Source organism: Streptomyces maremycinicus, from assembly GCF_001184025.1.
Classification (GTDB): Bacteria; Actinomycetota; Actinomycetes; order Streptomycetales; family Streptomycetaceae; genus Streptomyces; species Streptomyces maremycinicus.
In genome coordinates this window covers 1-83,211 of the sequence record NZ_BBYG01000011.1, presented here as the reverse complement: position 1 = coordinate 83,211, position 83,211 = coordinate 1, and the positions used below count along the sequence as shown (strand labels likewise).

The following is an 83,211-nucleotide window of genomic DNA, read 5'->3' as shown; positions in this document are numbered from 1 at the left end:
CGGGGACCGAACCCACCGGGGACCGGGGACCGACCGACACCGACACGGGGACCGAACCCACCGGGGACCGGGGACCGACCGACACCGACACGGGGACCGAACCCACCGGGGACCGGGGACCGACCGACACCGACACGGGGACCGAACCCACCGGGGACCGGGGACCGAAGGTCGCCCTCCGGCGAAAGACGACCACGAAGACCAGGACGAAGAACAAGGGGAAGCGCGGCCGGTCCCGCACCCCGCAGACACAGCGCCCGCCACGCGAGCCGGATCAGTCGGTGGACCAGCTCGTCCAGCAGGTCCGCCCCCACGTCCCCGCCCTGCTCGCACGGGACGGCAACGAGTCCGTCACCCGGGTCCAGTTGCGGGAGATCCTCCGCCGCGAGGGCCTGAGGGGCGGCCGGAACGACCGGCTAAGCCTCGTCCTCCAGGAACTGCGGAGCGACGACACCACGAAGACAAGGAGCTCCGCCCGATGAGGACCTGCCACCAGTTCAACACCGTCCGCGCGGAGTACGAGCGGGAGATCGGCTTCATGCTCGCCCACTCCAAGCGGCACGAGGGCAGGCCGGCGGCGAAGTCCAGCGCAAAGCAGGCTGCCTCGACGAAGCAACGGATGGCCCGGGCGCTCAACAGCCACGTCGGGAGCTGCCCCGAGTGCGGCTGAACCGACAAATCCCCAGCTCAGTGCCCCTATCCGCAAAGGGTGGCCTGGCTCCACGCCGGGCCACCGTCCCGCTCCGCTCCGGGAGACACCTAGTGATTTCGCGTCCCCCTCGCCCTTCCGAGCCCACCTCCGCCGAGGCCAGCGCCTGGGCGGACGTGCTGGTCCGCCAGCGGCTCCTGCACGCCGCCGTCCTCACGCCGACCGGCCAGTGACTCGTCCAGGACCACTCCGACGGACCCGGCCGCGTCCTCCTGGGACCGGCCGATCTCGTCGCGCTGGCCGCGACCATCCAGCACCGCACCCGAACCATGAGGCCCGAAATCCGATGACGAACCCCACCCAAAACGGCACCGCCCCGGAACCTGATCGCGACTCCAACTCGGTCTCGGGGCGAGCAAGTTGGGGCGGAAGCGTAGCTTCCGCCAACCCCGCCCCCAAGGGGGACGAGGTTGACCTGCACCGGGGGGCGCAGGTCCAGGAGGCTTCGACCGAGGGCGGATCGAAGCCGGGACAGGAGAAGAAGCCGACCGAGCGCCGCAGCCACCGCGAGCGCGCTGTGCGCGCTCGTCAGCGTCCGCGTCAGCCGCGCGCCACGAAGCGCCTGCACCAGCCCAACACTCGTTTCAACGAAGAAGAGTTCGCGCTGATCAAGTCCGCCGCCGCCCGATGCAACCTGTCCGTCGCCGGCTTCCTCGCCCGCGCCGCGCTCGCCGCAGCCCGCGACCTCGACCGAACCAGCGCCGAGATAGCCGACGAACGCGAAGTGATCACAGCCCTGTTCGACAGCCGGCGTCGGCTCGGCTGGGCCGGCAGCAACCTCAACCAGGCGGTCAAGGCACTCAACTCCGGCGCGGACGCTCCCCAGCTCGATGCGGCCGTCGCCGCCGTACGGCGGGCCGCCGACACCGCGCATGTAGCCGCAACACGCCTGATCGAACGCCACGGCGCATGATCCCCAGCGTCAACAACGCCGGATCACGGACTTTCGGCCTCCTCAAGTACCTCTACGACACGGGCCAGTACGAGGACCACACCGACCCCCACCTCGTGGCCTCCTTCGACGGGATGGCCCCCGACCCTGGCCGCGACCCGAATGCCACCCTCGAAGACCTGCAGCAGCTCCTGGACCAGCCCGTTATGGCCCTGCCGAAGCATGCCCGCCCGGCCAAGCACGTCTGGCACACCTCCGTGCGCGCGACGGCGGACGACCGGATCCTGTCCGACGAGGAATGGGGTGAGATCGCCCGGCGGATCGTGGCCGCCACCGGCATCGACCCCGGCGGCGGGCAGCCCGGCTGCCGCTGGGCAGCCGTACGACACGCAGACGACCACATCCACATCGTCGCCACCGTGGTGTGCGAGGACGGCAGCCGCCCCGACGACTTCCGCTCCGGCAAACGCGCCCAGGCCGAGTGCCGCCTCATCGAGAAGGAACTCGGCCTCCACCAGGTCGCCCCCGGCGACGGCACCGCCGCCCAGCGGCCCACCAGCGCAGAACGCCACAAGGCCGAACGCCAGGGTCGAGAGCGCACCGCCCGCGAGGAGTTGCGCGAGACGGTACGGCGCGCGGTATCCGGTGCGAGAAGCGACGAGGAGTTCTTCGACCGGCTCGCCGCCGCCGGCCTCCTGATCCGTAAGCGCGCCGCGCCCTCCGGAGACCTCCTCGGATACAAGGTCGCTCTGCCCGACGACCTGAACAAGGACGGCGAGCCGGTGTTCTACCCCGGCGCGCGCCTGGCCCCCGATCTGTCGCTGCCCCGCATCCGGGAGCGCTGGTCCGGCGACACCGGAACCGATCCGACTCCACGGCAGGAGGACACGGTCCCTACGGGGCCCGGCGCCCCGGCCTCCGCCCGCCGCGGGACGGCATCGGCCGCGTGGCAGGCCGTGCTCATCGTCGAGCACGGCGACGACGCGGTCGCCGCCGCCCACATCGCCGCCGCCGGCGAGGTCCTGGATGCGCTCGCGAAGACCTCCGCCGCGCACACCCGCCGCGAACTGCGAGACGCCGCAACAGCGTTCGAGCGGGCCTCCCGCTCCCACGTACGCGCCGTACGCGGGCATGACCGCGCGCTGCGGCAGGCCGCCCGCGACCTCGTCCACGGAGGGCCCCCACTCGGCCGCGGTGAGGACGGTGCCACCACCGCGATGGCGATCGACATGCTGTTCTTCCTCATCACCGCCGCCGCCCACTGGCACGCGAGCAAGGGCCATGCCCAGCAGGCCGAAGCCGCCGCCCAGGCGGCCGGGCACCTGCGCACCGCCTACCAGGCTGCCGCCGCCCAGCCGCTCGGCGTGCTCTACCAGCGAGGTCGACGTCTGAGCCGGCCGGTGCTCCGGCGGCAGACCGTGCTGCTGCGCGAGGCGCTGCCGGGGCTCGCCGAGCGGGTCCTCGCCGAGCCCGGCTGGTACGCCCTGGCCGCGACCATCGCGGAAGCCGAAGCCGCCGGCCACGATCCGGCCGCTCTTCTGTCCGCCGCGGTCGGGCGTCGTGAACTCGACAGCGCGGAGTCGGTGAGCGACGTGCTGGTGTGGCGGATGCGGCGGACGGCCGATCTGCCCGCCGACGCCTCGCCCCTGTCCGAGAGCGGCACCGCTGGGGTCCAGTCCGCACTGCGCAGGACGGCCCCCCAGACTTCCGCGGGCCGCCGCCGCAGCGGGGAGGAGACATCGGGGAAGACCCGGTGAGCCCTGCTGGCCGGGGTGCAGCCTCAGCGCACGGCCAGGAGCAGGCGTACGGCCACCGCACCGCTCGCGACCCACAGCATGGCCGTACGCCACAGCGGACCCCGGAGGCATTCAGGCCCGCATTGTGGGTCACGGGCGCTGCGCACACTCCGGAGGAACGCAAGGGCACAGGTGCGGCGCCTCGAGCCAGTAGCGACGCGAAGTTGGGCGGTCGAAGTCGACGTGACGTGGTCGGGCACGCCGAGGGGACATCACTCATCCGCTCGGAGACAAGCGCCGTGCCCACTCGTCATCCGCACCCCAGGAGGCGGAAAACGCCTGATGACCTGCCCGAAGACGACTGTGGACTTTGTGAATTGAAACCGCCAGGGGCGTAAGGCACGATCATGAAGCGAGCAGGACGAGGCACAGGAGGACGCCAGGGTGTTTCACCGAATACGCCGCCGGGCCAAGGAGCCCAGCGAGGAACAGCGCCGATTCTTCGAGCTGTCGGCACGGCTGCAGAACCAGGTCCCGCCCGAGATCGGGGTGCCGCCGGCCGAGCCGGAACACATCGAGCCGACCGCGGTGGTGGACGACTTCCTTCCGCCGGAGTTGCGGGTACCCAGCCACGACCAGGTCGACGGCACCATAATGCCGTGGAAGCAGCCGCTCGTCCTCGACGGTGAGATGGTCGCCTGCTCCGAGTGCGGCGCGTACCGGAACTGGCTCATCCTCTCCACCCGCGATCAGATCTGGCTGCGTTGCCGGGTCGGCCACCCACAGCAGGAAACCCGCCTCGACACCGCCTGGTTCAACCGCAACCGCGGACCGGCGGACGCGACGCACGCCACGTTCGAGGACTGCCTGCGCCACCTCGGGCACTGACCCCCACTCCTACGACCCCACCGGGCCCGCGGGCCCGCACTGACCACCCGTCGTCCAGCACCAAGGGGTCAGTTCCGTCATGCGCGTTCGCGTCGCCACCACCGTCCTCGGCATCACCGCCGCCCTCCTCACCGTGTCCGCCTGCTCCACCGACACCACCGGCGCCAACCACGACACCGCCGCCTCCGCCCGTACCGGGTCGCCGGCCGACACAACCCAGGCTGCTCCGCTGACGTCGGCCGCGCTGGAGACGCGCCTGCTCGACCAGCGCGACCTCGGCAGCGGCTACCTGCGCAAGCCGGAGCGCCCCGCCCAGCACGACGACGTCACCGTCATCGGCTGCCCGGCCCTGAGCGAACTGGGCGGCGACGCGGCCACCGGCGCCACGCTCACCTTCCCCCGCAAAGCGAAGACGGCCTTCACCTACGGCGGCAGCTCCTCGGAGTTCTCGGAGGAGCTGTACAGCGACAGCGCGATCAAGCTCTCCGACGGCATCGGCCGGATCTTCGACGCCATGACCGGATGCCCTACCTACCAGGTCGTCGCGGGCGGCACCCCGATCGACATCGCTTCGCAGAAGCTGCCCGCGCCCGACGGCCTCGGTGACGAGCAGTGGAGCCAGCTCCTGACGTTCTCCGCCGGCGGACGGAGCACCGTGGTCAAGCAGACCGCGATCCGCGACGGCAGCCTGCTGCTGACCGTCTCCGGCTCCCCGGCCCTCGTCGACCGCCACCTCGACAAGGCCCTCACCAAGGCCACGGCAGCCAGCTGACCGGCCCCGACACACTGCTGCCCCCGACCAGGGCGGTCAGGGGCAGCAGTGCTGTGCTGAGGTTGTTCCGCTTTGACGGACACCATCAGTGCGGTGGTCAGGCTGCGGTTCCGTACATCCAGCGGCGAACCACGGTGTAACCGTCAGGAAGTTCGTTCCCCGTCAACTCCCTGTACCTCTCCTTGGCCTCTTCGCTGGCGTGCTGACCGGGAGGGAGCCTTCGGAGGAAGGGGTCGCGGTCAGGGTCAGGGGAGGACTGGCGAGGCTGCTCCGTAGCTTCATCGTCGGAGGCCGGTTCGTAATCCGTGATGTCCTCGACCTCATGCCTTGTGGAGCCCTGCCTTGCGAGGTAAGCGACCACGGCCAGACTTACGGTCAGAGTCACGCCGCCAATGACGCGGATCTTCGGCTTGTGCTTCGCGTACCAGCTCTTCGACTTCTCGTCGGAGGGCGCGGGCTCGCCGTCTGCGGGAGTGGGTTCCCCGGGCGTGGAGTCGTCCATGTGCACACATCTATCGGACCCAGCCGCTGCCTGTCAGGCAATCAACCGACATCACCCGATCCGCTTCAATACACCGAGCAGACGCCCACTTCATTCCGCTCCCCCGCCTTGGGGCCGGAGACGATCACCGGTGCCGGGCGCCGACACCCTGTACTCGTCGCCCCGGTCGCCGTCCTCCGACTCGATGGCTCGCCCGAGCCTCCGGAGGAAATGCCAGAAGCCCGGCCCCTGTTCGGGAACCGGGCTTCTTCCATCTGGCTGAGGGGCGCCGTCGATCACTGGGCCGGCGCCCGCAGCAGTCGCTCCCGGGTGGCCTCGGGCAGGACCCGGCGCAGGACCGGTGCGGTCGAACTGAGGGAGGCGGCGAATGCTGCCACGAGGTCGTGCGGGGCGCTGGCCCCGAAGGAGGCCGCCCACAGGCAGGGGGCACCGAGCGCGGGCTCGGCCCATGCCTGCCAACCGGCCGGCCCCGCCTCATCGGCCTCGGTCGTCAGGGCGCGCGGGTCGGCGTCCTGGATGAGGGGCGGAACCTCGCCGAGGCTGATGTGCGAGGTGAACGTCGGGTCCGTCGCTGCCGCGTCGGGCTGGTCGATGTCGCGGAGCCAGCCGTGTGCGGCTACGGCGTCGAGGACCAGTTCGGGTCCGGCGAACGGCACGGCGGGCTGATCGCGGGCATCGAGCGCGACGAGGAGGTCGGCCACAGCCTCGCCGGGGACGCCGGTGGTGAAGTAGCACGACCACGCCGCAAGCGGGCTGCTGGCGTCCGCGCGGGCAGAGATCTGCCAGGCGATCGGCAGATCTCCCAGGTGGAACGGCTCGTCCGCCAGGCTCCACTGCGCCCATCGGAGAGTGTCGGAGCTGATGTGCAGAACGGTGCTGCGCAGGACCTGGCGGTCCTCCGGTGCCTCGTCCGGCTCATGACGTCCGCGGACAATCGTCAGGCTCGTCCAGCCCAGACCGGACAGCGTGTCGGCAACACCGTCGTAGAGGCACCCGTCGTCACCGGCCAGATGCCGGGGGCCCACCCAGAACGCGGGCTGGCCGCCGGGCAGAATGGACGGGTCGGGCGGGAAATCGGGGTACAGGGGCGCCTCCAAGGGGTCGGTGCGAATCTAGTTGCCGCCGGCACGGCGGCGGGGGCGACGCGGGGGTGCCTGGACGGGGCCCTGCCACGTCAGGGCGGTGGCGACCTCCGGCGGCAGATGGCCGAGCTGTGCGTGCGCGTCCCGCCCCTCGGCGAGGTAGACGACGGTCCGGCCGGTCTCGTCCACGGACTGCACGACCTGCGCCAGGCGGTGCGCCATCGGAAAGAAGGGGTTCATAGCCTGGCGGACCGGAGCATCCCGGTCGCAGGCGGACAGCAAGTCGATGAGATCACCGACGGTCATCTCCGGGGTCGTCACGAACAGCCTCCTGGGGTGAGCGGTGAAAAGAGCGGGGCCCGACAGCTGACCAGCCGCCCGAGCGAGAACTACTCGTGGGCGCTTGGCTGTCGTACACGACGTGAGGTCTCCAGCACGCGCGCCACGGCGGCGGCGACGATGTCGGCCGGCGTCTCGATGTCGAACGACAGGTGGTAGCCACGCGCCTTGGCCGTGCCGGACACAGCGATCTTCCATCCCTCGCCGTCCGTGCCGGGACGGCCGAGCGGGAACCAACCGAGGTAGAAGCGGCCGTCCTTCGAGCTGACGTGCACGTCCGCGCGGTCGTCAACAATCAGGTGGAAGTCCTCTGCGGAGAACTGGTCCATCACGAGCGTGGGCTGGCCGGGTCCGAGCTGCCACTCACGCAGCCGCAGGGCTTCAACGGTGGTAGCGAAACCGGAGCCCACGGGCCCTACGGTCACGGGCAATCACCTCTCTGACCTGGCGTTTCTTGCAAGGTCGTCTACGTTGACATGTCCTCACGCACGTTGGCCAGTCTTTCCGCGATCTTTCCTGTCTGCCCCCGGCGAACTGTGTCCTTGGACAGCGAATCCAGTCGTCCGCCCCGCGCTGACCTGCGGCGACTAATGCCGCATCAAGCAACGTTCGCCTTGTTCACGATCTCGCGTAGGCGTTCGTCGGCCGCGTGCTTGTTCCGCCAGATGATGTATCGGCGGATCATGCTCCCCTGCTCCTTGTGGCTGGCGTGGTCGGTGCCGTCGAGTGCGAAGTAGCGCAGGGCGGTGAACTGGGCTTCGATGCGGTTCAGCCAGGAACTGTTCGTCGGCGCGTAGGCGAACTCGACGTTGCTGGCGGCGGCCCAGTCGCCGACCCGGGTGTCCTTCTTCGTGGTCAGGTGCGGGGAGAAGTTGTCGAGCACGATCGCGATACGGATCTGGGGCGGGTAGAGGCTGCGCAGGTAGCGGCAGAACTCCAGGAACCTTGTGCGGTTCTTCCTCGGCTTGATGTGGCCGTAGAGCTTGTCCTTGCCCAGGTCGTATGCGGCGAAGAGGTGCCTGACTCCGTGTGGGCGGGTGTAGGTCGCCCGTCGGCGGGGCCTCGGCTCCCGGTGCGGATCCTTGTGCCGTCCGCCGCGCTCTGCCCATCGTCGCCCGGGGTGGGGCTGGAGGTTGAGTGGCCCGAACTCATCCATGCAGAACACGACTTCGGGCTCGCCCTCCTCGGGTATGACCTCGCCGTCGGCAATCGCGTAGAGATGCTCGACCCGGGCCTTCTTGGCCGCGTAGTCAGGGTCGCGGGAGGTCTTCCAGGTCTTTATGCGTTGAAACGAGACGCCCTCCTCGCGGAGCAGGAGGCGTAGTCCCTCGTGGCTGATGTCGTCGACCACCCCCTCGGCGACCAGGAAGTCGGCCAGCTTGGCCAGGCTCCAGGTCGAGAACGGCAGGCCGTGCTCGGCCGGCTTCGACTTGGCGATCTTCTTGATCTCCCGGCGTTCGGGAAGGTTGAAGGTCTTGGGCCGGCCGCCTTTGTACTTCGGGTAGAGCGAGTCGAAGCCGTCGGTGTTGAAGTTGTGGATCACGTCCCGGATCCGGTCCGGGCTGGTGAACGTCACTTCGGCGATCTTCGCCACGGGCATGCCCTGCGCCGATAACAGCACCATCTGGGCCCGCCGCCAGGTCACCACGGAACCGGTGCCTCTGCGGATGATCCGCAGCAACCGCCTGCCCTCGTCGTCATCGATCTCCCGAATCCGTACTCGTTCAGCCACGCGAGCATTCTGGCCGTCCGATGTCGCCCAGCGGAGCAACCTGGCGACACATCACCGGGGCGAACGTTGCTTGATGCGGCACTAACTTGATTGGCAAGGGCGTTGATGAGGGCTGTCCCCACTCACCAACGCCATGACCTGCGACGACTGCGTTGGATGGCAAGGAACTCCACGGACTGGGTTCGATGTCGGCGGACAAACTGCTGTCCGGTGACATCGAACCCAGTCGCTTTGCTATCGAACCGAGTCGTGCCGCATCCGGCGTGCCCAGAACCACGAAACGAAGGAGGGCCGACGGCATGCCATCGGCCTCTCAGGCCGTGGGGACGAGGAACTGGTGCGCACCGCGCAGCGTGGTGCGCAGCTTGCGCTGTGTTGAGCGGCTGTCGAGGCGGATTTCGAGGGGCCCGGGAAGGGTGCTGTCGGCCCGTAGACCGGTGGCCAGTCGCGATGCGTCGAGTCCGTCGCGTCGGGCGATGAGCACGCCCAGTTCGTGCCGGCTGAGAGCCTGGTTCCCGCCGAGGTGGTGGACGCCGGTCGTGTCGCCCGACGCGAGTTCGAGGAGCGCTGCGGCCAGATCGCTCGCGTGGACCGGGCATCGGAAGTCATCTGTGAAGAGGACGCCTTCGCGGGTGCCGGTGGCCAGTTCGTGGACGGTGCGTTCGTGCTCGGACTGTCCGTCGCCGATGATCAGCGAGGTGCGGGCCACGGCTGCGTCCGGATGGAGCAGAAGCACCGTTTCCGCGGCGGCCTTCGCCGCTCCGTACGGGGTGATGGGGTCGGGCCTGCAGTGTTCGTCGTAGGGAACGTGGCTCTTGCCGGAGAAGACAGCATCGGTGGAGACCTGGATCATTCTGCTTCCGGCCTTCGCCGCGGCGATGGCGAGGCGGACGGGTCCCTCGGCTGTGACTGCCCAGTCGGCCCCGCCGCTCGATGCATTGACGATGACGCGAGGGTTCACCTCGGCCACGACCGCTTCCACGCTCCCTGGATCCCGCAGGTCGAGGCTGCGCCAAGTAACCCCCGGAGCACTGCCGGGCCTGGTCGTATAGGTCGCGGCCGTCGGGCGCCCCGCCGATAATGCTTGCCGGACCAGCTCGGTGCCCAGGAACCCGGACCCACCCACGATCAGCAGCGTCATGAGGCGACACCCTAGACCGGGCAGGGCCCGGTGATGGCGCGAATGTGGGCGGAGGCATCGGTGAGGGCAGCGTGCGGGTCCGCGATGCGCGCCGCGGAGAGGGCCGCTTCGTACATATCCGTGGTGACAGAGCGATTGGCGCTTCGTTGTCCAAGGTCAACTGCCGTTCCGAGTCACTTCGCGTCGACCTCACCAAGTCACCCCAAAGAAAGGGGTGGCCGACCGGGGGCCTGTAGGTGCATGCTGGCCCGTTTCCCATCGTGAGGAGAAGTACATGGAGATCCGGTCGCTTGAGGAGTTGCGCGCTGCGGATGATCTGTCGCTGGCGTTCAATCCCTACGGGCTCGGCGGCCGTATGAAGCCCGAGGACGCTGCGGAGTTCCAGCAGCGTCAGATCGCCGACTGCGACCTGACGGCGGGTGTCGCGGCCGGAACACGCGACTCCTTCGAGCGGCTGCGCACCGTCTTCGCCTACGGCGTGCTGTGCTACGACGTGTACACCATCGTCGGCGACCAGGCGCTCCTCATCTACGAGCAGGCGTTGCGAGACCGCTTCTTGGAATGGTGCGCCGGCACCATCACCTTCCGCGTCCCCCAGGCCCCGGACGTCTCCTACACCGTCTCGTCGTACGACGACGTCAAGAAGCGTGCAGACAGGATGACGCGACAACGTGCGAAGCTGGTCGTCACCAACCAGGCCATCGAGTTCAACGGGATGCTGCACGGGCTCCGCCTGTGGGCGCGTACGGCGGGTCTGCTCCGCGGGCGGCGTAGCCGCTCGGTCGAGGAGGCGTTGGCCAGACTGCGTAACTACGTTGCCCATCCCTCGGGCCACCATGTCGACACCCCCGTCGAGGCGGCCCGAACGGTGCGGGATCTGGCGGAACTGATCAACCAGCTGTGGGGGCAAGCCACTCCGGGTGGGCGCCTGTACCCGGCACCTCTGCGCCGGGAGGTCGCCGTGCTGAGCTGGAACGGTTCCGGGCGGGCTCGGATGGAGCCCGCCAACGCTCTCACCGTCCCCGGTCCCTTGGAAGATCAGGACGACGAGTACCAGCACGTCGTGGTGCGCGCCATCCCCTTCGTACCGGGCAGCCGCTGGGACGATGCTCACTGGGCGGAGTTCGACACCCGCTACGAGACCACGCGGTTCCCGACGGATTATCTGTGGGGGCCGGGCACCCGCGAGGAGGCCCGGGCGTGGCTGGAGCAGGAGCGTCCCGAGGGGGACAGCGTCGGCTTCACCGACCGGGTGTTTCTCGTCCAAGACCAGGGACGCCTGCTGCCGCCCATGCGCCCGGCGGTAGCGGCCGGGCTACCCGAGGACGAGCGCCTCGGAGTCTGGCATGCCGTGCGAGCCGACTTTCCCGACGACGCCTTCGCGCACGTCCGAGGCTCCAAAGATCGCAGCGCCGGTCATGCCCGCCACCCTGGCAATTGTCCTGCCTGTTCTGCTGAAGTCCTTGGCTCCGGCTCCTACGACCAAGCCCTTCGCGCTGCTGCAGCCGCTCTCGGACCAATCCAGGCCGTACAGCTGCCCTCCGTCCGGCTCCCCTTGTCAATGTTCTGGCCCGACCGACCGTGAGCAGTGCAACGCGAGGAGACGGGTGGAGAGGCCAACAACGCCAGTCGCCTTCGGCACGGCCGTGAATGCTCCATGCCGACGGGAGTCAAGCAGATCGGCGGCCCACCGCCCCGCGTCAGGAAGGATCCTGAGCCGTGCCAGAGTGATCCGCATGATCCCCGCACACGTCCCCGACGAGCCGCCGCTGGCCTACGCCGACAGCTTCGATATACCAGTCCTGTTTCGCAACGGGCCCGCAGATAAGCCCCGGAGGCAGTGGCGGACGGCCAAGCACAAGGCGTGGACCGGATCGGACGGATTCCCGGCAGCCGACGGCTGGTACGCGCCGACCACCACCTGGCGGGAGATCATCAAGGCGGCCACCGAAGTCGGCCGCGACGTCACCCCGCACCTGCAGAACCAGCCGCGCTACGCACACGGGGAACTCGTCGCCCGGGTCTCCCCTCTGTACGCCTACCTCGGCGCGCACCCCGTGAAGCCCCGGCATCCCGTACCGGGCGCGAAGGGCCAGCGCCTGACTTGGAACCCGGTATACGCGCACGGTACCGAGCTCAGCGCGAAGAATGCCGCTGGCTACCGGCTGGGCATGACGATGACCGAGTGGGCCTGCCGCTCGCTGCTGGGCCTCGGCCAGACCGAGCACCTCGAACTCGGTGGCCCCGTCCCGGCTCTGCACAAGACGTTCAAGGATCCGAAGAGGACGCTGCCCGACCTGTGGGGGCACCACGAGGCGGAGGAGCTCTACTGGCTGATCGAGGCCAAGGGCGGCGACGTGGGTGTCGGCACGCTCCGCAAGGGGTGGGCGCAGCTGGCGGCCGGCAGCAAGGTCCTCGGCGCGTACGCGCACCGCACCGTCCTGGTCGGGGCGTCCGTACGGCCCGGTGACGACCTCTTCCTGACCATCGACCACAACCTACACCCCGGCCAGCCCCCGCTCGCCCCCGACGGCTCTGACACCGCCGACGAGGCGGCGGGCCCGGGCAACCTGGAAGACCAGCTCGGCGACAGCGACGACGCGCTCATCGGCGCGGCCCGCGCCCAGATGCTCGCCTACCTGGCGCTGCGCTCGGCTCCCGCCTCACAGTTGCGCACCGTGCCCGTTCCCGCCGACCGCGCTTCCCGTCACCGCCGCTCCGGGCTGACCACGCCCCTGGAAGGCGATGACCTCACTCTCGCCATGCGGGCCGACGCTCGCGGAGCAGCGACCGGCGCGGAGCAGCAGACCCTGCGCGCCGGTGTCCGCTCCATGGGCCTCGACGACTTCCTGAGCTGCCGCATCCCCGGAACTGAGGTCCACCTCGGCATGTCCCGGAAGCTGTTCGCCGCCTGCGAGCGCCTCCACGAGGAAGACCTCGCCATCGCCCGGCGCACCCCAGGACTGCGCGCCGAGGACCAGCCTCCCGCCGACCAGGAACTCAGCGACGAAGCTCAGGAAGAACAGCGGCTCACCCAGCGGCGCATCTTCCGCGAACAGCAGGAGGAAGCCCGCCCACGGCTGCGTCCTCTACTCCGTGACGCCTACGAGCGGGGTGGGGCGAGCAACTGGAGTGACCTGTTGCGCCGTCCCCAGGAGCCGGAACTCGACCTGGAGGGCGACGAGGGTCTCCTCGAATCGGCGACGCCGGAGACGTACCTGGCCGTCAGCCGCTATGGCCTGCCCCCAGCCCGCGCCTAGTCCGGCACCTGCGTGCCCGCCTCTCGTGGTGGCGAGGCCGGTCAAGCTGTGCCCTTCCGCCAGGAGGCACCGAGTTCCGCGAGCCGCCCTCGAAGGGCGCCGCGCTGTTCTTCCAGGTCCTGCGAGGCGGGCGAGAGGAGATAGACGTTGTCGCGGTAGAGACGGAATCCGAGGCTCTGCCATCCCTGGGTGATCTTGGTGTTCACGCGGTTCCACTCGGCCTGGTCTGTCAGACGCTGGCTGCTGAGGTCGGTGATGCCGGGTGAGCAGGCGATGGCCCGGCAGCCAGCCATGAGCCGGTGGATCACCTCGCAGCCGAGTACGGCCGCCAGTCCGTGCCCGCGCCACGGGGGATCCAGCGTCACCCGGTCCATGATGAGCAGCGCGGAGCCTACGTACTCCAGCAGCTCGCTGACCTCGCTGGTGAAGAAGCCCGTCTCGGGATCGAGGAGCACTTGGGCGGTTTCGTACAGCTCCTCGGATTCCTCTTCCATCGCCCGGAACGCATTCCGGCCGCGGTCGAGGTGGACCCGGTAGAACGTCATCGACCCCACGGTGGCGTCCTCGACCGTGCACGCGGGGCACTCCCCGGTGACGCAGCTGCTCGTGGCCGTCGGCCCCTGGCCTCCGTTGTGCACACGCCGGCGGTGGGGGACGGACACGTTCCATCGCTCCAGCGTGTCGGCCTGCGGGGTGTCCCAGGTTCGTCGTCGTAGGTGATGCGCAGGTGCAGGTCGGAGGGATCGCCTGGAAGCTGAGGCCGCTTGCTCACCCGGCAAACCTAGACGTTCTGGTCCTGCACGATGGCTTCAAGGACCGCATTCGAACCCTCGATGGGCGTGGGCATCACGACACCGACCACTGTTCGGTGCGCGGCACCGCCCGACAGCAGCGACGGCTCGGGGTTCTTGGTCACGATCCGCAGGAACGCGTGTCCGGGAGCCCCCTCGATCCCATAGCCGGGTTGGAGGCGAGAGAGCCATCCGTGGTCCACTGCCACCGCGGCGCCCCGTAGCGCGCCGATACGCAGACCGCGGGTCACCCAGGCCGACCAGACGACCTCGCTCCAGTCCGCGCCGTCGGCCAGGTCCGGAATGACGTCTGAGAGGTCGGGGTGCTGCTCAGCCACCCAGCGCGAGGGCTGCGCTTTGCGGAGGACCCACTGCCCGTCCCTGCCGACCTCTTCAGGGTCGAGCTCTGGGGTGAGGCGCATGTCGAGAGCGACGTGGCCGTCGGTGATCCGGTCGCCGTGCACCCAGACCTTGTCCTTATTGACGACCCAGTCGCAGAGCCGCTCCATTGACGCTGTCACTCGTTGTGCTCCCAGGAGAGATCGTTGCCCTTCCACAGTAGGGCGGGGAGCAGGGAAAGCCGCTCTCAGACGACCTTTCCGCCTGCGGCCGACGCGAAAGCCACGCTCCGGGTGAACGGCCCCGCGTGACCATCTCACGCGTAGAAGCGGCGGCCGTCATCGGGGCCGGCGCAGGGTTCGAACCACAGCACGGCGGTATGTCGGCATGAGTGGTGGTCACAGTCGTGGGGGTCGGTTATCAGATCCGCCAATCCCATGAGCGCGTGAGTCATGCGTGGAGGCTAGCTGCCGACCGTCACGTGCCGGGTCGCGGGTCGGGCGCGAGCGTGATGGTCATCCAGGGCGCCGCCGCCTCGCGGTAGCTGTGTCCGACCGGGGCCAGTTCGGCGCTGCGGGTGAGGCTGAAGATCGTCACCATGATCATGTCCGAGCCGTCCGCGACAGAGGTGAGCTGGGTGTGGCAGCGCTGGCAGGATCCTCGGTGAAGAGTCGGCCAAGTGGAGAAGTAGGCCGGCTCTCCTGCCGGGCCCGTCCACTTCAGGGCGTCCCTGTGGAAACCGACCCAGGCCATCGCGGGAGAACCGGACAGGCGCGTGCAGTGCTCGCACGAGCACGTGTGGGGATCGTCCGGGATGCCGGACGCCTCGTAGGCGTGATCGCCACACTGGCAACGCCCAGTCCACAGGTCGGGGACGACGATTCGCTCGGCCACAGGGACGGCTCCTTTGGTACGGGAAAGCTGATACCGGCGGCAGTGTGCCGCACCCAGGCGACATCGCGCTGGCGTTCGACACCGGCCGACCCCCACGCGGTGGCGAGTCCACTCTTGAAGGCGAATATCCGTACGGGCCTTCACGGTTCGGCGTTGCTCTACGCAAGGGTCACGCGTGTGCGGCGGGCGGCGCCCCGCCTCCGTTCGCATCGGACCCGCGCCCATGACAAAGCCCCCGGAATCAGTGGGTGCATTCCAGGGGCCTTGCGGAGGGCCGTGGGTGGGTCAGCTCGCGGAGGAGCCGTCGTCGGTGGAGTTGTCCGTGCGTCGGCGACGATCAGGACTCCGGCGCCGCCGATCAGCCACGGGGTGGCGTCGGCGCCGGTGTGCGCGAGCGAGCCGGAGGGAGCGGGCGAGGCGGTCTCGTTGGAGGTCGGAGTACCCGAGGCAGACGGCGCCGGGGTGTCCTCGTCCTTGCCGGGCTTGTCCGGGGAGGACTTGTCGCTCGGCTTCTCGCTGGGCTTGTCTGTCGCCTTCTCCGCGGGCGGCGGGGTGGTGGCGGTCTTGGCGTTGGTGACGGTCACGGTCACGGGATCGCCCGGCTTGGCCTTGAACGCCTTCGAGGGCTTGTAGATGTTGTAGCCGGCAGGTGCCTTCACCTGCTTGACCCAGAAGTCCGTGCCGGTACGGGAGTTGATGGGCAGCTGGCCGCTGGCCGTTCCGTCGGCGCCGGTGGTCAGCGTCAGGATGGTCTTGTCGCCGCTGCCGATGTTGACCGTGGATCCGGCCAGCAGCTTGCCGGTCTTGTCGTCCTTGCCCTTCAGCAGGACCGAGGCGGCCTTGAACGGGTCGACGATCGTGAGCCGGGTGGCGTTGCCCGGGGTGACGATGACGTCTTGGTCATCGGCGGTGTCGTGAAGGCTGCTGCCGCTGGAGATTTCTTTGAGGCGGTAGACGCCCGGCCGAGGGCGGAGAAGGTCAGCTTCCCCTGTGCGTCGGTCTTGCCGCGTCCGGCTTCTTGGCCGGCGGAGTCGAGCAGAAGGAACGCGGCGCTGGGGAGCGCGTCCCCGGCCGTGTCCTTGGTGGTGATCTCGACGCTGCCCGCGTCCGGGGCCGGTGTCTCGGCGGACGCCGAGGGGGTCGGTTCGGAGGGCTGGGCGCTCGCGGCCGGCGCCCAGGTGAGGGTTCCGGTCACCGCGACGGCGACGGCGGCGGATCGGACAAAGCGTGCGTGCACGAGGGGAGGACTCCTTGGATCAGAGGGTGGGGAAGGTCAGCGGGTTCGGCCAGCAACTGGGGCGGGAGGTGGCGGGGCGACAGGTGTGCTGCCGTGAGGCTGCTTGGGCGTCGTGGTGGCGATGTAGAGGGCGCGGCAGGTGTGGACGGGGACGTCCTGGACGGTGCGGTGCAGTGGCTCGGTGGAGATCAGCGAGGCGGTGAAGGCCGCGACGAGCGTGGTGGGCGTGCCGAACGAGAAGCGTGCCGTCCAGTGCGGCTCGCTGGGGTATCCGCCCCAGGCCCGCCAGGCCGGCCCGCTGGAGCCGCTGATGGCGTAGCGGTGGCGTAGGCCGCCGAGTCCCTCCGGGGTGAGGAACGTCTGTGTGCCGTCGGTCTTGACGTCGTGGCTCCACCCGCGGGTGAGCAGCGGCACGTACGCCTCGTGCGGTGCCGTCTCGTCCTTCAACAGCCGATCGTGGTCGCTGTGCCGGTCTTCAAGGTAGAGGTCGAGCAGTTCGGTGTGGACGTCGTGCAGCAGCTCGACGGGGGTGGCGGCGTCGAAGGTGATCCGCCAGGCCGGTGGCGTGAACGGGGCCCGGTGCGCACTGACGGTCCACGTGCCCTGGCCGCGCTGGTCGGACTGGGGTTCGTAGGCGGTCTGCAGTCGCAGGCACGGGCTGAACGCCGCGGCCGTGCCGTCGTCGGTCTGGGCGAACGGCCAGCCCTCGTCGTAGGGGAAGGCCCATGCGGTACGCGGGTCGACCTCGCCGGGCCCGGTGAGGTGGCGGGGAAGGACCTGCACGCTCTGGGCGGGGTCGAGGTTTTCAAAGGGGTGGCGCATCACGGGCAGGGCTCCTGCTGGAAGAGTGCGGGACACCGGGCTGGCGGTGGGGGCGCGGCTCAGCGGGCGCGGGTGCCGCTGCGGGTGACCGGCACGGCGGGAGACGTGGGCGCGGTCCGGGCTGCGGCGCGGCTCGGCGCGGAAGCGGTCCAGGCGCCGGGGAAGAAGACGGCGGTGTACTGCTCGACGGCGTCGCGCAGTCCGGTGGTGACGGCTCCCTCCCACGGGGGCAGGCCGGGGCGGTGGTACGTGTCGAAGGTGCCGTGCTGCTTGGTGTTCGGCCGGGTGTTGGTCACTTCGTCGCGGCGGTGGAAGGTGCCGTGGTCGAGGAAGCTGAGGGCGACGGCGTCGATCTCGCCGCGGTCCAGATGGACGACCGCCAGGCGTAGGCCGCCGTAGGTGTCCGCGTGGATGGTGCGCGTGAAGTCGATCCGCAGCCGCAGCGGTGCGCCGGGGACGGGGGCGGCGAAGTACGTGTTGCCCACGACCGTGCTGTCGTGGAAGGGGAGGCACAGTTCGGCGAAGAACTCGGGGGCCTGCAGGGACAAGAGGGGTCTCCGGTCGGGTCGGGCTGGTCCTATCGGCGTGGACCGGGCAGGGCCGGTCGGCTGGTGGTGCTCCAGCGCGGGACGCTGGCCGCGGGGAGCACGGCCGGGCGGCGGGATGCGGCGGCCCGCCGCACGTCGAGCGGGGTGGGTGCCTGCGGTCCGGGCGGAAGGATCGGGGTGAGCTGGGCCATGCCCTTGATGTAGCTGAAGGTCTCCTCCCGCCACCGGGGCAGGGGAGCCGGATCGGCGACGCACTCGGTGACGGCGGTGAGCAGGGCGACGGGCGTGTCGGTGCTGGCCGTGGCGTACCAGGCGGGCCGGTCGATGGACTTGCCCGCCCACATCTGCCACCGGGTGTCGCGTGTGGTCAGCTCGGTTTCCGGATCGAGGTCGCCGGTGGTGAACTCCAGGCCGGCCAGCCCGTCAGGGGACTGGACCGCGAAGACGCCCCAGCGCGGGCGGTCGATCTCCCAGCCCTGTTTCAGCACGGGCACGACAGCCAGAAAGGGATCGTGCTCGTCGCCCCCGGCGACCGGCCGGGCGAGGTACGCCTCTGGGCCACGCACGTACGCCTCGGCGAGAGCGGTGGTAAAGGCGCGGACGAACTCGGTGGGGACGCGGTCGTTGAAACAGACGCCCCACTCCGGCGGGCCGAACGAGTCCTTGTAGGCGTTGATGCGCCACAGCCCGTCGTCGTCTCCCTCGGGCAGATAGCCGAGTCGGACGCGGTGGTCGGGCGCGGTGACGTATGCGTTGCCGAGGTCGTCGTGACGCAGGTCGAAGCCGAGCGCGAGCAGCGGTTCCAGAGCCGGGTCTCCGGTGGAGGTGCTGGCGGCGAGGTAGCGGGGGGAGACGTAGACGTCGCCGTCGATCTCTTCTGTGTCGGGCACGAAAGTCCTGAGGGTTGGGCCGGGAGGTGAGCGGCGCGGTGCGCGGTCAGGAAGCGGTGCCGACCGCGAGGGTGGGCAGCAACTGTCGTTCCAGGTGGGCGGGTTGGCCGGTGTAGTGGAGGGTGCGCAGGCCCAGCTGAGCGGCGGCCCGGCAGTTGTCCTCGCGGTCGTCGACGAACAGCACGCGTGCTGGCTCGGCGACGCCGGTGGCGGCCAGGGCGTGTTCGTACACGGCCGGGTCGGGCTTGCACAGGCCCAGGCGGGCGGAGTACAAGGCGTCGTCCATCAGCTCGCGCCGCCAGACGGTGGCGTCCAGGACGTCGCTGAGGTGGGCCGGGGCGTTGGAGAGCAGCACCATCGGCAGCTCCGCGGCCCGGGCGCGGTACAGGACATCGAGGACGCGCGGGTCGGTTCGGGTCCACATAGCGGTGTCGGCGGCCCGCAGGGTGCGCAGCCACCGTGGGCCGGGGTGGTGTCCGAGGACCTTGGCCCAGTAGGCCAGATCGCTCAGTTCCCCTGCGTCGTAGGCGTTGCGGGGAGCCCAGAAGGCGTCCTGGAACGAGGGGAGATGCTGGTCGGGCCACTCGGCCAGGTCGGCGAGACGGGTCCACATGGCGGTGCTGGGCTGGAGGCCGAGGACTCCGTTGTAGTCGAGGATCAGGGCGTCCACGCCGCTCGGGGAGGCGGAGGTGCGGGTCAAGGGGTCGTTTTCTCCAAGGCTTTGGGTGCGAGCACGGCGACGCTTGCGGCGAGGAGGGCGGGCAGCAGCAGCGCGTGCGGCAGTGCGGTGACGGTGGTGAGAGCGCCGACGAGGGCGGGACCGGCAAGAAGGCCGACATAACCGGTGACCGCGACGGTGGCGACCGCGCGGGGTCCGCCGGTGCCGGCGGCGGTGATCAGACTGGGGATGGTGACGGACAGGCCCAGGCCGAAGGCCGTCCATCCGAACAGGGCAGAGGCGGTGGTGGAACCGGCCAATCCGGTGGCGAGGCCGAGCGCGGCCAACGCGGCGCCGGTGCGCACGACGGTGTCCGCGCCGAAGCGGGCGGTGAGCCGGTCTCCGGCGAGACGGCCTGCGGCCATGGCGGCGCTGTAGCAGCCGTACGCCGCGGCGCTCGTCGCGGCCGTCGCGCCGAGGTGGTGCAGGTGGACCGAGGCCCAGTCGGCAGCGGCTCCTTCGCCCAGCAGCGTGGCGGCAGCAAGCGCGCCGAGCAGCCACAATCGGCGACGGGACAACCTCCTCTGCTCGTGCGGGCCCGGTGCAGCACCGTGGTGGACGGGCTCGAGTGCGGGGCTGGCGACGGTGCGGGTGAGTCGCGTGGTCGCGCCGGCCGCAGCAGCGGCTCCGGCTGCCACTGCGGCGAACAGAACGGTGTGTGAGGTGTGGGCGGTGGTGGCGGCGAGTGCGGCGCCGAGGAGGGCGCCGAGGCTGTAACTGGCGTGCAGCCGGCCCATGATGGGGCGGCCGTGGGCGTCCTGGCATCGGACCGCTGCGGCATTTGCTGCGACATCGAGGACGCCGTGCGCGATGCCGAAGGCGAACGCCGCTGCCAGGAGGCTGTCCAGACTGGAGCAGAGCCCGAGGACGGCAAGACCGGCGGCGAGCGCTATAGCACCGCCGGTCAGCAGCGCGGGCAGTCGGGCCGGGCGGGCGAGGCGTCCACCCGCCTGGAGTCCGGTGACCATGCCGAGGGCGGCGGCCAACAGGACCAGGGCAAGCCCGGCGGTAGTCACCTCGGCGGCGTTCTGAACGGCGGGCATACGCGCGCCGAAGACGGCCATCACCACACCCAGTCCGGCGAAGTACCCGGTCAGCAAGCGTCGGCTGCACACCAGCTCGGGTACTGCGGTCTGCCTCACGCGGCGCCCTGCCCGGTAGTTGGGGCCGTCGGCGGGAGCGGGGCGACCTGGATGTCGAGGTTGCGGTACGCCTCCTGGGCGCGGGCTTCGGCGATAGCGGCGGACGGCCCTGTGGTGATCAGGAAGCCGATGCGGGCGGTGTACAGATCGCCGCCGTCCTGCGGCAGTACGAGCGGGTCGCCGGCCTGTCGCTGAAAGCGCACGCGCTCCACTCCCCCGACGTGTGCCGTCAGGCGGCGGGCGGTGAGGGTGCCGGAGTAGGCGGGGTAGACGAAGCGGATCGCCGCCCCCTGATGGCGGGCGGGCGTCAGGTCAGGGGTATATCCGCAGGCGATATCGGCGGCGGCCCGGGCGAGGTCGACGCCGGTGGCCAGGTGGACGAGGTGGCCGATCATGTCGCCGCCCAGGCGTGCGTTGACCTCGATCAGCCGGGGCTGGCCGCCGACCAGGCGCATCTCGACGTGCTGCACGCCGTCGGTGATTCCCAGGGCCGCGATGGCAGCGCCAGCGGCCGTTGCCACCGTGGCAAGGAGCGGATCGGCGGCGTCGACAGTGTGGCCGGTCTCGTCGAAGTAGGGGGCGGGGCCCAGGCGCTTGCGGGTCACGGCGACGGCGGTGGTGGTGCCGCGGTGGGTGACGCATTCGACGGAGACCTCCGGTCCGTCGAGGTACTCCTCGACCAGGACGCCGTTGTCCTCGCGGCTGCGGTGTGCGCCGGCCGAGGCGAACTCGAAGGCTGCGGGCAGTTCTTCGGGCCGGTCGATGCGAATCACGCCGATGCTGCCGGCCGCTGCAGCGGGCTTGATGACGGCGGGGAAGCCGAGGGTCCTCGTCGCCAGTTCAGCCTCCCGCAGGGTCCGGGCCTTGATCGACGCGGCCGACGGCACTCCGTGGCGGGCGAACAACGTGCGGGCGGTGGCCTTGTTGCGGCAGGCCCGCATCACCTGGACGGAGTTCGCGGCCAGACCGAGCGCGCGGGCGAGGCGGGCGGTGGGGACGAGGTTCCATTCGTCCCAGGTGACGACGCCGGCAAGGTCGTGTCGTTCCGCCAGAGCCCGGCCGGCGGAGAGGAGCGCGGTGGTGTGGTGCAGATCGGCGACGGCGTGGTCGACGATGTGCGGCTTCTCCCACGATGGCTCGGCGCCCGTCAGCAGGACGATGTCGTACGCGGCGGCCACCTGCTCAAGGCAGTAGCCGCGATCCGCCTCATCGCCCGGAGAGACGACGAGTACGAGGGGGCGAGCGGACAAGAAGGGGTTCTCCGAGTCGGTAGGCGGCAGGACGAGGGAAGGGAACGGGGTGCCTCAGGCGGCGCGGCGGCGGCGCAGCTCGAACACGCTGGCCCAGTGGGGGTGGTCGTCGATCAGGCGGCGGGCGTAGAGGGCGGTGAAGTTGTTGTTCAGCCCGGCGACGCCGTACGGGAGTTGGCGGCGCAGGTCTTCGAAGAGGTCCTTCAAACTGACCCGTGTGGCGCCGGCGGCCAGGCGGCGGGAGGCCATGCGTTCCAGAGCGCGGTAGACGTGCGGATTGTGTGCGTCGAAGGCGTGGAACTGTTCGGTGATGGTGCGACCGCTCGCGCGGTTCGTCCCGAGGATCGTGGTGGGCATGAGGTTCTCCACAGGCTGGGGAAAGCGCGGCAGGGTCAGGTGCGCAGGGCGGGATCGGTGCGCAGGCGGGCGAACGCGTACAGCAGGCCGAGGGCCTGCAGGCCGGCGCAGACGGTGATGACGTGGCCCAGCGCGTCGGGCGGGGTGAGCGCGGTGAGTACGCCGGCGACGGGGAAGGGCAGCAGGAGGACGAGGATGGTCGCCGACAGGGTGCTGGCGAACTTCTCCGGGGGGATCAGGCGGGAGCGCAAGGTGCGCAGGACCACCGTCATGCCGCCGTCGGCCGCCATGAGGACCGCGACCAGGATTAGGTAGGACAGGTAGTCGGGGGCCTGGGCGGCGGCGAGGCAGGCGAGCGAGGCGAGGGCTGCGCAGACGGCGCCGACCGGCCACAGGCCCCGCCGGTCGAGCGCGAAGCGGCAGAGCGTGACGCTGAGGAGCGTCGCTGCGGCGGCTGCGGACCAGACCAGGCCGACGGCCGTGGTGGACTGCCCGAAGTGCTTGACAACGATTACCGGACCGGCCGCTTGAAGGAGTCCGGTGGCCAGGTTGGACAGGGTCAGCCCGGTCACCAGCCAGCCGAGCGCCGGAAGCGAGCGGATGGTGCGCCACCCGGTGAGGAGTCCGGCGCCGGGTTGTCCCTTCGGCGCGCGGGACGGGGCAACGGGTGAGGGGGGTGTGCGCAGGGCGAGCATCGCGGCGAGAAGTGAGAGCACCGTGATCACCGCGAGCATCGTCGGCGGCCCGGCGAGCAGGAGCACTCCGGCGAGGGCGGGGCCGGCCAGGGTCGCGGTCTGGTCGATGCCGAGCAGGGCCGCCTGGACGCGGTGGGCCCGCTTTCCTGCCCGTCGGCCGGCGGCGGCGCCCGCGGTTTCGGCCGCGATGTAACTGAACTCGGTGAGCACGCCGGTCGTCGCCGCCAGCACCATCACCGTTGCGGTCGCCACGGTGCCGGACGGGTGGCAGTGGAGCAGGACCGCGCCAGCGGCGAGGGCCAGCGCGCGCCCCAGGGAGGCGAGGTGGAAGACGACGGCCGCCCCGCGCCGGTCGACGATGGATCCGGCCCACCCGAACGCCGCCAGCCGCGGGATCCACTCCAGGGCGAACGCGGCGCCCGTCAGCGCGGGGGAGCGCGTGGTGGCCAGGACCAGCAGCGGGATGCCGTAGGTGGACATCGCGAACGCGAGGGCGTCCGCCGTGCGCGGCAGGTAGATGCTGCGCATCAGCCCGGCGCTGTGGCGTCCACGCGGGGGTGCAGCCGCTGTGCTCACGCGGCCGGCTCGGGCTCGGACACCCGGGTGATCTGGGGATCGCGGGCCAGCCACTGGATCAGGAGGGTTCGGGGGCGAACAAGGTCCCCTTCGGCCTCGTCGCTGGGCAGTCGCTCGGCGAACGGCCGCGGGAGGCCGTCGGCGCGCTCGGTCGCGAGCGAGCGCGCCAGGCGGTCGAGGACGTGGCGGACGCGACTGCTGAACTCGCAAACCGGTGCCGGCAAGGCGTGGCGTCGAGCCCAGCGCGCAGCCGCGTCGTACAGGTCGGCCAACTCCGAACCCTGCTCGGTGAGTTCCAGACCGGCGCCGGGCGCAACGCGGACGAGACCGTGGGCGTGAGCCGTTTCAGTAGCGCGGCGTAGTTGGTGCGAGGAGAGGTCGGGAAGGGTAGCGGCCAGCCGCCGCGGTGGTATCGCCCCGTTGTCGTCGATCTCGGTGACCAGTCGGATCAAGGAGCGCGACGCCAGCAGCTCGACAGCGTGGCGTACTTCGGCAGGGGTGAAGAGGGTGGTCATCGGCGCGGACCTCCCGCCTGGATGGCCGCCTTCGGGCGGGCGGGCGAGGCGTGGGAGAAGAGATCGCGGTTGTGCCACGCCGGAGAGAACTCACCCGTCCGGGCCTGCGGGAGCGCCGCGGGGGCCAGCCGGGACTGGCTGCTGACCCACGGCCTCGGCGCGGGCTTCGCCTGCGGGTGCCCCCAGACCGGGTGCTGGGCCGCCTGGCTGAGGGGCTGTCCGGCACACCATGCGGACAGGGCGCCCAGAACGGGGCCCAGGCCATCGCCCGCCGCGGACAGCCGGTAGGGCCGGCCGAGGCCCTCGGTGTCGACCAGCCCGTCGGCGACCAGCTGCCGCAGCGGCGGGTACACGTTGGTCCAGTCGCTGCTGGGCATCACGATCCGAGCCAGGGCCCGCCCGCTGACCTCCTCGCGGGACTTGAGCACCCACAGGAGGGCGGCGGCGTGCCGCCGGGTGAGCAGGGTGAGGCTGTCCTCGATCTGCTCGATCGCGGGCAACGGACGGTCCGCCTTCTCCAGATGCTCCTCGGCCCAGGTGACGATCAACGGCAAGACCGGCAGCAGGGCAGCACCACGCTCGGTGTGGCCGTAGGTCACATGCCGTGCGGTGTGTTCGGTGCGCTCGACGAGCCCGGCGTCGCACAGCGCCTTGAGCTTGGGGTGGAGCTGGCCGTTCTGCAGCCAGGACACCTTGGCCGCCAGCTCGCTGTAGCGCAGCGGCGGACCGGAGAGTGCCAGCAGGATCCTCACATTCCAGCGCGGGGTGATCATGGCGAGGGCCTCACTGACCCGGGCGATGTCGGCGTCGGTGTCGGGGGGCAGAGCGGTGATGGCCAAGGGGAGGAACTCCTGAGTAAGTAAAGGGAATCGCCAGCGGATCAGCGGCTGTAAGCCGTGCTCTGGGCCGGCAGAGGTGGAGCCGGAACGGGCGGCGAAGCAGTCGTCGGGGACGGCGCCGGGGCCGGGACGCGGGCCAGGCTCTGCAGAACCGCGGCGACCGACTTGGCCTGGACGTCGCGGACTGCGACTGCCTCGGCGAGCCGGCGGGAGCCATCAAGAAGGTGAGAGACCTCGTGCCGGCCGATCTGCCGCTCGGGGTGGATGAGCTGGGCGAGGTGGTCGCGGTGGACATCGATACTGCGCTCGGCGAGGGCGAGGTCGTCGTGCATGCCGAGCAGGGCGGAGAGCATGCCGGGCGGCTGGTCCTTGGCGCGGGCTTCAAGGTCGGCGAGCGGCGCGCCGTACAGGTCCTCGATCCGACCGGCTACCTCGGTGGACGTGAGGTGAGACAAGCGGGAGCTTTCACGGTCGGCGGGCCCGGGCCGCCCCGGCACGCGGGGGTGTCGGGGCGGCGGACGGGGGCAGGGGTGCGGTGATCTTGAGTTGTGCCGTGCGGACGGGGCGGGCCCGCTGGTCGGGCGCAGGCATGGTGCGCAGCAGCTCGCCGAGGGCTGCGCGGTAGCCGTCGCGGGCATCGAGCGCCGCCTCCAGCCACTGCGCGTCGAAGCGGAGCTTGTCCGCTGACAGTTCGCCCATGTCGCGGTCCGGATCCATGTCCGCGTGCACGCGGTCGCGGACGCGCGCGACCTGTTCCTCGGTCAGAGCCAGGAAGGAGCGCAGTTCCAGGGCACGGGCGAGGGCGGGCGAGGCATCGTGGCCGACAGCCGCCTCGCACAGTTCGGGAACCGGGTTCCCGAAGACCTTCTGCAGGTCGCCGTCCATGGTGCTTGCCTTGTCCCGGCTCATCGGACGGGCCTTCCCGCCCGCCACGCCGACGCGGGTGTGCCCGCGGGTCGGTGGGGAGCGCTGGTGTGTACCGCCGGCCCGGTTCGGGGGCGCAGACGGGCAAGGCGTTCGGCGGCGAGGTCCTTCTTCCCCGGAGCGTCCGGGTCGAGGAGCCACCGCACGACCAGGGCCCGGCCGTCGCGTGTGGTCACGGCCGCGTTCACGCAGTGGGCGAGTCCCAGCGTCGGGTCGTCGACCTCGCTGGGCTGGGTTTCCAGCGCGGCGAGGAGGTCGTCCTCCGCGCGGTCGAGCACGGACTGCGCCTGGACGAGAAGGCCGTGCCACTTGACGACGTCGGTGGCCTCAGGGTTCGCGGTCGGCGCGGCGACGACCGCGGCCTTCAGCTGGTCCATGCCCATGGCGAAGTGCGCTTCGATCCGTTCGGTGAGCACGCCCACGACATCCTCAGCGTCATCGGATATACCGTCGGACAAAAGGAAAACTCCTGTTCTGGAAGGGCCGATGCCTGGGGGAATGTGAGGGGCGTCCGTGCCCGGCGGCCCAGTCGCTTTCCTGCTGAATGCCTGTCAGTCCAGGCACATGCGGGTGTCGCGGTACACGTAGGTGCCGGAGACCCAGCCCTTGACGCCGGTCGACCTGTCCGTGATGTAGAGCCAGTTGCCGCTCTTCTTGTGCACGGTGAACTTGTGGCTCTTGTAAAGCACGCCGAGCGCGGTGGACTTCGTGGTGGCCTTGGACCGGATGGTCACAGCCGACGCGTGGACCTTGTACGGCAGCGGCGGCAGGGACGAACAGCTGCTCGCGAAGGCCGCAGATACCGCGGCGGGTGCCGCACTGACGGTGGTGGCGCAGAGCACCGGCAGGGCGAGCGTGCCGAGCATCGCCGCGGATATGGCAATTCGAGTGGAGCGCATGCGGAAGAAACCTCCGTGAAGGCATAGGGATTGCGTGGCATGGCGCCGCGGGAGTTGTCCCGGCGGCTGTATAAGAGTCCTGAGAATCGCCGGTTTGGCTAACCGGCGATCGTCGGCTATGTTGCGCCGCGCCCGTGGGCTCCGGCGTTTAGCGCGAGCGGCTAGGCGGGCGCGGAGCAGGGGCCTTCGGCAGGACGGCCGGGCGGCTGACTGCCGCTGCCGGGCGGACCGGCGGCAGGGGGCCGGCCTCGCCGGTAAGCCGGTCGTCGCACCACTGCAGGGCCTCGCCCACCGTGTCGAAGCCGCCCTCGCGCAGGGTGTGCGTCCACGCGTCGGTGTCGACCTCCTCGACCACGACGCGAAACGGGCTGGGCGCTCGTTCATCCAGGGCGCGCAGTGCAACGACAGTGACCATGTCGTCCGGGTCGTCGCAGGTGTAGGAGTAGCCCATGGCGTAGTGATCGCCGTCGCCCGCAAGGCGTCGCTCCAGCGCACGAGTCGCCTCGTCCGCCGGCGGTGGCCCCAGCTCGGGGTCGAGGCCGATGGCGTCCTGCGGGCAGCCACGGTGGACGAGCCAGGACTGCGCCATCGCGGGCAGCGGCACGCCGGCCTGCTCGAAGGTGAACGTCCGCTTCTCTCGGTCCCGTTGCAGATGCACGGCAAGCAGCTGCGGCATACCAGGGTGTCCCCAGGTGGCGGTGCGGTCGAAGAGGACGTAGTAGCTGTGCGCGCCGCTGGGGGTGTGGTGTGCGGCGAGGGGGACGAGCATGTCCTCGTGGACGGCGACCTGGCGGTAGAAGTCGAGGTACATCTCCTCGTCGGCATCGAAGTCGTCCAGCTCGAAGTCGACTTGAGGGATGGGCTTCCGGGCCGGCGCCGGTTCGGTAGGGGGCAACAAGGGCCTTTCGGTGGAGTTCAGCGCCGCTGCACCGGCGTGGACGGCGATGTGCCGGGGCGAGCCGGGAGCGTGGGTGCCCGTGTCGTTGGGGTCCGCCGGGCGGCGAACAGCGCGGCGCGTCCGGCGTCGGTGAGTGCGACCGGCTGGCCGGCGTGCACGGGGTGGCCGGTATCCCGTACGACCAGGCCGGCGTCCTCCAGTCGCTGCAGCTTGGCGTGTGGGATGCGGGTGCCGGAGGCGGCGGTGACGGATATCCGGCCGGTCAGCAGGTGTTCGTAGAGCTTGGCGCCGCCGGCGATGGCGAGCAGCGCGGCCTGGTCGTCCGTCGAAAGCTGCTGCGCGCTGGGCGCCGGGGCCGCTGCGGCGGCCTCGATGGGCTCCAGGACGGCGAGTACCTTCCCGGCGGCGGCGTCCCGCGCTTCGGCGGCCTCCTCCAGCTGGTCCACGGTGCGGTCGATGCGCGTGAACAGGGCGCCATCGACGTCGAACTCGCCGCTGGAAAGGCGGTTGAGGAGGCGGAGGTAGAAGGTGACGCCGGTCTGGGTCTTGGCCAGCTCGCGGTGCTGGTCGACCAGGTGGGCGTGTGGCTCGTCGAGGATGCCGCGGTCTCGGTAGGCCCACAGGGTGTCGATGTCGTGGCCAGTGGCGGCTTCGAGGCGGTGGTCGAGCGGGGAGACCGCACGCCGGGCTGGTGTCGGCGCGGGTTCAGGGGGCATAGGCGAGGCTCCGTGCGTTCAGCGGGTGTGGTGATGCGCGGGGTTGTGTGCGGGACGGGGCAGACCCGGCAGTGCGGTGGGCGGTGGACCGGGCCGGGGCGCGGGGGTGCGGGTGGTCAGCTGCGGGGAGCGGGAGCGGGCCGCGTGGGTGCGGGCGCTCAGCGGCCGGCGAGTCATCCCCAGGCGGCGGCCGACCTCGTCGTAGACGTCGTTGCCCGCACGCGGCCGGACCGCGACGACGTGGATCTCCTTCGGATGCGCGGACTCCGCGGGCGCCGGGCGGACGCCGTAGACGACGCGCCAGTCCTTGCGCGAGTCCACGAACAGCTTGCGGTAGCCCTCCAGGTCACCGTCGAGGCGCAGTCCGAAGCGCTGCGCGTTCACAACTTCCTGCAGGTAGGCGAGGGTGAGGTCGCGGATATCGCTGGGGGCTTGGAGGAGATCGGTCAGCGCGCGGGGGTCGAAGCTCAGTCCGAAGGCGGGCTGTCCCTGTCCCGCGGTCATGACGTCGGCTCTGCAGGCCCGTCGGCTTCCGCCGTGGCCGCCGTCTCCGTGCGCGCGGACGGCGGCGGGCCAGGCAGAAGACGGTGCGCGGGCCGGTCGGGAGAGGTCATGCAGGCCGACAGCGGCCCGCCCGGTGCGCGGACGGCCGCAAGGGCGTGGGTGAGGAAGTCCCGGTGCCACACGAACAGGCCGCTCAATCCGGCTTCGGGGTCCTTGTGCTGCTGGTAGGCGAGCCACAGGGCGTGGAGCCAGGCCACGACATCATCGTGCTCCTGCCACTGCAGGCACCAGGGCGCTGCGGTGGTGACCTCCGCCCCGTAAACCGGGAGGAAGAAGTCGTCGATCCAGTCCGACAAGGCGTCGAGTTCGTCTTCGCGTTCCTCCCCGTCGAGTTCCAGGATCGGGCGGGGCTCCGGCGGACCGGCGGCAAGCGGCCCGCCGAGCCCCGGCATGCCGAACGCGGCGAACGGCGATCCGCTCGGCTCCGGGGCGGACGCGAGGTGGTCGAGTTGCTGCGCCTGTTGCGCCGACTGCTCCATAAGCCGTCGGACGCTCGCCTCGATTCCTTCCAGCTGTGGATCGGGAATGCGTACCGGCTCCAACTCCCCATCGTCAGGGGGTTTTATGGGTTCGGGCATGAAGAAGTTGGGCCTCCTACGAGACGCGGAATGTAAGGAAGACGGAAGCGGCAATGCTCGGACCGCTGACGGGTGACAAGTCCACTTCGCCGGATTGCCACTAGTAGGGCTTGGTCAGCTTCACTCGTGAGTGGCGTGTCTGTTGGTGTGCGGGTGTCGTTGGGGTGGTGTGACACCTGAGGAGATGGCCGGGGTCCGGGAGGACCTGGAGGCGTTCGCGGCGGAGTTGTTCGACGGGTTCTTCCGTGCGGATCAGCGGCGGTGGGGGCAGGCGTATGTGCGCGGATTGCTTCTGGACGGGCGGCGCAAGTCGGTGGAGCCGATGGCGGCCCGCCTCGGTGAGGACGGCAACCGTCAGGCGCTGGCGCACTTCATCACCTCCAGCCCGTGGGATCCGGCGCATGTGCGGGCCCGGCTGGCCTGGCGGATGCACGAGGCGATCGGGGCGGAGGCATTGATCGTCGATGACACCGGCTTCTTGAAGGACGGGGACGCCTCGGCGTGTGTGTCGCGGCAGTACACCGGCACCGCGGGCAAGGTCACCAAATGCCAGGTGGGGGTGTCGCTGCACCTGGCCCGGGATCATGCCTCGGCGGCGGTGAACTGGCGGCTGTTCCTGCCGGCTTCGTGGGATCCCGACTCGCCGGAGGCGGACGCGGTCAAGGTCGCCCGCCGTGACCGCTGCGGCATCCCCGACCGGGTGGGGCATGTGGAGAAGTGGCAGCTGGCCCTGGACATGATCGACGAGACCCGGTCGTGGGGCATCGACGTCCCGCTGGTCGTCGCGGACGCCGGATACGGGGACGCCGCCGCCTTCCGCCACGGCCTGGAAGAACGCAACCTGCCCTACGCGGTGGGCATTTCCTCCCGCCACACCGCCCACCCGGCCGACGCCCGGCCCGTCCAGCCCGCCTACGCGGGAACCGGCCGGCCACCGCAGATGCAGTATCCCGAGCCTGCACAGACCATGAAAGACCTGGTCATCGCGGCCGGAAGGACGGCCGCGAGGCCGGTGTCCTGGCGAGAAGGCTCCCGCCCGGGCAGAGGAATCAGCGGCTTCAAACGCTTCTACTCGCGGTTCGTGGCTCTGCGCATCCGCCCGGCCGGACGCGGCGTCCGCCAGGCCACCGACGGTCCTGAACTGCCCGAACGCTGGCTGCTGGCCGAATGGCCGGCCACCGAACCCGAACCCGTGCAGTTCTGGCTCTCCAGCCTGCCCTCCGGCATGCCGCTGGCGACCCTGGTCCGGCTGGTCAAGCTCCGCTGGTGCATCGAACACGACTACCGCGAGATGAAACAGGCCCTGGGCCTGGCCCACTTCGAAGGCCGCACCTGGAGCGGCTGGCACCACCACGTCACCCTCGTCTCGGCCGCCCACGCCTTCTGCACCCTGCAACGACTGGCACGAGACCCAAAAGACGCGGCGCAGGTCTGAGCCTCTACCAAGTCGTCCGAGAACTCCAGACACTTCTCGCCGCCTGGGCCGGCGCCTGCCCCACCTGCCACCGCGACATACCCACACCGATACGGACCTGACCAAGCCCTACTAGGGCGCCGGTCGCCTTGACGGGAAGCGCGCTCGCGGCTCAGTCGGTGAGAACCACGTCGTCTTGCGTGAGGGTTTCGCGGATCGTCTCGGTGAGCCGGTCAGCCGCGATCGCCGCGTAGTGCTCGGTCTTCTCCACGCCGATGAAGTCCCTGCCTTCCAGCAGAGCGGCCACCCCCGTGGAGCCGGAGCCGGCACAGAAGTCGAGCACAGTGCCGCCCTCAGGACTGATCTTGACCAGCTCGCGCATCACCTCGACGGGCTTCTGCGTGATGTGCTGACGCTTCGCCCCCGAGGGCTGCGAGGCCGAGTACATGCCGGGCAGATAGACGGGGTTCCGGGAGCCGTCGATCGCCCCCTTGCTGGCCCAGACGATGAATTCACAGTTCTGGGTGAACCGGCCCTTCTGGGGCCGTGTCTGCGGCTTGTGCCAGGCCAGTACCCCGCGCCACAGCCACCCGGCAGCCTGGATCGCATCCGTCGTGATCGGGAGTTGACGCCAGTCGGTGAACAGCAGCGCGGTCCCGCCGGTCTTGGTGAGGCGGTGGGCTTCGGTCATGATCTGCGTCAGCCAGAACCCGTAGCTGCGCTGGTCCATGTTCTCGCCGGTGAAGTCCGGCAGGGTGTGCTGGGCGTCGGCGGAGGTGTACTTCTGCTTCGCGGAGCGGGTGGTGCGCTCCTTCGCGGTCCTACCGCCCGAGTTGTACGGCGGATCGGTAATGACGGAGTCGACGCAGCCGCCCGGAAGGCCGGCGAGAACATTGAGGGCGTCGCCCTGGTGCAGGGAAAAAGGCAAAGAGGAACCCCTATTCGGGTGCAGAGTCGCGGAGAGGACTCACCGCCTCGCACAGAAATCCTCGCGGGCCGGAAGTGGGCATGCAGAAGCCCAGGGCCGCAGAACGAGGAAGGCGAGGGGGGAGTCCAAAAACTGTAGAGGCGAAAACGCCGACGACCAAAAAGCTGGCGTGAGGTGCCGGATTCCGATACCTCACGCCAGCTTTTTGGTCAACCGCCGATCTGGGCCTACTGTTTTTGAACCGCCCGGCGCACACCGCCGCTGGCTACTTCCATGCCCCACCTCCCGGAGGTACCCCCTTGCCCCAGCACACCTAGCTCACCGCCCGGCCACGCGGAGCGAGCGGCAACTCGCCCACACCGGCCCGCCTTGATCGCCCACCCCGGCCGCCGCGCCCTTCCCATCACGCCTCGCGCACGCGGCACGGCCGGACACTGCACCCCGAAGGACACGCTCATGACGTCTCGCCACCCACCCACGCCCGAAAGCCCTGACCGGCGAGCGATCCGCTCCGGTTGAAGGCGCTCGCCGCCGGCATCGGCGTCGTCTTCCTCTCCCCAATCCTGATCGCCGGCACCGGCATGATGCTGGCCTCCTCCGCCGACGCCGTGCAGAGCAGCAGCTCCTTCAGCAGCTGCCTCACCGACATCGACACAGGCAAGGTCGCTGAGCAGGTCACCAAGATCCTCAACGGCGCGTCCGGCAAGAACGTCCACGTCGAGGGCCTGGAACTGCCCGCCGAACAAGTCCCCAACGCGGCGACGATCGTGGCCGCCGGCCTCTCCCTCGACGTCCCCAGGAAGGGACAGATCATCGCGCTCGCCACCGCGATGCAGGAGAGCCGGCTGCGCAACCTGGGCTACGGGGACCGGGACTCGCTCGGCCTGTTCCAGCAGCGCCCCTCCCAGGGCTGGGGCAGTGCCCAGCAGATCCGCGATCCGGTCTACGCCTCCGAGCAGTTCTACAAGCACTTGCTCAAGGTGAGTGGCTGGCAGCAGATGACCGTCGCCCAGGCCGCCCAAGCCGTGCAGAGATCCGCCTACCCCGACGCGTATGCGCAGTGGGAGAGCCTGGCCACCGCGCTGCAGGATGCCATCGCCAAGACCTTCCCGGGCGGCGGCACCGACGCGGACAGCAAGGACGCAGACCAGGGCGAGCAAGCATCGACCGGCACGAGCGGCTGTGCTCCGGGCCAGGACGGTTCCGGCTTCGGCCGTATCCCCGAGGGAAGCGTTCCGAAGGGCTACGCGATCCCGAAGGACGCCGATCCGAAGGCGCGCACGGCCATCGAGTGGGCGATGCACCAGCTCGGCACGCTCTACCAGTGGGGCGGCACCTGCACCAACGCTCACGGCCCCGACCCGATGGGCCGCTGCGACTGCTCCAGCCTGATGCAGCAGGCGTACGCACATGCAGGCGTCACGCTCACCCGCACCACGTACACGCAGGTCAACGAGGGCAAGGCGGTCTCGCCAGCCCAACTCAAGCCCGGCGACCTGATCTTCAGCCGCGGCAGTGCCGCCCGCCCTGAGCACGTCGGCATGTACATGGGCGAGGGCCTGGTGATCGAAGCGCCGCGCACCACCAAGCCGGTCCGGATCACTCCGATCAAGGACTGGACAATTCTCGCCGCCCGCCGCGTCCTGTGACACCGGCCGGGGCGCAAGGGGCCCCGGCGCACCATATCTGACCGAGATTCCCCTAATCAGTACGGAGCATCTTCTTGGTATCCCGCCACCGCGCCCAGCGTGCCCTCGCGGCAGCCTCTGTGGGCCTGGCCGTCGCCGCCGGCGGCCTGGCCACCGCCTCCACGGCACAGGCGTACGACACCGGCACCACCACCATCAGCTGCAGTGCGGTCAAGGTGCGCAAGGCACCGTCGAAGACGTCCACGGTCTTGGGCATCGGCTACAGGCACGACAAGGTCGTCTACGACCAGTGGGTCTACAAGAAGGCCGAGAAGACCTGGTACACGCGCGGCACCGTCACCCGGAAGTCGGACGGCAAGAAAATCGGCCGCGGTTACATGATCTACAACTGCGCGAACCCGTACAAGACCAACCCCGCTCCGAAGCCGCCGATCCCGAAGTAGGGGTCTCCCACAGCCGGTTCGGCCCCTGAGTCAACGCGCCTTCGCTGGGAGCACCGGCTCGGTCCGCAGCCTCGGCGCGGCATCTGCTGCGTCCTCGTGCGAGCGATGCCGTCTCTTCGCGGACGCCGCCCGGGCCAGCCCGTGCCTCCACGGTGTCTGCCCTCCCTTTCTACGAGGCGCTGCCTCGTTCCTCCCTTTCCTTCTGTGATTCCCGCGCGCCGAATTTCGGCGTGCCCAAGGAGCCTCCTTGCCCCTACTCGAAACCGTGCAGTACCTGGCCTACGATCCCGGCATCACGCCGTCGGGCGGTGGCCTGCCCGGCCTGAGCGTGCTGAAGAACGTCGTCAACTCGATCAACCTGTTCGGCATCATCGCCGTCGTCGGCGCCCTCGCTGTATCGCTCGGTGTGTGGGCTTGGGGACACCACACGGGCGGTCACCAGGCCGAGGCCAACGGGAAGAAGGGCGCGGTCGTGGCCGCGGGCGCCGCCCTGGGCCTGGGCGCCGCGAACGGCATCGTCGCGTTCTTCTCGACCCTCGGGTCGCAGGTGCACTGATGAAGAAACGACTCCCCTCCCTGTCCTCGTATGGCAATGGCTGGCCGGCCAGCCGGCGCATCGTGATCGTCGCCTCCGCCGTCGCAGTCCTGCTCGCCATCGCCGGGATCGTCGCCCTGCTGACTGGCGGAGGCAACGGCCACCCGGCCCCGGACACCGCCGCGCCCGCCCCGAGTGGCAGCCCGTCCTCCTCCGAGGCCGCCCCCAAGCCTTCCTCCGGATCCGGGTCGGTGTCCCAGCCTCCGCAGATCGCCGAACCGGTCGCCTACGCCAAGGCGGCGGCCCAGATGCTGTGGTCCTACGACACCCGCGACACCAGCCGCGCCCAGCAACTCGCCGGCATGCGCGCCTGGATGACCACGGAGACCAAGTACGCCGACTGGGCCTCTGTCTCCGGCCAAGTGCCCGATCCGTTGCTGTGGTCGCGGATAGCCGACCAGGACCAGCACGCCACTGCCAGCGTCACCGAGGGCCACTACCCCTCAGCGTTCAAGCAGGCGCTGGCCGACGACCCGTCCGCGATCACCGAGGCGTACATCTACGTCGTCACCGTCAACGGCACGCAGCAGATCGCCTGGAAGAAGGGCGGCGGAGGGGCCGAGGAACGGGCCGTGACCCTCGCCGTCCAGTGCCGCCCGAATCACGGCTGCACCCTGGCCGCCATCGCACCGAGCGTCACGCAGTGACCCGCGCCTGAGATACGAAAGGACGAGTAACTCCCGTTGGGTTTCTGTGATTTCCCCCTGGCAGACAAGCTGTGCGCCGTCGGCGACGCAGTCGATTTCGCCTCGGACCCCGGCAAGGCCATCGGTGACTGGATGGCGAAGTCCGCCGGTGAACTGGCCGCCGCCGCAGCCGATCTGGCGGCCGAGGCCGTCAACACCACCACGAAGGTCGACCTCAACGCGTCGTGGTTCGTCGACAACTACGAGATGCTGCTGCCGCTGGGCCTGGTCCTGCTGGTCGCCACCTTCTGCGCACAGCTGGTCCGGGCCGCCGTCCGACGCGACGGACAAGCCCTGGCACAAGCGTTCACCGGCACCATGAGCGGCGTCCTGTTCGCCTTCTGCGCTATCGCCTTCACCACGGTCGCCGTCGAAGTGGTCGATGCCATCAGCGACGGCCTGTTCAAGACCGCCCACCTGAACATCGAGTCGGCCGTGCGACGCATCGTGAAGGTCAACCAGATCGCGGGCCTGTCCGGGATGGGCTGGCTCGTTGCGGTTGTCGCCGGCCTTGGTGCCGCCGTCGGTTCCTTCCTCTACTGGTGCGTGATGATGGTCCGCAAGGTCGGCATCCTCGTCATGGTCACGCTGGCCGTCTTCGCGTCCGCCGGCGGCGGCTGGGAGGTCGCGCGGCGCTGGCGCAAGGGCTGGATCGAGGCCACCGCCACGCTCGTCGTCTCCAAGCTCCTGATGACCGTGATCTTCGTCCTCGGCATCGCAGCCATGGGCAAAACCGAGGCCAAGGACGGCATCGCCGCTCTGGCCGACGTCATGTCCGGCATCGTGATCATGATCCTGGTGCTGCTGTGCCCGTACGCCGTCTTCAAGTTCGTACATTGGGCTGCCGACGGGACCGACGGCGAGTCCATCCACCGTGCCGGTGGCGCCGGAGCGCAGATCGCCAAGGCGCATGCCGAGAACGCCGCCCGTAAGGCCGCCGCGGCTGCGGCCACTGCCGGAACCGGTGGCGCTGCAGCCGGAGCAGGCGCCGCACCACAGGGCCCCGACGCCGCTGGCGGTGGCGGTTTCCCCGGCGACGTCGCCACCAACCCGACCGGCGGCGGAGAGGGCAAGGAAGGTTCGCAGGACGGCGGAACGGGCATCTCGCCCGGTGGCGACGCGGTCAAGTCCGGTCTGGAGAAAGCCGTCCAGCCTGCACCGACGAGCGTGTCCGACGACACCAGCGGCCACGTGGGCGGCAGCCCAGGGCCGGGCGGGTCCGGAGCGAACGCCGCCTCCGGCCAGGGCGGCGGATGGCAGTCCGCGCCGCCGACCACCACCGCGCCGCCGCAGGGCGCACCCCCTCCCTCCGGCTCACAGAACGCCACGTCCAGCGGGTCGGCCTCACCTCCGCCGCCGACCGGCCTCTGATCCCCTGCCCGTCCGCCGGGGGCGGGACGTGCGCTGCACCTCCCGCCCCCGGGTTCCCCCGCGTCTCCAGGACCCGCCCCTTTGACTGATCTCTCCGTCGCCCCGGTCACGGTGAAGTTCCCGCACCGGTCCCGCCGCGGCATCCTCCTCGGCCTCTCCTTGCCCCAACTCGTCCTCACTTCCTGCACACTGGCGCTCCTGCTGATGACGGTGGTCTCCACCGGACTGCTCGGCGCCGTCGCCCTGGCCCCGCTGTGGGCGGCATCCGGTGCGCTCGTCGCGATCCGCCGACACGGCCGCTCCCTCATCGACTGGGCGCCGATCGTCGCCCGCTACGCGCACCGCCGCCGTACCGGCCAGACCCTCTGGCTCGCCCGGCCCGTCACCCGGCCCCGGCAGGACGGCATCCTCCACCTGCCCGGCACCACCGCCTCCCTCAAGGTGGTCACCCCCGGCGACTCCGCCAACGGCGCCGCGGCCGTGCATGACCCGCAACAGCAGACCCTGACCGCCATCGCCCGCGTGAGCAGCCGCGCCTTCGCCCTCCTCGACCCCGCCACCCAGAACCACAACGTGAGCAGCTGGGGCCGCGCGCTGGCGGGCATCGCCCGCACCGGGCACGTCGCCACCGTCCAGGTGCTGGAACGCACTGTCCCCGACTCGGGCGACACCCTCACCCGCCACTGGACCCACAACGGACAGCCCCAGACCCCGGTGGCCGGGCAGATCTACTCCGAGCTGGTCGCCTCGGCCGGCCCCGCCGCCGCCCCGCACGAGACCTACCTCGCCATCTCCCTCGACCTCAAGGCCGCCCGGCGCCTGATCAACCAGGCCGGCGGAGGGCTGCCCGGGGCGTTCACTGTCATGGAGCAGACCACCGCGTCCATCGCCCAGGCCGCCCGTAACGCCGGGCTCCAGGTCACCGGGTGGCTGAGCGCGCGGGAGATCGCCGCCGTTATCCGCACCGCCTACGACCCAAAGGCGCTCGCCGCCCTCCAGCAGTGGTCCGAGACCGGCCGCGCCGAGGCCGATCCCGCAGCCGCAGGGCCCGTCGTCCAGTTCGAGGAGTACGACCGGCTCGCCACCGACAGCGCACGGCACGCGACGTACTGGGTGGAGAACTGGCCGAGGACGGAGATGGGGGCCGGGTTCCTGCACGGGATCATGTTCACGGCCGGCGTGCGGCGCAGCCTCTCCCTTATATACGTGCCGCAGGGACTCGAGTCCGCGCTGCGAGACGTCCAGCGGAAGAAAGCGGCGATCATCGCCGACGCCAACGAACGGGCCCGCCGGGGACAGGTCGACAGCGAGGAAGACTCCGTCGAGTACGCCGACGTCAAGCAGCGTGAGCGCCAGCTCATCGCCGGACATGCCGACGTGGCCCTCACCGGCCTGGTCACCGTCACCGCCGAGACCGACGCCCTCCTGGACGCCGCCTGCGCACAGGTCGAGACCCACGCCGTCACCTCCGGGGTCGATCTGCGACGGCTCAACTACCAGCAGCCGGACGCCTTCGCCCTCACCGCGCTCCCGCTCGCCCGGACCGCCCTGTGAGCCGGGCCCGTCCCCGCCGGTCAGCGCCGTGGCGCCCGCCGCTCTTCGATCATCCGTCACCGCCCCTGCCTCCCGGCAGGAAGGACCACCACCTTTGACCACTCCCACGCGTCCGGACGACGCGCACCCCTACCTTCGCGCCGCGAGCGCCGGAGTCCGCCACCACACCCGGGCCCTGGCACCGTCGGACGCGAATCCGCCCCGGCCGGCGGACCGCGTGCACCTTGACGTGCTGCACGCCCACCTCACCGCCCTGCACCAGCTCCTGGACCGGCTCGCCGAAAACACCCGGCCTGCGCACCCCGCCGCCGGCCGCCGCCTCGCCACCGCGCACACCCGCCTCTGGCAGGCCACCAGCGAGGTCCACTCCGCCTTCCACCTGCTGCCCAACAACACCTCAGCAGAAGCCGAGACGAGCGCATGCCATCCAGAGCGGCTGCCCGAGGGACCGCCCTTACTCACGATCTGCCAGCGCCACCTCGCCGCCGGACACAGCATCCGCCGCAAGACCACCCCCACCGACCTCCGCCCGCACACCACAGCCTGCGTGCGATGAGCACTACCCGCAGAAACGAGGGCCCTCTATGAACCACCGGCCCGCCCGCCGCGCCCGCCGCGCCTCCGCCAGCCCGCTCTTCACCCCCCACGGCACGGACCGTGCCAGCCGCAAGGCCGCCCGTCGCCAGCTCGCCGAGGCCACCGCCAAGGCCCGCGCTAAAGCCAGTGCCCACCAGAGCGAGAGCACGTCCGCCGCCCACGAGATGCCCACCGCGCTCTACCCACCGAACGGACGTCCCGGACCAGCCTCCGCGCGTCACAACCGGCTGAAGCTGCCCGCCCACCGCATGACCACCGCGGTCGCGGCTGGCGCCTATCCCTTCCTGGCCGAAGGCGGACTCGGCGCGGAGGGCATCTACATCGGCCGCGACGTACACGCGGAAGCGTCCTTCGTCTTCGATCCGTTCGCGCTGTACGGCAAGGTCGAGGGATTCACCAACCCCAACCTCCTGCTCGCCGGGGTCATCGGCCAGGGCAAGAGCGCACTCGCCAAGTCCTTCGCGCTGCGTTCGGTGGCCTTCGGATACCGCGTCTACGTCCCGTGCGACCCGAAGGGCGAATGGACGCCGGTGGCCCAAGCCCTCGGCGGCCGGTCCGTCGCTCTCGGCCCCGGACTGCCCGGACGGCTGAACCCCCTGGACGCGGCCCCGCGCCCGCAGAGCGTCTCCGAGGACGACTGGGTCGGCGAGATCCGCAAACGGCGCCTGCTCCTGCTCGGCTCCCTGGCCCGGACGGTCCTGGGCCGGGACCTGATGCCCATGGAGCACACCGCCCTGGACGTCGCCCTGGACGCCGTCGTCACCCGCGCCGCCGCCACCGGCCGCACCCCGCTGCTCGGCGATGTCGCCGCCACCCTCAACAACCCCAGTGCGCTCGACGAGGCCGCCGGGGTGATGTCGGGCCAACTCGGCGACGCCGCACGCGACCTGGCCCACGCCATGCGACGCCTCGTCCACGGTGACCTGGCCGGCATGTTCGACGCCCCCTCCACCGTCGCCTTCGACCCGAACGCACCGATGCTCACCATCGACCTCTCCCGGCTCGGCGGCTCCGGCGACGACACCGCCCTCGTCCTGGCGATGACCTGCGCCTCCGCCTGGATGGAATCCGTCCTCTCCGACCCGTCCGGCGGCCGGCGCTGGATCGTGTACGACGAGGCGTGGCGATTGATGCGGCACGTCGGCCTGCTGCAGCGCATGCAGGCCCAGTGGAAGCTCAGCCGCGGCCTCGGCATCGCCAACCTCATGGTGATCCACCGGCTGTCTGACCTGCTCACCGCCGGCGACGCCGGATCACAGGGCCGGGCCTTGGCCGAGGGCCTCCTCGCCGACTGCAGCACCCGCATCATCTACCGTCAGGAGACCGACCAACTCCATGCCGCGGCCTCGCTTCTCGGCCTGACCTCCGTCGAAATGGACGCCATCGCCCACCTCAACCGAGGGCGTGGCCTGTGGAAAGTCGCCGGACGATCTTTCATCGTGCAGCACCTCCTGCACGCATACGAGCTGGCGCTCTTCGACACCGACGCCCGCATGCATACAAAAGCCGCAAAAGACTCATGAAACCTGATATCCGGCGTGAACTGATCCCGCGCGCCACCACGCTCCACCTCATCGACGCGCTCAACGCCGTGAGGGGCAAACTCTCCGGCGCGTTCGAGCAGTGGGAGCTGCTGGACGACACCGGTCGCGTCCCGGCCTCGCCGTCCTACACCGCGCTTCTCCAGCACGCCACCGGCGCACAGACGCTCGCCCGTGATGTCGTCCAGCTGACCGCGGACTTCGCCCGGACCACCTCCAGTACGAACCGTGCCGGCAGCGCCGTCCTCGCTCATCTGGCGTCGGCGGTCACCCTGTCGAGCCAGGCCATACCGCACTTCGCCGAGACCGCACAGACCGCGCTCTCACCGCCCCGGCCGCACAGCGAGAACGACAGCTACCTCCGTGACAACCGCATGGTCGTCGAACACGCGACGGCGCGTGCCTGTCTGCGGCGCGCGGCACAGGCGCTCGGTAACGCAGTGCAGGAACTCACCGACCACCTCGACTTCCACCCCTTCTTCCTCACGCCCTCCCACCGCCAGAGCCCGGTACCGCCGCCCAAACCGGGCGGTCGCCACCGCTGATCCGGGACCGCCCCCACCCCCTTTCAAGGAGTCCTCTGAACCGCCCCGCCCACTTCAGCGACGCCGAATGGGCCGACTACCAGCAGTGCCAGGCCGAGCACGACGACCTCATGGCACAAGTCGCCGAACGCGAAGCCCAGATGGAACACGACCTGATCGCCGCCTACGACGACTACGAACTCGATTTCGCTCCCGTGCCGAAGCCCGAAGCCGACCCCGCACGCCGGACACCTCCGTCCCACCACGCGCCGGCCTCCCGCAGGAGGAACCGTGGCCGCTGACCAGGAGAACACTCCAGAGGCCCGCAGCGCGGCTGCGCTCGCACCGCTTCCCGACCACCGCAACGTGGACACCTCGTGGTGGCAGGAGTTGTGGCGCCGCCACGCGCACATCACCACGCCACTGCGAGAGCGCGGGCTGGAGTGCGACATCGAGTTCGGCCTCAGCGCCTACATCGTGCGCGTATCCCTCCCCGACGGCAGTCACCTGATCATCGGTCCGCCGCAGGAGCCCCCCTCCGACCGCCCGCCGGGAAATCCGGAGGGCTGGATCGCGACCCACGAGCACCCCGACGACCCGTCGCTGTTCGAGGTCCTCTACGGCTCGGCGCCCTGCGACGACCCCGGTGCACCCCAGCGGCCCGAAGCCCGGCAGGGCGGCAGCGTCCAGCCCCTGATCGAGGCGATCGACCATCGCCTCGCGCAGCTCGGGCAGCTGCCAACTCCCTCCTCGCCCACCGCCCGTACGCCCGTGTCCGCCGCCGAGCCGGCGCTCCGCACCCCCGAGCCCGCGGACGTCTCCGGCAACGCGGACCGCGCCTTCGTCTACGGCGACGTACTCCTCGCTCTCACCGACCGGCTCAACGCCACCGAGTCACCTGCGGACGCCGCCGCCCTGCTGCACCAGATCCTGGACCCCACCAGCGGCCTGCTGGAACGGCTCGGCGAGTTCTTCGAAGCAGCCGCGGAAAAGGCCAAGGAATCCGAGCAGGACGACGGATTCGACCTCCACTACGACCTTCAGGACGCGGCGGCCACCCTGCGCAGTCTCGGCGAGGACCTGCACACCGCTGTCGACCGCATGCGTGCCCTGGCCCCCGCGCGCCGGACCACCCGGGCCGGTCTCCCTCCGGGCCCGAGCCCGGGGCCACCGACGGCGACCACCCCCGTGCCCGGCCGCACACGGTGAACCAGGCACACCCGACGCTCACTGCGCCCTCGCCCAGCTCACAGACCAGGAACGTGCCGCCTTCCCGGGATGACGAGGTCCACCAGCCGCGAGCCCCACTTCGTGGACTTCCGCCCGGCCAGCAGGTGGCCCGGACGGCGGTCGGCGTCGCCTCCGGGGAGGTCCACGGTGCGCTATCTCGGCACTCCCTCGGGGCCTGAGATTCGGGCCGCGATGAGCGCCGGACGCATCGGCTGTATGACCACCCCGGCGCAAGGCAGTCGGATCCCCGAGGGTGCGCTGTATGCCTGTGACAACTCCAAGTTCGGCAGCGACGGCAAGGGCCGCTACTGGCCCGGAGCCCAAGCATGGTTCGCCTGGCTGCACCGGACCGTTGAACGGTACGGGCCGGATCGCTGCCTGTGGGCGCTCGCCCCGGACCAGCCGTTCGACGCCGCCGGCACCCTCACCGAGTCCCTGCCGTGGCTGGCCCGCATCCGCGAACTCGGCGTGCCCGCGGCCTACGCGGCCCAGGACGGCTGCGATGCACCCGGGCTGCTGCCCTGGGACGACTTCGACGTCCTGTTCCTGGCCGGATCGACCGAGTGGAAACTCGGCCCCGTCGCCGAACGGCTGGCCCGCGAGGCGAAGGCCCGCGGCAAAGGCGTGCACATGGGCCGCGTCAACTCCCGGATCAGGCTGGGAATAGCCGAGTGGTTCGGCTGCGACAGTGCCGACGGCACCTACCTCGCGTTCGGGCCCGACAAGAACCTGCCCAAACTTCTGAGCTGGCTCGACGAACTCGATGGCCGCCCCTCTCTCGTCGGTGGCACACACCCCTTCGCCGCCCCCGACGCTCCGTCGACGGCTCCGCCTGCGCGAGCAGACCTCCGACGACGGGTACTGCCAGGTCACGAGGCTGCCATGAGATCGAAGAAATACCCGCCCACGGCGACAAGCGATGTAGCCCCCGCCCTCCCGACACCACGAGGTCCCCGTGCCAGAACCCGCTGAACAATCGACGCCGCACCGGTCGCAGCAGCAGCACCTCGAACTGCGCAGTACCTCCGAGCCCCTCGAACTGCTCGACCACACCGGCCACGTCCCGGACGATGGCGGGTCACCGGCCGGAGCCTCGTCGTCCGACATCAACTCCACTCGCACGAGCCTGGCGTTGTTCGACACTGACGGACCTGCAGACAAGCCCATGCCCGCCATTAGCCTCGGCGATCACGACCAGATCGGTGTCATCGCCCTCACCAGCAACGACGCCCCCGCGGCAGCCCACACCCTCCTTACCGACCACGGCTTCTGGCGCCCACGCGGCGTCTTCGGCTCCATCCTGCTCCACGACAGGTACGACCACGACGTTCCGGCCCGCCTCACGCGGTTCCTCGCCGATGCCGACCGACAAGGCATCGGCGTGGAATACCACCTGCCCCGCATCTTCGCGGACGCCGGTTCTCCCGCTGCGGGCAAGCGCGTCGAAGAACTGTGGCGCGACAACCAGCAACGGGAGTACCGCCGTGCACAGCGTGAGGCCGTCCGCATCGCCACCTCCGGCAGCGATCTGGAGTCCCTCGCCCATGGCCTGTGTCACCGTCTGCCCGGCGAATGGGTTTCCTGCATCACCGACTTCGCCGATCCGGACAGCCAGCTCGACTTCTTCGACGACCTGTGGGACAACGCGTCTTTGGCCAGTGCCTGGATGCAATTCCGCGTTCCCCGCGCCGCGATCCTCACCGGCCCCAGCCGCCTTGAGCTCGTCGTGATCGACCGCCCGCTGCACCGCGGGCAGGTCCTCGTCGGCGCGCTGTCCCTGCACGGCATCACCCACGACTACTTCGGCGACGACAACGCCCCGCACGCGATCGCAGTCCCCGCCGAGGCAGTCCGCGCCGCGCACACGGTCTCCCGGCGGCTCCTGCCCCGCTACCGCCAGGCCGCCCGGCGCCTCAGGAACCCATGACCGCGTCCCGCACCGATCTGTCCGCCTCCGAGGGCCCACCGACCCGCCCGCCCACAGCAGCGCCCGGCATACAGCCGACCGCGGGCACGCCGTCCTCAGCACGGCGGTAGACGCCCCCACCCCTCCTGGAGTTCCCGCTGTCCGATCCTGACCAGCGGATGCTGCTGCACGACGTGGCCGACCGGCTCAACACCGTGGCCGACCACCTCCCGCTCCCCGACCAGATCCAACCGGACCCCGCCCTGAGCGAGATCCTGGACGACGAAGTCCGCCACCTGGCCAGCCTGCTGACCTACCTCGTCGGCGAGAGCGCCTTCCGCCACCGGGCCGCCGCCCGCTACCCGACCCGCGTCACGGCCACCCACCGCCGCACCACGCTCGCGCTCGCCCAAGCGGCCGAGCCCACCAGCGCCGCCCTCGCCGCCCTCGGCTCGGCCGTGCACCACCTCGGCCTCCTCGCCGACCTCACCCACCAAGCACCTGGTCCCACCCGCACCCGGGCGATCGCCTCCACGTACCCGGGTCTCGTGGACCGGCTCTGTGAAAGCCGCACCTGCCTCGCCCGCGCCGCGAAGCAACTACGTGCCGCCGCCGACACCCGAGCGACACCGGCCGTGACCGCGCCGTCCCCGCCGACCGCATCCTCCACCGCATCCCGTACCCGCTAACCCGCTATTTCCCGGAGCCTCCTGATTCCCCTGCACACCTCCGCACGCCGCACCGCCCTCCTGCTCCCTGCCGTATCCGTCGCGCTGACCGCGTCCGCCTGCGCCACTTCCGGCAGCCCGGACGCCGACACCACAGCCAGGGCCACCCGCAGCAGCGCCTCCCCCACCCCGACCGCCGAGCCGGCACTGACGAAGAAGGAGGCCCTCGCCCAGATCTCCCACTACTCCAAGATCAACAACGAGGCCAACACCGACCGCGACCGGCGCCTGCTCGACACGGTCGAGGACGGCCCGCTGTACGCGATGTCCATCTCGGACTACACCGAGACCGAAGGGCTTCCCGCAGCGGACCGCAAGCCGTACAAGCCGTGGTCCTACGACTCGGCATACGCCGAGCTGTACATCCCGCGCCTGGAAGCGGGGCAGGACCGCTGGTTCGCCGCCGCGCTCTCGGATCAGAAGGGCAAGGCACCCTCGCGTCTGGCAGTGTTCGCCGAACGCCCCCAGCACAAGCGCTGGGAGATGGTCTTTGTCGTCGACCTGGACAGCCAGAAGCTGCCGGACATCGCCCTCGACCGGGACGGGTACGCGACGGCCGTTCCCGCCGCCGGCAACAAGCAGCTGGCAGCGGACGCCGACCTGCTACGCGCAGCCGTGCTCGACAACTTCGCCACCGGAGGCACGATCACCGGGACGAAGGTCTTCGCACCGACCAAGGCAAGCAAGCGGCAGATCGAGGTCCACGACAAGACCGGCACCCGCTACGGGAACCAGGGCACCACCGTCTTCGCCGGCGCCGCCAACCGCTACACGGACGCCTACGCCCTCAGGACCACCGACGGCGGCGCGTTGATCCTCTTCTCCCACACGCACACCCAGACCGACGCCGTCGCGCACTCCGGCCTGCAGATCAACCCCGGCAAGGACGACCGGGCCTGGCTCCACGACGTGCCCCGCACCTCCATCACGTACACGTTCGTGTGCAACGACGCCGCCATCGTCCCCGCGAAGGCCGAACAGTCCCGACTGATCGGTTATACCTGCGCCCGCACCGACGCCTCCGGCCCCCCGGTCGCCTCCTGACCGGACCGCGTGTAAACGCACCACCCCTGACGGGCCGCGCTCCCCTGATGGCCTCCCGACGTCCCCGCTTCCTTGCTCGATCCGGAGAACTCCCTGTCCACACGTTCCTTCATCGCCCGCCCCACCACCGGTACGGGATACAGCGGCATCCACGTCCAGCTCGACGGCGTACCCAGCCACCACCTGCCGCTGCTCCTGGCCGCCTACCAGTACAAGTTCGGCCGCGACGTGGAAGCCATGTCCCGTCACCTCATCGACGACGTCGCCGTCGGCTGGGACGAGCTGGGCACCGATCTCCTCGACGGCACCCCGCCCTCACTCGTGGCCGCGCTGACCGGCGGCGAGCAGTGGCCCAGCCGCAACCTCGACCACCTGATCACCCCGGACGGCTCCCCGCCGCGGCGCATGTCGGTCACCGACGAGACCGCAGACGAGCAGGACATGCAGTGGGGGTACATCCTGCACAAGGAGGGCATCGAGGTGATCAGCCTCCTCCACGAGGACATCGGCCCGGTCGTGGACTGGGCCACCGACCCGCGCACCGCCTTCAACGACCACCCGGCAGCCTGGTCCTCCCTCGACCCCGCACCGGTTATCCGGGCATCGCGCAGCACGCCGCCCCCAGGCGCTCCCGCTGCATCCCCGGCGAAGGCCCACGCCCCGCGTCCCACCACGCGCCGCTAGTTCACTCTCACTTCCCGGAGCCTCCCCTGCCCCCGCACACCCCGCCCCTGATCACCGTCGTCATCGCCAGCCGCCTGCGCGAAGACCGGCTCGACTACCTGACCGCCATGCACGCCAGCCTCACCCGGCAGTCCGTGCCGTGGGAGGCCGTGATCGCGCTCGACGGCGCCTCGTCGGACCGCCTGCCCGACCCGCTCGCGCAGGACTCCCGCGTCCGCACGCTTGCTCTGCCTCGCCCGGTCGGCGCAGCCTGCGCCCGGAACCTGGCCCTCGCCCATGTCCGCACCCGGTACACCAACTGGGCAGATGACGATGATGAGTTCACCGACGACGCCACGTCCGTACGGCTGAACATCCTGGAATCGACGGGAGTCGGCTGGTGCGCGGGATGGAGCGAGGACCTGCACCACGGCTCGACCACCCTGTGGCGATGCCCCGCCCCGCCCGGCCGGCACGAGGCCGGCGACGTGTGGATGTACTGGAAGTCACCGGCGGCCACCATCCCCATCGGGCCGACCACGATCCTCGCCCGCACCGACCTGGTGCGCGCCGCTCCGATGGGCGGGCTCGTCCAGGGCGAGGACTACTGCGCCGCCCTCGGCGTCACCAGCCTCGCCCCCGGGATCCTGCTTCCCCTGCCGGTCTACCGGTACCGCAAACACCCTGGCCAGATGACCCGCCAGGACGCCTATGACGTCCTGGAGCCGGAGGCTCGGCGCCATGCGTGGAACTACGGAGGCAGCCTGCGAGCCGCTTTCCGCGCCCGGGAGACAAGCGCTGCGGCCGGGGTGGTCTGATGTCTTCCTCCGTCACTCCGGCCACATTCGACTACCTGGCCAGGCGTCTGGAGGAACTGGCCGCCTCATTCCCCACCGGCCCCGACGCCGTCGACCTGATCACGCTCACCGACGACATCGGCGTGCTGGCCCACCATCTGCAGCACACCATCGAACACGCGCAGGAACGGTTCACCACACCGCAGACGGTCTACCTGCCCGAACGCGCCGCCCTGGTCCAGCTCGCCCGGGCCGCCGCCGGTATCACGCGAGTTCTGGACACACTCGCCGAAGCCCTGACCTACGCCACGACCGGCTTCCAGCGCGAGGCCGTGGAGGATCTCGCCCACTCGCCCCTGCGCAACGACCCCGAAGTCCTGCGGATCATGACGGCCGAGAAGTACGTCGCGGCCCGCGCACGCCTGCGCCACACCGCCGCCGCCCTGCGATCGACCTCCACCCCAGCACCGTCTGGGCCGTCCACACCGCGCACGACCGGCCCACTAACCCAGCCAGCTGCCGCCGCCCAGTCACGGCAGCCGAACCGCCACTGAACGACACCAGCAGACCCCGGGATGCCCCGAACCCTCTTGCCGAGATCCGGCTCGCCTACAGCCGCGCCGCCGCCCTGGCCGCCATCGCCCAAGCAGTAGCAGTGGGCCAACACCGCCTTGGACCAGGCCGGATTCACCAAACGGGACGACGGAAGCGACAGCATGCCCGGCCCCGACGTTCGCCCAGCCCTCCCCGGTGGCCCCGCCCCCTTGAAACCAGCCCGGCGTACCACGACCCATCCGCCGTCCCCTCGCCGCTGACCAGCAGTAAGAAGGGATCCTTCTCTGTCCGACCACTTCCGCTTCCGTGCCCATCCCGAACACGGTTTCGTCGCCACCGCTGCACCGAGCTTCACCCCTCACCTGGCCGAGTGGTTCCTCGTCCGCGAGCAGTTCGAGCCCGTCCCCTTTTCGCCGGGCCTCTACCGGCTCACCGAGCCGGAACGCGATGGGCTGCGCCGTACCCGCCAAGCCGTCCACGACCTGCGCAGCCTCGGCTACAGCGTGCAGGCCGACATTCGCCCCGACCCGTCCCTCACCGCCGGGCCACCACGCCCGGACGGGCCGAACGGGCTCCAGGAGCGCCGCAGCCGTCTCGCCCAAGCAGCAGCCGGCCGAACGACGCAGCGCGCCACACCGCCCACCACCTCCCCGCCCTCGGCCCGACCGATCCCGCCGAAGCCCACCTACGCACCGACCGTCCACCTGACGGCCTCGGGCAGTGGACGGTCCCGATGACGCCCGCGAGGAATCCGACCCCGGACGGCTCCGTCCCGGTGACACCGGAACTCACGGACGGTGCACGCAACTTCCGGCTGCGGATGGCGGTCATCGACCGCGAGAGCGAGGTCGCGCTCGACATGACATGCGACCGCTACGGTCGCACCGTCCACGCAGGCGCCGCGGCAGCCGCACGAGCCCACCGCAACAGGGCGGCGGTGGAGGCGTTCACCACACACCTCGCCCCGCACACCGACACTCTGCTCGACGCCGCCCGCCGTGCGCTCGACGAGCTGCCACCCGCCCGGCACCTTGCCGGGTGGCGGGCCGTGCTGGACGGCCTGGCCGCCTCCGCCGCCGAGATCCGCCGGGCCCTCGACCGGCCGGCCGCCCCCGGCTCCCCGGCCGAACGCGCACAGAACTCGGCCCTATGGCCGCACCTCGCCGCCTGGGCGGATCACAGCTTCATCGCCAGCGACCTCGCCGACCAGAACAAGCACCACCACCACAAAGCCCCGCTGACCGACGAAGAACAGGGGATGTGGACCGAGAGGGCCCAGGCCGCGCAGAAGCGAGGCGAGCTGGAGCTGACCGAGTCGTGGTACGCCGCCGACGGGCAGCCGATCACCCTCGCCCACCTCATCGAGAACGATGACTCGACGCTGGTCGCGCTGCGAGGCGACCCGGACGCACCGGGCTGGCAGGTGATCGGACACTACGCCCACGAATACGAGGCAGGAAAAGCACTGCCCACCCCGGTCCCGCCTGGCGTGCTGCGCGCGGACGTCTCCCGGTTCAACCGCCCGGCGCCGGTCCCGGAGGTGTCGCTGCAGGAACTCATCCGCGACGTCGTCGAAGGCCAGACCGCAGGAGACGCCTCCGAAGCTCTCCTCGGCGCCGTCCAGCGCGGCTACACCCCGGGCCCGATGGTCCGTCTCCAGGAACTCCTGGAAACAAGCAGCCAGTTCGCCAGCGCGCTGGAGACCGTGCAGGGCCGCCAGATCGCCGCCCGCCTCTCGGCGCTGGGCCGGCAGATCGAGTTCCTCACCCGCGAAGTCGAGGAGGCAGCCGAGGACCTCGGCGCGACCGTCGCCGTCCTGCCGCCGCACCGCACCCCCGTGCTGCGCGTCCGCCCGCGTCCGGCCGTGGACACCGCACCACCCACGCCGCCGCCCCGCGCCATCACGCCCGCCCGCCACCACCGATAGGAGACCCGCCTTGCCCGAAGCACCAGCAGAGCCGTTCATGACCATCCGGCACACCATCACCGGCGAGATCACCACCACCGGCTACAACGCCGCCGCCCGGCGGATCCTGCTCCAGGCCGGCTTCGAAGAGACGCCAGGCTGCGCCTGCAGAGCGACGGAACCCGATACGGAGCGGACGCTCGGGCCTGCTCGGCAGCCGGCGAGCTGCTCGTCGCCGGCCATCGGGTGCCCCTGGACCGAGCCCTCGGTCGGCCGGTGAGCGCCGACGGTACGCCCCGGTTGGCCCGGTCGCCGATGTCGGCACAGTCCGTGATCCGCTCCGAGAGCGGTCAGCCTCTCCAGCGCATCGCCCACCCCGCCCGCACCCGCACCCGCACCCGCACCCGCACCCGCACCTGTTGAAGGATCCTCGTTTGACCACACCCGGACCGCCTACCAGTCCAGCGCGCACCAAGGGCGGCGAACTACGGGCCAAGGTGGCCCGGTTGCTGGCCGACCGGCCGGCGGACACGCTCACCATCGGGGACATGGCCAGGCAGCTGGGCCACTCCCACGGCGCCGTCCGTAACGCCGCCCTCACCCTGGTGCGACGCGGCGAGGCCGACCAAAGCGGGACCGGACAACCGAAGTTCCGCGCGAACGCGAAAACCGCCGCAGCCGCGCAGACCGCTGTGATCAGCCCACCAGGCACCCACTCTCCCCGCGCCCAGCCGGCCACGGCCCGCACCACTCCCGCAGCAGCCACGCCCAGACAGACCGGCCCGATCCGCCGCGCGGGGGGCCAGCTCTACCACCCCCGGGAGCTGGCCGATCTGCCCGACGTCGAGGCGCTGAACCGTCTGCGCGACGCCGACGTGCCGGTGCTGCTCTACGGCCCTCCGGGCACCGGCAAGACGAGTCTGGTCGAGGCGGCGTTCCCGGACCTGCTCACCGTCGCCGGTGACGGCGACACCACGGTCGGCGACCTGATCGGCGAGTACACACAGGACGACGCGGGAGGCTACGTCTTCCAGTACGGTCCGCTGGTCACCGCGATGACCGAGGGCCGCGCCCTGCTGATCGACGATGCCACCTTGATTTCACCGAAGGTCCTGGCGGCGCTGTATCCCGCGATGGACGGGCGCCGGCAGATCCAGGTCAAGGCCCACAAGGGCGAGACCATCAAGGCCGAGCCGGGCTTCTACGTGGTGGCGGGCCACAATCCCGGCGTCCACGGGGCGGTGTTGACGGAGGCGCTCGCGAGCCGGTTCAGCGTGCAGATCCAGATCGGCACGGACTATGACCTCGCCCTGGCGCTGCGGATCGATGCCCGGGTGGTCCGGGTCGCCCGACACCTCTCCCGCCAAGTCGAACTCGGCGAGCTGGGCTGGGCCCCCCAACTGCGGGAACTGCTCAGCTACCAGAAGACCGAGGCCGTCCTCGGCACCAAAGCCGCGCTCGCGAACCTGGTCGGCATCGCTCCTGTGGAGGATCGCGACGCCGTCGCCGACGCCGTCATCAAGGCGGTTGGCGTCAAGGAGGTCGCTCCCCTCACCCTCGGCAAGCAGCTCCCTGCCTCGGCCGTCCGGCAGCCCCCGAGCATCGGCTCCGCGCACCGGGGCCGCTCGCGATGAGCGCCCACCGCCACGTCCAGTCCCCCGCCACCACGCGGGACGACGACGCCGACCTCGCGCGCTGGGATGACGACGGCGCCCCGCCCGCGCAACCCCGTTCCTCCCCGCACTTGTGGCTGCGGGTGGGAGCCGAACTCGGCGATCGGCTGGTCGCCCTCTCCGGCCGCCAGGACCTCCTCGTCACCTGCCGCCCCGGCACGCGCAGCGGCGCACCGGCCGCGTTCTTCCCCACGCTGGGCGAGGTCGAGTTCGACGCCGGCCTGTTCGCCCCGCTCCAGCCCTACGAGATCCATCCGCGGATCGTGGGAGACGAGGAGCGGTATCCCGCCGCCTGGGGAGTGTTCGTCCACGAGGCCGCGCACGCGGCCCACTCCGACTGGACGGCGCCTCCCGGAGCGAACCCCCGTGTCGTCGAGGCCGCGCTCCTGCTGGAGGAGAGCCGTGTCGAAGGCGCACACCTGATCACGCGGCCCACGGACCGCACGTACCTGCGCACCAGTGCCCGAACCCTGGTCGTGCCCGATATCGCCCACCCCACCCTCCAGGGCATCGAGCACGCCGCCGCCGTGGCGGCCCTGGTCCTCGGCCGCCGTGACGTCGGCATCCTGGACGCCGGCGAGACCCAGGCCGTCGCCGATCTGTGCGAAAAGGTGCTGGGCGCAGACCTGCTGGCCACACTCACCCGTATCTGGACCGCAGCCCACCAGTGCGCCGACCACGACGCCACGACCATGCTCGCGCACGCTCAAAAATGGTGCGACGCTCTGGACACCGCGGCCCCCGCCCTGCCCGTGCCGGAGAACCTCACCGATCTGCTGTCCGGCGCCGTGGGGGTCGTCATGGACAGCACGGCAGCCACCGACGCCGCCGACCTCGCGGCACAGGCCGCGGCGACCAACGCCATGGCCGCGCAGTCCAAGGCGCAGGCTCAGGACCGCGCCCAGCGGGCCGGCCAGCGGCGCAAAGCCGCCGCCACCGCCAAGTCGGTCTTCAACGCCCGTGGCACCACCGTCACCCCCGACGGCACACCGGCGCCCTACGGCAACCCGGTCACCGGCACCCGCAGGCCCACCGCCGCTGAGCAGAGTGCCGCCGCGCGCCTGAGCCGCGCCCTGCGTGCCGCCGCCTACCGCGAGCGGACCGAGGAGCGGACCACCAGCCCCACCCCGCCCGGCCGCCTCAACATGCGCGCGGCCCTCGCCCGCGACGCTCAGCGCGCGGCCGGGTCGGTCCCCACCGCGGAACCGTTCACCCACACCCGCCGCCGGAACTCCCCCACCCCGCCGCTGCGTGTGGGTATCGCCGTCGACGTGTCCGGCTCCATGCGTGCTGCCTGCGCGCCCGTCGCGTCCGCTGCCTGGATCGTGGCACGCGCAGCAGCCCTGACCGACCCCGACTCCCTGACCGCCACCATCGCCTATGACAGGCACCTGACCGCATTGACCCGACCCACCCACCGAGCACCAGAGCGCGTGACGACGTTCGATGCCACCGGCGGCCACCACAACCTCGGCGACGCCATCGACGCACTCGACCATGGCCTCGAACTCAGCCGCCCCGGCGCCGGCCGCCTCCTCGTGATCGTCACCGACGCCCGGTACGGCAGCGACGAAACCGCTTCTGCCGTCACCCGCGTCAAGCAGCTCACGACCGCCGGCTGCGCCGTACTCCAACTCACCCTCACCGCCAAGTCCCACCACTTGCCGGGGACCACCTTGCTGCACCTGCCCCAGCCCTCCAGCGCTCCCGTCGCCATCGCCACGGCGGCCACAGACGCCATCCGCAGGACACGCTGAGACGACGCAGAAAGCGGAAGCGTCCCCGAGACCACCGCCAAGCACTCCAGACCACCTCCGTCCGCCGCATGAATCGTGCATCTGATGCACGACCCTCACCAACGACGCAGGCCACCACCCCAACCGCCAACGAAAGGCACTCGATTTGAAGCCCCAGACCAACAGCCCGACCTCGAACGTAACGCCCATCAAACGGAATTCCCCGGGGGTGAGTACGCACTGGACCGTGCAGCACGCCTGCTCCCACCAGGTGGTTCATGACCTGTCCGGTCGTCCTGCCGACAAGCGGGCCGGATTCGCCCGTTGGCTCACGGCTAAGGACTGCTCCGACTGCTGGAAGGCATCGCGCGACGCCGACACGGAGTCCAAGGAGGAGTGGCTCGCGGCCAAGCGCGCCGCCGAGCAGGAGGCTGCCGTCGCGTGGGCAAGGCAGTTCGACATGCCGCCGCTGGAGGGCCCGGCCAAGGCCCTGGACTGGGGCGAGCGCTCCCGCCACCAGCTGATGACGGCCGCGCACACCGCACTGGTGGTGGAGGGGAGTTGGGACGAGGCGGACTGGGCGGAGCTGGAGGAGAAGGCCCGCTCCATCACCGCCGCCGGATGGTGGATCGACCAGCGCGACGCCGAGGGCACCGACGTGCTCGAACTGCTCAACGCAGCCACCGAGGCGGACCGCGGGACGGAGAACCCGTTCCGCTAACGGCGGGGGAACATAGCCGGGAAACGCCGGTTAGCCAAACCGGCGTTTCTCCGGACCATTGTTCCTCCCACCCCGCCACCGATCGCGTGGAAGGAACCCATGTCCCAGCCCCCGCCCACTTCGGCCTTCGCTCCCACGCCCGACCCGCTCACCCCCGACCGGGACATCACACACGAGCACTTCCAGACCGGTGACACCGTCGTCGTCCTGAAGGGGGTGGCCGGCTGGGAACTGTGGGGAGACGCGATGCGCGTCGTCGCCCCGTCCTGGCACACCCCGACCGACGAGGACGGCTGGCGGTTGCGTGACGCGACCGGTGGAGCCCAGTCCTACGTCACCGCCCACCCCCGCTACCTCGTGCACCTCTCGCGCCACTGCCCGGACTGCCTGATCTACCTGCGGGCCATGGAGGACGCCCTCCTTGCGCGGTTCTCCGGCCGCGACGAGCTGATCGACTGCGGCTGGTACACCACCACCGCCCTGGGCCAGCTCGTGCACATCGCCGACATCCGGAGCGGCCGGTGATCCCCCGCCTCAACGAGCGGACCCACAATCCGCACGACCCACTCGCCGAGGCACTGCGGCGGCCAGTCTCCCCGAACGAGGGCCTGACCGAGCACACCATCGTCGCCCACTGGCCGGGCCTGGATTACTACACCCTGGACGACGAACAGAAGACCTGGACATCCGTCCAGTGGGCCGAGCACCTCGAAGTCCCTTACCTGGAGCAACCGTTCGCCGCCAGCCCGGACGACGACCGGCGGGCGATCCTCCACATCGACGTCCGGCTCCATCCGGACGACCGGGAGCTGACCGGCCCCGAGTGGGCCGAGGTCGCTCACCGGCTCGCGCGAGCCGCCGGTATCGAGATTCCCGGCAAGGAGCACGGCTGCCGGTGGATCGCCGTTCAGGCCCAGCCCGGACGCCTCGACCTGATCGCCAACCTGATCCACCTCGACGGCGCGTGGCACGCCCCGCCCGCAGACATCCTGCGGCGCCTTGCGGACGAGGCGCGCCGCATCGAGCAGGACCTCCACCTGATCCCCCTCCGCGCCGGGCCCACGACGCAGCCCGCCATCCGTACCGCGCCCACGGCATCGGCCCAGCTCGCGAGCGTCCTGGCCCAGCTGGCCGACGAGCACGCCGGCCCGCTGGCAACGGTCCGCGGACTGGTCGAGCACACCGCGCACCGGATCGCCCGCCAGCCCGGAGCCAGCGGCACCGACACGGCCCACCGCCTGGAGCTGATCGCCCGCCGTCTCCATGCCATCCAGCAGGACCTGGACAGCACCGCCGCACGTCTGGTCCAGCCCCGGGTCGCCGCCGCACTGCCCGCCGTCCGGCACACCGCCCACCGATCACCGTAGGAGAAACGTCTCCTTGCCCCGTACCGGCCGCTTCCTGGACATCCGCCGCGACCCGCACTCCGACGAACTCCTCGCCCGCGGCGGTGACTCCGAGGCACACAGCATTCTCCAGCGTGCGGGTTTCGTCGCCGTCGTCCGCCTCCACGAGACCTACCACCGCGTCCCCACCGGCCTCGCCGAAGACGAGGAGTCCCGTCTCGCCACCGACGCCGTCGCCCGCCTGCGGGCCGCCGGATAACACGTCGACTGCGCCCCGGACTTCGACACCGACGCCCGACCAGCCAGTTACCTGCCGCTGGGCTCCTCCGTCGCTCACCTCGCCGAGCGCCTGCGCAACGCCACCACCACGGACGAGGCGGCCGACGCGCTGACCGAGCTGACCGCCGCCCACGACGGCATCCTCGCCGCGCTGGAGGAAGTACTCACCGCCACCGCCGACTTCCACGACGGGCTCGGCCAGGCGGCCGACCCCTACACCGCCCGGCGGCTGCGCTACCTCGTCGACGAGCACCTCCACATCATCCGCACCGGCCTCGCCCACACCCGCAACGCCCTCGCCGACCGGCACGCCCCACACCCGGGCCGCATCAACTGCACCGGGGAGGTCACCGCCAACGAACGCGAACGCTCCGCCGTGTGCGCCTGCCCGCCCCCGCCGCGCACGCTCCCCGGCCCGCCGCACCCGGTGGCCGCCGGACTGCGCCGCTGACCCCCACCTCGCCCAAGGACACCATGCACGACTACGACACCTCCGAGCGCCTCGCCTCGTACGCCGACGTCCTCGCCGGCGAACTCCCCGACACCTGGACCAGCACTCACCTCCCTGCCGACGCCAAGGACGACCTCACCGAACTCGCCGACCGCATCTGGGACCTGGACCTGGTCGCCGCGTCCCTCGCCGAGCACCCGCTTCGGCACGCAGCCGTCCTGAGCCGCCCCGACGGCGCCCAACTCGTCCTTCTGGACCGGCACGACGAACGCGACGGATTCCTCATCGCCGCCGTCGCCCCCCTCGCCCTGCCCGACGAAGCATTTCGCGCCGTCCCCGAGCCCAACGGCATCGCCCTCGCGGACGACCCGTTCCTGGGCGCCGAGCAGATAGCCGGCGACCTGCTCGCCCGCTACGACAGCGCCCTCGCCCGGGTCCGGCACAACGCCCTGGGCGGCATCCAGCCCTCCCAGCCGGACCGGGTCGTCCTGACCTGGCAGCCGGACGGCAGCGTCGCCACCGCCCCCGTCGACGACCGTGCCGGCGCGATCCTCGTCGCCCACGGCTTCGTCCAGGACCCGCAGAGCGGCATCTACCGCCTCAACAACGACGACACCAGAGCGCAGGCGCGCGCCCTGCGCGAGATCGGCCCGCAACTCGACGCGCTCGGCATCGGCACCGCCCTCCAGCACCCCGCAGGCCGAACCGCGCCCAGCTCCACCCCAGCCTCCATGCCGCCCTCCCCGGCCGGCAGTCGTGCGCCGGCCACCAGGGCTCGATGAAGCAGACGGAGCCCGAGTTCTGGGTGCTGGAGTACATCACCATCACCAAGGACCCCCGCACCGGCCTGGTCGTCGCCATCGGCGGCACCGAGAAGGCGGCTTACATTCTCCAGCGAACCGGCGGCTTCCTTTCCGCTCCCGGACCGAGCAGGGACTACCACCGGCTTCCCCACGGCCTGCCCGTCGAGCACCAGCGCCTGAAGGCGACCGCTGCCTCGCACGCCCTGCTTTCCGCCGGTCACAGCGTCCACCTCGACCCCGCCCTGAACGCGCTGGCCACACCGGACAGCGAACACAACGCGGCCCTGCGCTTCCTCACCCAGCTCGCCGAGCGGGTCTCTGCCGCCAAGACCAGCAGTGCGGTGGCCGAGGTGCTGACCGAGATCGCTGCCCCGGTCAACGGGCTGCTGCCCCTTACCAGGGAAGTGGTCGTCCGGGCCTGGATCGCCGCCAGTGCCCTCCAGGGGGCTGCCCCCGGCGAGGAACCCGAACCCCTCGCTCGGCTCAGGGACACCGCGAACTCCATGAGCCAGGCCGCGTGCGTGATCCTCCACGCCCGCAACCACGCCGCACGCGCTCCGCAACCGGCGGCCCCCACACCGCCGCCGAGCACCACACAGCCCTCGGCCTCCCGCCACCGTTGACCCCGGAGAGAAACACATGGCCAACCTGGCCGACGGATACGGCACGGACGTCGAGATCTACATCAAGGCCCTGACGACTACCATCCCCGCCGACACCCCCACCGGCGCCCCCGCCCAGCTCAACGACCTGCTGGAACAGCTCGGCCTCGAACGCCACGAACACCCCACGGGCGCGCCGCTGTACATCTGGCACACCGTGCCCGAACGACTCGGTGCCGACGAGCAGAAGCGCCTGGCGACCCGCGCCATCCCCGCCCTGCTCTTGGCCGGGGCCGAGGTCAACTGCGTGCCCGAGGTCTTCGACGAAGCCGCCTACCGGCAAGCTGTGCATGACGCCCGCACCCGTGTAGCCCGCCTCGCCGCGCAGCATCCGGCAACGGCCGGCTCCCCCTCGCGGCCCGCACCGTCCCGGCGCACCCCGTAAGACCGCGTGGGCGGCCCCGGCACCCCGCCGGGGCCGCCCACCGCCCCGCTCGATCCCCGGAGAAACCCGTAGCAGCCCGCACACCCCCACCCATCAGCAACCGGCTCCAACCCCGACTCGCGACAGCCCTGTTCCGCCGCTACCTGCGCGCCTGCATCCCGACCGGCCCCGACCGCACCACCCCGCTGGCCGGCGCCCGCCCGGAGGCCGTCCTCGCCGAGACCCAGCGCGTCGGCCACCGGCACCACCACTGACCGTTCACCGCCCCGGAGGAGCATGTCCCACCCCGCCCCCTACCCGGTGAGACTGGCCGACGAGATCACCCGCCAGCTCGGCCAGCTCGCCGACCACCTCTCGCAGCTTCCCCCGCCCCAGGCCGCGCAGGTCATCGCCCGCGTCCTCGACCCGGACACCGGAGTCCTCGGCGGCATCACCCACCTCGTCGCCACCGGAAGCGTGTTCGCCAAGGACCAGGCCGAACGAGGCGCACTCCCCGCGGAGGTGTGGCTCGCTCTGGGCCGCGCCTCGAACGAACTGCACGACATCACCCTCGACCTGGACGAACACAAGGACACCCTGCAGCACGTCGGCACCCAGCCAGCCACCACCGCGGCGAAGCCCCCGGCCCCCGCACCGCTCGTCGTCCGGCGGCACCGGTGAAGAAGAAGCAATGGCAGGGCTGGGGGCCAGGCGAGCAGGCCGAGCAGCACTACCTCGTCCAGCCCCGCGCCCTCGCCGGCGGCGGCGACGTCCGGCACGTCTCGGAGTTCCTGCGCGCCTCGGGCTGGCGGGACAAGTCCAAGACGGGCGGCCCGCTACTCATGGAGAGCCCCGACCGCACCGTCCGTGTCGCCTACGACCCCTACATCCTGCCCGGCGGGTGGACCATCCACGGCCAAGCGGACGGCCTGAACGGCGCATGGGCGGCGAACCTGGGCCGGCAGACGCCGGTGGAGATCGTCGCCGGTATGACCGACGCCCTCACCCGCCCCCGCTCCGCCCACGCCCCCAACGTCTGGGCGCCCCTGCAGGAGCAGAACTGGCACACGCGCTTGGAGGGCGAGCACTACACGGCGACCAGCCCCGACGGCACCGCGTGGATGCAGTACCACCACAGCCCCGACGGCACGGCGATGTGGTGGACCGGAGCGAAGGACCAGCAGGGCAACGGCTGGACGGCCAACTTCACGCCCAACACCCCGATGCACCTGGTACAAGCCCTCTCGGCCGAACTCGCCAATCCCGATCCCGTGATGCGCCCGCGCGGGCGCGTCCCTCACAACGCACAGATCCGCACCTGGTCGGTCTCCGTCACGCCCTCCCAGCTCAGCGCGTGGCAACAGGCCCGGATCACGGCCGCCCGCGCCGCCACCTGGGCCCGCAACAGCGCCCGAAGCACACGGCCACGCACCACCGCCCGTACCCATACCCCGGCCGGCGGCGCCCGGACCCGCCGCTGACCCGCCGCACCCGTCCCGAGGAGCCCGATGCCCGCACTCACCCCGGACACCATCCACACCGCGACCGAAACCCTGTCGGAACTCACCGACTACCTGCGCGAGAACCCTGACCCCGTGAGAGCCCTCGCCCTCGTAGAGCCCCTCCTCGACGAATACACGGGCCTGCCCGTCCAACTCGCCGACACTCTGCGCGCCCTCGCCCGCACCCTGCAGGAACACCCGGACACGCCGCGCACCGCACAGGTCGACCTTCTGATCACCGAACTGCGCACGGCCGCGTGGGAGCAGGCCGACCAGCACACCCTCCACTACGTCCTGGACGACCTCCGGGACCTGTACGGCAGCACCGCCGCGAGTGAGCCGGGAGACGCCCGGTGCCCCTGAGCGAACGACAGCTCGCCGCGTTCGCCGACAAGCACGCCAGGCAGATCCCCTTCGACACCAGCCCCCGCCACCTCGCCGGCCCCGGGGATGCCCGCCACGTCACCCACGGCCTGGCCGTCGCCGGATGGAGCGCCGTCTCCGACCCGTTTGAGCGCCGAGATGGTGCTGCGCAGCCCCGACCTTCGCCACCGCCTCCAGTTCGACCCGCAGTCCGCCACCTCCGCGTGGTGGCGGCTGCGGGCCGAGCCCACCGACACCGAGCCGGGCTGGTACGCCGAGTTCGGCGAACTCGTGCCCGCCGAGGTCCTCACCGGGTTCACCGACGCCCTCGTCGCCCCGCCGCCACAGCAGCCGGACCCGTGGCAGGCGGTGACTTCGGCGGGGTGGCACCGCGACTCAGGCGTCACGGCATACTCGCCGGACTCCATGTGCCACATCGAACTGCGCCCGCTGAGCGAATTCAGCGACCGGCCGTCCTGGCATGTCGAAACCCGCGAGCCCGGCTACGACCAGTTCCCCGGCCCGCGTATCTGGCACGCCTACCTCGACGAGCGCACCCCCGCCCACCTCGTCGGATCGTTCCTCACCGCGCTGGTCGACCGAAGCCCGCTCCAACGCGGCATGTACGACCGCACCGGCCACTACAGCGCCGTGCAGGAGCCCAGCCCGCTGCGCCCGCAGCAGGTGGTCGACGCGCACACCGCGCGTATCGATTCGCTCCGCGCCCGGGCACGCTCCACCCGCCGACAGCAGACGAGACCCGCACCGACCCCGGCGAAGGCCCACACCGCACAGCCTGCCGCCCGCCGCTGAACCGACAGGACCCCTCCCCATTTCCGCCGATCACCGCGCACACCGCGACTTCCTGCGCCACCTCGACCGCTACGTAAGCGACAGCAAGAAGATCCTCGACGCCTGGGACGCCTACTCCGACGAGCACACCGACCTCGACGGATGGCCCTACGACGACCACGCCTATGGCCTACGCGCGAGCCGGCGCGACGCCGACACCGCCGAGGCGTTCGAATCGCTCCGCTACGGGGCCCGTCACCTGCTGGCCACAGCGGAGACGCAACTGGGCCGCCTGCCGGAAGGTACCGTACAGAGCCGCTGGGTCTACCAGTTGGGTGTCCTGCACGCCGCCCTCGACCGGCTCGAGCAGCTGCACGAGCAGTGGCTGGAAACTCGAGACGCACTTCCCGCCACCGCTAAGCCCGGCACCACGGCCTTCGACGACGCCCTCGCCGAGTACCACGCCGAATCGTGGAGCTACCTCGACGACTGGGCCACCCATGGCAAGACACTCCGCGAGATCAACGCCGCTGCCCGCAGCGCCCCCTCACCTCTGGCGCCTGCACCATCGCCGGCTCCCGCGGCCGACCGGCGAACCCCGGCACGGAGGTGACCATGCCCCTGGCTCCCGAGACTGTCGAGGTCGACTCCATCGCCCCGCGCCACCTGGCCGATGGCGGTGACCCCGCCTGGATCACCGTCCCTCTCCACCGCGCCTGCGGCTGGGGCCACGGCAACGACCCCCTGATGGCGCGCGTCCTGCTCTCCAGCCCCGACCGGAAAGCCCTCCTGCGCCTGGAGCCCGAACCCGACGGCCAGTGGTGGACCCTTCACCACGCTGCGGAGCCGGACCGGCCAGCGTGGTACGCGAGTTTCGGTGCCCTCACCCCGGTCGAACTGATCGCCGCCGTTACCGACGCCCTCACCGATCCGGCCGCAACCGCGAGCACACCGTCCGATCCGTACGAGCCGCTCCAACAGATCGGCTGGTCACCCGCCTCCGCGGACAACAGCCTCGTGTCGCCCGACGGCACCGCGTACGTCCAGCGGCTGGGCAACGCGGAGGAACCGGGCGCCTGGTTCTTCACCGCCACACTCGGCCCGGACCGGCCAGTGTGGCAGGCCCGCTTCGGCGCGCACATTCCTGCGTACATGGTCGCCGCGTTCACCGCTGCGCTCGCCGATCCGAAGCCCGTACCGCGCATCGACAGCGGGCGCAGTCTCCCGACCCGCGACCCGAACGTCGTCACCCGTAGGACCACGGACGTGCTCGCCGTGTACGTGGCCGGGGCGCTGGAAGAACGCGTCCACTCCCTCGCTGCCTGGCACGCCACCTCGCCGACGAGTCCGATCCCCTCGCGACAGCCGCCGGCCAAGAACCACCGCAGCCGCTGATCCCACCGCCCGTCCCCGCCCGGAAGCACGTAGCCCTTGCCCCCTTCCTCCTCCAACAGCAACACGGACGGGTACGACCTCGTCCTGCGCCTCCTGATCGGCGTCCTCGCCGTCGTCGTCCCCCTCGCCCACCTCGCCTGGCTGTCCGGCAACGTCACCGCCTACCTCACCGGCGCCGACTGGGCCCCCTACCAGCCGACCAGCGCCCTGCTCCACCCCGATCAGCTGTGGCCCAAAGCGGGAGAGACGTCCCTGCTGATCGGTGCCCGCGTCGTCCCTGTTGTCCTGCTCCTGGCCCTCGCCATTGCGGTGGGCGTCCTGTGGGCCCGGCACAAGAACCGCAGCGGCGGCCGGAAGAAAAAGATCGCCGGCATGGCCAAGGCCCGGGACATCGAACCGCTGATGGCCAAGGCGATCACCGACAAGGCCCGCTCTCTGCGCCCGAGCCTGAAGCACGCCAAGCACATCGAGGCCCGCGACACCGGCATCCTGCTCGGCAACCTGCAGGGCACCAAGCACGAGGTGCGCATGGGCTACGAGGACGTGGCGGTCGCCATCATGGCGCCCCGCTCGGGCAAGACCACCAGCCTCGCGATCCCCTCCATTCTCGCCGCGCCCGGCCCGGTCCTGCTGACCTCGAACAAAGCCGCCGGCGACGCCTTCACCGCGACCTACGACGCCCGCGCCCGCGTCGGACAGGTGTGGTCGATGGACCCGCAGCAGATCGCGCACGCCGCACGCGAGATGTGGTGGAACCCCTTGGCGGACGCCAAAACCCTGGACGGAGCCGGGCGGTTGGCCGGCCACTTCCTCGCCGCCTCCGTGGACGCGAGCCAGCAGGGCGACTTCTGGTCCAAGGCCGGATCCAACATCCTCGCCCAGCTCTTCCTCGCCGCGGCCCTTGACGAGCGGCCGATCACCGACGTCATGCAGTGGCTGGCCTTCCCCGCCGACCGCACCCCGCTCGACATCCTCCGCGACCACCAATTCGCCGCCGTCGCCGCCCAGCTCAAGGGCACGGTGGAGGGACCGCCGGAAACGAGGGACGGCATCTACGAGACCGCCCGCCAGTACGCCGCCGCGCTGCTGAACAGCGAGATCGCCGCCTGGGTCACCCCGCAGAAGGGCACCGCTGAGTTCAAGCCGTCCGCGTTCGTGACCTCCACCGACACGCTCTTCCTGCTCAGCAAGGACGGTGGTGGCGGCGCCTCGGCGCTGATCGCAGCGTGCGCGGACTCGGTGATGCGGGCCGCGACCGCGCAGGCCGAACGCGCCGGCGGACGGCTCGACCCGCCCATGCTCGCGATCCTCGACGAGGCCGCCAACGTCTGCAAGATCAGCGACTTGCCGGACCTGTACTCGCACCTCGGGTCGCGCGGCATCATCCCGATCACCATCCTGCAGTCCTACCGCCAGGGCCAGAAAGTGTGGTCGGACGCCGGAATGGACGCCATGTGGTCCGCCTCGACCGTCAAGGTCATCGGCTCCGGGATCGACGACCCGGACTTCGCGGACAAGCTCAGCCGTTTGATCGGCGACCACGACGTCGAGACGACCTCCACCTCGCACTCGGAGTCCGGCAAGTCGACCTCGGTCAGCATGCGGCAGGAACGAATCCTGCCCGCCGACGCCATCCGCGCACTCCCCAAGGGCACCGCGCTCTGCTTCGCCACCGGCATGAGGGCCGCCATGCTGGACCTGCGCCCGTGGTACCTGGGGCCCGGGGCGGATGAGCTGTCCGCAGCGTCGGCCCGCGCGTCCAAGGCGATCACCGCCCGCGCCGTGGCGAAGCACGCGCCGACGCAGTCCGACTTCGGGAAGGCCGTGTGAGCGCCGCCCGGCTGCACCTGGTGCCGGTGCGCTCACGTGAGGCGAAGGACTTCGTGCGCGCCTGGCACCGCCACCATCCGCCGCCCGCAGGTCAGATCTTCACCGTCGGAGCATCGAGGAGACCGGCACGCTGCGCGCCGTGGCCATCGTCGGTCGGCCGGTTGCCCGCCACCTTGATGACGGCGCCACCCTCGAAGTCACCCGGACCGCCAGCGACGGCGCACGCAACGCCAACTCGGTGCTGTACGGAGCATCGTGGCGCGCGGCGAAAGCCCTCGGTTACCAGCGCCTGATCACCTTTGCCCAGTCGGGCGTTAGCGGCGCGTCCCTGCGCGGCGCGGGATGGGGCCTGATCGCCGGCCGCCCGCCCCGGGCCGGATGGCACACCCCCTCCCGGCCTCGGGCCAGCCACGGCACCGACGACATCGCCCGCTTCCTGTGGCAAGCCCCCTGACACACATGTCTGGAGATGCCCTGCACACTTACGAACCCGCCGACCTCGACGAGATGTCCCCGCGCCAGGCCGTAGACGCCGTGACCGCCGACATCCGCGACCACTACATCACCGTGGACGGCACCGGCCTGTTCAACGCCGCGCGGCACATCGGCCTGCTGTGCCACCTCGCCGCCGGCATGGCCGCCGACGTCGAATACCAGCTGGCCCCGTACATCGCCGATTTCCCGCCCGCCGAGATCCTCGGCGCGAGCGCCGGCCACGTCGGGCGGGCCATCGCCCACTACACCCAGGCCCTCGCCCCGCTCATCACCCTCACCACCACGGCGCAGGACACGCTCCAGCAACAGCTCGACTCGCTGGACCACCACAGCCGCCTGCGGATCCACCTCGACGACGCCAGGCGGGCACTGGCAGCAGCCCGCACCGCGCTGGAGGTACCGCGGACCTCCGCTGCTGCGAGCGCACCCACCCCAGCCTCGTTGCCCGCCCCGGCTATCCGGCGCCGCGCATGACGACACCGCCCGCCGATGGCCTCTCTTTGAAGTGTCCCCGCCACCGACGCCGGTTGAACGGCTCATGCTGCTCGCAGACCAGTACGTGCAGCACAACGACACGCTCGACCGCCTCTTGCGAGCCGGATCGCAATCCCAACCCGACGCCCACGTCGCCTCTGCCCAGCGACTCGCCTCCGCGACCCGCACCGCCATCAAAGCAGCCACCAACGAACGCCTCTACGAAAGTCACGAGCTGTCGGACGCGGTGGTCCGTCTCCAGCAGCTCGCCTTCCTGAGCAGCGCCTCCACGGACCACCGTCTTCCCATGGCGCGCACCCTGACCGCCCTGGCCCCCGAAGCCGCCATGAGCTGCGCCGACAGCATCGCCCACGAAATCCGACGCCGACGCTGGAGCACCACCGATGCTCCAGACCACCAGCTGACCGCCACGCAGCGCACCGCCCTGTGGGAGATCGCCTGCGGGCACGTCGTGGCCACCCGCTCCCTGGGACGGCAGTACGTGCACTACCGCGACGAGCGCGTACTCATTGGCACCCTGCGGTCGTTGGAGGCGAACGCTCTGGCCGAGCGCGTCCCGAACTCCGCGTCCTCCGCCTACGCGGGCGGACCGCTTCAAGACCGAGTCCGTCTCACCGCCGCCGGCATCACCGACCTGGCCGCCGCCATCAGCCGCCCGGTCACCGCCAGGCCACCCGGCGCGACACCCGCGCACGCCCCCGCGACGACGGCCACCCTCAGCCGCTGACCGACCCTCCGGAGCCACACCACCCCATGCCCCTGCTCGACCTGGCAGAACTCGCACAACAACTCCGCAGTTTGGCGCGCGACTTCGAGGCCCTGCACGCTCGCGTTCGGGACGTCTCCTACACCCCCGGCACCGACGCGCTGCGCCAGATCAGCCCGCTTCTGCTCATGACCCAGGACCTGACGGCCACCGTCCTCGTCCGCCTGGGCGCGCTCGACTCCAGCACGTGCACCAGCGTCGCCGGCAGCCGCGCGAACCTGGAGTGCCTGGCCTCGGTCGTGGTCGCCTCCTCCCTGGCCGGCAACGACCTCGCCAGCGCGCTGCACGCCAACCCCTATGAAGGGGCGCCGTTCCCCGGCTATCCGGCGGACGAAGCGTCGGTGCGCACCGCTCGCCACGCCGAGGCCCTCCCGAAGATGACCGGCTACCTCGCTGACGCCGCCCACCAGCTCGACCTGAGTGCGACCGGGTGCCACTACGTCGCCACCGGCATCACCCGCGACCTGCTGCCCGCGCCGCCGCCCGGTCATCGGTCAGCGCTGTACCCGTGGCCCGAACGCCAGCGCACCCGCGCCTTGCCAACCCCACACGATCACGCCGCTGACTTTCCCGCCCGGCCGCTGGGGGTCGCCTCCCGATATCCGCCCGCCCCAGGACGGCGGCAAGCGCAGTGAGGTGCCGAACGGCCAGTTCCACCACCCGGCCCGGACGGCGAACGGCTGCCCCCTACTGATCCCCCCTTTTGGAAGTCCTACCTGTGGGCAACCCGCCTTCTGCCACCGCGGTGTTGTCGGTCTCCGCCGCGGACGGCACGCGCCTGTCCGCCTACCGCGACACCCCTGCGCGCCCGCGTCCCGGCGGCGCGACGGTCGTGCTGGTGCACGGCGCGTCCGTCACCGCGGACCTGTGGCGCGTCCACGCCCGGCACCTGACCGGCCTGGGCCTGAGCGTCGTGCGCTACGACCAGCGCGCGCACGGTCACACCCCGCGCGGCCAGGCACCGCTGACGATCCGGCAGCTCGCCGACGACCTGCACCAGATCCTGACCCACATCGTCCCCGCCGAGCCGCTCGTGCTCGCCGGCCATTCCCTGGGCGCCCTCGTCCTGCAGGAACTCTCCGCCCTGCACCCCCAACACCAGGCCCGCATCCGGGGCATGGTGCTGCTGTCGCCCACCGCACGCGGTGCGACCGTGCTGCCCGGACGTGACCCGCGCGCCTGGCTGCTGGCCGCCGGACGCAGCCTCGCCGCCCTGACCTGCACGCGGGCGCCCCGCACGGCGGACATCCTGCGGCGACAGCTGCCCACCACACACCCCTACAGCCTCGCGCCCCACCCCGACTGGCCGGCCGACGGGCCACCTCGGTGCCGACACGGCATCCGCCACACCCACACCCGCGATCTCGCCGACCTGTGGCAGTGCCTGCGCCGCTACCAGCCGCGCGACGCCACCGTGCTCAACCAGTTCGGCGAGCGGCTGCTGCTGATGGCCGGAGCGGACGACCGGCACATCCCCGCAGCCCACACCAAGCAACTGGCCGCCCAACTCCCTGCCGCTCGCCTGGAGATCCTCCCCCGCACCACGCACGCGCTGCCCATCCGCCACCCCGCACTCATCAGCGACCGCATCGCCCGCCTCGCCGCCGAACCGAGCCCCCACCCTCCTCACCCCCAGGACCGATCATTTCCGAACTCCCCGCCTTCCGGGCAATTTCACTAGGCGCCGGTATCCAGTCCAGCGCCATGCTCGCCCTCTCCGCCCACGACATACTCCCGAAGGTCGACTACGCAATTTTCGCCGACACAGGCTGGGAACCGAGAGCCGTTTATTCCCATCTCGACCGGCTGGAGCAAGAAATAGCCAGACCCGCAGGCATACCCGTTCTCCGCGTATCGTCCGGAAACATACGCAACGATGCTCTGGACCCCGACCACAGGTTTGCATCAATGCCACTCTACGTCCTGAACAAGGACGGAAAGCCGGGTATGACCAGGCGGCAATGTACCGGGGAATATAAGATTAAGCCGATCAAGAAGAAGGTCCGGGAACTACTCGGCTACCCCTATCCCACACGCATCCCCAAGGGCGTCTTCGTCGAGCAGTGGGTCGGCATCTCCACCGACGAATTCCACCGGGCCAAGGACGCCGACGTCAAGTACATGCGCAACCGGCACCCGCTCATCGACATGGGCTGGTCACGGTCCGACTGCTTCCGCTACCTGGCGTCGCTCGGCCTGGCAGACACCCCGAAATCGAGCTGCCTCGGTTGCCCGTTCCACGGAAACGCCCAATGGCGCAACATCCGCGACAACTCTCCGGGGGAATGGGAGGACGTGGTGGAGTTCGACGCGGCCATCCGCAAGGGAAATGCCCGCGCGAACGCCACCGGCAACCGTCTGCTTGGCGAGGCGTTTCTCCACCGCTCCCGCGTGCCTCTCAGCGAAGCCCCCATCGATCACGTCACCGCCGCCGAATGGGCAGCGATGCAGGAAGAACTCACCGAGAGCAGACTTGACCTTCAGGAGCTGGAGCAAGGAGTCGCCGACGGCTGCTCCCCGTGGGCCTGCCGCGGTGAAGTCGAGCCGGCACAGGACGACTTCGGGCTGGCCTCTTGACCATCCTGGACCTGTTTGCAGGACCGGGCGGATGGAGCCACTCGCTTAACGTCCTCGGCGCACGGGACGTGGGTCTCGAATGGGATGAGTGGGCCTGCAAGACCCGTGCGGCGGCAGGGCAGCTGACCATTCGCACCGACGTGGCGCTGTATCCCGTCTGGCCCTTCCTCGGCAAGACCGCCGGGCTCATCGCGAGCCCGCCCTGCCAGGCATGGTCCATGGCCGGCAAGCGCCTCGGCCTGCTGGACCAGCCGCTCGTGCACCAGGCAGTGGCGGACCTCGCCGCCGGACGCGACACCCGCGAGAAGCTGCTGACCGCCTGCCGGGACGAACGCTCGCTGCTGGCCGCCGAGCCCATGCGCTACCTCCACGCCCTCAACACCGTCGGCGAGCCCGACTGGGTCGCCATGGAAGAAGTGCCGGACGTCCTGCCGCTGTGGAAGCAGTACGCCTCCGTGCTGCGCGGATGGGGGTTCTCGGTCTGGTACGGGATCCTCAACGCCGCCAACTTCGGCGTACCGCAAACCAGGCGGCGGGCCATCCTGCTCGCCTCCCGCGTCCGCACCGCCCAGCCCCCACCACCCACGCATGCCCAGACCGCGGAGCCGGAGAGCCTGTTCGGGCCGGGCCGTGACCGATGGGTGTCGATGGCAGAGGCGCTCGGCTGGGGCGCCACCGACCGACCTGTGCCTACCGTCTGCGCGGGCGGCGGACCTGGCGGCGGGCCCGAACCGTTCCCTTCAGGCTCCCGCAAGACGCTCTCCGACGCCCGGGAGCGCGGCACCTGGATGCCGCGACCGGAGGCTGTGGTCCTGCAGTCCCGCCGCGAAGGAGCCGGATGGGCCGCCCGGCACGGCACCCGCGAGAACCGGACCGCCACCGCCCCGGCGCCGACGTTCACCGCCGAGGCGCACCGCTGGTCCTGGTCCCTGCGCAGCAACAACCAGGCCAACGCCACCATCCGTCCGCTGTCCGAGCCGGCAGGCACGCTGTTCTTCGGTCACCGGGCGAACGAGTGCACCTGGGTCGCCGCACCGCCCCTCGCACCGACGGACGACACGGACACGGCGGCAGTGCCGGAGCCGATCCGGATCACCGCCCGCGAGGCCGGCCTCCTGCAGACCTTCCCCGCCGACTACCCCTGGGCCGGCAACAAAGGCCAGCAGTTCTCCCAGATCGGCAACGCCGTACCGCCGTTGCTCGCCGGCCACCTCCTCGCCCCGCACCTCGGCGTCACCCTCGACCCCAACGACTTCACCCTCACCGCCTGATGCCCCGCACCCCCGAACCTGACGAGGACGGCGACCTCGACGACCTGCCCGACACGCATCCGCCGCCGCCCGTGCACTACGTCGAGCAGGCCCTCCTCGGCGCCCTCCTCCTCGATCCGCACCGTCTCGCCGACGTGACCGGCATCGCCGGCAACTCGTTCTCCACTGCCGCACACTCCGCCTTGTACGCAGCGATCAGCACCCTGCCCCCGCCCGACCCGGCCGAGCACGCCAAGAACACCAAGTGGCTCGACCAGGTGCTCGCCACAGGGCGCGAGCAGGCGCGCGGACTGACCGCCTCCTACCTGCACACCCTCATCCAGGTCTGCCCCTGGCCCCGCCACGCACCGGCCTACGCACGGATGGTCGAGGCCGAACACGCCCGCTGCCGCCTGCAGACGGCAGCCGAACGCCTCGTCCAGACCGTCCACGATGCCTCCCTCCCACACCCCGTCCAGACGGTGCTCGCCGAGGCCGACGCGCTCGCCGCGGTCGTGGACGACATCGCGAGCCGGTTCCCACCGCGCGCCTGCGTCCTGCCCCGCACCCCCGCAGCGCCGCCAGCCATCCCGCCCGACTACATCGAGGCAGTCGAGGAGGAGCGGCTGCTGCTCGCAACCGCCACCGCCCACCCCTCCGATATCGAGTCCGTCCGGTGGCTGCTCCCCGACGACCTCACCCTGCCCTTGCACGCCGGCCTGTGGCAGTGCCTGACCTCCCTGGCCCGCCGCCGCGAGCCCGTCGACCCCGTCACCGTCCTGTGGGAGGCCCAACAGCGCGGCCTGCTCGACGACGGAAGCGAACCGGGCGAGGTGCTCCGCCTGCTGGCCGAACCGGCCGGTTCCGTGGAGCACTGGGGCGAGCGCGCCCTGCAGCGCTCCCTCCTGGCCACCGCCGATCACACCGGCCGGCGCATCGAGGCGTACGCCGGCGACCCGGCGAACACCCCGTTCCAGCTCGTCGCCGGCGCCCGCCGATCCCTCGCCGACATCGGCGCCGTCCGCACCCGCTGGCAGCACGCCACCGGAACGGTCTCGCGGCAGCGACCGCGGCCCGCGCCCACCACTCGCGCCGGACCGCCGACCACCACGGCCGCCCACATCGCCCGCGCCGCGCGAGCAACCCGATAGCACCCCGCACACGCCGGTGGCCGGACCCGAAGACCCGGCCACCGGACGAAGAGACGACCACCTCAACGTGACCACCACACTCCCCATCGACGCCCGCGTCCACCTCGACCCCCACCCCACCCATCCCAGCGCCGTGACCGCCGTCCTGACCGGCGCCCAGGCCCACATCGCCCACCTGGGCCTGGAGGCCGCCGACTGGACCGTCGTCGCCGACAACGTCCTGGTCCTGGTCCGCATCGACCACGAGGAGCCCCACTGGGCCCAGGACGCAGCCAAGCACCTGACCGCCGAAGGCATCACCGTCGAGATCACCCCTCGGCTCCAGAAGGCCATGGACGAGGAATGGACCTGGGCGAACTTCCCTGTCAAGTCAGCGTGTCGACATCTGGCTGTCTCTGGCAAGGGCAAGCACTCGCGGTGCAGAGTCGGGTCTGCTGCGACCGGTGGCCTGCAGTAGGAAGGACTGGCCAGCGGCCAGGCGCGGACGCGCTCTTTGCGTTCGGCGGCCAGGACGTCGCGGTGGCGGGCGTTGGCGTTGCGCCAGCGCAATTAGGCGTGCAGGGGCCCGGGTCTGCACGGTGTGGCACGCTCGTTCTTTAAGGGCACCGAAGAACGACTCCGCCATGGCGTTGTCGAAACAGACCCCGGTGCGGCTGGAAGATCCGCGGAGTCCGAACCGGTTGAGCGTCTTCCCGAACTCGGCATCCTGCGGCGCTGACTACCCATCGCACTTGGCACCCTGGTCGCGCTCCTCTACGGCCCCGTCACTGTCGCGCAGCTGACCGCCAGCCACAGCCCGCGCGGAATCCTCAAGCGGTTCATAGAATGTAGTGAGTGTGGTCGATAGATCTTGCGACCAGCAGATGCGATCCCTGCTCTCCTATGGTAGGAGGGACACCGATGCCAATCCTCTTCATTCACGGCATAACCGTTCGCCGGAAACGTTTCGATGGCCTGCTCGGTGAGGTTGAGAAGGGCTTCGCTGCTGCTTCAACTACCGCTTACCAGCCTGTGAAACCATGCTATTGGGGCGACCTGGGCAGATCCGAGTCGTACACGGGTGCAACCATTCCTGGCTTCGCAGCAGGAGCTCGCGAGCTGGAATCGGAGGTGCCAGCGGACTCGGCGGTGGGTCTGCTTACTGCGCTACTGGAGGCCCCGCTGGCTGAGTTGGCGGGATTGCGGGACGCCGAGGACTTCGGGGAAGACGCCGCTGGCTTCCTCCCAGTACCCGAAGGCGTTGAACAGCGAAACCAGAGGTTCGACGAGGCGGAGGTGGCATTCAGCAGCCGAGTCGCGAGCCTAGCTCCATCAGTCTCCGGCCCTTACCCGCCACTTGATCACGAGCGAGTCGGCGCCATCGTCCATGCCATATTTGGTGAGGCAAAGCGCGCGGATCGCGTATTGGACATAGATGACCTGTGCCCGCCGGTAGCGCGTGCCATCACGGCTTGGCTCTACCAGGAGACTGTGGCAGGTGATTTGCTGGCAGGTGGATTCCGATGGAACCAAGCAGTTGACCTTGTTGAAACCGCACTGCGCGAGGATGACCAACTCGGCGGTGAACGAGGGATGTTCAAGGAACTCGCCAAAGGTCTGGCGTCCGAGTCGTTGACGTTCGCGTTCCGGGCGGGATTACGAAATCGCATAATGCCGGGATTGTCGTTGTTTCTGGGCGACGTCCTGGCATGGTTTCGCAATAGAACCCAAATCCTGGAGCGGGTCGATGCCGCGGTGCGCGACGCGGGCAACGATGGCCCATTGGCAATCATCGGCCATAGCCTGGGAGGTGTGATCGCCTTCGAGTACTGCATGGGGGCGGGGAGGGACGTAGAGTTTCTCGGCACTGTGGGTAGCCAAGTCGGGCTGTTTGCTGAGCTTGGCGCACTACATCAGGGAACTGAACAGGTGACGGGTGAACAGTTGAACTCTCCGGCGCGCGTGGGTGCCTGGCTCAATATCTACGATCCGGATGACACATTAAGCTTCCTGGCTGCTCCTATGTTCGCACTAGTCAACGACATCATACTCGATACTGGTGCACCATTCCCTGCGGCGCACAGCGAGTATTGGAACCTCCCTGAGACTTATCGAAAGTTGTCAGCGGGGTGGGCACAGTGACTCAGGATCAGGACTATGCGCTGGTCATCGGAATAGCACATTACCCGCATCTGAAGTCCTTGCTAGGTCCGATCAACGATGCGCGTCGAGTAGCGGAGTGGCTGAAGGAGCGAGGGGGTCTACCATCGGAAAACGTCAAAGTTATAGAAAGTCTGGGGCTAGAGCATGAGCGCCCCGTTCGGGAAGAAATCAATGCAGGGTTCGACGAAATCTTTGCACGCGCCGAGGCTCAGGCATTGGAACGCCCCGGGAGGCACGTTCGCAGATTGTACGTCTACTTCGCGGGGCACGGTTGCTCGCGGGAGCGGAATCATCTCGCGCTCATTATGGCCGATGCGAACAGGCAAAATCTGAACCGCGCGGTGAACGCTACGGAGTACCGCAACGCATTGGCCCGGCGTATGTTCCCGGAGCAGATGTACCTCTTTGATTGCTGTCGAAAATACGACAGCCGAATCATCGGTCACGGACCAGACTGGACCAGCGATGATGCCGAGGGAGACGTTCAAGGACTCACCCAGGTGGTGATGTACGCAGCGGGTTTCAGGCAGGCAGCCTACGAACGCAGTATGCATTGGTCCTTGCGTCGCGGCTTGTTCACCCAGGCGCTGTTGGAAGGGTTGGAAGGAGCGGCAGCAACCAAAAGCCGGATGATCACGAGCGCGGGACTTGGATCATATATCCAAAGAAGGCTCGTGGTGCTGACGAAGAGCGAGAAGATTCGGCAATGTTACACGGGTGATACTCAAGGTGAGAGGCAGCACCTCATCCTGGCTACGGACGTTGAGCCGTGGCGACGGGAGGTGAACGTCACGCTGCCGGTCGGTGCGACTCGCATTGTGGTGTCCGACGAACACGGCGACACTGTGGGGATGCAAGCGACCGCCCCGGGTCAAACGCAGGTTGCGCTGGACCTGACGATGGGCCTCTACACGATCAAGGTTGAGCCGACTGGGGTTTCGACGCCCATCGATTTGCTACCTGGCCACGACCGCAACTCCTCCTATGACCTTGACCTGGGAGGGAACCGCGGATGACACGGTTGATCGTTGAGGGAAGGCACGAGTTCACTGAGCTCAGGGTGCTCGACTCGTTGATGCAAGAGGTGGCTGCCGGCACCCACACACTCTCGGTGCGCCTTCCTCGTGGAATCTACCGTGTAGAGGCTCGGGTGCCCGGGGCAGTCGACGAGCGCCTCGTCACGCTTCCGTCGTCCGGGCGGGTTCATCTGAAGGATCTAGCTCCCATCTTGGACTCGCCTGCGCCCCTGCCTGGCGTGCGAACGCACCGCGAGAGCCACGAGGCCGCCGCAGTGCATGAGAGCCGAAACGTCCATCTGAACTGGGGAAAGCACGGATCCGGCAGGCTCTTCGTCTTCATTCGAACTGATGGATCTCACCGTAGCCTGCCACCAGTACTCGCCGTTGAGACCCTGGACCGACGGCCCATCGCAAGCGTTGCCGAGGATGGAGTCTTTGACCTGGACGAGGGCTTCTGTGCGCTCTCTGTCGCACTACCTCCGGGAACCTACCTGCTTACTCATCAGGTTCCAGATCTCGGCTTGCGTGGACAGGCGGTCTTCGTGGAGGAGGGCTGGCAGACACAGCTCTTCGTCCCCTGGGGGCCGGAGGAAGAAGCCCTTGACGGTTCTGGCGGCGATGTAGAACTCGAGCAGAGCCTTATCACCATGGTGCCGCTTGAGAAAGGATTTTCCCCGAAGGCGGCGTGGTACTACAGCCACGTCGAAGCCGCACTCAACGGACTGGCTGAAGGTCGGATAGTACTGACTCGCAGCGAGGAGCGATCACTACTAAATGGCAAAATCGAAAACCCGATGCTCGCCCTTATCGGCGCCTACGGCTTTGCATTCGAGCATGTGAACTATTATAAATGTGAGCTCGAGAACAGAAACCGGGAAGAATGGTCGTCCGTCATCGCGGACCGACTTCTGCGTCTACTCCCTCATAGCCCCGACGCCCACCTGATCCGTCACCTGCTCTGCGGCCCCGGATTGCTGACTGAGTCCGACCGGAAGGTCGGGGTAGGCGCCCCTGCTGCACAACCATGGACCGTCTTCGAGACGCCACCCATTTTTGCTGATGGAACAGAGGCCCTGATTGAATGGGCGGCGACAGCAGAGCGGATTATTCCAGCCAACAGTTGGAACGCCAAAATGGCCTCGGTACGGACTGGCGGGAGCATTTATGCCCGCTGGGACCTTGGGATAGACCCACGTCACCATGATAGAGACGCGCTCGCCGCAGCTCAGGATGCTGGAATTTTTGACGTCGTAGACGTTTCCTCCTATACCGGGCTCCCCTTGTCTGTGATCGAAGGCGCAATCGCTGAGGATTAATTCCGTGCCTTTCCGCGAAGCCGAGTGCGGTTGCGGTACCTGATAGCCACACTCCGGAAGTCCGCCTAAGGCGCAGGAGTCCTGCGGTGAGGCGATGCTGACGTGCGCGAAATCCCGCATGCAGCTCTGAAGACAAGCGCAGTGCAGTGGGAGATGTACAGGCTCGAACGTCATCACATCCTCAGTTGCGTGCGTGGATAGTTGAGTGGGCACCCCGTGGGCTACACCCCACTGGCTTCGGGGCTCCTCTCAGGTCTGCGGCGGCCGAACAAACGGGACGACGTTCGCCTGGTCGCCTTGCAGGACCTCGCGGAGTTGCTGGTTTTCCAGCGTGAGCTGGTTGACGGTCCGGACGAGCGCGGGTACGTCCGCGCGGAGCTGTTCCAGTTCCTTGTTCTTGTTGGCGATCGTCTTCTTGAGCTTGGTGATTGTGGCCCGCAGGCGGGCCTCGGTGTCGGGCATGGCCCCGCGCTGGCGGACGTGCTCGTAGAACTCGTTCTTCAGGTCCAGGTGCCGCTGGGTCAGCGCATTTCTGGGGACGCCGGCTTCCTGGGCGAGAGCGACGATGGTGAGTGCGCCGGTGGAGTGCGCAGGCTCGCCGGACAGGATGCGGTCCATCGCCGCCCGGATGCGGGCGCGTTCGTCAAGGGCGGGGCTCACGCGGTGTCCTTCTCAAGGGTGATGCGCGTCTGGTCGTGCTGGTCGGCGAGGGCCCGCAGCCGAGCGGCGTTCGGCCGGAGCCGTTCGGCCAGCGGCTGGGGAAGGTATGCGGCGCGCTTGTCCAAGGTGTCCGCGCGGCCGCGCAGTTCAGCAGCGTGCTGGTCGGTGCGGACGACATTGCCGCAGCCAGCGACGCAATGGTCGAGGCAGGGGGTATCCCGCTCGATGCCGCGGTGGCAGAGGGCCTGCTCGCGCCGATAATGGCAGAGCAGGAGAGCATGCGGGTTGTCATGGAGCAGGGCGTCCTCGTTGGTAAGCAGCCGCCGGGCGGTGGTGGCGGTGATGACCGTTCCGGCGAACCGGGGCGCCTGGGCAGCGGCCTTGATCGCGCGTCGTGCGGCGGGACCGGAGACTCCCGCGCCGGCTTCGAGGTCGTCGTGGAGGTCGGCGACAGTGTCGGCGACCGCGCGGACGGTCTCGATGTCGATGAGTTCATGGATGCCGTCCCGGCTGCGGGACGCGTACCCCTCGGTGACAAAGGCCGTCCGTAGATGCCCGTATTGGATGGCGAGGGCGACCAACCCGCCGGGACGGCGGGCGATGTGCCAGGCCAACGACCGGCGGAATCGGCTAACGCCGATCCCGCCCGTGCGGGTCTGGCGCAATGGCTTCGCCGGTCTGATGGCGGGCGGTTTCCTGGTTGACCCAGTCGATGAACGCCTCGATCCGGACTCGCACGCCCTCGGGTTTGAGCGAGCCTGTGTCCCGGGCGGACTGGCCCAGGTGGTGAGCGTTGTGGTCGAACAGCAGGTGTCCGTCGGGAACGATGCGTTCAAGGACGTGGACCGCATGGACGACCGGGGCGATGGCGACCCAGGGGACCTCGCGCTCGACGCCTGCGGCACGGTGGTTGCCGTCCTCGTCGATCGCTGTCTTGTATTCGTTGCCGCGCATCAGGTGCCGTCCGAGCGTGCCGTTGAGGCCGGGTTCGGGATCAGGGCAGCAGCCGGTGGCAGGCCGAGGACCTCGCCGGGCCGCATTCCGGTCAGGTAGGCGATCACGATGAAGCAGGCGGTGCCCAGGTGCCGCATAAGCGCGAGAGTCTCGTTGAAGTCCATCACCTCCCGCCAGGGCTGGCCGGCAATCCGGCCGGTCACCGGGGAGTCCATCGGACACGGCCCCGGATACTGCGGCGCCAGCTCCCTCAGCCCATGACGGCGGACGAACGCCTGGATGTGGCCTTTGGAGGCGCCGGTCAGGCCGCCGACGTAGTACCGGGCCAGGCTGACAGCGCCGTGGACGGCCGTGGTTGGCAGCGGCGCCTTGGCCGTGATCAGCGGCATGGGTTGGTGCGTGCTGCGGTGACCAGCCGCTGTCTCTCGTCCCAGGCCGCCAGGATGTCGTCGGAGAAGTCGTCGCCCATCCGGATCGCCCAGACCAGCAGCGGTCCCATGGTCTGCTCGGCCAGGACCTCGGTGGTGTTCTCCCCGCCCCGGTGGCCGCGGGCAGGTAGTCATCGGCCCCGGACTCGTCCCAGGGCGGGCGCCCGATCCCTGCGGGCTGTGCGCTGAGCTCGTCGAACGCCCAGAGCCGCGTCAGCGCAGTGAGTATGGCTCGGATTCGCTCCCGGCCGAGACAGAGGTCACGGATGTGCAGACCGTACTCGTGCAGCACCTGGCTGTCGCACTTGCCCAGGGTGCGTATGCCGCGTTCGACGAGCCATCGGGCCAGGCGCATCCACTCGGACACCGTCGCGTGTGTGCCTTGAACACTGAGCCGGCTTCGGATCCCGGTGCTGCGGGCCATCAGGAATGTCGGCCGCAGCACCCCATTGATCATGGTCCATGCCGCGAGTCGTACCTGGTCCTGGAACGCCTCAGGGCAGTTCCGCCAGTGAAAGGCGAGCTTGACCTCGCTGATACGCCCACACCGTGGGCCTGCCGACCGGCGACCGATTCACCGTCCGCCACCGCGCCTTCGATCGCTGGCGGGAAGCCTTCCTGCAGGACGAAGACGTCCTGCTCCACTACGACCAGGCCCTCGCCGACATCGCCGCCGACCCCGACCACCCTGTAAGCCAACAAGCCGGCACCGGAGACCTAGGCCCCCGCGCCTGGTTCGCCCCCTTCGGCAACATCCGCCCCCGCGCCCCTCGCCCCCTCACCGACCAGGACCGCGCACGCCTCGCCGACGCGGATCCTGACGTCTTTTTCGCCAGCACCCCGTCCCTGGCCGAAGCTCCCATCCCGTCCGCCGACGCGGACACCGTGCTGCCCGACGGGCTCCACGATGAATTCGAGCACTTCACCGGCCTGGCCCAGCGCCGCTTCTTCGACGAGCCGTGCGCCATCGCTATGGCCGCAAGCCTGGACCGTCTCCTGACACGGCTCTTCGACACCGACACCGTGGTGCCCTTCGGCATCTGGCCGCTCAACCCCCGCGCCAGCGCCGTCAAGAAAGGGCTGCTGCTCGTCGACCCCGACTTCTGCCTTCAGGGATACACGCGCACATGGCGCCTGAGCGCCGACCGTACGGGCCGCGAGGCACGCGAGTGGGCCGTCGCCCTCCTTGAGGACTGCGCCAAGTACATCATGGCCAACCACGGGCGCACCGTCATGGACCGCCCTCGAGGCGGCCCGCCCACCCCGTCCCTGGACGAGCACGTCCTACTCGAAGCGCTGGACGGCAAGCGAGACATGGCGTACTGGCCACTGCCTGTTCCGCCACCGGACCAGCAAGGCCACCCCGAGTGACCAAGCGCGGCACGGGCTCGTCAGCCGCCCCCGCCCAACCCTCCGCTGGTTAAGCGGACGCGGCGAAGTCAAATGCTGAGCTGATCCCGCTCGGTCTGCAAGCCTCCATCCGGCCGAAAGGCGAGTGATCAATCCCCCCAGGCAACTGTCAGGCCGACGGGAGAGCAGGCGTCCGGGCTCCTCGAGGCGTCCTCGTCCAGGAGCCGACGCAAGTGTCAGTGGATCCAGCTGAGCGCCCACGCGTTTGCCCAACGCCCTGCTAATCGGAGTGCTGTTAGCGAACGACGAACCAACCCACGTGCTGAGCAAAGTTGCGGTCAGTCCGCGACGGCCTTCGGTTCCGGCTGGCGGGGAGTCGGCTCGGCACCAAGGTCTAGGTGCATGGTGTGCTGGTCTGTTCCAGGTCACTCTGTTGTCGGGGGCGGATAAAGTTTGGGGGAATGCGGCCGAGGCGCCGACCCCACCCCCGGAGGACCCCGTGCGCATCCACGTCGGCCACATGACCAACCGCCCCGAGGCATTCACCAGCCCAGCCGGAGCGATTCTCCTTCCGAACGACTGGGATGACTTCGGGTTCCGTACGAGCTACGACCTCTTCTTCAGAGAGACGTACGACTCCTCGCCTCAACTACTTGGGCGCGTCAAGATCGGCTGCGCCGACCAGGAGCCCGGTGGCCATCCACTCTCCGAAGGGGAACTGGCCGACCTCGACCCCACCGTGTTCTTCTCGGTGGGCCAGGACGACACCTACTACGACAACATCCGCGCCCTGGGGCCGGCAAAGCGCCAGGCGCTACTCACGGCATTGTGCGACATCGCCTTCGATATCCGGATCGCCAACAGCGCATGGCGCCACGATGTGACGCGAACTTCGCTTCTCCGCTCAGTCGACGAGCAGACGTTGCAGCGCCAGTACAGGCATATCGCCAGCGGTGGCGACCGACTCACGAAATACAGCTTCGGCTATGTCACACCGGCACACGCTTCCCGCCTGCCTACGCTGCTGCGCTTCGAAGTCGACCCAGCCTCAGCGCCGCCGAGCAACGTGCACGTCCTAATCGGCCGCAACGGAGTTGGTAAAACCACCCTTCTCCGCGGCGTCGCCCAAGCCGTAGTCAACGCCGATCGCCCGGAATCGGGTGCTGGCCACATCGACCACGATCCGGCACAGGCCGCGAGCGACAACCCGTTCGCCACCGTCGTCTCCGTATCCTTCAGCGCCTTCGATCCCGTCACCACCGTCGCCATAACGTCCCCTTACCCGGCCAGGCACGAATACGTGGGGCTGCTGACCGCTAGCGACGGGCGCCCCAAGGGGCGCGACGAACTGGCTTCCGAATTCGCCGCCAGCGTGGAGAACATCGCACGAGCTGGCTGGGCCCACAGATGGCGCCGCATTCTCGAGATGCTCAAGCACGACCCCGTCTTCGCGGAATCACCCATCCACGAGTTCGCACGCCACCTGCGCAACCACGAGGTCCACATGGCCGCCCCTCCAGACCTCGTGAACCCCGACAAACCCATAGCCATCTTCAAGGAGCTCAGCTCCGGCCACGCCCTCGTACTGCTCACCATCACCCGGCTGACCGAGCTTGTCACCCAGCAGACACTCGTCCTTCTCGACGAGCCGGAAGGACACCTACACCCGCCGCTGCTCGCCTCCTTCATCAAGGCACTCTCCAACCTGCTGACCGAACGCAACGCGGTCGCGGTAGTGGCCACGCACTCTCCCGTCGTCCTCCAGGAAGTACCCCGCTCCTGTGTGTGGAAGATCGGGCGTCGGGTAGAGCGCCCCGAGATCGAGACCTTCGGCGAGAACGTCGGCGTGCTCACCCACGAGATATTCGGGTTGGAGGTCAAAGACTCCGGCTTCCACGCAGAGATCCTGGCAGCCGTACGGGAACTGGACACCTACCCGGAAGTCCTGGCCCGGTTCGGCGGGCAGCTCGGCGGAGAGGCCAAGGGGCTGGTCCGGATCCTCCTGGCGGACAAAGCCGCAGGCGAGGACATCTGATGTGGCCTCTGCGCCCGCCCCGTCACGGCGCCCGCGCCAGCTACGAGATCTGCATCTCCCTCACCAAGGAAATGGGGGCCCAAAAGCGACGCAGCCGCTTGACCGCAGCCGCCGACGCCGTCGAAGCGGCCGGGGAGGACTTCCGAACCGCAGCCGCCGACCAAACCCTGCACACCCTCGCCCCTGAGAAGTTCCAGATCCCTGGCATGGGCGAGGAGGAGAAGGCCGTCAGCTGGATCTACCAGAACGGCATGGTCAGCGGCCCCGGACGCCCGATCTACAACGAGCTGATGAGCGCCCCAGAACACGAGCGATGCCCCCTGTGCGGCCACGGGACTGTCAGCCAGCTAGACCACTTCATGCCCAAGAGCAGCTACCCGGCGCTTTGCGTAGACCCCCTCAACCTCATACCAGCCTGCTCGGACTGCAATAAGGCGAAAGCTGACAAGAGAGCCAGCGCGATCGAGGAGCTCCCCCTCCATCCATACCTGGATCACATCGACGGGCAAGGGTGGCTCGCCGCCAGGGTTGTCCACGAGGACAGTTTCGTCCGCCTGGAGTTCTTCGTCTCTGCTCCACCCAACTGGGACCAGGTCTTGACCGCTCGCGCCCGGAACCATTTCAAACTGTTCGGACTCCGGAAGACCTACGCCCTCCAAGCCAACAGATTCATCGGTGAAATCCGAGACCAGCTCCACACGCTCCTGATCTCCGGCGGGGCAGACGCCGTCCGCGCTCACCTACTCGCAGGCGCGACCAGCTCGCTCATCAACCGCCCCAACAGTTGGATGGGCGTCACCTACCGAAGCCTGGCCAACGATTCAATGTTCTGCAACGGCGCATTCGGTGGTTGAGCTTTCGGATGCGGTCCTGGTGAGGTACTCGGCGACCGACCGACGGGACCAAGCGCCTTCGATCCAAGAGTTACTGGCAGGCTATTTGTCGGTTGGTTCGCCACTCGTTGACAGCATCCCTACTCCGGCACGCCGCACAAATCCGGGACGCCAGGGCGGGGAACGCCGCCTTCGCGGATCTCCCGCATGGACCCGATGGATGCCAGATTCCGGCTGTACAGCGCGCACGCTCATCGGAAGGCCGGCCGCACCTACCGCTCCTGGCCCTTCTCCGAGCAGGGGGTGGCCGCTTTCAGGGAGCTCCATCAACGACAGCCGGGCATTGCTGCTGAACGGCGGGAGCATGCACGCACTGAGCCCGACACGGAGTCCCCTGAAGTGCCCACCATCGTCATCGCGCAGACTCGGCCAGCGGATAGGCGAGCGATCGCTGTTGAGGGAGGGTGGCGGCGAGCTTGCGGCCGATGGTGACCCAGTCGACGCCGGCGAGCTTTAGGTCGTTTGTGTCAGCGCGGCGCTTCTCTATAGCGGCACGCTGCGACTTGGTGGGCGAGCCACGGACAGGGGGCCTCCGGTGTGGGCCCCGCGCCCCGTTCATGATCCCAGTAGCGGGCTATGAAGACCGTTCTTCTGCCCATCCGTAGGCGTCTGTTGCCATCGGAGCCGTCCTCCACGCCACCATGGGCCCGTTTTTACCGTCAACGATGATCTCGTCGAATACGGCTGGAAGTACACCAGCGGGCAAGGGCTCCACCACTTCTCGGTAGAGAGGATCTGTGACGGCCAGAACCATCGCGTCGGTCCGCTCGTGCATAGAGCTCGTAACAGGATCTTGTTGAAGTGCCCTGATCGGGCGTGACTGTTGTGATGATCTGAGCGTTCGGGTGGGTGTGACGAATCGGCCGTGGATCGTGGACGACGACTTGTGGGCGCTGATCGAACCGTTGCTGCCGCCCTGGCCCGAGCGGTCGCCGGGGCCGAAACCGGTGCCGGACCGGCTGTGCCTGCAGGGCATCCTGTACGTCCTGCACCAGGACATCGCCTGGCAACTCTTGCCCCTTGAGCTGGGGTTCGGATCCGGACAGACCTGCTGGCGGCGTCTGGATCGCTGGCAGCAGACAGGGGTCTTCGACCAGTTGCACCGCATCCTGCTCGCGAAACTGAACGCAGTCGGCGAGCTCGACTGGTCCCGCGCGTGCGTGGATGGCTCCCACGTTCGCGCAAAAAGGGGGGACCCGCGACCGGCCCGTCGCCAGTCGACCGGCGCAAGACAGGCAGCAAGCACCACCTGATCTGCGACGGGAAGGGTACCCCGCTCAAGGTGATCACCACTGCGGCAAACGTCAATGACATCACCCAGACCCTCGCCCTTGTCGACGGCATTCCGCCCGTCGCCGGACGTCCGGGCCATCCCCGCCGACGCCCCGACGCCCTGCTGGGCGACAAGGCGTACGACTCCCGGACCGTCCGTCGTGAACTACGTCAACGGCGGATCGTGCCGGTGATCTCCCGCAAGGGTGCGCCGAACATCCAAGGACTGGGCAAGCTCCGCTATGTCGTCGAGCAGACCTTCGCCTTGCTCCACCAGTTCAAACGCCTCGCCGTCCGATGGGAACGGCGCCTCGAACTCCACAACGCCTTCCTCTCGTTGGCCTGCAGCCTGATCTGCTGGCGGCGCCTCAAGAGGAACCACTCATGAACGGGGTGCGAGCCATAAACCGACAAGCGCCCAAGGGCCGGGGCGTGAGAGGGTTCGGTTCGATCTGAGACAGGGGGAAATGTGGGGCTGACCTACGGCTACGACATCTATCTGCGGCCTCGGAATGTCGCCAGGGCATTGGCCAATCTAGCCGAGCTGGCGCGACCGGCCCGAGCCGTGCCGCCGCTTGATGTCACCCTGCCCGGCGGTGACCGGCTCGTCCTCCCATTCACGTCCCACTTCGAGAGCGATCCGGTCGATTGCTCCACGAGCAGTGCGCTCGAGCTCGACACATCCCTCATGTTCGACGTCGATGATGCACTGCTCGAGTATGCGCAGACGGGTGGACCTGGCCCCGAGGCGGACGGGCGCATCCAGATCGGGTACATCTACGCCATGGTCCGGTTCGAATCCCTCCTGCACCCTGGCTACGCGTCGGTGGAGTGCTGGGCAGCGACGTCGGGGATGAGCCGCTTGTTCGCGCGCTCGGCCAACGTCAGGAAGGCGTTCACCGACCTCACCGCCGACAGCGGCGGGGTGTGCTGCCTGTTCGATACTGGCGACGGCGCCCCCGAGCAAGTGTGCTGGCTCAACGGTGAACCCACCCAGGAGACAGTCTCCGGTCCCCGCTTTCCAGATCTGCGAGCACTTGTGGCGACTTGGTCTGACCCGGAGCAGTGAGCATCCGTGCTTTCTCTTCGAGGTTACAAGATCGTGTTACGAGCTC

95 protein-coding genes and 2 pseudogenes are annotated in these 83,211 nt (G+C 69.8%); 64 read left to right on the top strand and 33 right to left on the bottom strand.

The features are described 5' to 3' along the window. The 6 genes and pseudogenes from AOQ37_RS10975 to AOQ37_RS10945 all read left to right on the top strand — a co-directional run. Window positions 1–482 (top strand): annotated as a pseudogene (locus tag AOQ37_RS10975) (hypothetical protein); the annotation flags it as partial. After that, window positions 479–670: a hypothetical protein gene (locus tag AOQ37_RS10970; protein ID WP_062643765.1), complete on the top strand. Its 192-nt coding sequence runs from the start codon at window positions 479–481 to the stop codon at window positions 668–670. The pseudogene AOQ37_RS10975 and the gene AOQ37_RS10970, both read left to right, overlap by 4 nt. A 325-nt stretch (window positions 671–995) precedes the next feature. Beyond that, on the top strand, window positions 996–1,622 hold the full coding sequence (locus AOQ37_RS41215) for a plasmid mobilization protein (RefSeq protein ID WP_234436868.1): 627 nt from the start codon (window positions 996–998) through the stop codon (window positions 1,620–1,622). Beyond that, the gene (locus AOQ37_RS10955) at window positions 1,619–3,358 is read left to right on the top strand and encodes a relaxase/mobilization nuclease domain-containing protein (protein WP_107085173.1); all 1,740 of its coding nucleotides are present in this window, start codon (window positions 1,619–1,621) and stop codon (window positions 3,356–3,358) included. Before AOQ37_RS41215 ends, AOQ37_RS10955 begins: the two co-directional genes overlap by 4 nt. A gap of 423 nt (window positions 3,359–3,781) precedes the next feature. After that, complete coding sequence (locus AOQ37_RS10950; protein ID WP_062643764.1) at window positions 3,782–4,225, top strand: hypothetical protein; 444 nt, start codon at window positions 3,782–3,784, stop codon at window positions 4,223–4,225. Window positions 4,226–4,304: 79 nt separating this feature from the next. Beyond that, window positions 4,305–4,997, top strand: coding sequence for a hypothetical protein (locus AOQ37_RS10945; protein ID WP_062643762.1), 693 nt, complete (start codon window positions 4,305–4,307; stop codon window positions 4,995–4,997). A gap of 97 nt (window positions 4,998–5,094) precedes the next feature. On the opposite strand, the gene AOQ37_RS10940 is transcribed toward AOQ37_RS10945, so the two are convergent. From AOQ37_RS10940 to AOQ37_RS10915, 6 genes are all read right to left on the bottom strand, one after another. Continuing rightward, complete coding sequence (locus tag AOQ37_RS10940; protein ID WP_062643760.1) at window positions 5,095–5,499, bottom strand: hypothetical protein; 405 nt, start codon at window positions 5,497–5,499, stop codon at window positions 5,095–5,097. A 275-nt stretch (window positions 5,500–5,774) separates the two neighbouring features. After that, window positions 5,775–6,596, bottom strand: a complete 822-nt coding sequence (locus AOQ37_RS10935; protein WP_062643758.1) for an SPDY domain-containing protein — start codon at window positions 6,594–6,596, stop codon at window positions 5,775–5,777. A gap of 15 nt (window positions 6,597–6,611) precedes the next feature. Next, complete coding sequence (locus AOQ37_RS10930) at window positions 6,612–6,902, bottom strand: hypothetical protein (protein ID WP_062643757.1); 291 nt, start codon at window positions 6,900–6,902, stop codon at window positions 6,612–6,614. 68 nt (window positions 6,903–6,970) lie between these two features. Further along, complete coding sequence (locus AOQ37_RS10925; RefSeq protein WP_062643755.1) at window positions 6,971–7,345, bottom strand: SPDY domain-containing protein; 375 nt, start codon at window positions 7,343–7,345, stop codon at window positions 6,971–6,973. Between the two features lie 173 nt (window positions 7,346–7,518). Continuing rightward, a complete protein-coding gene (locus AOQ37_RS10920; RefSeq protein ID WP_062643754.1) occupies window positions 7,519–8,652 on the bottom strand; it encodes an IS630 family transposase in 1,134 nt (377 codons plus the stop codon). Between the two features lie 313 nt (window positions 8,653–8,965). Further along, window positions 8,966–9,793, bottom strand: a complete 828-nt coding sequence (locus AOQ37_RS10915) for an SDR family oxidoreductase (protein WP_062643752.1) — start codon at window positions 9,791–9,793, stop codon at window positions 8,966–8,968. Between the two features lie 274 nt (window positions 9,794–10,067). On the opposite strand from AOQ37_RS10915, the gene AOQ37_RS10910 reads away from it, so the two are divergent. Both AOQ37_RS10910 and AOQ37_RS10905 read left to right on the top strand, forming a co-directional pair. Then, complete coding sequence (locus AOQ37_RS10910; RefSeq protein ID WP_062643751.1) at window positions 10,068–11,378, top strand: hypothetical protein; 1,311 nt, start codon at window positions 10,068–10,070, stop codon at window positions 11,376–11,378. 151 nt (window positions 11,379–11,529) lie between these two features. After that, the gene (locus AOQ37_RS10905; RefSeq protein ID WP_062644416.1) at window positions 11,530–13,053 is read left to right on the top strand and encodes a hypothetical protein; all 1,524 of its coding nucleotides are present in this window, start codon (window positions 11,530–11,532) and stop codon (window positions 13,051–13,053) included. A 41-nt stretch (window positions 13,054–13,094) separates the two neighbouring features. Here the strand turns inward: AOQ37_RS10905 and AOQ37_RS10900 are convergent, their stop codons facing one another. From AOQ37_RS10900 to AOQ37_RS10790, 22 genes are all read right to left on the bottom strand, one after another. Beyond that, window positions 13,095–13,598 carry a hypothetical protein gene (locus tag AOQ37_RS10900; RefSeq protein WP_159401333.1) on the bottom strand — a complete coding sequence of 168 codons (504 nt, stop codon included), beginning with the start codon at window positions 13,596–13,598 and terminating at the stop codon, window positions 13,095–13,097. 236 nt (window positions 13,599–13,834) lie between these two features. Then, the gene (locus AOQ37_RS10895) at window positions 13,835–14,353 is read right to left on the bottom strand and encodes a hypothetical protein (protein ID WP_062643748.1); all 519 of its coding nucleotides are present in this window, start codon (window positions 14,351–14,353) and stop codon (window positions 13,835–13,837) included. A 307-nt stretch (window positions 14,354–14,660) separates the two neighbouring features. Then, window positions 14,661–15,077, bottom strand: coding sequence for a GFA family protein (locus AOQ37_RS38600; RefSeq protein WP_234436867.1), 417 nt, complete (start codon window positions 15,075–15,077; stop codon window positions 14,661–14,663). A gap of 158 nt (window positions 15,078–15,235) precedes the next feature. Then, entirely contained in the window at window positions 15,236–15,868 is a 633-nt protein-coding gene (locus AOQ37_RS41995) for a hypothetical protein (protein WP_510185328.1), read from the bottom strand. Window positions 15,869–16,350: 482 nt separating this feature from the next. Then, window positions 16,351–17,136, bottom strand: a complete 786-nt coding sequence (locus AOQ37_RS10875) for an SPDY domain-containing protein (protein ID WP_062643742.1) — start codon at window positions 17,134–17,136, stop codon at window positions 16,351–16,353. Window positions 17,137–17,195: 59 nt separating this feature from the next. After that, entirely contained in the window at window positions 17,196–17,684 is a 489-nt protein-coding gene (locus AOQ37_RS10870; RefSeq protein ID WP_062643740.1) for a hypothetical protein, read from the bottom strand. Window positions 17,685–17,713: 29 nt separating this feature from the next. Continuing rightward, window positions 17,714–18,574 (bottom strand): SPDY domain-containing protein, encoded by an 861-nt coding sequence (locus AOQ37_RS10865; protein WP_062643738.1) that lies wholly within the window; start codon window positions 18,572–18,574, stop codon window positions 17,714–17,716. A 46-nt stretch (window positions 18,575–18,620) separates the two neighbouring features. Beyond that, a complete protein-coding gene (locus AOQ37_RS10860) occupies window positions 18,621–19,274 on the bottom strand; it encodes an HAD family hydrolase (protein WP_062643736.1) in 654 nt (217 codons plus the stop codon). Continuing rightward, a complete protein-coding gene (locus AOQ37_RS10855; RefSeq protein WP_062643734.1) occupies window positions 19,271–20,434 on the bottom strand; it encodes an MFS transporter in 1,164 nt (387 codons plus the stop codon). Before AOQ37_RS10855 ends, AOQ37_RS10860 begins: the two co-directional genes overlap by 4 nt. Beyond that, window positions 20,431–21,684, bottom strand: a complete 1,254-nt coding sequence (locus AOQ37_RS10850; protein WP_062643732.1) for an ATP-grasp domain-containing protein — start codon at window positions 21,682–21,684, stop codon at window positions 20,431–20,433. Before AOQ37_RS10850 ends, AOQ37_RS10855 begins: the two co-directional genes overlap by 4 nt. A gap of 54 nt (window positions 21,685–21,738) precedes the next feature. Continuing rightward, complete coding sequence (locus AOQ37_RS10845) at window positions 21,739–22,041, bottom strand: hypothetical protein (protein ID WP_062643730.1); 303 nt, start codon at window positions 22,039–22,041, stop codon at window positions 21,739–21,741. 35 nt (window positions 22,042–22,076) lie between these two features. Further along, a complete protein-coding gene (locus tag AOQ37_RS10840; RefSeq protein WP_107085170.1) occupies window positions 22,077–23,264 on the bottom strand; it encodes an MFS transporter in 1,188 nt (395 codons plus the stop codon). A 44-nt stretch (window positions 23,265–23,308) separates the two neighbouring features. Then, the gene (locus AOQ37_RS10835; protein WP_062643727.1) at window positions 23,309–23,827 is read right to left on the bottom strand and encodes a hypothetical protein; all 519 of its coding nucleotides are present in this window, start codon (window positions 23,825–23,827) and stop codon (window positions 23,309–23,311) included. Then, the gene (locus AOQ37_RS10830) at window positions 23,824–24,666 is read right to left on the bottom strand and encodes a winged helix-turn-helix transcriptional regulator (protein WP_062643725.1); all 843 of its coding nucleotides are present in this window, start codon (window positions 24,664–24,666) and stop codon (window positions 23,824–23,826) included. The genes AOQ37_RS10835 and AOQ37_RS10830 overlap by 4 nt, the downstream gene beginning before the upstream one ends. A gap of 41 nt (window positions 24,667–24,707) precedes the next feature. Further along, window positions 24,708–25,121, bottom strand: a complete 414-nt coding sequence (locus tag AOQ37_RS10825) for a hypothetical protein (protein ID WP_062644412.1) — start codon at window positions 25,119–25,121, stop codon at window positions 24,708–24,710. A gap of 10 nt (window positions 25,122–25,131) precedes the next feature. Further along, complete coding sequence (locus tag AOQ37_RS10820; RefSeq protein ID WP_062643723.1) at window positions 25,132–25,575, bottom strand: hypothetical protein; 444 nt, start codon at window positions 25,573–25,575, stop codon at window positions 25,132–25,134. Then, entirely contained in the window at window positions 25,572–26,048 is a 477-nt protein-coding gene (locus tag AOQ37_RS10815) for a hypothetical protein (protein ID WP_062643721.1), read from the bottom strand. The genes AOQ37_RS10820 and AOQ37_RS10815 overlap by 4 nt, the downstream gene beginning before the upstream one ends. A gap of 93 nt (window positions 26,049–26,141) precedes the next feature. Next, window positions 26,142–26,456, bottom strand: a complete 315-nt coding sequence (locus AOQ37_RS10810) for an SH3 domain-containing protein (protein ID WP_062643719.1) — start codon at window positions 26,454–26,456, stop codon at window positions 26,142–26,144. Window positions 26,457–26,637: 181 nt separating this feature from the next. Beyond that, window positions 26,638–27,387: a hypothetical protein gene (locus AOQ37_RS10805; RefSeq protein WP_062643717.1), complete on the bottom strand. Its 750-nt coding sequence runs from the start codon at window positions 27,385–27,387 to the stop codon at window positions 26,638–26,640. A gap of 17 nt (window positions 27,388–27,404) precedes the next feature. Then, window positions 27,405–28,103, bottom strand: a complete 699-nt coding sequence (locus tag AOQ37_RS10800; RefSeq protein ID WP_062643715.1) for a hypothetical protein — start codon at window positions 28,101–28,103, stop codon at window positions 27,405–27,407. 18 nt (window positions 28,104–28,121) lie between these two features. Beyond that, window positions 28,122–28,607: a hypothetical protein gene (locus AOQ37_RS10795; RefSeq protein WP_062643714.1), complete on the bottom strand. Its 486-nt coding sequence runs from the start codon at window positions 28,605–28,607 to the stop codon at window positions 28,122–28,124. Next, window positions 28,604–29,146, bottom strand: a complete 543-nt coding sequence (locus AOQ37_RS10790; RefSeq protein ID WP_062643712.1) for a DUF4913 domain-containing protein — start codon at window positions 29,144–29,146, stop codon at window positions 28,604–28,606. The genes AOQ37_RS10795 and AOQ37_RS10790 overlap by 4 nt, the downstream gene beginning before the upstream one ends. A gap of 283 nt (window positions 29,147–29,429) precedes the next feature. Between AOQ37_RS10790 and AOQ37_RS10785 the strand changes: the two genes are divergently transcribed. Continuing rightward, window positions 29,430–30,680, top strand: a complete 1,251-nt coding sequence (locus AOQ37_RS10785) for an IS701 family transposase (protein WP_062643710.1) — start codon at window positions 29,430–29,432, stop codon at window positions 30,678–30,680. A gap of 151 nt (window positions 30,681–30,831) precedes the next feature. Here the strand turns inward: AOQ37_RS10785 and AOQ37_RS10780 are convergent, their stop codons facing one another. Then, on the bottom strand, window positions 30,832–31,587 hold the full coding sequence (locus AOQ37_RS10780; RefSeq protein ID WP_062643709.1) for a DNA-methyltransferase: 756 nt from the start codon (window positions 31,585–31,587) through the stop codon (window positions 30,832–30,834). A 515-nt stretch (window positions 31,588–32,102) separates the two neighbouring features. On the opposite strand from AOQ37_RS10780, the gene AOQ37_RS10775 reads away from it, so the two are divergent. The 50 genes and pseudogenes from AOQ37_RS10775 to AOQ37_RS40390 all read left to right on the top strand — a co-directional run bounded on the left by AOQ37_RS10775 (window position 32,103) and on the right by AOQ37_RS40390 (window position 74,504). Then, window positions 32,103–33,236, top strand: coding sequence for a C40 family peptidase (locus AOQ37_RS10775; protein ID WP_062643707.1), 1,134 nt, complete (start codon window positions 32,103–32,105; stop codon window positions 33,234–33,236). A 74-nt stretch (window positions 33,237–33,310) separates the two neighbouring features. Further along, window positions 33,311–33,679 carry a hypothetical protein gene (locus AOQ37_RS10770; RefSeq protein WP_062643706.1) on the top strand — a complete coding sequence of 123 codons (369 nt, stop codon included), beginning with the start codon at window positions 33,311–33,313 and terminating at the stop codon, window positions 33,677–33,679. Window positions 33,680–33,926: 247 nt separating this feature from the next. Beyond that, entirely contained in the window at window positions 33,927–34,235 is a 309-nt protein-coding gene (locus tag AOQ37_RS10765; RefSeq protein ID WP_061334899.1) for a DUF6112 family protein, read from the top strand. Next, complete coding sequence (locus tag AOQ37_RS10760; RefSeq protein ID WP_062643704.1) at window positions 34,235–34,921, top strand: hypothetical protein; 687 nt, start codon at window positions 34,235–34,237, stop codon at window positions 34,919–34,921. Before AOQ37_RS10765 ends, AOQ37_RS10760 begins: the two co-directional genes overlap by 1 nt. 36 nt (window positions 34,922–34,957) lie before the next feature. Continuing rightward, window positions 34,958–36,331: an SCO6881 family protein gene (locus tag AOQ37_RS10755; RefSeq protein WP_062643702.1), complete on the top strand. Its 1,374-nt coding sequence runs from the start codon at window positions 34,958–34,960 to the stop codon at window positions 36,329–36,331. Window positions 36,332–36,412: 81 nt separating this feature from the next. Continuing rightward, entirely contained in the window at window positions 36,413–37,885 is a 1,473-nt protein-coding gene (locus AOQ37_RS10750) for an SCO6880 family protein (RefSeq protein WP_062643700.1), read from the top strand. Between the two features lie 94 nt (window positions 37,886–37,979). Next, a complete protein-coding gene (locus AOQ37_RS10745; RefSeq protein WP_062643698.1) occupies window positions 37,980–38,441 on the top strand; it encodes a DUF6238 family protein in 462 nt (153 codons plus the stop codon). Window positions 38,442–38,469: 28 nt separating this feature from the next. Beyond that, window positions 38,470–40,005, top strand: coding sequence for a VirB4 family type IV secretion system protein (locus AOQ37_RS10740; protein ID WP_062643693.1), 1,536 nt, complete (start codon window positions 38,470–38,472; stop codon window positions 40,003–40,005). Beyond that, the gene (locus AOQ37_RS10735; protein ID WP_199824980.1) at window positions 40,002–40,568 is read left to right on the top strand and encodes a hypothetical protein; all 567 of its coding nucleotides are present in this window, start codon (window positions 40,002–40,004) and stop codon (window positions 40,566–40,568) included. The genes AOQ37_RS10740 and AOQ37_RS10735 overlap by 4 nt, the downstream gene beginning before the upstream one ends. A gap of 110 nt (window positions 40,569–40,678) precedes the next feature. Further along, window positions 40,679–40,849: a hypothetical protein gene (locus AOQ37_RS40405; RefSeq protein ID WP_159401332.1), complete on the top strand. Its 171-nt coding sequence runs from the start codon at window positions 40,679–40,681 to the stop codon at window positions 40,847–40,849. Further along, the gene (locus AOQ37_RS10725) at window positions 40,839–41,756 is read left to right on the top strand and encodes a hypothetical protein (RefSeq protein ID WP_062643691.1); all 918 of its coding nucleotides are present in this window, start codon (window positions 40,839–40,841) and stop codon (window positions 41,754–41,756) included. Before AOQ37_RS40405 ends, AOQ37_RS10725 begins: the two co-directional genes overlap by 11 nt. 213 nt (window positions 41,757–41,969) lie before the next feature. After that, a complete protein-coding gene (locus tag AOQ37_RS10720; protein WP_199824979.1) occupies window positions 41,970–42,749 on the top strand; it encodes a hypothetical protein in 780 nt (259 codons plus the stop codon). Beyond that, the gene (locus tag AOQ37_RS10715; protein ID WP_062643686.1) at window positions 42,733–43,704 is read left to right on the top strand and encodes a hypothetical protein; all 972 of its coding nucleotides are present in this window, start codon (window positions 42,733–42,735) and stop codon (window positions 43,702–43,704) included. The genes AOQ37_RS10720 and AOQ37_RS10715 overlap by 17 nt, the downstream gene beginning before the upstream one ends. Before the next feature lie 158 nt (window positions 43,705–43,862). Continuing rightward, window positions 43,863–44,372 (top strand): hypothetical protein, encoded by a 510-nt coding sequence (locus tag AOQ37_RS10710; protein WP_062643684.1) that lies wholly within the window; start codon window positions 43,863–43,865, stop codon window positions 44,370–44,372. A gap of 6 nt (window positions 44,373–44,378) precedes the next feature. After that, entirely contained in the window at window positions 44,379–45,455 is a 1,077-nt protein-coding gene (locus AOQ37_RS10705) for a DUF8094 domain-containing protein (RefSeq protein WP_510185327.1), read from the top strand. Between the two features lie 111 nt (window positions 45,456–45,566). After that, the gene (locus tag AOQ37_RS10700; RefSeq protein ID WP_234436887.1) at window positions 45,567–46,139 is read left to right on the top strand and encodes a hypothetical protein; all 573 of its coding nucleotides are present in this window, start codon (window positions 45,567–45,569) and stop codon (window positions 46,137–46,139) included. Window positions 46,140–46,186: 47 nt separating this feature from the next. Next, window positions 46,187–46,936 carry a glycosyltransferase family 2 protein gene (locus tag AOQ37_RS10695; RefSeq protein ID WP_078890147.1) on the top strand — a complete coding sequence of 250 codons (750 nt, stop codon included), beginning with the start codon at window positions 46,187–46,189 and terminating at the stop codon, window positions 46,934–46,936. Then, entirely contained in the window at window positions 46,936–47,469 is a 534-nt protein-coding gene (locus AOQ37_RS10690; protein ID WP_062643676.1) for a hypothetical protein, read from the top strand. The genes AOQ37_RS10695 and AOQ37_RS10690 overlap by 1 nt, the downstream gene beginning before the upstream one ends. A 285-nt stretch (window positions 47,470–47,754) precedes the next feature. After that, a complete protein-coding gene (locus AOQ37_RS41210) occupies window positions 47,755–48,207 on the top strand; it encodes a hypothetical protein (protein ID WP_078890119.1) in 453 nt (150 codons plus the stop codon). Further along, complete coding sequence (locus tag AOQ37_RS10685) at window positions 48,204–49,397, top strand: hypothetical protein (RefSeq protein WP_107085167.1); 1,194 nt, start codon at window positions 48,204–48,206, stop codon at window positions 49,395–49,397. Before AOQ37_RS41210 ends, AOQ37_RS10685 begins: the two co-directional genes overlap by 4 nt. Window positions 49,398–49,434: 37 nt before the next feature. Further along, the gene (locus AOQ37_RS10680) at window positions 49,435–49,656 is read left to right on the top strand and encodes a hypothetical protein (protein ID WP_062643674.1); all 222 of its coding nucleotides are present in this window, start codon (window positions 49,435–49,437) and stop codon (window positions 49,654–49,656) included. Continuing rightward, window positions 49,653–49,799: a hypothetical protein gene (locus AOQ37_RS40400; RefSeq protein WP_159401331.1), complete on the top strand. Its 147-nt coding sequence runs from the start codon at window positions 49,653–49,655 to the stop codon at window positions 49,797–49,799. The genes AOQ37_RS10680 and AOQ37_RS40400 overlap by 4 nt, the downstream gene beginning before the upstream one ends. 74 nt (window positions 49,800–49,873) lie before the next feature. Beyond that, window positions 49,874–51,010, top strand: a complete 1,137-nt coding sequence (locus tag AOQ37_RS10675; RefSeq protein WP_062643671.1) for an AAA family ATPase — start codon at window positions 49,874–49,876, stop codon at window positions 51,008–51,010. After that, window positions 51,007–52,806 carry a vWA domain-containing protein gene (locus AOQ37_RS10670; RefSeq protein WP_062643669.1) on the top strand — a complete coding sequence of 600 codons (1,800 nt, stop codon included), beginning with the start codon at window positions 51,007–51,009 and terminating at the stop codon, window positions 52,804–52,806. Before AOQ37_RS10675 ends, AOQ37_RS10670 begins: the two co-directional genes overlap by 4 nt. A gap of 208 nt (window positions 52,807–53,014) precedes the next feature. After that, window positions 53,015–53,506, top strand: coding sequence for a hypothetical protein (locus AOQ37_RS10665; RefSeq protein ID WP_234436866.1), 492 nt, complete (start codon window positions 53,015–53,017; stop codon window positions 53,504–53,506). A 99-nt stretch (window positions 53,507–53,605) separates the two neighbouring features. Next, a complete protein-coding gene (locus AOQ37_RS10660; RefSeq protein ID WP_062643668.1) occupies window positions 53,606–54,031 on the top strand; it encodes a hypothetical protein in 426 nt (141 codons plus the stop codon). After that, a complete protein-coding gene (locus AOQ37_RS10655) occupies window positions 54,028–54,873 on the top strand; it encodes a hypothetical protein (protein ID WP_062643666.1) in 846 nt (281 codons plus the stop codon). Before AOQ37_RS10660 ends, AOQ37_RS10655 begins: the two co-directional genes overlap by 4 nt. A gap of 13 nt (window positions 54,874–54,886) precedes the next feature. Continuing rightward, on the top strand, window positions 54,887–55,111 hold the full coding sequence (locus AOQ37_RS41205) for a hypothetical protein (RefSeq protein ID WP_078890118.1): 225 nt from the start codon (window positions 54,887–54,889) through the stop codon (window positions 55,109–55,111). 494 nt (window positions 55,112–55,605) lie between these two features. Further along, complete coding sequence (locus tag AOQ37_RS10645; RefSeq protein ID WP_062644406.1) at window positions 55,606–56,364, top strand: hypothetical protein; 759 nt, start codon at window positions 55,606–55,608, stop codon at window positions 56,362–56,364. Then, window positions 56,361–57,008, top strand: a complete 648-nt coding sequence (locus AOQ37_RS10640) for a hypothetical protein (protein WP_062643665.1) — start codon at window positions 56,361–56,363, stop codon at window positions 57,006–57,008. The genes AOQ37_RS10645 and AOQ37_RS10640 overlap by 4 nt, the downstream gene beginning before the upstream one ends. Before the next feature lie 16 nt (window positions 57,009–57,024). Further along, window positions 57,025–57,432, top strand: a complete 408-nt coding sequence (locus tag AOQ37_RS10635; protein WP_062643664.1) for a hypothetical protein — start codon at window positions 57,025–57,027, stop codon at window positions 57,430–57,432. Between the two features lie 276 nt (window positions 57,433–57,708). After that, entirely contained in the window at window positions 57,709–58,092 is a 384-nt protein-coding gene (locus AOQ37_RS10630) for a hypothetical protein (RefSeq protein ID WP_062643663.1), read from the top strand. After that, entirely contained in the window at window positions 58,089–58,892 is an 804-nt protein-coding gene (locus tag AOQ37_RS10625) for an SPDY domain-containing protein (RefSeq protein WP_062643662.1), read from the top strand. The genes AOQ37_RS10630 and AOQ37_RS10625 overlap by 4 nt, the downstream gene beginning before the upstream one ends. Before the next feature lie 27 nt (window positions 58,893–58,919). After that, entirely contained in the window at window positions 58,920–59,276 is a 357-nt protein-coding gene (locus tag AOQ37_RS10620) for a hypothetical protein (protein WP_062643661.1), read from the top strand. Beyond that, window positions 59,267–60,089 (top strand): annotated as a pseudogene (locus AOQ37_RS10615) (SPDY domain-containing protein). Before AOQ37_RS10620 ends, AOQ37_RS10615 begins: the two are co-directional and overlap by 10 nt. Before the next feature lie 310 nt (window positions 60,090–60,399). Further along, the gene (locus AOQ37_RS41200) at window positions 60,400–60,681 is read left to right on the top strand and encodes a hypothetical protein (RefSeq protein WP_234436865.1); all 282 of its coding nucleotides are present in this window, start codon (window positions 60,400–60,402) and stop codon (window positions 60,679–60,681) included. Window positions 60,682–60,683: 2 nt separating this feature from the next. Further along, on the top strand, window positions 60,684–61,463 hold the full coding sequence (locus tag AOQ37_RS10605) for an SPDY domain-containing protein (RefSeq protein WP_062643657.1): 780 nt from the start codon (window positions 60,684–60,686) through the stop codon (window positions 61,461–61,463). Between the two features lie 36 nt (window positions 61,464–61,499). Beyond that, window positions 61,500–63,293 (top strand): type IV secretory system conjugative DNA transfer family protein, encoded by a 1,794-nt coding sequence (locus tag AOQ37_RS10600; protein WP_062643655.1) that lies wholly within the window; start codon window positions 61,500–61,502, stop codon window positions 63,291–63,293. A gap of 139 nt (window positions 63,294–63,432) precedes the next feature. Beyond that, window positions 63,433–63,747: an XF1762 family protein gene (locus AOQ37_RS10595; protein WP_234436864.1), complete on the top strand. Its 315-nt coding sequence runs from the start codon at window positions 63,433–63,435 to the stop codon at window positions 63,745–63,747. A 5-nt stretch (window positions 63,748–63,752) separates the two neighbouring features. Continuing rightward, window positions 63,753–64,262: a hypothetical protein gene (locus AOQ37_RS10590; RefSeq protein ID WP_107085165.1), complete on the top strand. Its 510-nt coding sequence runs from the start codon at window positions 63,753–63,755 to the stop codon at window positions 64,260–64,262. A gap of 64 nt (window positions 64,263–64,326) precedes the next feature. Further along, window positions 64,327–65,010 carry a hypothetical protein gene (locus AOQ37_RS10585; protein ID WP_234436863.1) on the top strand — a complete coding sequence of 228 codons (684 nt, stop codon included), beginning with the start codon at window positions 64,327–64,329 and terminating at the stop codon, window positions 65,008–65,010. 26 nt (window positions 65,011–65,036) lie between these two features. After that, a complete protein-coding gene (locus AOQ37_RS40820; RefSeq protein ID WP_199824978.1) occupies window positions 65,037–65,684 on the top strand; it encodes a hypothetical protein in 648 nt (215 codons plus the stop codon). Window positions 65,685–65,767: 83 nt separating this feature from the next. Further along, the gene (locus tag AOQ37_RS10575) at window positions 65,768–66,730 is read left to right on the top strand and encodes an alpha/beta fold hydrolase (protein WP_062643652.1); all 963 of its coding nucleotides are present in this window, start codon (window positions 65,768–65,770) and stop codon (window positions 66,728–66,730) included. 23 nt (window positions 66,731–66,753) lie between these two features. Next, entirely contained in the window at window positions 66,754–67,626 is an 873-nt protein-coding gene (locus AOQ37_RS10570; protein WP_078890117.1) for an adenine nucleotide alpha hydrolase family protein, read from the top strand. Further along, window positions 67,623–68,897, top strand: coding sequence for a DNA cytosine methyltransferase (locus AOQ37_RS10565; RefSeq protein WP_062643650.1), 1,275 nt, complete (start codon window positions 67,623–67,625; stop codon window positions 68,895–68,897). The genes AOQ37_RS10570 and AOQ37_RS10565 overlap by 4 nt, the downstream gene beginning before the upstream one ends. Then, on the top strand, window positions 68,897–70,027 hold the full coding sequence (locus tag AOQ37_RS10560; protein WP_078890116.1) for a DnaB-like helicase N-terminal domain-containing protein: 1,131 nt from the start codon (window positions 68,897–68,899) through the stop codon (window positions 70,025–70,027). The genes AOQ37_RS10565 and AOQ37_RS10560 overlap by 1 nt, the downstream gene beginning before the upstream one ends. A gap of 67 nt (window positions 70,028–70,094) precedes the next feature. Next, window positions 70,095–70,484 (top strand): hypothetical protein, encoded by a 390-nt coding sequence (locus AOQ37_RS10555; protein ID WP_306305210.1) that lies wholly within the window; start codon window positions 70,095–70,097, stop codon window positions 70,482–70,484. Between the two features lie 443 nt (window positions 70,485–70,927). Beyond that, window positions 70,928–72,148: a thioesterase domain-containing protein gene (locus tag AOQ37_RS40395; RefSeq protein WP_159401330.1), complete on the top strand. Its 1,221-nt coding sequence runs from the start codon at window positions 70,928–70,930 to the stop codon at window positions 72,146–72,148. Then, the gene (locus AOQ37_RS38565) at window positions 72,145–73,185 is read left to right on the top strand and encodes a caspase family protein (protein ID WP_159401329.1); all 1,041 of its coding nucleotides are present in this window, start codon (window positions 72,145–72,147) and stop codon (window positions 73,183–73,185) included. Before AOQ37_RS40395 ends, AOQ37_RS38565 begins: the two co-directional genes overlap by 4 nt. Continuing rightward, window positions 73,182–74,504 carry a hypothetical protein gene (locus AOQ37_RS40390; protein WP_159401328.1) on the top strand — a complete coding sequence of 441 codons (1,323 nt, stop codon included), beginning with the start codon at window positions 73,182–73,184 and terminating at the stop codon, window positions 74,502–74,504. The genes AOQ37_RS38565 and AOQ37_RS40390 overlap by 4 nt, the downstream gene beginning before the upstream one ends. A 249-nt stretch (window positions 74,505–74,753) precedes the next feature. Here the strand turns inward: AOQ37_RS40390 and AOQ37_RS10545 are convergent, their stop codons facing one another. The 4 genes from AOQ37_RS10545 to AOQ37_RS10530 are packed head-to-tail and all read right to left on the bottom strand — an operon-like array spanning window position 74,754 to window position 76,507. Beyond that, window positions 74,754–75,164 carry a hypothetical protein gene (locus AOQ37_RS10545; protein WP_199824977.1) on the bottom strand — a complete coding sequence of 137 codons (411 nt, stop codon included), beginning with the start codon at window positions 75,162–75,164 and terminating at the stop codon, window positions 74,754–74,756. Next, window positions 75,161–75,778 (bottom strand): hypothetical protein, encoded by a 618-nt coding sequence (locus AOQ37_RS10540; RefSeq protein WP_234436862.1) that lies wholly within the window; start codon window positions 75,776–75,778, stop codon window positions 75,161–75,163. The genes AOQ37_RS10545 and AOQ37_RS10540 overlap by 4 nt, the downstream gene beginning before the upstream one ends. A 16-nt stretch (window positions 75,779–75,794) precedes the next feature. Beyond that, a complete protein-coding gene (locus AOQ37_RS10535; RefSeq protein WP_062643645.1) occupies window positions 75,795–76,118 on the bottom strand; it encodes a hypothetical protein in 324 nt (107 codons plus the stop codon). Beyond that, window positions 76,118–76,507: a hypothetical protein gene (locus AOQ37_RS10530; protein WP_062643643.1), complete on the bottom strand. Its 390-nt coding sequence runs from the start codon at window positions 76,505–76,507 to the stop codon at window positions 76,118–76,120. The genes AOQ37_RS10535 and AOQ37_RS10530 overlap by 1 nt, the downstream gene beginning before the upstream one ends. 588 nt (window positions 76,508–77,095) lie before the next feature. On the opposite strand from AOQ37_RS10530, the gene AOQ37_RS10525 reads away from it, so the two are divergent. From AOQ37_RS10525 to AOQ37_RS10500, 5 genes are all read left to right on the top strand, one after another. Further along, a complete protein-coding gene (locus tag AOQ37_RS10525) occupies window positions 77,096–77,917 on the top strand; it encodes a hypothetical protein (RefSeq protein ID WP_062643641.1) in 822 nt (273 codons plus the stop codon). Window positions 77,918–78,395: 478 nt separating this feature from the next. Beyond that, the gene (locus tag AOQ37_RS10520) at window positions 78,396–79,931 is read left to right on the top strand and encodes an AAA family ATPase (protein WP_062643639.1); all 1,536 of its coding nucleotides are present in this window, start codon (window positions 78,396–78,398) and stop codon (window positions 79,929–79,931) included. A gap of 98 nt (window positions 79,932–80,029) precedes the next feature. Beyond that, window positions 80,030–80,785 carry an HNH endonuclease gene (locus AOQ37_RS10515; RefSeq protein WP_159401327.1) on the top strand — a complete coding sequence of 252 codons (756 nt, stop codon included), beginning with the start codon at window positions 80,030–80,032 and terminating at the stop codon, window positions 80,783–80,785. A gap of 908 nt (window positions 80,786–81,693) precedes the next feature. After that, window positions 81,694–82,484, top strand: a protein-coding gene (locus AOQ37_RS38560; protein WP_374701494.1) for an IS5 family transposase whose coding sequence is annotated in 2 segments (ribosomal slippage) — window positions 81,694–82,009 and window positions 82,009–82,484 — 792 coding nt in all. Because the reading frame shifts where the segments join, the coding sequence is not laid out codon by codon here. An 81-nt stretch (window positions 82,485–82,565) separates the two neighbouring features. Next, entirely contained in the window at window positions 82,566–83,165 is a 600-nt protein-coding gene (locus AOQ37_RS10500) for a hypothetical protein (RefSeq protein ID WP_062643635.1), read from the top strand. Window positions 83,166–83,211 lie beyond the last annotated feature (46 nt).

Coding starts and splice junctions, on each gene's coding strand:
- AOQ37_RS10835 (WP_062643727.1), bottom strand. CDS start 23,827: ATGACCACCCTCTTCACCCCTGCCGAAGTACGCCACGCTGTCGAGCTG.
- AOQ37_RS10970 (WP_062643765.1), top strand. CDS start 479: ATGAGGACCTGCCACCAGTTCAACACCGTCCGCGCGGAGTACGAGCGG.
- AOQ37_RS10560 (WP_078890116.1), top strand. CDS start 68,897: ATGCCCCGCACCCCCGAACCTGACGAGGACGGCGACCTCGACGACCTG.
- AOQ37_RS10630 (WP_062643663.1), top strand. CDS start 57,709: ATGTCCCACCCCGCCCCCTACCCGGTGAGACTGGCCGACGAGATCACC.
- AOQ37_RS10635 (WP_062643664.1), top strand. CDS start 57,025: ATGGCCAACCTGGCCGACGGATACGGCACGGACGTCGAGATCTACATC.
- AOQ37_RS41215 (WP_234436868.1), top strand. CDS start 996: ATGACGAACCCCACCCAAAACGGCACCGCCCCGGAACCTGATCGCGAC.
- AOQ37_RS10740 (WP_062643693.1), top strand. CDS start 38,470: ATGAACCACCGGCCCGCCCGCCGCGCCCGCCGCGCCTCCGCCAGCCCG.
- AOQ37_RS10900 (WP_159401333.1), bottom strand. CDS start 13,598: ATGACGTTCTACCGGGTCCACCTCGACCGCGGCCGGAATGCGTTCCGG.
- AOQ37_RS10640 (WP_062643665.1), top strand. CDS start 56,361: ATGAAGCAGACGGAGCCCGAGTTCTGGGTGCTGGAGTACATCACCATC.
- AOQ37_RS10895 (WP_062643748.1), bottom strand. CDS start 14,353: ATGGAGCGGCTCTGCGACTGGGTCGTCAATAAGGACAAGGTCTGGGTG.
- AOQ37_RS10790 (WP_062643712.1), bottom strand. CDS start 29,146: ATGGAGCAGTCGGCGCAACAGGCGCAGCAACTCGACCACCTCGCGTCC.
- AOQ37_RS10530 (WP_062643643.1), bottom strand. CDS start 76,507: ATGCCGCTGATCACGGCCAAGGCGCCGCTGCCAACCACGGCCGTCCAC.
- AOQ37_RS10810 (WP_062643719.1), bottom strand. CDS start 26,456: ATGCTCGGCACGCTCGCCCTGCCGGTGCTCTGCGCCACCACCGTCAGT.
- AOQ37_RS40395 (WP_159401330.1), top strand. CDS start 70,928: ATGCCAATCCTCTTCATTCACGGCATAACCGTTCGCCGGAAACGTTTC.
- AOQ37_RS10940 (WP_062643760.1), bottom strand. CDS start 5,499: ATGGACGACTCCACGCCCGGGGAACCCACTCCCGCAGACGGCGAGCCC.
- AOQ37_RS10760 (WP_062643704.1), top strand. CDS start 34,235: ATGAAGAAACGACTCCCCTCCCTGTCCTCGTATGGCAATGGCTGGCCG.
- AOQ37_RS10915 (WP_062643752.1), bottom strand. CDS start 9,793: ATGACGCTGCTGATCGTGGGTGGGTCCGGGTTCCTGGGCACCGAGCTG.
- AOQ37_RS10670 (WP_062643669.1), top strand. CDS start 51,007: ATGAGCGCCCACCGCCACGTCCAGTCCCCCGCCACCACGCGGGACGAC.
- AOQ37_RS10660 (WP_062643668.1), top strand. CDS start 53,606: ATGTCCCAGCCCCCGCCCACTTCGGCCTTCGCTCCCACGCCCGACCCG.
- AOQ37_RS10905 (WP_062644416.1), top strand. CDS start 11,530: ATGATCCCCGCACACGTCCCCGACGAGCCGCCGCTGGCCTACGCCGAC.
- AOQ37_RS10590 (WP_107085165.1), top strand. CDS start 63,753: ATGTCTGGAGATGCCCTGCACACTTACGAACCCGCCGACCTCGACGAG.
- AOQ37_RS40820 (WP_199824978.1), top strand. CDS start 65,037: ATGCCCCTGCTCGACCTGGCAGAACTCGCACAACAACTCCGCAGTTTG.
- AOQ37_RS10535 (WP_062643645.1), bottom strand. CDS start 76,118: ATGCGCGGCAACGAATACAAGACAGCGATCGACGAGGACGGCAACCAC.
- AOQ37_RS10785 (WP_062643710.1), top strand. CDS start 29,430: ATGGCCGGGGTCCGGGAGGACCTGGAGGCGTTCGCGGCGGAGTTGTTC.
- AOQ37_RS10840 (WP_107085170.1), bottom strand. CDS start 23,264: ATGCGCAGCATCTACCTGCCGCGCACGGCGGACGCCCTCGCGTTCGCG.
- AOQ37_RS10680 (WP_062643674.1), top strand. CDS start 49,435: ATGACCATCCGGCACACCATCACCGGCGAGATCACCACCACCGGCTAC.
- AOQ37_RS10800 (WP_062643715.1), bottom strand. CDS start 28,103: ATGCCCCCTGAACCCGCGCCGACACCAGCCCGGCGTGCGGTCTCCCCG.
- AOQ37_RS10585 (WP_234436863.1), top strand. CDS start 64,327: ATGCTGCTCGCAGACCAGTACGTGCAGCACAACGACACGCTCGACCGC.
- AOQ37_RS10820 (WP_062643723.1), bottom strand. CDS start 25,575: ATGAGCCGGGACAAGGCAAGCACCATGGACGGCGACCTGCAGAAGGTC.
- AOQ37_RS40390 (WP_159401328.1), top strand. CDS start 73,182: ATGACACGGTTGATCGTTGAGGGAAGGCACGAGTTCACTGAGCTCAGG.
- AOQ37_RS10795 (WP_062643714.1), bottom strand. CDS start 28,607: ATGACCGCGGGACAGGGACAGCCCGCCTTCGGACTGAGCTTCGACCCC.
- AOQ37_RS10910 (WP_062643751.1), top strand. CDS start 10,068: ATGGAGATCCGGTCGCTTGAGGAGTTGCGCGCTGCGGATGATCTGTCG.
- AOQ37_RS10620 (WP_062643661.1), top strand. CDS start 58,920: ATGCCCGCACTCACCCCGGACACCATCCACACCGCGACCGAAACCCTG.
- AOQ37_RS10945 (WP_062643762.1), top strand. CDS start 4,305: ATGCGCGTTCGCGTCGCCACCACCGTCCTCGGCATCACCGCCGCCCTC.
- AOQ37_RS10875 (WP_062643742.1), bottom strand. CDS start 17,136: ATGCGCCACCCCTTTGAAAACCTCGACCCCGCCCAGAGCGTGCAGGTC.
- AOQ37_RS10735 (WP_199824980.1), top strand. CDS start 40,002: ATGAAACCTGATATCCGGCGTGAACTGATCCCGCGCGCCACCACGCTC.
- AOQ37_RS10845 (WP_062643730.1), bottom strand. CDS start 22,041: ATGCCCACCACGATCCTCGGGACGAACCGCGCGAGCGGTCGCACCATC.
- AOQ37_RS10685 (WP_107085167.1), top strand. CDS start 48,204: ATGACGCCCGCGAGGAATCCGACCCCGGACGGCTCCGTCCCGGTGACA.
- AOQ37_RS10710 (WP_062643684.1), top strand. CDS start 43,863: ATGCTGCTGCACGACGTGGCCGACCGGCTCAACACCGTGGCCGACCAC.
- AOQ37_RS10690 (WP_062643676.1), top strand. CDS start 46,936: ATGTCTTCCTCCGTCACTCCGGCCACATTCGACTACCTGGCCAGGCGT.
- AOQ37_RS10645 (WP_062644406.1), top strand. CDS start 55,606: ATGCACGACTACGACACCTCCGAGCGCCTCGCCTCGTACGCCGACGTC.
- AOQ37_RS10955 (WP_107085173.1), top strand. CDS start 1,619: ATGATCCCCAGCGTCAACAACGCCGGATCACGGACTTTCGGCCTCCTC.
- AOQ37_RS10605 (WP_062643657.1), top strand. CDS start 60,684: ATGCCCCTGGCTCCCGAGACTGTCGAGGTCGACTCCATCGCCCCGCGC.
- AOQ37_RS40405 (WP_159401332.1), top strand. CDS start 40,679: ATGGCACAAGTCGCCGAACGCGAAGCCCAGATGGAACACGACCTGATC.
- AOQ37_RS10570 (WP_078890117.1), top strand. CDS start 66,754: ATGCTCGCCCTCTCCGCCCACGACATACTCCCGAAGGTCGACTACGCA.
- AOQ37_RS10720 (WP_199824979.1), top strand. CDS start 41,970: ATGAGCGCCGGACGCATCGGCTGTATGACCACCCCGGCGCAAGGCAGT.